Origin of the sequence: Paraliomyxa miuraensis (assembly GCF_026337845.1) — a bacterium.
In the GTDB taxonomy this organism is placed as follows: Bacteria; Myxococcota_A; Polyangia; order Nannocystales; family Nannocystaceae; genus Paraliomyxa; species Paraliomyxa miuraensis.
The window spans coordinates 115153-230495 of the sequence record NZ_JAOVZF010000148.1; the positions used below are offsets into that span (position 1 = coordinate 115153).

At 70.5% G+C, this 115343-nt stretch carries 91 protein-coding genes and 1 tRNA gene (2 of these 92 only partly in view); 44 read left to right on the forward strand and 48 right to left on the reverse strand.

The genetic code is table 11. From position 1 onward, the window contains the following. A protein-coding gene (locus OEB96_RS15100; RefSeq protein ID WP_266216500.1) for a hypothetical protein crosses the window boundary here: on the forward strand, positions 1-37 show its final stretch. 767 nt of this gene lie to the left of the window's left edge; the window shows 37 of its 804 coding nt (coding positions 768-804); the start codon falls outside the window, past its left edge; its stop codon occupies positions 35-37. Between the two features lie 14 nt (positions 38-51). On the opposite strand, the gene OEB96_RS15105 is transcribed toward OEB96_RS15100, so the two are convergent. Genes OEB96_RS15105 through OEB96_RS15115 form a run of 3 tightly spaced genes read right to left on the reverse strand, consistent with a single transcriptional unit; the run spans position 52 to position 3136 of the window. Beyond that, on the reverse strand, positions 52-513 hold the full coding sequence (locus OEB96_RS15105) for a hypothetical protein (protein ID WP_266216501.1): 462 nt from the start codon (positions 511-513) through the stop codon (positions 52-54). After that, positions 510-2111: a hypothetical protein gene (locus tag OEB96_RS15110; protein WP_266216502.1), complete on the reverse strand. Its 1602-nt coding sequence runs from the start codon at positions 2109-2111 to the stop codon at positions 510-512. Before OEB96_RS15110 ends, OEB96_RS15105 begins: the two co-directional genes overlap by 4 nt. After that, complete coding sequence (locus OEB96_RS15115; protein ID WP_266216503.1) at positions 2108-3136, reverse strand: dTDP-glucose 4,6-dehydratase; 1029 nt, start codon at positions 3134-3136, stop codon at positions 2108-2110. Before OEB96_RS15115 ends, OEB96_RS15110 begins: the two co-directional genes overlap by 4 nt. A gap of 62 nt (positions 3137-3198) precedes the next feature. Here OEB96_RS15115 and OEB96_RS15120 point away from each other — a divergent pair, with 62 nt between their 5' ends. From OEB96_RS15120 to OEB96_RS15130, 3 genes are read left to right on the forward strand one after another with little or no spacing between them, the layout of a single operon-like run. Beyond that, positions 3199-5463, forward strand: coding sequence for a thrombospondin type 3 repeat-containing protein (locus OEB96_RS15120; RefSeq protein WP_266216504.1), 2265 nt, complete (start codon positions 3199-3201; stop codon positions 5461-5463). A 30-nt stretch (positions 5464-5493) separates the two neighbouring features. Beyond that, positions 5494-6615: a radical SAM/SPASM domain-containing protein gene (locus tag OEB96_RS15125; protein WP_266216505.1), complete on the forward strand. Its 1122-nt coding sequence runs from the start codon at positions 5494-5496 to the stop codon at positions 6613-6615. 6 nt (positions 6616-6621) lie between these two features. Continuing rightward, entirely contained in the window at positions 6622-7638 is a 1017-nt protein-coding gene (locus tag OEB96_RS15130) for a prenyltransferase/squalene oxidase repeat-containing protein (protein WP_266216506.1), read from the forward strand. Between the two features lie 15 nt (positions 7639-7653). On the opposite strand, the gene OEB96_RS15135 is transcribed toward OEB96_RS15130, so the two are convergent. After that, entirely contained in the window at positions 7654-10617 is a 2964-nt protein-coding gene (locus OEB96_RS15135) for a serine/threonine-protein kinase (RefSeq protein WP_266216507.1), read from the reverse strand. A 23-nt stretch (positions 10618-10640) separates the two neighbouring features. Here OEB96_RS15135 and OEB96_RS15140 point away from each other — a divergent pair, with 23 nt between their 5' ends. Further along, complete coding sequence (locus OEB96_RS15140; RefSeq protein ID WP_266216508.1) at positions 10641-11309, forward strand: glycosyltransferase family 2 protein; 669 nt, start codon at positions 10641-10643, stop codon at positions 11307-11309. Between the two features lie 96 nt (positions 11310-11405). Next, the gene (locus tag OEB96_RS15145) at positions 11406-12203 is read left to right on the forward strand and encodes a hypothetical protein (protein WP_266216509.1); all 798 of its coding nucleotides are present in this window, start codon (positions 11406-11408) and stop codon (positions 12201-12203) included. On the opposite strand, the gene OEB96_RS15150 is transcribed toward OEB96_RS15145, so the two are convergent. The 4 genes from OEB96_RS15150 to serC all read right to left on the reverse strand — a co-directional run bounded on the left by OEB96_RS15150 (position 12200) and on the right by serC (position 14898). Next, positions 12200-12937 carry a suppressor of fused domain protein gene (locus tag OEB96_RS15150; protein ID WP_266216510.1) on the reverse strand — a complete coding sequence of 246 codons (738 nt, stop codon included), beginning with the start codon at positions 12935-12937 and terminating at the stop codon, positions 12200-12202. The genes OEB96_RS15145 and OEB96_RS15150 overlap by 4 nt on opposite strands. Positions 12938-13076: 139 nt before the next feature. Beyond that, positions 13077-13373: a type II toxin-antitoxin system RelE/ParE family toxin gene (locus tag OEB96_RS15155; RefSeq protein ID WP_266216511.1), complete on the reverse strand. Its 297-nt coding sequence runs from the start codon at positions 13371-13373 to the stop codon at positions 13077-13079. A gap of 5 nt (positions 13374-13378) precedes the next feature. Further along, positions 13379-13591, reverse strand: coding sequence for an addiction module protein (locus tag OEB96_RS15160; protein ID WP_266216512.1), 213 nt, complete (start codon positions 13589-13591; stop codon positions 13379-13381). A gap of 191 nt (positions 13592-13782) precedes the next feature. Then, a complete protein-coding gene (serC, locus tag OEB96_RS15165; protein WP_266216513.1) occupies positions 13783-14898 on the reverse strand; it encodes a 3-phosphoserine/phosphohydroxythreonine transaminase in 1116 nt (371 codons plus the stop codon). A 170-nt stretch (positions 14899-15068) separates the two neighbouring features. On the opposite strand from serC, the gene OEB96_RS15170 reads away from it, so the two are divergent. From OEB96_RS15170 to OEB96_RS15180, 3 genes are all read left to right on the forward strand, one after another. Then, positions 15069-15629 (forward strand): peptidylprolyl isomerase, encoded by a 561-nt coding sequence (locus tag OEB96_RS15170; RefSeq protein WP_266216514.1) that lies wholly within the window; start codon positions 15069-15071, stop codon positions 15627-15629. 60 nt (positions 15630-15689) lie between these two features. Continuing rightward, positions 15690-17612 carry a DUF748 domain-containing protein gene (locus OEB96_RS15175; protein ID WP_266216515.1) on the forward strand — a complete coding sequence of 641 codons (1923 nt, stop codon included), beginning with the start codon at positions 15690-15692 and terminating at the stop codon, positions 17610-17612. A gap of 119 nt (positions 17613-17731) precedes the next feature. Beyond that, positions 17732-18598 (forward strand): hypothetical protein, encoded by an 867-nt coding sequence (locus OEB96_RS15180; protein WP_266216516.1) that lies wholly within the window; start codon positions 17732-17734, stop codon positions 18596-18598. Position 18599: 1 nt separating this feature from the next. Here the strand turns inward: OEB96_RS15180 and OEB96_RS15185 are convergent, their stop codons facing one another. The 3 genes from OEB96_RS15185 to OEB96_RS15195 form a co-directional block, all read right to left on the reverse strand. Next, on the reverse strand, positions 18600-18980 hold the full coding sequence (locus tag OEB96_RS15185) for a glutaredoxin domain-containing protein (protein WP_266216517.1): 381 nt from the start codon (positions 18978-18980) through the stop codon (positions 18600-18602). 47 nt (positions 18981-19027) lie between these two features. Next, entirely contained in the window at positions 19028-21196 is a 2169-nt protein-coding gene (locus OEB96_RS15190) for a DUF4215 domain-containing protein (protein ID WP_266216518.1), read from the reverse strand. Positions 21197-21413: 217 nt separating this feature from the next. After that, positions 21414-24029, reverse strand: a complete 2616-nt coding sequence (locus tag OEB96_RS15195; protein ID WP_266216519.1) for a hypothetical protein — start codon at positions 24027-24029, stop codon at positions 21414-21416. A gap of 302 nt (positions 24030-24331) precedes the next feature. Between OEB96_RS15195 and OEB96_RS15200 the strand changes: the two genes are divergently transcribed. The 3 genes from OEB96_RS15200 to OEB96_RS15210 all read left to right on the forward strand — a co-directional run bounded on the left by OEB96_RS15200 (position 24332) and on the right by OEB96_RS15210 (position 31634). After that, positions 24332-26521: a MopE-related protein gene (locus tag OEB96_RS15200; RefSeq protein WP_266216520.1), complete on the forward strand. Its 2190-nt coding sequence runs from the start codon at positions 24332-24334 to the stop codon at positions 26519-26521. A 91-nt stretch (positions 26522-26612) separates the two neighbouring features. Further along, positions 26613-28514, forward strand: coding sequence for a mucoidy inhibitor MuiA family protein (locus tag OEB96_RS15205; RefSeq protein ID WP_266216521.1), 1902 nt, complete (start codon positions 26613-26615; stop codon positions 28512-28514). 66 nt (positions 28515-28580) lie between these two features. Further along, positions 28581-31634, forward strand: a complete 3054-nt coding sequence (locus tag OEB96_RS15210; protein ID WP_266216522.1) for a serine/threonine-protein kinase — start codon at positions 28581-28583, stop codon at positions 31632-31634. Between the two features lie 34 nt (positions 31635-31668). Here the strand turns inward: OEB96_RS15210 and OEB96_RS15215 are convergent, their stop codons facing one another. From OEB96_RS15215 to OEB96_RS15235, 5 genes are all read right to left on the reverse strand, one after another. Then, positions 31669-32250, reverse strand: coding sequence for a hypothetical protein (locus OEB96_RS15215; protein ID WP_266216523.1), 582 nt, complete (start codon positions 32248-32250; stop codon positions 31669-31671). Positions 32251-32435: 185 nt separating this feature from the next. After that, positions 32436-33692, reverse strand: coding sequence for a hypothetical protein (locus OEB96_RS15220; RefSeq protein WP_266216524.1), 1257 nt, complete (start codon positions 33690-33692; stop codon positions 32436-32438). Between the two features lie 42 nt (positions 33693-33734). Continuing rightward, complete coding sequence (locus tag OEB96_RS15225) at positions 33735-36590, reverse strand: serine/threonine-protein kinase (protein WP_266216525.1); 2856 nt, start codon at positions 36588-36590, stop codon at positions 33735-33737. Between the two features lie 37 nt (positions 36591-36627). Next, positions 36628-37305, reverse strand: coding sequence for a DNA oxidative demethylase AlkB (alkB, locus tag OEB96_RS15230; RefSeq protein WP_266216526.1), 678 nt, complete (start codon positions 37303-37305; stop codon positions 36628-36630). 76 nt (positions 37306-37381) lie between these two features. Then, entirely contained in the window at positions 37382-39538 is a 2157-nt protein-coding gene (locus tag OEB96_RS15235; protein ID WP_266216527.1) for a serine/threonine-protein kinase, read from the reverse strand. Positions 39539-39848: 310 nt separating this feature from the next. Between OEB96_RS15235 and OEB96_RS15240 the strand changes: the two genes are divergently transcribed. From OEB96_RS15240 to OEB96_RS15260, 5 genes are all read left to right on the forward strand, one after another. Continuing rightward, positions 39849-40838, forward strand: coding sequence for a PEGA domain-containing protein (locus OEB96_RS15240; RefSeq protein ID WP_266216529.1), 990 nt, complete (start codon positions 39849-39851; stop codon positions 40836-40838). Beyond that, the gene (locus OEB96_RS15245) at positions 40816-42153 is read left to right on the forward strand and encodes an FG-GAP repeat domain-containing protein (RefSeq protein WP_266216530.1); all 1338 of its coding nucleotides are present in this window, start codon (positions 40816-40818) and stop codon (positions 42151-42153) included. The genes OEB96_RS15240 and OEB96_RS15245 overlap by 23 nt, the downstream gene beginning before the upstream one ends. Before the next feature lie 351 nt (positions 42154-42504). Then, a complete protein-coding gene (locus tag OEB96_RS15250) occupies positions 42505-43548 on the forward strand; it encodes an FHA domain-containing protein (RefSeq protein WP_266216532.1) in 1044 nt (347 codons plus the stop codon). 106 nt (positions 43549-43654) lie between these two features. Then, positions 43655-44542, forward strand: a complete 888-nt coding sequence (locus tag OEB96_RS15255; RefSeq protein WP_266216533.1) for an SCE4755 family polysaccharide monooxygenase-like protein — start codon at positions 43655-43657, stop codon at positions 44540-44542. Positions 44543-44613: 71 nt separating this feature from the next. Next, on the forward strand, positions 44614-46923 hold the full coding sequence (locus OEB96_RS15260) for an amidohydrolase family protein (RefSeq protein WP_266216534.1): 2310 nt from the start codon (positions 44614-44616) through the stop codon (positions 46921-46923). Positions 46924-46938: 15 nt separating this feature from the next. Here the strand turns inward: OEB96_RS15260 and OEB96_RS15265 are convergent, their stop codons facing one another. From OEB96_RS15265 to OEB96_RS15275, 3 genes are all read right to left on the reverse strand, one after another. Next, positions 46939-47589, reverse strand: coding sequence for a helix-turn-helix domain-containing protein (locus OEB96_RS15265; protein ID WP_266216536.1), 651 nt, complete (start codon positions 47587-47589; stop codon positions 46939-46941). 150 nt (positions 47590-47739) lie between these two features. Further along, entirely contained in the window at positions 47740-48705 is a 966-nt protein-coding gene (locus OEB96_RS15270; RefSeq protein ID WP_266216537.1) for an NHL repeat-containing protein, read from the reverse strand. Between the two features lie 83 nt (positions 48706-48788). Beyond that, positions 48789-49745 carry a LysR substrate-binding domain-containing protein gene (locus OEB96_RS15275; RefSeq protein ID WP_266216539.1) on the reverse strand — a complete coding sequence of 319 codons (957 nt, stop codon included), beginning with the start codon at positions 49743-49745 and terminating at the stop codon, positions 48789-48791. A 71-nt stretch (positions 49746-49816) separates the two neighbouring features. Here OEB96_RS15275 and OEB96_RS15280 point away from each other — a divergent pair, with 71 nt between their 5' ends. Together OEB96_RS15280 and OEB96_RS15285 are read left to right on the forward strand one after the other, a co-directional pair. Beyond that, complete coding sequence (locus OEB96_RS15280; protein WP_266216540.1) at positions 49817-51292, forward strand: catalase; 1476 nt, start codon at positions 49817-49819, stop codon at positions 51290-51292. 362 nt (positions 51293-51654) lie between these two features. Then, positions 51655-53787: a hybrid sensor histidine kinase/response regulator gene (locus tag OEB96_RS15285; protein WP_266216542.1), complete on the forward strand. Its 2133-nt coding sequence runs from the start codon at positions 51655-51657 to the stop codon at positions 53785-53787. A 25-nt stretch (positions 53788-53812) separates the two neighbouring features. Here OEB96_RS15285 and OEB96_RS15290 read toward each other — a convergent pair whose 3' ends face one another. The 10 genes from OEB96_RS15290 to OEB96_RS15335 form a co-directional block, all read right to left on the reverse strand. Then, positions 53813-54208 (reverse strand): type II toxin-antitoxin system PemK/MazF family toxin, encoded by a 396-nt coding sequence (locus OEB96_RS15290; RefSeq protein WP_266216543.1) that lies wholly within the window; start codon positions 54206-54208, stop codon positions 53813-53815. A gap of 18 nt (positions 54209-54226) precedes the next feature. Next, positions 54227-54727, reverse strand: coding sequence for an SRPBCC family protein (locus OEB96_RS15295; RefSeq protein ID WP_266216545.1), 501 nt, complete (start codon positions 54725-54727; stop codon positions 54227-54229). Further along, entirely contained in the window at positions 54724-55071 is a 348-nt protein-coding gene (locus OEB96_RS15300; protein ID WP_266216547.1) for an ArsR/SmtB family transcription factor, read from the reverse strand. The genes OEB96_RS15295 and OEB96_RS15300 overlap by 4 nt, the downstream gene beginning before the upstream one ends. Positions 55072-55169: 98 nt before the next feature. Further along, on the reverse strand, positions 55170-57740 hold the full coding sequence (locus OEB96_RS15305) for an excinuclease ABC subunit UvrA (RefSeq protein ID WP_266216548.1): 2571 nt from the start codon (positions 57738-57740) through the stop codon (positions 55170-55172). 43 nt (positions 57741-57783) lie between these two features. Then, positions 57784-58194 (reverse strand): VOC family protein, encoded by a 411-nt coding sequence (locus tag OEB96_RS15310; RefSeq protein WP_266216550.1) that lies wholly within the window; start codon positions 58192-58194, stop codon positions 57784-57786. Positions 58195-58204: 10 nt separating this feature from the next. Then, on the reverse strand, positions 58205-58648 hold the full coding sequence (locus OEB96_RS15315) for a helix-turn-helix transcriptional regulator (protein WP_266216552.1): 444 nt from the start codon (positions 58646-58648) through the stop codon (positions 58205-58207). 242 nt (positions 58649-58890) lie between these two features. After that, positions 58891-58963 (reverse strand) — tRNA-Asn (locus OEB96_RS15320). Between the two features lie 123 nt (positions 58964-59086). Next, on the reverse strand, positions 59087-59803 hold the full coding sequence (locus OEB96_RS15325; RefSeq protein ID WP_266216553.1) for a hypothetical protein: 717 nt from the start codon (positions 59801-59803) through the stop codon (positions 59087-59089). A gap of 51 nt (positions 59804-59854) precedes the next feature. Continuing rightward, the gene (locus OEB96_RS15330) at positions 59855-61276 is read right to left on the reverse strand and encodes an RNA polymerase sigma factor (protein ID WP_266216555.1); all 1422 of its coding nucleotides are present in this window, start codon (positions 61274-61276) and stop codon (positions 59855-59857) included. Continuing rightward, a complete protein-coding gene (locus OEB96_RS15335; protein ID WP_266216556.1) occupies positions 61273-62250 on the reverse strand; it encodes a hypothetical protein in 978 nt (325 codons plus the stop codon). Before OEB96_RS15335 ends, OEB96_RS15330 begins: the two co-directional genes overlap by 4 nt. A gap of 228 nt (positions 62251-62478) precedes the next feature. Between OEB96_RS15335 and OEB96_RS15340 the strand changes: the two genes are divergently transcribed. From OEB96_RS15340 to OEB96_RS15365, 6 genes are all read left to right on the forward strand, one after another. After that, positions 62479-62892, forward strand: a complete 414-nt coding sequence (locus tag OEB96_RS15340; RefSeq protein ID WP_266216557.1) for a PaaI family thioesterase — start codon at positions 62479-62481, stop codon at positions 62890-62892. Further along, entirely contained in the window at positions 62889-64628 is a 1740-nt protein-coding gene (locus OEB96_RS15345) for a thiamine pyrophosphate-binding protein (RefSeq protein WP_266216559.1), read from the forward strand. The genes OEB96_RS15340 and OEB96_RS15345 overlap by 4 nt, the downstream gene beginning before the upstream one ends. A 50-nt stretch (positions 64629-64678) precedes the next feature. Beyond that, positions 64679-65008 carry a tellurite resistance TerB family protein gene (locus OEB96_RS15350; protein ID WP_266216561.1) on the forward strand — a complete coding sequence of 110 codons (330 nt, stop codon included), beginning with the start codon at positions 64679-64681 and terminating at the stop codon, positions 65006-65008. Between the two features lie 9 nt (positions 65009-65017). Continuing rightward, the gene (locus OEB96_RS15355; RefSeq protein WP_266216562.1) at positions 65018-65866 is read left to right on the forward strand and encodes a fibrinogen-like YCDxxxxGGGW domain-containing protein; all 849 of its coding nucleotides are present in this window, start codon (positions 65018-65020) and stop codon (positions 65864-65866) included. A 77-nt stretch (positions 65867-65943) separates the two neighbouring features. Further along, on the forward strand, positions 65944-66279 hold the full coding sequence (locus tag OEB96_RS15360; protein ID WP_266216563.1) for a hypothetical protein: 336 nt from the start codon (positions 65944-65946) through the stop codon (positions 66277-66279). A 132-nt stretch (positions 66280-66411) separates the two neighbouring features. Beyond that, positions 66412-67509 carry a DUF418 domain-containing protein gene (locus tag OEB96_RS15365; RefSeq protein ID WP_266216565.1) on the forward strand — a complete coding sequence of 366 codons (1098 nt, stop codon included), beginning with the start codon at positions 66412-66414 and terminating at the stop codon, positions 67507-67509. A gap of 9 nt (positions 67510-67518) precedes the next feature. Here OEB96_RS15365 and msrA read toward each other — a convergent pair whose 3' ends face one another. Both msrA and OEB96_RS15375 read right to left on the reverse strand, forming a co-directional pair. Further along, a complete protein-coding gene (gene msrA, locus OEB96_RS15370; RefSeq protein ID WP_266216566.1) occupies positions 67519-68178 on the reverse strand; it encodes a peptide-methionine (S)-S-oxide reductase MsrA in 660 nt (219 codons plus the stop codon). 93 nt (positions 68179-68271) lie between these two features. Further along, positions 68272-72729: a nitric oxide synthase oxygenase gene (locus OEB96_RS15375; RefSeq protein WP_266216568.1), complete on the reverse strand. Its 4458-nt coding sequence runs from the start codon at positions 72727-72729 to the stop codon at positions 68272-68274. 358 nt (positions 72730-73087) lie between these two features. On the opposite strand from OEB96_RS15375, the gene OEB96_RS15380 reads away from it, so the two are divergent. The 3 genes from OEB96_RS15380 to OEB96_RS15390 all read left to right on the forward strand — a co-directional run bounded on the left by OEB96_RS15380 (position 73088) and on the right by OEB96_RS15390 (position 78501). Then, positions 73088-74581, forward strand: coding sequence for a choice-of-anchor Q domain-containing protein (locus tag OEB96_RS15380; protein WP_266216569.1), 1494 nt, complete (start codon positions 73088-73090; stop codon positions 74579-74581). Between the two features lie 212 nt (positions 74582-74793). After that, a complete protein-coding gene (locus tag OEB96_RS15385) occupies positions 74794-75780 on the forward strand; it encodes an ADYC domain-containing protein (protein WP_266216570.1) in 987 nt (328 codons plus the stop codon). A gap of 138 nt (positions 75781-75918) precedes the next feature. Further along, the gene (locus OEB96_RS15390; RefSeq protein ID WP_266216571.1) at positions 75919-78501 is read left to right on the forward strand and encodes a serine/threonine-protein kinase; all 2583 of its coding nucleotides are present in this window, start codon (positions 75919-75921) and stop codon (positions 78499-78501) included. Here OEB96_RS15390 and OEB96_RS15395 read toward each other — a convergent pair. Next, complete coding sequence (locus OEB96_RS15395; protein ID WP_266216573.1) at positions 78477-79895, reverse strand: sigma 54-interacting transcriptional regulator; 1419 nt, start codon at positions 79893-79895, stop codon at positions 78477-78479. The two genes, OEB96_RS15390 and OEB96_RS15395, sit on opposite strands and share 25 nt — an antisense overlap. Positions 79896-79979: 84 nt before the next feature. Here OEB96_RS15395 and OEB96_RS15400 point away from each other — a divergent pair, with 84 nt between their 5' ends. After that, entirely contained in the window at positions 79980-80726 is a 747-nt protein-coding gene (locus OEB96_RS15400; RefSeq protein ID WP_266216574.1) for a hypothetical protein, read from the forward strand. Positions 80727-80756: 30 nt separating this feature from the next. Here OEB96_RS15400 and OEB96_RS15405 read toward each other — a convergent pair whose 3' ends face one another. From OEB96_RS15405 to OEB96_RS15445, 9 genes are all read right to left on the reverse strand, one after another. After that, complete coding sequence (locus OEB96_RS15405; protein ID WP_266216575.1) at positions 80757-82421, reverse strand: FAD-dependent oxidoreductase; 1665 nt, start codon at positions 82419-82421, stop codon at positions 80757-80759. A 72-nt stretch (positions 82422-82493) separates the two neighbouring features. Beyond that, positions 82494-83342 carry a fibro-slime domain-containing protein gene (locus tag OEB96_RS15410; protein WP_266216577.1) on the reverse strand — a complete coding sequence of 283 codons (849 nt, stop codon included), beginning with the start codon at positions 83340-83342 and terminating at the stop codon, positions 82494-82496. Positions 83343-83454: 112 nt separating this feature from the next. Next, complete coding sequence (gene gndA, locus OEB96_RS15415; RefSeq protein ID WP_266216578.1) at positions 83455-84885, reverse strand: NADP-dependent phosphogluconate dehydrogenase; 1431 nt, start codon at positions 84883-84885, stop codon at positions 83455-83457. After that, positions 84882-85661, reverse strand: coding sequence for a 6-phosphogluconolactonase (gene pgl, locus OEB96_RS15420; RefSeq protein ID WP_266216579.1), 780 nt, complete (start codon positions 85659-85661; stop codon positions 84882-84884). Before pgl ends, gndA begins: the two co-directional genes overlap by 4 nt. Continuing rightward, entirely contained in the window at positions 85643-87118 is a 1476-nt protein-coding gene (gene zwf / locus OEB96_RS15425; protein ID WP_266216580.1) for a glucose-6-phosphate dehydrogenase, read from the reverse strand. Before zwf ends, pgl begins: the two co-directional genes overlap by 19 nt. Before the next feature lie 64 nt (positions 87119-87182). Further along, entirely contained in the window at positions 87183-88427 is a 1245-nt protein-coding gene (locus OEB96_RS15430) for an NTP/NDP exchange transporter (RefSeq protein ID WP_266216582.1), read from the reverse strand. A gap of 99 nt (positions 88428-88526) precedes the next feature. Then, positions 88527-89237, reverse strand: coding sequence for an HAD family hydrolase (locus OEB96_RS15435; protein ID WP_266216583.1), 711 nt, complete (start codon positions 89235-89237; stop codon positions 88527-88529). Next, entirely contained in the window at positions 89234-89647 is a 414-nt protein-coding gene (locus tag OEB96_RS15440) for an AraC family ligand binding domain-containing protein (protein ID WP_266216584.1), read from the reverse strand. The genes OEB96_RS15435 and OEB96_RS15440 overlap by 4 nt, the downstream gene beginning before the upstream one ends. 69 nt (positions 89648-89716) lie before the next feature. After that, positions 89717-92215 (reverse strand): serine/threonine-protein kinase, encoded by a 2499-nt coding sequence (locus OEB96_RS15445; RefSeq protein WP_266216585.1) that lies wholly within the window; start codon positions 92213-92215, stop codon positions 89717-89719. 137 nt (positions 92216-92352) lie between these two features. Between OEB96_RS15445 and OEB96_RS15450 the strand changes: the two genes are divergently transcribed. Continuing rightward, complete coding sequence (locus OEB96_RS15450; protein WP_266216587.1) at positions 92353-92838, forward strand: hypothetical protein; 486 nt, start codon at positions 92353-92355, stop codon at positions 92836-92838. A 216-nt stretch (positions 92839-93054) separates the two neighbouring features. On the opposite strand, the gene OEB96_RS15455 is transcribed toward OEB96_RS15450, so the two are convergent. Further along, positions 93055-94551: a hypothetical protein gene (locus tag OEB96_RS15455; protein WP_266216588.1), complete on the reverse strand. Its 1497-nt coding sequence runs from the start codon at positions 94549-94551 to the stop codon at positions 93055-93057. A gap of 90 nt (positions 94552-94641) precedes the next feature. On the opposite strand from OEB96_RS15455, the gene OEB96_RS15460 reads away from it, so the two are divergent. The 4 genes from OEB96_RS15460 (at position 94642) to OEB96_RS15475 (ending at position 98303) form a co-directional block, all read left to right on the forward strand. Continuing rightward, positions 94642-95433, forward strand: coding sequence for a hypothetical protein (locus OEB96_RS15460; protein ID WP_266216590.1), 792 nt, complete (start codon positions 94642-94644; stop codon positions 95431-95433). Positions 95434-96112: 679 nt separating this feature from the next. Next, on the forward strand, positions 96113-96739 hold the full coding sequence (gene bluB / locus OEB96_RS15465; protein WP_266216592.1) for a 5,6-dimethylbenzimidazole synthase: 627 nt from the start codon (positions 96113-96115) through the stop codon (positions 96737-96739). Between the two features lie 116 nt (positions 96740-96855). Continuing rightward, complete coding sequence (locus tag OEB96_RS15470) at positions 96856-97851, forward strand: PDZ domain-containing protein (protein WP_266216593.1); 996 nt, start codon at positions 96856-96858, stop codon at positions 97849-97851. After that, positions 97848-98303: a hypothetical protein gene (locus OEB96_RS15475; protein ID WP_266216594.1), complete on the forward strand. Its 456-nt coding sequence runs from the start codon at positions 97848-97850 to the stop codon at positions 98301-98303. Before OEB96_RS15470 ends, OEB96_RS15475 begins: the two co-directional genes overlap by 4 nt. A gap of 46 nt (positions 98304-98349) precedes the next feature. Here OEB96_RS15475 and OEB96_RS46435 read toward each other — a convergent pair whose 3' ends face one another. Then, positions 98350-98781 (reverse strand): hypothetical protein, encoded by a 432-nt coding sequence (locus OEB96_RS46435; protein ID WP_323137401.1) that lies wholly within the window; start codon positions 98779-98781, stop codon positions 98350-98352. A 74-nt stretch (positions 98782-98855) separates the two neighbouring features. Here OEB96_RS46435 and OEB96_RS15485 point away from each other — a divergent pair, with 74 nt between their 5' ends. Beyond that, complete coding sequence (locus OEB96_RS15485; protein ID WP_266216595.1) at positions 98856-99875, forward strand: hypothetical protein; 1020 nt, start codon at positions 98856-98858, stop codon at positions 99873-99875. A 30-nt stretch (positions 99876-99905) separates the two neighbouring features. Here OEB96_RS15485 and OEB96_RS15490 read toward each other — a convergent pair whose 3' ends face one another. The 3 genes from OEB96_RS15490 to OEB96_RS15500 form a co-directional block, all read right to left on the reverse strand. Then, the gene (locus OEB96_RS15490) at positions 99906-100433 is read right to left on the reverse strand and encodes a GGDEF domain-containing protein (RefSeq protein ID WP_266216596.1); all 528 of its coding nucleotides are present in this window, start codon (positions 100431-100433) and stop codon (positions 99906-99908) included. A 251-nt stretch (positions 100434-100684) separates the two neighbouring features. After that, positions 100685-101770, reverse strand: a complete 1086-nt coding sequence (locus tag OEB96_RS15495; RefSeq protein ID WP_266216598.1) for a Rieske 2Fe-2S domain-containing protein — start codon at positions 101768-101770, stop codon at positions 100685-100687. Between the two features lie 139 nt (positions 101771-101909). Then, the gene (locus tag OEB96_RS15500) at positions 101910-103286 is read right to left on the reverse strand and encodes an MlaD family protein (protein WP_266216599.1); all 1377 of its coding nucleotides are present in this window, start codon (positions 103284-103286) and stop codon (positions 101910-101912) included. Between the two features lie 261 nt (positions 103287-103547). Here OEB96_RS15500 and OEB96_RS15505 point away from each other — a divergent pair, with 261 nt between their 5' ends. Then, complete coding sequence (locus OEB96_RS15505; RefSeq protein ID WP_266216600.1) at positions 103548-103823, forward strand: hypothetical protein; 276 nt, start codon at positions 103548-103550, stop codon at positions 103821-103823. Here the strand turns inward: OEB96_RS15505 and OEB96_RS15510 are convergent. Beyond that, complete coding sequence (locus tag OEB96_RS15510) at positions 103820-104332, reverse strand: hypothetical protein (RefSeq protein ID WP_266216602.1); 513 nt, start codon at positions 104330-104332, stop codon at positions 103820-103822. The genes OEB96_RS15505 and OEB96_RS15510 overlap by 4 nt on opposite strands. 181 nt (positions 104333-104513) lie before the next feature. Here OEB96_RS15510 and OEB96_RS15515 point away from each other — a divergent pair, with 181 nt between their 5' ends. Continuing rightward, positions 104514-105407: an OmpA family protein gene (locus OEB96_RS15515; RefSeq protein WP_266216603.1), complete on the forward strand. Its 894-nt coding sequence runs from the start codon at positions 104514-104516 to the stop codon at positions 105405-105407. 237 nt (positions 105408-105644) lie between these two features. Beyond that, positions 105645-106751 (forward strand): hypothetical protein, encoded by a 1107-nt coding sequence (locus OEB96_RS15520; protein WP_266216605.1) that lies wholly within the window; start codon positions 105645-105647, stop codon positions 106749-106751. A gap of 7 nt (positions 106752-106758) precedes the next feature. On the opposite strand, the gene OEB96_RS15525 is transcribed toward OEB96_RS15520, so the two are convergent. Further along, entirely contained in the window at positions 106759-108384 is a 1626-nt protein-coding gene (locus tag OEB96_RS15525; protein ID WP_266216607.1) for an Ig-like domain-containing protein, read from the reverse strand. A 136-nt stretch (positions 108385-108520) separates the two neighbouring features. Here OEB96_RS15525 and OEB96_RS15530 point away from each other — a divergent pair, with 136 nt between their 5' ends. The 6 genes from OEB96_RS15530 to OEB96_RS15555 all read left to right on the forward strand — a co-directional run. Next, entirely contained in the window at positions 108521-109663 is a 1143-nt protein-coding gene (locus OEB96_RS15530; protein ID WP_266216608.1) for a beta propeller repeat protein, read from the forward strand. 32 nt (positions 109664-109695) lie between these two features. Next, positions 109696-110439, forward strand: coding sequence for a hypothetical protein (locus OEB96_RS15535; protein ID WP_266216610.1), 744 nt, complete (start codon positions 109696-109698; stop codon positions 110437-110439). A 72-nt stretch (positions 110440-110511) separates the two neighbouring features. Continuing rightward, positions 110512-111759 (forward strand): hypothetical protein, encoded by a 1248-nt coding sequence (locus tag OEB96_RS15540; RefSeq protein ID WP_266216611.1) that lies wholly within the window; start codon positions 110512-110514, stop codon positions 111757-111759. A gap of 245 nt (positions 111760-112004) precedes the next feature. Further along, a complete protein-coding gene (locus OEB96_RS15545; RefSeq protein ID WP_266216612.1) occupies positions 112005-113720 on the forward strand; it encodes a hybrid sensor histidine kinase/response regulator in 1716 nt (571 codons plus the stop codon). Between the two features lie 85 nt (positions 113721-113805). After that, complete coding sequence (locus OEB96_RS15550; protein WP_266216614.1) at positions 113806-114456, forward strand: OmpA family protein; 651 nt, start codon at positions 113806-113808, stop codon at positions 114454-114456. A gap of 59 nt (positions 114457-114515) precedes the next feature. Next, positions 114516-115343, forward strand: partial view of a CheR family methyltransferase gene (locus tag OEB96_RS15555; RefSeq protein WP_266216615.1) — the 5' portion only. The gene runs 3267 nt beyond the window's last position; only the first 828 of its 4095 coding nucleotides appear in the window; its start codon is at positions 114516-114518; the stop codon falls past the right edge of the window.

The following is a 115343-nucleotide window of genomic DNA, read 5'->3' on the forward strand; positions in this document are numbered from 1 at the left end:
GCTCCCCAATCGCGATACCTGGGTGGCGCTCACCTGATCCACCCCTGCCCGCTACATGCCCGGAACCACCACCGTGGCCTCCTGCGCCCGGATCCTCCGCGCGAGCGCATGGGTGGTCGCGCGGATCGTCCCGTCGGGCAGGATGGTCTCGGGTGGATGCACGTGGCCGTAGAAGATCACGTAGCGCTCGGTCTCCACCGGAGCCGACTCGGCGCGCGTGCCCTTGGTCGCCACCATCAGGGCAAAGCCCACCTGGTCGCGACCGAGCTCGATGTGCAGCAGGCCATCGCGCGGACCGTCGAGCGCCTGCACGGTCCACCCCATGAGCCGCTCGCCCTCGGCGAGGCCTCCCAGCAGGGCACGGCCCTCGTCGGTGATCCGAGGCGCCCGCGCATCCTGGGCCTGGGCCTGGCGCTTCACCGGATCGACCCACGCCACCAACAGGCCCAGCGCACACGAGAGCGCCACCAGGGCCGGGACCCACGCGCGGGGGCTCTTCCATGCGCTCGTCATGGGCCTCCTTCACGCCGCAGGGCGATCGTCATGCCGCCCCCGGGGTACACCACCTCCAGCAACGGGTCCCAGAGCTCGGGCGGCATCACCAGGGCCAGCCGAGAGTCCTCGCGCAGCACGAACACGGCGCCCGCCGGAACCGCCGACGGGGTCAGCTCGTCGGGCATGACCGGCGCGCCGTAGAAGCCCAGACGCAAGGCCTGCAGCAGGGCCTGGCGCTGCCCGTTGTTGGGGTTGCTGAGCGAGGTGAGCTCGTGGAGCTGGTCGGCCTGCACGAGGTAGTGGACGGTGCTGCCCGGCAGGCCGCCGCCGCGCTCGAACATCTCGGCCAAGAGCGGCTCGTTGGTGTAGATCGGTCGCCCGGCCCAGTCGGGGTGCTCGCGCAGGCGAAGGACCATTCGATCGAGCGTGGGCGAGTGCTGATGCCGCGCGATGCGAGCCCCGTCGCCGAACACCACGGGCCCCAGGGCCAACAACGTCGCCAGCGGCACGCGGGCGAGCGCAGGGAGCCCGGCGCCCCCGAGCGCCACGGCGAGCGAAGCAAGCCCCCCCACGACCAGTGCCCCGGCCCGGCCGCCCGCGCGCTCGGAGGCGAAGGCCAGGATCGCGAACGCCAGCAGCCCCAGCCCGCGGCGGCGAGGCGACGCCGCCCCGGGCTCCGCGCCCCACTGCTCCACCACCCGGCTCACCGCCAGCGCGAGGAACGGCAGCACGGGCAGCAGGTACCGCGGCGAGAGATCGAAGTTGAACAGCTGCCAGCGCGGCAGCAACACCAGCGCCCCCGCGAACAGCCCCACGAACACGAGTCCCGCTCGCTCGACCGCATGAGCCGACGATGCGCGCCAAAGGCCCAACAGCGCCACCACCGGGGTGATCGACAGCGCCGCCGCCATCACCACGGGCAACGACGCCTGCGCCTGATGAGCCTCCCAAAACGGGTTGCCCTCCATGGGGGCCGCCAGCGCAGGCGGGAACCACAGCATCCACACGAGCTCGCGGTGATAGATCGCCCCGGCCACCCCGTAGACCAGCGGGAACGCGCACAAGCCCAGCAGCACCCGCGGTCGTCGGCGCCACGCGGCCCACACCGCGAGCACCAGCGCCAGCACGGCCAGCTCGGCGCGTACCCAGACCAGCACCCCGGCCACGACTCCCGTGGTCAGCCAGCGCTGCCGCGACCACGACAGCGCCACCAGGGCCACGCCGACCACCGCATCGGCGTTCATCAGCCCGGCCGCGCCTGCGGCCACGTGCATGGGCGACAGGGCGACCACCGCGGCGGGCAGCTCGGGCCGTGCATGCCCGAGTCTCGCCGCCGTGCTGGCGACCAGCGGAACCGCGAGCGCGGCCACCAGCACGTGGGCCCAACAGAACGCGCCGAAGCCCGCCGGAGCCACCGGAGCGTAGAGCACGGCCAGCGGAGGACGAGCCTTCTGGAGGAACACGGTGGCCAGCGGCTCGCGACCCACCAGCGAGGCCAGCAGGTGGGTGAGCACCCCTTCGTCGTGCAGGAAGCGACCGTCGAGCACGGCGGCACCCGCCAGGCCCACGTAGGCGGCCGTCAGCAGCAGCACCACCGCCCATGTCCGCGCGCTCATCGAGCGCTGCACTCCCGGGCCCAGGCGATCGTGCGGGCGAGGCCCTCGTCGAGGCTCACGGTCGGCCGCCAGCCGAACAGACGCGTGGCCAGGCCGTGGTCACAGCAGAGACGGGCGACCTCGGCCCGTCGCGGCGGGTCGTGCTCGATGGGCGAGCTCGAGCGGCAAAGCGCGACCACGCGCCGCGCCAGCTCGACGATGGTGGTGGCCACCCCGGTACCGAAGTTCACCGCCTGCCCGATCGCCGCCGGGTGCTCGCCCACCGCGAGGAACGCCCGAACCATGTCGTCCACGTAGCAGAAGTCGCGGCTCTGCTCGCCGCTGCCGTGGACGAGCAGCGGCTCGCCCCGCAGCGCGCGTGCGACGAACCTGGGGATCACGTCGTAGGGATGGCGAGGGCCAAACGTGTTGAACGGCCGGATGATCGCGACCGGCAGCCCATGGGTGCGGTGATAGGCATAGGCCAGCCGATCCGCCGCCAGCTTGCTGGCGGCATAGGGCGACGTGGGCATGAGCGGGTGATCCTCGGCGATGGCCGGGGTCTGGGCGTCGCCGTAGATCTCGCTCGACGAGGTCACCACCACGCGCTCGAGTCGGAGGCACCTCCGCGCGGCCTCGAGCACGCGCAGGGTGCCGTCGAGGTTGCTGCGCAGCACCTCGCCCGGGTGGTCGAACGAGCGGTCGACGTAGGCGTCGGCCGCCAGGTGCAGGATCCGCTCGGGCTCGAAGGCCACGATCTGGGCCTGCGCATCGCTGCTGGCCACGTCGGCGGCGATGACCCGAGCCAGATCGCGCTGCACCCCGCCCAGGTTGCGCAAAGCATGGCCGGCGATCCCCACCGCCGCGCTCGTCAGCGAGGAGGGCCTCACCAGCGCCGCCACGCACGCCCCCCGCGAGAGCAGCCGCTCGACGAGGTGCGAGCCCAGGAAGCCGTCGGCCCCGGTCACGAGCACCCGGCGCCCTCGCCACGTCCCCGCCTCGTCGTGCACGAGGGTGACGGTATCATCACGCCACGGACCTGCCACGGCGGGGGACGCGAGGCACGGCCCAAGGCAACTCGGCCCGAGCTCGGGCGTGTGAGGTCCTCGTGAAGCAACACGAGTCCCTGAACCACGGGGCGCGCTCTCTTTGGCTGGGGCTGCTCGCATGTGCCTGCACCGTGACCAACGTAGGGCCCGAGTCGACGGATGCGACCGACGATGGGACCACCGGTCCGACCGGCGAGCCGACGAGCACGACGACCGAGCCCACCGCAGATGACACGGGAACCACCGCCGTCGATCCATCGGGCACGACCGGCTCCGACGCGACCGGCTCCGACGCGACCGACACCGATGCCGACTCCTCCGCGGGAACCGAGTCCTCGAGCGGTGACCCGGGGATGACCGAGGTCACGGGCGCCTTCCACAAGGGGCCGATGCTGCTCGGCTCGTCGGTGTGGGTCTCTCCCCTGGCCGGCAACGGAATGCCGACGGGTGCGGTGTATCCGACCCAGGTGCTCGACGACACGGGCGCCTTCGCAATCGACGTCCCGGGGCCAGCGGCGCGATTCGAAGCCAATGGGTTCTTCTACGACGAGCTCGAGGGCAGCCTGTCGACGGCCGCGATCACGCTCGAGGGCGTCGTACCGCTCGCGGGCGCCTCCACCGAAGCCACCATCAACGTGCTCACGCATCTGCAGGCCGATCGGGCGCTGGTCCTCGTCGATGGCGGCATGTCGATCCCCAACGCGCTGAACCAGTCGGCCCAGGAGACGACGGCGGCGCTCCTGGTCGGGGCCAGCGTGCCCCCCATGGGCCCCTTCACCGAGCTGGCCATCCTGGGTGACGGTTCCCTCGACGATGCCTACCTCCTGGCGGTGTCGGCCGTGCTGCTGCAGGCGGCCCACGATTCCGGGGAGCCTCCCGTGGCCGCCCTTCAGCTGCTGCTCAACACGCTCGCGGCCGACCTCGCCATGGATGGCGCGCTCGATCCGGAGCGGGTCGCCCAGCTCGACGACGCCGAGCGCAACGTCGACGTGAATGCCGTGCTGGCCAACCTGGGCGACTGGGCGAGCACGGTGGGCGCTCCCTGGAACCCGCCCGCGCTGGCGGAGGTGATCGACAACGACCAGGACGGGGTGGCCAACGCGTTCGACAACTGCCCCTTCGTACCCAACCCGGGCCAGGAGGACGGCAACGGCGACGGTACCGGCGATGCCTGCCAGGGCGAGTGCCCCAACGTGGTCCTGCCCGGGCCGATGGGGGATCTACCGTGGCACCAGAGCATCGCCATCGGGATGCCGGTCGACGAATTCACCGGCAGCTGCGGCACGCCAGGACCCGAGCGCACCTACCTGATCACCGCTCCCGAGGACGGCACCTATACGTTCCAGGTCACCCAGATCTCCGCCGTGTTCTCCGACATCCACCTCTACTTGCTCGATGGCCCGTGCGGGGGCGGGGTCGAGCACGCCTGCAACGACGCGCTCTCCGGGGCGCCCCTGGGCAATTCTGGTCTCGAGCTCGACCTGCTCGCGGGCGAGGTCGTCACGGTGGTCGCCGACGGCATCGCCAACGGCCCGGGGTCGGGCCCGTTGATCACGATCGCCCGCAAGGGCTCCTGCCCCGACGCCGACCTGGGGATGATGCCCCCGCCGTTCACGGTGATGGGCTCGACCCTCGATCAGGGCACCGCCGGCGGGGGAAGCTGCGGAGGTCTGGGCTCCAACGACTTCGCCTACACCTGGATCGCTCCCCAGACCTCCACCTATCGCTTCGACACCACCGGCTCGGGCTTCGACACCCTGGTGCACGTGCGCAACGGGAGCGACTGCAACGGGGCCGAGCTGGCCTGCAACACCTTCGAGCCGGGGTTCGGCCCGCCGGGCATCACCACCGCCGCGCTCGTTGCCGGCCAGGCGGTGACGATCTTCGTCGACGGCGAGGACACGAGTGCGTTCGGCGGCTCGTTCACCGAGGGCGACTTCCAGCTCACCGTGACCAACGAGTGCCCCGACACCGACCTCGGCAATGCGGTCCCGCAGCTGGTCTCGGGCACCACCTTCGGTGCCTCGAACCAGTTCGATCCCTCGTGCACGTTCGCGGCGACGCCGGACGAGCCCTTCCTGTTCACGGCCCCCGCGAACGGCACCTACGTGTTCCACACCGCGAGCGCCGGCTTCGACGCGGTGCTCTACGCGCTCGATGGCAGCTGCGGCGGACCGGAGCTCGCGTGCACCCAGCAGCCCGCCGGCGACCTCGCCACCCTGCAGATCCCGATGACGATGGGGCAGACGATCACCGTGATCGTCGAGAGCGCCAACCCCTTCGATCCGACCGGCACGTTCGACCTCGAGGTCACCATGCTGTGAGCGCGGCCCCGACCCGGGTACAATCGCCGCGTGTCCCTGCTCGACCACCCCACCCGCCGCCTCGCGCTCGTGGGTCGCCTGGCCGAGACCTGGGTGCACCGCCCGCCTTCGCCCACCCGGGTGGTGCTCGACGTGACGCGACGCTGCAACCTGCGCTGTCGCATGTGCCACACGTGGCGAGCGCCCAGCGAGGGCGAGCTGACGCTGTCGGAGCTCGACGCGCTGCTGTCGAGCCTGCCCCGGCTGGTGTGGCTCGACGTGACCGGCGGCGAGCCGTTCGTGCGGCGTGATGCCCAGGAGCTGCTGGGGCTGGCCATGCAACGCCCGCCCGCGCTGCAGGTGCTGCACTTCCAGACCAACGGCTGGGCGACCGACCGCATCGTCGAGGCCACCGCCGCCACCCGAGCCCAGCGCACCGGAGTCGAGCTCATCGTGACGGTGAGCATCGACGGCCCGCCCAGTGTGCACGATGCGATCCGCGGACGCCCCGGCTCGTTCGAGCGCGCGCTCGCGACCCTGCGCGCGCTGTGGGCCTTGCCCGGGGTGGAGGTCCACGTGGGGACGACCATCACCCCCGACAACGCCGACGCCATCGACGAGCTGCTCGAGTGCTTGCTCGATGCCGTGCCCGGATTCCACGCCAGGCGCTGGCACTTCAACTGGGCCCAGGTGTCGCGGCACTTCTACGGCAACGAGCACGTGCGAGCGTGGCCCAAGGTCCCTCCCGCGGGCCTGCTGTCGCGGCTGCGGCGACGGCGAGGCCCGCCCACCGGGCTCGTGGAGCTGATGGAGCAGCTCTATCTGTTGCACCTCGAGTTCGTGCAGCGTGGCGAGCCCAGCGGGATCCCGTGCCAGGCCCTGCGCAGCACGTTGTTCGTCTCGCCCGAGGGCGAGCTCTACCCCTGTCACCTCTACGATCGCCCGCTGGGCAACCTACGCGAGCACGACCTGGCCACGCTGTGGGCCTCGCCCGCGGTGGCGGCGGCACGGCGGGACATCGAGGCGCTGGCCTGCGGGGGCTGCTTCTCGGCGTGCGAGGCCTATCCCGCGCTGGCCGGCGCGCCCGTGGCCACGGTGCGCCAGACCGCGCGGCGTGCCCTGACCCTGTGGAACGAGCGGCGAGCCCACGGCCCACGCGATGAGATCGGATGAGCGCAGATGCCCGATCGTCCCTCGCTCGCCGCCCGTCCTCGCCGTGCCGCGCTGCTGCGCTGGCTGGTCAGCGACGCCGTGGTGGCGCCCGACGGGCGCGTGTGGTCATGGCACAACCCCGCGCACCCGGGCTACGCCTACCCCGAGGCCGGCGGGCTGTGGCTGGCCCTGCTCGCGCGCGAGCCCAGCGGCGGCGATGCTCCGCTCGAGCGCGTGGCGGCGTGGTTGCGCGGCTGCGAGACTCCGCACGAGATCGGTCGCGATGGGCGAGGCTACCTGTTCGACCTCGCCATGGTGGTGGCAGGCCGACTCTCGTGGGCCGATCGATGCGGGCACCAGTGGACCGACGAGGGCCCGGCGATCGCGGCGATGCTGGCCGCGCTCCGAGCCGGGCGGGCCACCTCGGGCCCCACCCACGGCGAGCGCTGGAGCGAGCGCTTCGGCCCTCATCTGCTCAAGCTCGCGCTGCCCCTGGCGCGCTGGGTCGAGCGCACACAGGACCCCGAAGCCACCGCGGCCCTGACCGAACTGCTGGCAACCCTACGCCCGCACACGCTCGAAGGTCGCGTCCCCTCCGAACCGAACGACGGACCCGGCGACGGGCCCACCTACCTGCATGCCCACTGCTACGCGGCCGAGGGCTTGTGGCGCCTGAGCGAGGCCCCTGTGCCCACGCCCGTGCGCATGCAGGCTCGCGAGCTGGCCGACCAAGCCGTCGCATGGCTGGCCCGCGTGCAGCGAGCCGATGGCGGCTTGCCCCCCTGGCACGATGGAACGCGAGGGTGGGGTCCGGCCCCGGCCGATGTGGCCGCTCAGGCCGTGCGCCTGTGGAGCGGGCTCGATCCCGCTCGGTATCGTGGTGCGATCGACCGCGCCCTGGCCTTCCTCGGGCGCCTCGGCGATCCCAGCGGCGGGCTGCGCTACCACGAGACCAGCGACGATCTCAACACCTGGGCCACGGTCTTCACCGTGCAGGCGCTCGACTTCGCCGAGGGCAGGGCCGACGTGCGACGACTGGTGTGAGCGAGCACCACGACCTCATGGCGGGTGTCGATCGAGCCACTGGGCGACATCGGCGGCATGGCCCGCATAGAACTCGCTGGAATTCTCGAACGAGACGCGCGCCTGCTCGGCGAGCGACCGGGCCCGCGCGCGCTCGCCCGGCTCGGGCCACAGCACGCGTGCCAGCAAGAAGCGGGCCTCGGCGAGCTGCTCGCTGGCCACCTGCCCCGACTCTCGCAGCTCGAGCGCCCGCACGGCAGGGGCTCGCGCCGCCTCGTGATCGCCCCGCTCGAGCGCGAGCTCGGCGAGCCCGACCAGCGCCATGGCGATCTTCGGGTACCCAGGCCCCATCGACCGCTCCCACACCCCGATCGCACGCTCGTAGCACTCGACGGCCTCGACCGTCCGATCGAGGTGGCGCAGCGTCTCGCCCATGCTCTCGAGCACGACCCCGAGATCGTGATGCTCGGGCCCCAGCGCCTCCTCGAGGATGGCAAGACCCTGGCGCAGGCGCTCGTAGGCTTGCTGGTCCCGCCCCTGGAACCGCAGCGCCTGGGCGATGTTGACATGGAGCTGACCGACCTGGGGGTGGGTGGGCCCGAGCGTGCGCTCCCAGATGCCGAACGCACGCTCGAGATCCGCGAGCGCCTCGTCGGTCTGACCCTGCGCGATCAATGCGGTGCTGAGGTTGGCCAGCACGCTGCCCACGTGGGGATGGTCGGGCCCGTAGACCTGCTCCCAGATCGTCAGCGCACGACGGTAACTCTCGAGCGCCTCTTGGTGCTTGCCCTGATCGCCCAGCACCGTGCCGATGTTGTTGAGCACGGCTGCGACCTTGGGGTGCCAGGGACCGAGGACCTGCTCGCTCATCGACAGGGCCTGGCGGAACTCGTCGAGAGCCTGATCGAGCTCGCCCTGCTCGCTGAGGACCCCACCCGTGCTGACCAGGATCCTGGCGATGGCGAGGGGCTGCCCGCCCGCGTCCTCCTCCAGCGCCAGCGACCGCCGGTAGTGGTCGAGGGCCTCGTCGAGCTTGCCCTGGTCTGCGAGCACGCTTCCGGTGTTGCCGAGCAGGTCGGCCATGACATCGGGATCGCTGCCGAGCCGCTCGGCGAGCGCCAGCCCCGTCTTGCTCCACCACAGCCCTCGCTCGTGGTCGGCTCGTTGGTGTCCCACCACGTGGATCAAGCGCCCCACCGCGCGCACCGCCAGCCGATCGTCGCCCTGCTCCACCGCGATCAAGTACGCGCGGTCGAGATCCGCCTCGGCCTCCGCGTAGTGGCCACCGGCCGAGTAGAGCTGCCCGCGCTGGTAGAGCGCCTCCGCCACCAGCGGGAGGTAGCCGAGCGCCTCTGCCTGCTCGGCCACCACCTCCGCCCTGGCGAGCGCATCGACGTGCTCCTCGATCGCAGACAGCGAAGAGATCAGCGCGAGCTGCTCGCGCAGCGCTCGGACCCGCTCGGCCTCGGCAGGCTCGTCGGGGAGGGACTGCACGGCTCGCAGCGCGGCCACGTCGTCGCACCGCGAGGGCCGAGCCAGGCCGGACACCAGCGCAACCCCTTGCCGAACCCGCTGCGGGCTGGCCTCGAGCAGCACTCCCACCGCCTCGCGAAGCTCCGTGCGGCGCTCCATCAGGCAGTGCATGCGTAGATCCAGGATCTGCGGGTCCTGCACCCGATGCACGTGGGTCGCCTCGCACGCTCGGACATGCGCTTCGATCCACGCGGTTGCATGCGCGTCCAGCTGGCTCGAGATCCGCGCCGATGCGTCGGCGGCATAGGGCAGGTCGGTACCGAGGATGGCGGCTTCCAGCGCCCCTCGGCGCTCATCGTCCCATGTTCCTGCGAGCTGAGCCCGCGCATCCTGACACTGCACGACCTCCGCCTTCGGCCACAGCAGCCAGCTTCCCGCCACGACCACCACTCCGGCCGCGGCCGCAGCCAGCCAGGCGCCGCTTCGGCGGGGGCGCACGACCTGTCGAAGCTCGGCCAGCAACGCGTCCATGGTGGGCCAGCGCTGGCCTGGATCGAGCGCCAGCCCGCGCAGCACGATGCTCCGGACGCGCGGGGGCACGCGGGTCCCCGCCGGCGGTGGGCGGAGCTCGGCGTTCATCAGCGCGATCGTCAGGCGTCCCACCGTGTCGCCCACGAACGGGCGCTCACCGTAGAGCGACTCGTAGAGCGCCACGCAGAACGAGAACTGATCGCTTCGCGCATCGACCGTGCGCCCGCCGAGCTGCTCCAGGGACATGTAGGCGGCCGTCCCCATCACCGCGCCGGTCTGGGTCAGCAGCACCTGCGCTGGATCGAGCCCCGGATGCGACTCGAGCGACTCGTCGCCGAACGAAGACACGGGCCCCCGCACCAGCCCGAAGTCCAGCACCCGGGGGCGCCCGCTGCGGTCGACGATGCAATTGTCGGGCTTGAAGTCGCGGTGGACGAGCCCGGCCGCGTGCGCCGCCGCCAGGCCCTCACCCGCCCGTAGATAGACGGCCAGCCGCTCCCTCCAGCCGTGGTCGCCCTGCTGCCACCGGCTCAGCGTCTGCCCCTCGACCAGCTCCATCGCGATGAACCAGTGCCCCTCGGCCTTGCCCACCTCGTACACCTGCACGATGTTGGGATGCGAGAGCTGGGCCATGGCCTGCGCCTCTCGCCGGAGCCGAAGCGCCTGGCGGTCGGCCTCGGTGTGCAGCACCTTGAGCGCCACCGTCCGGCCGATCACCTCGTCGCGGGCCCGAAGGACGACGCCCATGCCTCCGCGCCCGAGGACCCCGAGCACGCGGTAGCGCCCCAGCACGGCGCCGGTCGGCAGCGTCGAGCGACCCGCGCGCTGGCCCGCCTGGGTGACGACCCGCTCGGCCGAGCCGCCGTCCTCGGCGTGCTCGGTGACGTCGCAGAGCGCCGGAGTATCGTCACCGCGCGGCGCAGGCTCACCGAGGGAGGTCGGGTTCGCATCGGCATCGGGCATCGGCGTCGCGCGCAGGATCGCACGGTCCTGCACGGCTCGTGTACCCTGCCCCCGCCGTGGCCACCACCACCGCCATCATCGCCGCGCTCGACGAGGCAGGAGCCATCGGCGAGGTCGTGCGCGGGTGTCTGCGGCACGTGGACGAGGTGGTGGTGGTCGACGACGGATCGACCGACGACACGGCCGACCGGGCCGCCCGCGCCGGAGCCCGAGCGCTGCGAAACGACCGCAATCGCGGCAAGGGAGCCTCGCTGCGCCGGGCGGCGGCACAGGCCCGCGGCGAGCTGCTCGTCACCCTCGACGGCGACGGACAGGACGACCCCGGCGACATTCCGCGGCTGCTCGCCGCGCTCCACGAGGGTGCCGATCTCGTGATCGGCTCGCGCTTTGCGGGGCGGCTCGAGCCCGGAGCGATCACCCCCGTCAACCGCATGGGCAACCTGGCCCTCACCGCCGCGCTCAACCTGCTCTACGGCGTGCGCCTGTCGGACACCCAGGCGGGCCTCCGCGCCATTCGGCACACGCTGTGGCGGAGCCTGCCGCTTCGCGCCGATCGCTACGAGGTGGAGACCGAGGTGCTCGTGCGCGCGCTCCTGGCCGGGGCCCGCGTGACGGAGGTCCCCGTGACCCGACACCCTCGTACCCACGGACGCTCGGCCTTGCACGGCCTGCGCGATGGCAGCCGCATCCTCGCCTGCATGCTGCGGCTGCGGCTCGGTGGGTGACCGAACGCCGTCTCACCCGAGCCCACCCGCTCGCGAACGCTCCACGCCGGCTCGCGAGCGATTTCCTGGTACTGTAGCGTGGTCGAGGTGTATGTGATGACGAGCCGACCTCTCCACCTCCTCATCGGCCTCGCCGCCGCGCTCTCCCTTGGCCCCGCCTGCGGCATCTTCGGGATCGAGGACGAGCCCGACATCACCGACGGCGACCTCTGCAGCAGCGACGACGACTGCATCACCGGCGTCTGCACCACGGCCAGCCTGTGCTCGCACAGCGCGTGCACCTGCCCGGGTGACGCCTGCGCCCCGGGTGGCGACGAGGTCGACGCCTGTCGCGAGGGCTGGGTCTGCGTCGACAAGGACTCGATCCTCGATCCGGTCGTCGACTTCTTCGGCGGCGATCCCAGCGAGCGCCACGGCTACTGCATGCCGCGCTGCGACGCGGGCTGCCCGGAGCACTACGTGTGCAACGGAGAGCTGTGCTCGCCCGACGAGTACTGGGCCTACCCGATCCCCACCGTCGTCTGGACCGGCGCGGTCGCGGGCGAGCTGAGCGGGCGCAACGGCGACACCACGGTGGAGGTGGAGGAAGGCGCCACCATCACGCTCGAGGGCTTTGCCGAGTCGCCCACCCAGACCGAGATCACCGAGCTGCGCTGGACCACGGTCTCGCAGGCCGGCGACTACCTCGACCACGAGGGCTCGTCCATCGAGATCACCGTCCCCTCGGGTGGCACCGGCTACCGCCGCGTCGAGCTGACCGCGGTCGACGCCCGGTCCCGCTCCGGCATGCTCACGGTGGTGTTCTCTGCCTGCTTTGGCGCCGGCACCTCGTGCGGCTACCAGGGCTCGGGGTGCTGCACCAGCTGCGACGACGCGACCTCGACCTGCCTCTAGCCGAGCATCACCCCGAGCTCGTAGCGGCGATAGAGCGGGGCCTTGCGTCGATCCTCCCGCATGGATCCTCGCGCGGGATCGGTGATCGCCAGCGGATCGTACTCCATCACCAGCCCCACCTTGCGCTCGAGCGTCCAGTCGGTCATCGGCTCGAGCTCGTCGCGGGTCAGACCGAACAGCTGCAGGAACAGCACGCGTCCGTGTGGGGTGTCGATCGCCCCGAGGCGGGGATCGGGCACCAGCACCACCCCCTCGAGCGCGCACGACCGCTCGGCCTCATCCCCACCGCCCTCCCGGTTACTCGTCGCGGGCGGACCAAGCGGACCTCCGAGGTCGATCACGTGCCCCGTATCGAGCCCCGCGTGCCCCGACAGCACGTAGTGCCCCAGCGCCTGCAGCAGCTGCACCGCCCATGCGGGCGGCGTGCCCTCGCCGACCGCTCTGGGCAGCCGCAGCGTGAGTTCGAACCCGAACCCGCTGTGCTCGGGATCCGGCGAGCTCTTCTCGAACAGCTCGGTGAGCCCATACGTCACGAAGTGCCAGTGCTCGGGCGCGCGGGCCTCGTACACCGAGATCGCCGGCAGCGGAGACTGCCCCTCCAGGTCGTACGCACGCTGGCTGGTGAGCTGGTGCGGTGTCTGCCCGGGATACGACGAGGCCAGCGCACGATCGATCGCCGCCCAGCCGGGCGCATGCACGGGGTAGCGCGGATCCTCGCCGTCCTGCTCGCTCATGATCTCGACCGCGGTCTACCACGAACGGCCGCGGGAGTCGCCCGCACGCCTAGAGCGGCTCGAGCCGACCGACACGGGGAGCAGCGGGGGTCGACCCAAGCTGCCGAGCCTGCTCCCACCACGCCTCCGCGGCGCAATGTCAGCGTTCGCGCCAGTAGCCGTCTCGTCGCTTGCCGTGGGCAATCGCGACGATCTTCACGACCGCGTCGCCGGGATGCCAGCGGTACACGACCTTGAACGGGAACCGATGCAGTGGCATGCGGCGAGTATCATGCCCGGCAAGCATCCATCGTCCCGGAGCCTCGGCAATGATCTCGAGCGCTCGCGCGACCTCGTCGGCGAATCGCTCGGCTGCCATGGGGTTCCGAGCTGCATACCACTGCCACGCGTGCTCGAGTTCCTCGGCCGCCTCGGGCATCCATGCAATGCGAGCCACGGGCCCTACCGTCCGATGCGCCGCAGCACGTCGGCGTTGTCGAGCAACTCGACCTCACCTCGGTCGAGCCGTTCGATGCGGCGTCCGATCTCCGCCTCCCACGCCTCTTGTGCCCCCTCGTCCTCGGTCTCGGCGCTCTCGAGCAGCTCGAGCGCAAGCGCGATCCGATCGTCGGGAGGAAGGGCAAGCGCCACGGCGCGGGCCTGTGCGAACGACATCGACCGGAGGATAGCACGCATGAGCCAAGCGTGGCGCGCTACATGAAGCGAGGCCGATGCCAGGCCGAGGACGCGCCGAGATCTGGTCGGAACGACGGAGTCGATCCAAGCGGAGCAACGCTCGTATGGCGCCACCGGCGATCACGGGATCTTCGCCGAGGCGGCGCAGCCGCGGAGACCCGCTCGGTCGCTCAGGCCGTGCGCTCGAACTCCCGCATGAACTCGCACAGCACGCCCACGCCGGCCTCGGGGAACGCATTGTAGATCGACGCGCGGCAGCCCCCCACCGAGCGGTGCCCCTTGAGCCCCGACAGCCCCGCCGCCTCGGCCTTGGCCAGGAAGCGCTTGGTCTGGGCCTCGGCGTCATCGCCCTGCAGCGTCCACGTCACGTTCATCGTCGAGCGGCTGCCCACCTTGGCGTGCGGCCGGTAGAGGCTGCTGCCGTCGAGCACCGCGTAGATCTCGTCGGCCTTGCGACGGTTCCGCTCGCCCATCCGTACCGCCCCACCCTCGTCCTTGACCCACGCGAGGACGTTGCGCAGCACCATGATCCCGAACGTATTGGGCGTGTTGTAGAGGCTGTTGTTCTCCGCGTGGATCCCATAGCGCAGCATCGTGGGCACGTGCCCCACCGGCGTGCGCTCGAGCAGGTCCTTGCGGATGAACACCAACGTCACCCCCGAGGGCCCCAGGTTCTTCTGCGCGCCCGCATAGCCGAGCGCCACCCGATCCATCGCCATCGGCCGCGCGCCGATGTTGCTCGAGAAGTCCACCACCAGCGGGGTGTCCCCCGTGTCGGGCATGTCCTCCCACTCGGTGCCGTAGATCGTGTTGTTGCTGGTGATGTGCAGGTAGCTCGCCCCCGCGTAGCTCTGCGGCCCGGGCATGGCGGGGATGTGGTCGTAGCCGCTGGCCTTGGAGCTGGCCACCACCTCGGTGGCACCCAGCGCCTTGCTCTCCTCGATCGCCTTCTTCGACCACACCCCCGTGTCGATGTACGCCGCGGGCCGATCGGCCTGGCGCAGGTTCATCGGCACCATCGCAAACTGGGTGCTCGCCCCGCCCTGCAGGAACAACACCGCGTGCTCCTTGGGCACGCCCAGCACCTCGTGGCACAGCGCGATGGCCTCCTCGTGGATGGCGTCGTAGGTCTTGCTGCGGTGGGAGATCTCGAGAATCGACAGCCGGGACTCGAGCGAGTCGTCGCCGGGCACGTCGAGGGAGCGGATGGCCGCCGCGGTGCGTTCGAAGACGGCGGGCGGGAGGATCGCGGGACCCGCCGAGAAGTTGAAGGGGCGCTCGGTCATGCGCCCATTGGCTCGGATTCCTCGCGCGAAGTCAAAGGCCGCGGCGGCCCCGACCACCGCTGCGCTCCATCCGTCGGCGTGAGGTGAGTCGCGCATGGGTGCGGTGACGCGCATCGATCCCACGATGGCGTCGCTTGGACCCGGACTCCCCGGGGTGTAGCGTCGCCATCGTGGCAACCCCGAGCTTTCCCTCCCCTCAGCAGCTCGTTCCCGGCAACGGCGAGCTTCGAGCCACCTTCCACACTTCCTTGGGCGACTTCACCGTGCGCCTGCTCGAGGCCGTGGCGCCCAACACGGTGGCCAACTTCGTGGGTCTGGCCACCGGCAGCCAGGCGTGGACCGATCCCAACACCGGCGCACCCGGCCAGGGACCGCTCTACCGCAACGTGATCTTCCACCGCGTGATCAGTGACTTCATGATCCAGGGCGGCGACCCCACCGGCACCGGTCGAGGCAAGCCCGGGTACACGTTCGGCGACGAGTGCAGCCCCAGCGCGCGACACTCCGGCCCCGGGATCCTGTCGATGGCCAACGCCGGCCCCGGCACCAACGGCTGTCAGTTCTTCGTCACCCTGCGGGCCACTCCGCACCTCGACGGCAAGCACACCGTGTTCGGCGAGGTGATCGACGGCATGACCGTGGTCGGTTCCATCGGCAAGGTGCCGACCGATCGCGGAGACCGACCGGTCACGCCCGTGACGATTTCCTCGATCAGCGTGGCCCGGATCTGACGAGCACCCCATCGAGGCGGCCTGCGAGCGCAGGCGAGGCTATGCTGGACCGGCCGCCCGATGTCCGCAGACGACCACGCCTCGCTGGCCGCGAGCCCGCCCGCGCAGGAGCCCGAGCCCGCGCCCAGGCCCAAACGGGCTCGGCGGCGGCGCTATCGCGTCCCCCTCGTGCTGCTGGTCGTGGTCGGTCTCGTCTTCACCGCCGCCGCCTATGCGATGAGCGTGGCCCCCGAGCGCATCCGCATCCGCATCGAGGAGCGCCTGGCGGAGCGCTTCGGCGGCTCGGCCCGGGTCGAGCGCGTCATCGTCGACTGGGGCGAGCTCCGCATCGAGGCCCACGGCGTTCGCTTCGACGACGGCGAGCGCTTCGACGTGGACGTCGAGCGCCTGGAGATCGATCTGTCGCTGGGCAATCTCCTGCAAGCCAAGCCGCGGCCCGCGGTGCGGGTACTGAACCCCACGATCTTCTTCGAGGCCAAGGCGGCCACCCCCCGCGCGGCCTCGGATCGCGACGCCGAGGCCTTCTCCTCGATCGAGATCGAAGGCGGCTCGCTCGAGCTCACGTTCCCCACCGATCGCGGTCCCGTGTTCCTCGACCTGAGCGAGATCTCGGCCCAGGTGCTCTCCGGGCCCGTGGACGGCGCCACCACCACGCTCGACCTGGGCATCGATGCCCGCGCCCGCATCGGCAGCGAGGGCTCGCTCCACATCCACGGACGCGCCTCCTCCCGTACCCCCGCCACCGCGTGGAGCATGCGCTTCTCGCTCGAGCGCTTCGACCTCGCCCAGCTCAATCAGCTGTGGCTCGAGCTGCTCGAGATGGACGTCGAGCACGGCCACCTCGGCCTGCAGGGCGAGCTGCGCCGCACCCCCACGCGCCTGCACGGACGCGTGCAGCCTCGCTTCGAGGACGTCGCGTTGCTCGGCGCCAACGAGGACGCGCTGCACCCCATGGCCGAGGCGCTGTTCGGGCACATGCTCATGGGGGCTCGCTCCACCATCCCCATCGACCGACCGATGACCGGCGAGCAGTCGTCGCTGCCCGAGCTGCTCGAGACCGACTGGAACACCCTATTCCAGACCGTGATCCAGCAGGGCTACGCGCGCCGCCTGAGCACGCTGCGTGGCTTCAATGCCTCGATCGGCGACGTCAAGGTCGACCTCGGCCTGGGCCTCTTGCAGATGTTCGAGGTGGTGGTCGACACCGACCGGCCCGTCCTCGAGGTACCACTGGTGGCGATCGACCGCGTCGACGTGGTCTTCGACCCCTCGGTCACCCGCCCCGGCGCGTCCGCCCACAAGCACGTGACGCTGTGGCGTCCCACCTTCAGCTTCGCCACCGGGGTGGAGGGCAGCGAGAACCGACTGCAGTTCGACGAGTCGTGGCTCGACACCATCTCCGCGATCCCGTTCCCCACCCGCACCCTGGTGGTCCACGACGGACGGATCGATGTATGGGACCTTCGCGACGAGACGCCGGTCAACGTGTTCGTGGAGGACATCGAGATCGAGGGCCGCGACATGGCCCACGACCTCCACCCGCCCGGGGTGCGCGGGGCAGAGCTGTCGGCCACCGCCACCGTCCTCGGTGAGGCCGGCGCCTCGGTGCGCATGGTCTACGAGCCACAGGCCGCCGTCCCCAACCTCGACATGGACATGAAGCTCGAGCCGCTCTCGCTCACCACCCTCGCGCCCGCGCTCCGCAACTTCGTGGGCGTCGATGCGGTGGCCGGCGAGCTGGGGTTCTCGGCCAACCTCAGCGCACGCAACCTCGTCGTCGAGGCCTCCGTGGTCCCCGACGTCCGCAAGCCCAAGCTGCGCTCGCTGGGGAGGGGCTACGGGCTGCGCAAGCTCGTGCTCGGCCGAGGTCTCAAGCACCTGCGCAGCCACGCGCTCCAGTTTCGCTACGCGCAGGATCCCGACGAAGGGCTGCTCGAAGGCTTCTTTCCCCAGCTCATCCAAGAGGTGTTCCTGGACCGCTAGCGGGCCGCGCAAGTGGATCACCCCATCGAGCACGAAGGGGTGATCACCCCGCAGGAATCTCGTGCGGTCGCGGGAATGCCCCGATTCGCGCCGCCGCCGGCTCTGCTACGTTGGACGTCATGGTGCTCGGGAGTCGACGCACGCGCCTCTCGCTGCTGTGCCTGAGCCTCGGGCTGCTCCCCGCCTGCGTCGATTGCTTCGACGACGGCGAGCTCGAGGCCGCCTACCACGCAGGCGAGGCCACGGCGCGGGAGGTCAATGAGCGCGAGCACGCGCGTGGCCACGAGCAAGGGCGCGCGCTGACCTACGACGACGGCCACGTCGACGGGGACGCGGCCGGCTACCACGACGGCTACCACGACGGCTACTACGGGCCGCATGGTCACACCCAGGGCCTCGACGACGGCTACGCCGCGGGGCACGTCGACGGTTGGCTCGATCCCTTCGCGTGCGACGACGGCTCGAGCCAGGGCTACGACGACGGCGACCGCGACGGCTACTACGCGGGCTTCGACGAGACCCATGCCTCGGCGTTCGACGAGGGCTATGCCGCCGGCTACGACGACGGTGCCGGCAGCTGCGGCTTTCGAGCCGCGCGCGATCGACCCGATCCCGACGACCTCGGCACGTGCGAGGCGCGGGGCTACGAGCACGCCCTCGACCACAGCGCATTCCCTCGCGGCCTCGATGCCGGCAAGGCCGACAACCCCGAGTACCAGGCCGGCTACGGCGACGCCTACGGCCTCGCCTACGCGCTGGGCTCGGGCCACGGCGAGCTCGACGGCTACGACGAGGGCTACCTCGAGGGCTACGACCTCGGCTACATCGCGGGCTACGACTCGTCGTTCGCCCTGTGCTACGACCAAGCCTACCCCGAGGGCTGGGACGCCGGCTACGACATCGGCCGCGCCGAGGGGCTGGCGGTGGGGTACGACGAGGGCTACGACCTCGGCTACGACGACGCCAGCGAACAGTGCGCCGAGTGAGTCAGTCGTCCTCGCCGTCGAGGCGCTTGCGCAGCGAGCCGTCGGCGAGCGCCTCGACCGTCTCGGCGTTGCCACCGATGAGCACGCCCTTGACGTACACCTGAGGGAACGTGGGCCAGCCGCTCCACAGCTTGATCGCCAGTCGCTTGCGCCACGCCCCGAGGTAGCTCCCGTACTCGAGGTACGTGAACGACAGACCCGCGTCCTGCAGCGCACGGCGTACCTTCTTGACGAAGGGGTTCTGGGCCATGCCCACCACCACCAGCGGGTCGCGCTCGACGGTGCGGCGAACCTCGTCGACGATCTCGCGCTCGAACGAGCTCTGGGCCTGGCGAACGTGCTCGGTGGTGTCCTGTTCGGCGAGGAGCGGGCGGGTCGACATCGTCGAATGGTAGGCGAGCGCCACGGGCGGTCAAGGGCCGGACCCCGTCACCGCGTGCGAGCACGCCGGCGCCGCCGCAGCACCCCCAGCCCGAGCAGGCCGAGCACAGACCACGGCCCGAGTCCGCGCCCACGCCCGCTGGTGCAGCCGCAGCCCTCGTCTCCCACCGCGGGCGAGCCGGTCTCGGTGTCGGTCTCGCCACCCGAGTCTCCCGATCCGGCCGCCGTGGTCGGGTTGGATCCTCCGGTGCTGTCCGCCCCCGACGTGGCGCCGTCCGTGGTGTCGGCGGAATCGGTGGCGTTGCCGTCGTCGGTGGTCCCGGGCTGCTCGTCGCGGCAGTCGCCCGGGCACCCGTCGCCGTTCTGGGTGTTGCCGTCGTCGCAGTCCTCCCCCACCGCCGCGTTGACCACCCCGTCTCCGCACGCGGGGACCGTGCAGTCGTCGTCGCAGGTCTCCGACTCGCCACGGTCGTCGCAGACCTCGCCGGCCGCCGCGTTGATCACCCCGTCTCCGCACTGAGCCGCCGTGCAATCGGCGTTGCAGGTCTCCGACTCGACGATGTCGTCGCAGTCCTCCCCCGCCGCCGCGTTGGCGATCCCGTCGCCGCACTCGGCCAGCGAGCAGTCGTCGTCGCAGGTCGCCGACTCGCCCGCGTCGTCGCAAGCCTCGCCCGCCGTCATGTTGACGAGGCCGTCGCCGCACTCGACCACCGTGCAATCGTCGTCGCAGGCCGCGGTCTCGATCATGTCGTCGCAGTCTTCGCCCGCCGTCATGTTGACGAGGCCGTCGCCGCAGCTCGCGGGCGTGCAATCGTCGTCACAGGTCGCCGACTCGCCGCCGTCGTCGCAGGCTTCCCCGGCGGTGGCGTTCATCACCCCATCGCCGCACTCCACGTCGGTGCAGTCCGCATCGCACGTCGCCGACTCGCCCGCGTCGTCGCAGTCTTCCCCCGCCACCGGGTTGGTCACCGCATCGCCGCACATCGCCGGAGTGCAGTCGAGATCGCAGACCGCGGTCCAGCCCGCCATGCCCATGCCGTCACCGTCGCAGGCCTCGCCCGCGGCCATGTTCACGATGCCGTCGCCGCAGGTCACGCTGGTGCAGTCGACGTCGCAGATCGCCGAGCCCCCGTCGTCGCAGGTCTCGCCCGCCGTGGCGTTGATGAACAGATCGCCGCAGACCGCCAGGCTACAGTCGGGATCGCAGAAGAACGACTCACCGATGTCGTCGCACTGCTCGCCCGCGGTCGCGTTGGTGAAGCCATCACCACACGAGACCAGGGTGCAGTCTGCATCACACGTCGCCGTCTCCCCGCCGTCGTCGCACTGCTCGCCCGCCGCCGCGTTGACCACCCCGTCGCTGCACACCACGTGGGTACAGTCCGCATCGCAGAAGAACGACTCGCCCGCGGTGTCGCACTGCTCGCCCGCCGTGACGTTGGACACCCCGTCGCCGCACACCGAAGGGGTGCAATCGATGTCGCACGCCGCCGACTCGCCTGCATCGTCGCAGAGCTCGCCCGCCGTGGCGTTGACCACCCCGTTGCCGCAGTCGGAGAACGTGCAGGTCACGTCGCACGCGGCCGACTCGCCGCCATCGTCGCAGTCCTCCCCCACGCTCACGATGCCGTCGCCACAGGCACACGGATTGGGCGCACCCGGGCTGTCGGTGGGGCTGGGATCGACCGTCCCCGGCCCGAAGACCCCCACGCCGTCGGGACAGCGAAACACGTGGGCCGGCGTGGTCCCGTCCTCCTCCACCTCCTGGCAGGTCGGCGAGGCCACGCAGATCACACCGGGACCGTAGGGACTCTCCTCGCCATTGGGCTCGAGCACGGCGACCACGTCGACGATCGCTGCCCAGGGCATCACGTCGAGCATCCCGTTGTCGTCGAGATCGAGATCCTGTCCGTCCATCCCGGAGAATCCCGCCACGAGCATGTGGGTCACCGTGTCGGTGTCCTCGAAGTTGAGCGGCGTCGTCATGTTCTCGATCGCCAGCGAGAACGCAGTGTCGCCCACCAGGAAGAAGCCGCTGGGCGGGATCACCTGCCCGGACAAGTCGGTCACCTCCTCGATCACACCGTCGCCCCCGGTCCCGTCTCCGATGACGATGTAGTGCAGCCCGTTGAGCGAGGTGCCCGGGGGGCCCGTCAGCTCGAAGTACTCGTCGTTGTCGTTGCCGGTCTGCCCCAGGCGGATCTCGTTGATCCTCACGTTGGGGATTCCCCCCGGAACGGGCGCGTGAGTGCTCAGGCCTCCCGGGCGGCCCGGACCGCCCGGCGCGGCCTGGGCGGACCGGAGGCCAGCGCTGGTCGTGAGCAGGGCGAGAACAGCGGTGGAAGAAACCGTGAGGCCGAGTCGCATGGTCGTGCTCGAGAAGGAACGTAGGCGAATGGAAGGTCGCATCGGGGATCTCTCGCTCCCGTGTCGGCTAGGGGAACAGCGCCTGGTAGCGCTGCAGACGAACGTTGCGATCGGTGAACCCCGCGTCGCCCTCGCTCCACACCGCCACGATCTCGTCCATCCCACGGATGGCCACGTCGGGATCCTCTTGCAGCCCGAAGATCGTGGGGTTGACGAGGAACTCGCTGTTGGACGGCGCCGCGTTCTGGTCGTAGCGCTGCCCGAACACGCCGGTGAGCACACCATCGTCGGCCGTCTGCCACACCACGATGAAGTCACCGTCGGGATTGAGGGCCACCGCGGGGTTGTTCTGCGCGCCCAGGGTCGTGGTGTTGACCTGGAACTCGCCCCCCATCGGTGCCCCCACCGAATTGTACGCGCGCGCGTAGACCCCGGTGCCGCTGCCGTCCTGCCCGTCGCTGGTCCACGCGATCACGAACTCGCCCGACGAGTTCATGCCGATGGCCGCGCCCTGCTGGTCGAGCGCGAAGAACTGGTTGACCTGCTCGTCGGTCGCCGACAGCGGGATCCCGGCCGCGTTGAACCGCCGCATGAACACGCCCACCCCCTGGCCGTCCTGCGAGGCCGAGCTCTGCCACGCCACGACGAAGTTGCCGGTGATGGCGGCCTCGACCACCGGGAGGTTCTGCTCGGAGACGACCTGCGCGTTGACGATGAGCTGGGGGCTGATGGGGGTACCGAGCCCCCCGAAGCGCCGGCAGGCGATGTCGGCGAAGACGGCGATCCGATGCTCCCAGCACGCCACGAATTCACCGTCGGGCTCCAGCCCCACGTCGGGCCGTCGCTGCTCGCCGGCGGGATCGTCGAGGAGCTCGAGCTCGGGCCCCACCAGCGCCCCGGCCGAGCTGACGCGCTGGGCGAAGATCCCCGTGTCATCGGCGTCGGGGCCCTCCCACACCACCACGAAGCCCGCGTTGTTGGCATCCACCGCGGGGAACGCCTGGTTGCCCATCGTGCTGGTGTTGATCTGGATCTCCCCGGTGATGGGCACGCCGGTCGCGTCGTAGACTCGCGCGAACACCCCGGCTCCGCTTCCGTCCTGCGGGGGCGCCATGAACGGGAAGCTGGCCCACACCACCACGAAGAAGCTCCCGTTGGGCGCCGTGGCCACCACGGGTCGCACCTGGAAGTCCGGCAGCGTGGTGTTGACGACCGCTTCCCCTCCCACCGGGCAGGGCTGGGCACACGGGCCGGCGCAGTCGATGCCGCCCTCGAATCCGTTGAAGACGCCATCGTTGCAGGTGGGCGCCTGACACACGCCGAGGACGCAGACGCCCTGGAGGCAGTCGCCGGCGTCGTCGCAGCCCTCCCCGGGCACGCACGTGGCTCCACACGAGCCCCCGCAATCCACGTCGGTCTCGTTGCCGTTGTGGGCCCCGTCGTCGCAGACGGGGGGGGAACACACGCCCCCGGTGCACACGCCCTCGGAGCAGTCCATGCCCACCACGCACGCTTCCCCCACCGCGCAGGTCGGACCGCAGTCGAGCCCTCCGCAGTCCACGTCGCTCTCGTCTCCGTTGGTCACGCCATCGTCGCAGTCGGGTGCCGAGCACTGACCGAACTCGCACACCCCCTCGGCGCAATCGGCCGGGGAGTTGCAATCCAGCCCCGGCATGCAGGTCGCCCCGCACGAGCCTCCGCAGTCGAGGTCGGTCTCGTCGCCGTTGTGCACGAGGTCGTCGCACTCGGCCGGCAGGCAGAACCCGGCGATGCACACCCCTTCCTCGCAATCGAGGCCAACGTCGCACAGATGCCCGCGGGTGCAGGGATCGCACTGCGCACCACCGCAATCCACGTCGGTCTCGTTGCCGTTGGCGACCTGATCGTCGCAGCTGTCGTCGAGGCACGTGCCGTCGTCGCAGACCAGCTCGGTGCAGTCGGCCGGACCCTCGCACGACCCCCCCACCGGGCACGGGGGGCAAGGCCCGCCGCAGTCGAGGTCGGTCTCGAGCCCGTTGAGCACGTCGTCGCTGCACGACGGTGCCTCGCACTGACCACCACCGCCGCAGACCTGCGACTCGCAATCGGCCGCGACGTCGCAGTCCTCACCCGGACCACAGTTGGGGCACTCGGGACCGCCGCAGTCCACGTCGGTCTCGAGCGTGTCCTTCAGGTCGTTGTCGCACGACGACGGCGCGCAATCTCCCTGGTGGCAGAATTGCCCGTCGCCGCACTGCGCATCGTTGTCGCACTCGCTCCCCGGGCAGGTGTTGGGGCAGGTCCCGCCGCAGTCGACCCCCTCCTCGCTGCCGTTCTTCATCCCGTCGTAGCAGGTGGGGGTCTGGCAAAAGCCTCCGCTGCAGATCATCGTGTCGCAGTCCGAGGCCGTCTCGCACTTGCCCCCGGGACCGCAGGGCTCACACGACGAGCCCCCGCAATCCACGTCGGTCTCGTCGCCATCGAGCTCGCCGTTGGCACACGGACCGCTCGGACCCCCCGACGAGTCGGCCACCTCGGAGGTCGCACCGGTCGACGCCTCCCCCGTGCTCCCATCGTCGAGCGAGGCGATCCCCCCCGACTCGTCACCGGTGACGGCCACGTCGTCGCCGTTGCAAGCGGAGGCCAGGGCGAGGGGCAGGAGCAGCAAACCGAGACCTGGGCGAAACGAGGTACGGCACGTCATCGTGGGTCGCATCCTGGAGGGCAGCGAAGAAGTCATCGGATGGATTCGGAGAATTGTTAGGATCACCCGCGAGCGGGGCTCCCGAGCCCGGTAGGGCTCGACTACGAGCACGACCCGTTGGGATCACGGGATGAGCGGCCGAAGGGAGATCCCGGCCCGAAATCGAGCCTCCCGAGCCCCTGGCGTGGGGTCTTCTCCATGGCATCATTATCCTAAAATATTTCGGGATTCCAAACTACATATTTTCCCAGTACTGTAATCCGATGACGATCGAGGGCTCGGAGCCCTCGAGGAGCCGGTTCATGCGTCGCTTCTCCCATCGCTCCCTTCGCCCCCTCGGTCTTGTCTCCTTGGCGCTGTACATCGGCGCCTGCGGAGACGATGACGTTCAAGCCACCTCTGCGGGAACCAGCCGGGGTGACTCCACCGACGGAAGCTCGTCCACGCGCGGCACCTCGGCCGACGGTACGACCGAGGCCGAGAGCGTGGGGACCATGGGTCACTCGGGCGACGCCTCGGCCGACGGTACGACGACCGCGGGCATGGACACGGGCAGCTCGGACACGGGCAACGGCAACGACCCTGGTCCTCCGCCCGATTCCTTTCCCGGCATGGGCGTGGGCCTGTGCGCTCCTCCGGGTCTGGTTCAGTACTGCTACACGGGCTCGCCCCTCACCTACAACGTCGGCGCGTGCGGCCCCGGCACGCAGCAGTGCCAGGCCCTCGACCTCGACGTCGGCGAGTGGGGCGACTGCGAGGGCGAGACGCTGCCGAGCATGGATGCGTGCGACGGCATCGACAACGACTGCGACGGCGAGGTCGACGAGGAGCTCGGCAGCACCCTGTGCGGCATCGGCCTGTGCGAGCACGAGGTCGACAACTGCGCCGGCGGCGAGGAGCAGCTGTGCGATCCGCTCGAGGGCGCGACGTCCGAGGTCTGCGACGGCATCGACAACGACTGCGACGGTGACATCGACGATGGCCTGGGCGACGAGCAGATCACCTGCGGCCTGGGGCAGTGCGAGCACAGCGTGACCGCCTGCGTCGACGGTCAGATGGGCGTGTGCGATCCGTTCGCGGGCGCCACCCCGGAGGTCTGCGACGACATCGACAACGATTGCGACGGCGCCGTCGACGAGGGGCTCGGCACCCTCAGCTGCGGCTGTGGCGACTGCGATCACACGGTGCCCGCGTGCATCAACGGATTTCCGCAGGTCTGCGACCCGTTCGAGGGGGCCAGCGCGGAGATCTGCGACGGCGACGACAACGACTGCGACTGCATCGTCGACGAGGACCAGGGCATGTGGACCTGCGGCCAGAACGAGTGCGAGGTCAGCGTCCCGCAGTGCATCGGCGGCGTCCCCCAGCCCCAGAACACCTGCATGCCGATCCCCGGCGGCCCGGAGATCTGCGGCGACGGCATCGACAACAACTGCGACGGGATCGAGGCCCCGTGCGTGGAGCCGTTCCTGGTGGGGACCGACACCGTCGCCCGCCCGATCGAGGTGATCTGGGCCGTCGACTCCTCGGGCTCGATGGAGCAGGAGATGGCCACGGTGGAGGCCGAGATCAACGCGTTCGCCGCGATGCTCGAGGCCGCCGGCTCCAGCACCCAGCTCCACCTCATCGCCGACCGCGGGATCGGACCCTTCCAGATCTGCGTGACGCCCCCGCTGGGCGGCCCCGGCTGCAACGACAACCCGGCCGAGGGCTTTTGGCAGTACGACACCAACGGGGTCGGCGAGTCGATGGTGCACTCGAGCAACGCGCTCGGGCGCATCATCCAGCAGTACCCCACGTGGTTCTCTCGCCTGCAGCCCTACGCGTACATCGCGTTCATCGTCACCACCGACGACAACGGCGACGATCCGGCCTGGGGCCTGGCCGACGGCGACAACTCCGAGGTCGACGACTGCTCGAGCCTGGCCTTCATCGACGACGCCACCACCGGCAATCGGTGCCGCGCGCACGGCCCCGACGGGCTCGACTACACCTCGCTGGCCTACGACCACGCCGGATACGGCGGCTTCACCACGTTCATGCTCAACGTGATGCCCAGCTACGAGGCGTCCGACGACTGGTCGCTCTATCCGATCATCGGCAACACCGGCACCGGCGTGCTCACCGGGGCCGACGACATCTACGAGTTCAACAGCTGCCCCAGCAACCGCGAGGACGGCGAGGAATACGTCAAGCTGGCGCTCTACACCAACACCTTGCCCGCGATGCTGTCGATCTGCGACACGCCCTGGGACTTCAGCGCGCTGGCCGACGCGATCATCGCCTCGATTCCGAACGACCTGTACGTGCTCCAGGGCAGCCCGCCGGGGACCTGCCTGATGATCGACCCCTCCACGATCACGGTGACCGTCAACGGGATCCCGCTGGCGCCCGCGGACTGGACCTACGATGCCGCCTCGTGCACGGTGCGGATCGTCAACAACGTGCCGGGCGTGGGCGACAGCGTCAGCATCGTCTACGAGAACTTCTGACCGCGACCAACCGCGGTAGACCGCTCCGCACGGCTCGTGCGTATCGGTGCCGTCCGGCGGGCCGTGCCCCGGCCGCCGGTGGGACCGGAGCATGCAACCGCGCAACGTCGTCGTACCTTGGACCCTGACCACCGTGCTCGGCCTGGCGCTGGGCTGCGCTCACTCGGCGGCCTCCGGCCCGCCCCAACCCCCCGAGGGCTCGACACCAGCCGGCCCGACATTCGCCGACGTCCCCGACGCAATGGACGCGCCAACGGGCACGCCAGCGCACGCCCTGAGCTCGCGGGTCACGGCGGTCACGGTCTACTCCGATCGCGCCCAGATCACCCGCAGCGCGACCACCAGCGTGTCCACCGAGTCCAAGGTGTTCGCCTTCGAGGGTCTGCCCGGCTGGGTCGACGACGCATCCGTGCGCGTCTCGGCCAGCGCCGGCCGGATCGTCGATGTTCGCGTGGACCGCAGCTTCCTCGCCAAGTCGGAGGATCCGTCCCACCGCAAGGCCGAGGCCCACCACAAGCAGCTCTCCTATCGGATGGTCGCGCTGCAGGACGAGCTCGCGGTGCTCGATGCCCAGGCCAGGCAGATCGAGTCCATCAAGGCGTTCTCGCTGGAGAAGATCAGCGAGGACACCATCATCGGGGACGTCCGCGTCGAGAACTACGGCGACATGATGACGTTCATCAGCGACGCGCTGCGGTCGACGGCCAAGGCCCGTCGTGCGGTGCAGCGCCGGATCGACGAGCTCACCCCCGCCTACGAGGCGAGCGAGCGCACGCTCGCGGACATGGCGAGCCTCGAGCAGCTCGAGCAGACGACCGTGCTGGTGACGCTGCAGAGCAGCCGCCCCGTCGACAGCACGCTCGAGCTCACGTACATGATGCCCGGCGCGACGTGGGAGCCCATGCACGAGCTGCGCGCGAGCACCTCGGATCCCGAGACGGTCGAGGTGCTCTCGTTCGCCGTCGTCACCCAGACCAGCGGGGAGGACTGGAGCGACGCCGAGCTGTCGTTCTCCACGCAGTCGTCGACCGAGGCCTTGCGCATCCCCGAGCTCGACGTGCTCGTCCTGGGGGACACCCACACCACCACCCGGATCCTGGAGGCCGAGCAGTCGTCGTTCACTCGAGCCCAGCGGGCGTTCGAGGGCCAGAACCTGCTGTGGAACAAGGTCCATCACACGCGGTCGTCGACCACGGACCGCTTCGAGGAGATCTACCAGAGCAACCTGGAGTCGCTGCAGATCGTCCAGAGCAAGACCGTCCAGATCTTCGACAGCCTCGAGGACCGGGGGACCACGGCGCACTTTCGGGCGCTCGTGCCCAACACGGTGCGGGGGGACGGCCATCCCGTGCGCATGCGCATCGGCGGCACCACGCTCAAGTCGCACCACGAGATCGTCGCCGTGCCCGAGCAGTCGCTCAACGCGGCGCGCAGCCTGCAGATGGTCAACACGAGCGGCCAGTCGCTGCTGCCGGGCAAGGTCTCGCTCTATCAAGACGGCGCGTTCCTCGGTGTGACCGAGCTCGACTTCATCGCCGACGGTGAGACGTTCTCGGTGTACCTGAGCGTGGCCGATCACATCAAGCTGTCGCGGAGGCTCGATCGCAAGCAGAGCACGCTGTCCCGCGGCAAGCGCAACAAGATGCAGCTACGGTTCATCGTCACCATCGAGAACCTGTCATCCGAGACGACGACGTTCACGTTGACCGATCGGATCCCGGTGTCGGAGAACAAGGACATCACCGTCGATCGCGTCAAGGTCACCGACGCGATCAAGCCCGACCCACGGGGTCTGCTCCACTGGAACGTCACGCTCGGGCCCAAGCAGCAGCGCGAATTCCAGGTGAGCTACCAGGTCGAGTACCCGGCACAGCTGGTGCTCGACGCCCAGCGCCGCCGCGAGACCGAGCCGTCTCCCAGCCCGGCATCTCGGCCCCGGCGCAAGGCACGTGCGATCGACGAGCAGCTCCTCGATCTCGAGAGCCAGCTGTGAATTCGGCGCCTCGGAGGCTCCGCGCTCCGAGCTCGCCCGCCGTCGACGCGATATCCTCCGGCGTGGATGTCCGGCCCGACACTCCCCGCCGACACGCCGACGCTCGGGGCCTCCGAAACGCTCTGCGAACCCGGGCTCGACCGCGCCCCCCCGGATCGAGCCGAGTCCCGTGAGCCGGGGCCCGGCGACGTCATCGGGCGCTACGTGGTCCTGCACCGCCTGGGCCGGGGAGGCATGGGGGTCGTGCTCGCGGCCTTCGATCCGCAGCTCGACCGCAAGATCGCGCTCAAGCTGCTGCACTCGGAGCCAGGCAGGGAGCACCGGGCCTCACGCAAGCGCGATCGGCTGCTGCGCGAGGCCCGAGTGATGGCCCAGCTCAGCCACCCCAACATCGTGACCGTGCACGACGTCGGTGAGCACGAGCGGCGGGTGTTCCTCGCAATGGAGTTCGTGGAGGGACGGACCCTCGCGCAGTGGCAGGAGCAAGGCCCGCGCTCGTGGCAGGAAACGCTCGTCGTCTACCTCGCCGCGGGTCGGGGGCTGGCCGCGGCCCACGCCCAGGGCTTGGTCCACCGGGACTTCAAGCCCGACAACGTGATGATCGACGAGCATCAACGCGTGCGCGTCATGGACTTCGGGCTGGCCCTTCGGCGCGAGGAGGAGAGCACCCGCGACCCGGTGATCCCCGCCGAGCTCTCGCATCCGGTGAGCGCCACGTTGACCGAGGCCGGCCGGCTGATGGGAACACCGGCGTACATGTCTCCCGAGCAGTGGTCGCAGCGGGAGGCCGACGCGCGCTCCGACCAATTCTCGTTTTGCGTGTCGCTATTCGAAGCCCTCCATGGGCAACGGCCATTCGCCGGCTCCTCGATGCCCGAGATCGCGGCCAGCGTGCTCGCGGGCCAGCTCAGGACCGCTCCCGACTCGTCCCGCGCGCCCGCGTGGCTCCTCCGGGCCCTGCGTCGGGGTCTGGCCATCGATCCCGCAGATCGCTTCGAGTCGATGGACCGGTGCCTCGAGGCCCTCGCCCGCGGCCAGGCACGAAGGCGCCTGCGCCTGATCGCCCTGGGGGGTGCGGGCCTCGTGCTCGCCGGACTCGGAGCGCTCGCCGCTTCGCGCCTGGCGGAGCGTCGACGCATCGAGGCCTGCCACGCCCAAGGGGCAGAGATCGAAGCCTCGTGGAATCCGGGCACGGCCGCCGGGCTCCGCCGCGCCTTCGTCGACACCGGCGTGAGCTTCGCCGAGCCGTCGGCCGACACCGTGGTGGCTCACTTCGATCACTTCGCCGACACATGGCGGTCGACCAAGACCGCCGTGTGCCTGGGAGCCGAGGACCACGAGGCGTCCCAGGGCGAACGGGTCGAGCGCGCGCAGTGGTGCCTCGAAGAGCATCGAGCCCAGCTCGACGTGCTGGTGCGGGAGCTCGGCGAGGCCGACCGCATCACGATCGAGCACGCGGTGACCACCGCGATGAGCCTGGCCAACGTCGAGCCCTGCGGAGACCCCATCGCGCTCCAGCGTCTGGTCGCCCCGGAACGCGTGCATCGTGACTCGGCCCTCGCGGTGCACCGAGACATCGCGCGAGGCCTGGCGCTCGGCCGCGCCGGACTCGACGAGGACGGCTTGGCCGTCGCCGTCGAGGCCCGACGACGAGCCCAGGAGTTGCAGTGGCCTCCGCTCGTGGCCGCAGCGTCGCTCGCCGTGGGGACGATCCAGTCGATGCAGGAGCGCTACTCCGAAGCCGAGGTGAGCTTCGAAGCGGCGTTCTTCGCCGCGCGAGCGGCCGAAGCCACGAGCATCGAGGCCGAGGCCGCGATCCAGCTCGTCGGCCTCGTCGGCGGGGAGCTCGGTCGACACGGTGACGGCATGCGGTGGTCCCGGCACGGCGCGCTGGCGCTCGACGGGCTGGGAGAGTCGGCCGTGCTGTCGCGTGCGACGATGCTGAGCCTCCGCGGCATGGTCGAGCGCCGGGGTGGCGCCTACGGGGCCGCCACCGCGGATCTCGGTCGGGCCCTGGCCATTCGCGAGGCGCGGCTCGGCCAGGCGCACCCCATGGTCGCCACCGTGCTGGCCAACCTCGGCCTGGTCGCCTGGGACGCCGGTCGGTACGACGAGGCGGACGCGCTGCACCGGCGCTCGCTGGAGATCAACGAAGCCAGCCTCGGCGCCGGCCACCCCAGCGTGGCGCGGGCGCTCAACAACCTGGCGATCCTGCACGAGACATCGGGACACTACGAGCAGGCCGAGGCGCTCCACCGGCGCGCGCGGGAGATCTTCGAGGCCGCCTACGGGCCCGAGCACACCGACGTCGCGATGAGCATCAACAACCTCGGGGTGGTCGCCATCGCGCGGGGACGCGTGGACGAGGCCCGAGCCCTCCACGCACGTGCAATCGAGATCTGGGAGCGGGTGCTCGGCCCCGACCATCCCGAGGTGGCCCAGGGCCTGGCCAACCTCGCAGCCGCGGTGGAGCAGCTCGGAGACGGGGACGAGGCTCGGCGGCTCTACCTGCGTGCACTCGAGCTCCAGCGGCGCAAGCTCGGCCCCGACCACCCGACCGTGGGCGACACGCTCAACAACCTCGGCGTGAACCACTTCGAGGCCGGGGCGTATGCCGACGCGATCACGTACTACGAGCAAGCGCTCCACATCTTCGAGCGGGCCCTCGGCACGGATCATCCTCGAGTCGCCACCGCACTCGACAACCTCGCCGAGGCAGCGCTCTTCTCCGGAGCACCGGACCGTGCCGAGCCGCTCTATCGGCGAGCATTGGGCATCCACGAGCGAACGCTGGAGCCCGATCATCCCGATCTCTCGTACACGCTGGTCGGGCTCGCGCAGCTCGAGCTCGCCCGAGGAGCACCGGGTCGCGCGCTCCCCTTGATCACCCGCGCCGTGCGGCTCCGCCACGCCACGAGCCCCGACGATGTATATGCGGCCGAGGCCCGGTTCATACGGGCGCGAGCGCTCCTCGACGCGCCGCACGACGATGGAGGCGATCGCGAGGATGCCCTGCGGGAGGCGGAGGCGGCAGAGACCATCTATCGCGGCCTCGAGGGCTACGAGGAGCAAGCAGCCGCGATCGCTCGCTGGCGACGGGAGCACGGCGGGTCGCGCTGAGTCATGGGCCGACCAACGGCAGCTCGACGGCCGGTCAGCCCAGCCGGCGCCGGAACTCGTCGAGCGCCGCCGGACCGAGGCGCTCGGCGATCTGCTCGATGGCCTGCTTCTCCACCTTCGAGATCGGGCTGAAGATCCCGAGGAAGCCGCCGGCCGCCTCGGCGACCAGGATGCACAGCCCCACGATCGTCTTGGCCTTCGCCGCGTCGCCGCGCTCGATCAGCGCGCGCAGCAGCACGAGCGACTCCTCCAGGTACTCCGTCGACGGCTGCTTCTCGAGCAAGGCGAGCATCGTCGTGTAGGCCTTGCCCAGGGGGATCCCACGCGTGCGCAGCAGCCCGATGATCGCGTTGCGCTCGCCCGGCTGGACCTCGCCGTCGGCCCAGGCCACGTGGACCAGCGGCAGCAGGTCGAAGATCTGGCGGGCCTCGCCATCGAACCCGAGCGCGGCCACGCGAGCGGCGAGCGCATCCTCGGAGTCGTCGACCAGACCGAGCGCCTCGCGATCGCGCTTGAGCGCCACCGCGGACTCGTGCAGCGCCACGCGCAGCTGCTCGCGCTCCTCGGCTCCGTCTGCGGTGAGGATCTCGGCGCCCGGCTCCGTCTGGTCGGCCATGGGATCGATGGTAGACGTCAGCGGGCCGCCGGACGATCGATCGCGCACGAACGCCGTCAACGACCATGGGCGGGCGCCGGCGAGCGGACTGCACGATCGCGCCGCGGGTCGGGGCTCGCTCGATGAACGAAGGGGCCATGCGTCGGCACGAGGAACTCACTCCTGTGCCGAACACCAGCGGCATGTCATCCGCGCTGCTGCGTGCAGTGACGCGACCTGCGTCGCCCGCTCGCGAGCAGCAACAGCGGCAGGAGGCCCGCCGTGCCCCCCGACGAGCCGCCACGGCAGCCACAGCCCGACTCTCCGCCTCCATCGCCTCCCGCGGGCCCGGTGCTGCCGCTGCCGGAGCCATCGCCCCCGGTCGGACCCGCGCTGGCGGCCGTCACGGACGAGGTATCGCCGCCCTCCACCCCCGCTCCACTCGAGCCGTCGGCTGGACCGCCATCGCCGCTGCCGGTGCCATCGTCCCCGCCCCCCGCCGATCCGATCGGCTGGGTGCTGATCACCAGCTCGTCGAACCAGATGCTGCGGCTGCTCTGCACCTGCGGGTAGTAGTTCCACACGATCACGTGGTTGAGCAGCAGCTCGTCGGTCTCGCGCCAGGCGATCCCGGAGTGCTCGGCCACGAGCACTCCGTCGATCCACAGCGCCATCTCGCCGTCGGCCATGCCGGGGGTGTTGGCGGCGACCATCGTCTCGATCTCGTACCAGGTGTCCTGGACCATCGAGACCGGCACTCCTTGGTTGAGATCGAACCAGTTGCCCCAGCAGCACTCGAGACCGCTCTCGCAGGGCAGACCCTTGCTGGCACAGCCGTCGCAGACCGCCTGCGGATCGTTGTAGTTGGCGCAGGTGGCCTCCTGATCGCAGCTCATGTCGGGGTGGTACGTGTAGAAGAACGGCTCGCCGGGGAGCTGCCCGTCGTCGACCTCGCGGGAGTCCACGGTGGTGCCGCTGAGGCAGACGAGCCCGTTGGGACGACAGCCCGCGTCGCCGTGGCACGACCAGTCGTCGGCGGGGTGGTCGCCGTGGATCGCATACCAGTGGTGCATGGGCTCGTCCCAGCTGGAATCGAAGCGCACGTAGAACCGCAGGTAGACGCGCTCGACCCCGGCAAAGCGCACCCCGAATTCGGCCTGAGCGTTGTAGGGCGGGGTGAAGTCGGCGTGCAGCGAGTAGCCGCCGCCGTGAACGGGCGCACCATCGGCCGCCGCCACCACCGTGGCGGCCGGGCCCGCCTCGATGCCATCGAGGGCTCCCGACTCGAAGTCGTTGCAGTAGATGACGGCGGGGTTGCCCTCGCAGTAGGGCTCGGCGGCCATGGCCACGGCCGGGGCGCTCAGCAAGCCTCCGAGGACGGAGGCAGCCGCGAGGGCACGTCGTCCCTCCGGGCAGCGGGAAGGCCATCGGCAGGGGAACGAGCGGCGGGCGGTGGTGAGCATGGCGTCCTCCATCCCCGATCCTACCGCCGGCAGCGATCCTGGTCACTGATCTCGCGCGCCCTCGTCGAGCCACTCGCGCACCGACCTCGCCCCGTCCTCGTCGCCGGCCCCCCGATGGATCGAGATCGCAACCTCGCCCATCGCCGTGACCTCGGCCGCGGGAGCCTCGGTGGCGCGCAGCGCCTTGGCGTGGGCAAGCGCCGCGCCGGCCCGCCGCGCGGGCCGATCGTCGCTGGTCGCATGGAACCGCCACGCCGCCGCGGTCAGCGGCAGCGCCTGCTCGGCCCGCCCGGCTTCGGTCAGCAGCCGTGCCAGCGCCACGCGTGCCTCGATCACGTCGACGTGCTCGGGGCCCAGCCGCTGCACCCGCGACTCCACGGCGCGCCGGGTCTCGTCGATCGCCTCGTCGGCGCGCCCCATCGCCATCAGCTCGATGCCCAGGTTGAGCCGAGCGATCTCGATGGAGGGATGCTCGGTCCCCACGCTGCGTACGAGGCTGTCGATCACCGCACGCAGCTCCTCGGCGGCTGCCGCATTGTCGCCGCGCTCCCCCAGTCTCGTCGCCAGATTGAGACGTGCACCCGCCACATTGGGATGCTCGGGCCCGTAGGCCTCGCGAAAGATCTCCACCACCACCTCGAACTCCGCGAACGCCTCGTCGTGCCTGCCCAGCCCGTCGAGCACGCCTGCGAGGTTGCTGCGCGCCATCCCGACCGACGGGTGGCGCTCGCCGAGCGCGGCCCGCATCACCGCGAGTGCGGCTCGGTACTCGCGCTCGGCCCCCGGCAGGTCCCCCCGCGCCATGAGCATGTTGGCGAGGTTGTGGCGAGCGTTGGCGGTCCGCGGGTGATCGGCCCCGAGCACCTGCGATCGAAGCGCGACCACGGCCTCCTGCTCCCGCTGGGCCCCCGCGAAGTCGCCCGAGTCGAGCAACGTCGCGGCCAGCGACATGCGCACGGCATCGACGTCGAGCGGGTCGACGTCGGGCACCTCGTCGAGGAACGCCAGCGCGGCGCGCAGCTCGGCCGTCGCGGCCTTCGGGTCGCCCGCGCCATCGTGGAGCACTCCGATCACCCGGTGCACCTCGGCCTGGCGCAGCGGCGGTTGCGAGGCCCGGGCCGCGAGGCCAACGGCCGTGACCGCGAAGTCGAGCCCGCGCTGGGGCTGACCGCGAAAGCTCCCGGCGACCATGGCCAGCGCGCTCGATGCGACCGCAGCCTCGTCCCACTGGCCCAGGCGTACCGCCGCCTCGACGGCGCGTGTGAGCTCGGCCTCGGACTGCTCGTAGTGGCCGAGCCGCTCGTGGTTGATGCCCACGGCCACCTGCACCTCGGTCACGAGCGGCGCGTAGCCGATCGCCTCCGCCCGCTGCAGCAACGACGGGAGGGAAGCCTCGGCCGCCTCGTACTTGCCGGCGTTGCCAAGGCTCATCGCGCGGGCCAGCTCGTTCCGCACCGCCTCGACCTCTGCGACCTCCGCCTCCGGCGGCGGGACCACGCTCGCACCCAGCCACTTCACGTCGGCACAGCGCGACAGCGATGGCAGGGCCGAGACCAGCTCGCTCGCCCGCTCCACCACCTCGGGATCCGCCCGTGCGAGCAGCTCGGTGGTGGCTGCGAGCGTACGCCGAGCTCCCTCGAGGCAGCCGATCCGCAGATCGAGCATCGCCACCGACTGATCGCCGCGCACCCGAGTTGCCTCGCAGGCCTCGGTGTGCTGCTCCACCCAGGCCTCGGCGTAGGCATCGAGATCGGGCGCCACCCCGTCCCACGTCGTCTTCGCATACGAGAGCCCGCTTCCCAGGATCGCGTCGCGACTGGCCCGACGGCGTGCGTCGTCCCAGGCGTCGCCGAGCTGCTCGCGCGCCGCGGTGCAGGGGCTCGCCGCGGGCTCGGGCCACGCCACCACGGCGAGCGTGGCGACGAGCACGACCCCCGCCCCGCTCGCCGCGGCGATGCGATTGCGACGCCTTCGCGCGTAGGCAGCCTCGAGCGCGTCGAGCAGCGTGAGCATGCTCGAGAACCGAGCCTCGGGCTCGGGCGCGAGCCCACGGCGTAGCGCCTCGACCACGGCCCGCGGCACCGCGGCGTGCTTGGGCCACGCAGGCGGACCCTCGTGCTTGCTCTGCACCAGCGACTCGAGGTCGTTGGCCACGTAGGGAGGCGCCCCCGTGAGCGCCTCCCACACCGACACGCAGAACGCGAACTGGTCGGCCGCTGCCGTCAGCTCGCCCGCGGCGTGCTGCTCGGGCGCCATGTAGCGCGGCGTGCCCATCACGGTGTCCACGGCGGTCAGCGCGGGCGGCAGCGAGAGCGGCGGGTATCGGCCAGTCATCGTCGAGTCGACCCCACCCGCGTCGATCCGTGCCAGGCCGAAGTCGGTCACGCGCGCGCGTCCGTCCTCCCCCACGAGCACGTTGTCCGGCTTGAAGTCGCGGTGCAACAGCCCCGCCGCGTGGGCCGTGACCAGCCCCCTGCCCGCCTGCACGAACGCCGCCACGATCGCGGGCACGTCGTCTCGTCGCTGTCGCACCCAGGCCTTGAGGGTGGTGCCGGCGACGTACTCCATGGCCACCACCGTGCCCCAGCGCGGATCGTCGTCGACGTCGTAGACGGCCACCACGTGGGGATGGCTGAGCTTGGCCATCGCCTGCGCCTCGCGGACCATGCGAGCGCTCGCGGCCTGGCTCATCGCCGTGGTGCGCACGATCTTGAGCGCGACCTCGCGCTGGAGCTTGGGGTCGTAGGCGCGCACGACCACCCCCATCGCGCCGCGGCCGAGCTCGCCGATCACGAAGTAGCGACCGACGGCCCGACCGACGAGCGACTCCACCTCGGGACCGCTCGAGGTCTGCCCGAGGACCGAGGTGACTTCGTCGTTGGAGCCCTCGGTGCCCACCAGGGCATTATGCCAGACCGCGCGAAACCGATGTTCGCTACGACCGCGCTCGAAGCCCCAGTACGGTGCGAAACGTGAGGTTGATGCGGCAGCGCCCCGTGGCGGGATGGTGGCCCTCCGGCAGCACGCGCACGCCGTGGAACCGCAGGCGTGACGGCCCACCCCACACCACCACGTCGCCGTGACGCACCGGAACCGGCTGGGGCCGCTCCTTGCGGGTGAGCCCGCCGAGCAGGAACACCGCGGGCAGTCCCAGCGACACCGAGACGATCGGCGCCGAGAGCTCGAGCTCGTCCCGGTCCTGGTGGAGCGTCAGCCGAGCCCCGGGCGCGTAGCGGTTGACGAGGCAGGCCTCCGGGCGCAGGGGCCCGAAGCCCGCGCGCTCCGACGCGGCGGAGGCCAGGCGCAGGAGCGATGCCGGCATCGCGGGCCAGCGACGGCCGGTGTCGGGGTCGAGCTCGGAGTAGCGATAGCCGGTGGTGTCGGAGACCCACCCCAGCGTGCCGCAGTTGGTCATCGCCACCGACATGCGAAAGCCGCCCGGGGTCACGAGGTGGCGAAACGGGGCGGCCGCCGCCACGCGCTCCACATCGGCGAGGACGGCCCCCGCATGCGAGAGCGCAAAGCCCCGCAGCACCATCGCCCCGGGCGCAAGCGGCTCGACCGCAGGCCCGACCACGGGCTCGGGCAGGTCGAGCGTGAGCTGATCGGTCATGGCAGCGGCCCTGCACGGAGCATACGTCATTCGAACGAGCGGCGCGTGCCTCGGCGCCACGGCCTGCACCGACGCCTCAGCGATCGCCGAGCACCGAGCGAACCTTCGAGATCCTCCACTCGGCGCGGCTCTCTCCCAGGTCCCGCGCCCGCTCGTAGTGCGCGAGCGCATCGCGATGGCGCAGCACCTTGAGATAGGCATCGCCCAGGCGCAGGTGATGGCCGGCGCCACGGGGGCTGGCCCGAACGACGCGCTCCCCGAGCTCCACCGCCCGCTCGTAGGCACCGCGCTCGAAGGCGACTTCACGCAGGCCGACGAGTGCATCGAGGCAGTGGCGATCGTGACCGAGGGCCCGCTGGAACAGCAGCTCGGCGCGTTGCAGCGAGCCCGAGGCAAGGGCCGCCCGACCGTCCTTGGCCAACGCGACCGCGCGGCGTCGATCGTCGCGGGATACCCGAGGGGGCCGGCTCCCTTGATGGTCTGCGTCGGTCGCATCCGCGACGGTCGCGTCCGCGACGGTCACCTCGTTCCCCTCGAGGGGCCCGGGCGGGTCCTCCTCACCGCCACTCTCGTCCTCGTGAGCGGGGCCCAGCCCGCCGAGCTGCGACAGCATCTGATCCAGCGCGCTGGCTCTGCGCACCTGCCGACCCCGCAGCGCCTGGAGCTCCTCGCGGCGCGCCTCGGTGGTGGAAGCAGCCAAGACCACCAGGGGCTCGGCTCCCAAGAGCTCCGAGTAGGAAAAGGCGAGCGACTCGGCTCGCCGGGCGAGCGCCTCGAACTGCTCGTCGGTCGCCGAGACCCGGGTACGCGCCATCTCCCGCTCGGGATCGAAGAGCAGCGCTTGCTCGTAGTAGGAGACGGCGAACGGATGTCCGCCCTCCTCGTGCCAGTAGTCGTTGCCCAGGCGCTCGAGCGTGGAGGCCAGCTCGTCGCGCAGCTCGCTGGCCAGGGTGCGAGCGAGCTCTTGGTCCTCGCCCTCGCGCAGCTCGAGCGCTCGCACCACTGTGTATGCGGTCTCGTGTCGTGGCTCTTCGACGGGCGGGTACACGAAGAAGGCCTTGGCGGCGGCGGCGCGAGCCCGCTGGCCTTGCTGCTCGACCCAGCTCGAGGCCACGAGTTCGGTCGCTTCGGACGAGCGGCCGGGCAAGAGCTCGACCGCCAGGCCACCGAGCAGCAGCACCACCGCGGCGGCGAGCGGGGCGAGCGGGGCGAGCCGTCGTCGCGACCGCGACGGAGGACTGGGCAACAGCGCGCTCAACCGCTCCCGCCGCTCCGGCTCGACCATGGGCGGAGGCAGATCGTCCCACGGGGTCTGCAAGCCGCACGCGAGCTGGGCCTCGCACAGGGCCGCCTCCACCTCGTCCATGCTGGGCAAGCGGCTGGCCGGATCCTTGGCCAGACAGCCCAGGACCACCGCATCGAGGGCAACGGGAAGATCTGGGCAGCACGAGGACGGCGTGGGCGGCTCCTGCGAGAGGTGGGCGCGTAGCACCGCACAGACATCGGTGCCCTCGAAGGGCACTCGGCCCGTGAGCAGTTCGAAGGCCAGGCAACCCCAGGCATAGACGTCCACGCTGGGCTCCACGCTCCCGCCCATGGCGACCTCGGGGGCCAGGTAGTGCGGCGTGCCGCCTCGGATCGCAGTCGACTCCGAGCCGTCGTGAATCGCCGCAATGCCGAAGTCGACCAGCTTCACCGCATCGGCTCGGCCATCCTTGGTGGTCAAGAGCACGTTCTCGGGCTTGATGTCGCGGTGCACGACCCCGGCGGCGTGGGCGGCACAGAGCCCTCGACAGACCTGCCGCAGGATTCCCACCGCACGCGCGGGCTCCATGGGCCCCGACAGCGCCTCGTGCAGCGAGCGCCCCTCGAGCAGCTCCATGGCGATCATCAGGCGTCCATCGGGCAGCTCGTTGAAGTCGTAGAGCTGCACCACGAACTCGGACTGGATGCGGCTGGCCGCCCGAGCCTCGTCGCGAAACGCCTGAGCCACCGCGACTCGATGGCAGACCTCGGGACGCAGGATCTTCACGGCCGCGCGGCGTCCCATGTCGACGTGCTCGGCCTCGTAGACCACGCCCATGCCCCCCTCGCCCAGCCAGCGCACGATGCGATAGCGGCTGCCGGGGATCGGCTCTCCGGGCCGCAAGGGCACGAGGTCGCGCTCGAGCGGGGTGCCCTCGAGCGCGCTGCGAATCCATGTCGGCGTCGTGATCGCCGCCAGGCCGCTCATCCCCCTGGTCGTCCGTGTCATCGGAGGCGGTGCCCCACCGAGATCCGCGGTCGGACCTCGGTCGGCTCGCTCGATGAACTTGGTGCTCCCGAATCCCATGGGCCCCACGATGGCGCTCGTCGATCTAGCAAGCGTGTCGCCGGTTGCGAGCGGCGAAGGAGTGCAGAGTGCAAGGATCGTCGCGATCGCCGTTCAGACCGTGAGCACACGTCGTTTGCTCGCCGGTCGCGGGGCCGCTCGGTGAACACGGGGTGCCGGAAAAGTGCCACTGCGGTCGGGCTTTCGCTCGGCTGGTTGCTAGCCTGGCCTCGTGGCGATCCTGACGTCGTGGTGCGTGGGCATGCTGCTCGGGCTCGGGAGCCCGGAAGCGGCACGAACACGCGTGGCCGTGCTCCCCGTGGAGAGCCACGCCACCTTGCCCGACGCGATGCAGACCGAGCTACGCCGAACCATCGCGCGAGGGCTGGAGCGAGCCGAGGTGCAGCTCGTGCGCAACGACCGGATCGACGGGCGGCTGGACGGCGAGGGCTGCCACAGCACGCGCTGCACCATTTCGCTGGCCGAGGCGGTCGGGGCCACGTGGGTCCTGCGGCCCACGATCACCGAGACCGACTCGATCTACGAGATCCGGCTCGAGGTCATCGATGCCGGGGGGCGCACGATCGCGTCCGCCTCCGAGCGCTGCGAGATCTGTGGCTATCAGGAGGTGAACGACCTGCTCGGCGACCGCAGCGCCGCGCTGGGAGCCAAGGTCCAGCGGCTGCGGCGGCAGCCGCCGCGCCTGCTGCTGCGCTCGAACCCCAGCGGGGCAGTGGTCTGGATCGACGGCCGACGGTCGGGGCGCACTCCCCTCGAGCAGGAAGTGACGGCCGGCGAGCACGAAGTACGGGTGGCGCTGCCGGGCCACGTCAGTGAGCACCGTCGGATCACCGCCGTCGCTGGCACCGATGACGCCCTGAGCTTCACCATGCTCGCCGAGCCGACCAAGACGCGCGCCGGTCGGCCCTGGCTCGGCGTGGGGGCGGCCGCGCTGACCACGGGAACCGCCCTGGCCGGAGCGGGGATCGCCCTGGCTGCGATCGACGAGCGTGAGTACGAGCGACGCTGCAACCCCGATCCGCGAGGCAACTGCAGCCACCGCTACGACACGCTCGCGGGCGGCGTCGCCCTGATCGTGAGTGGAGGCGTGCTCCTCGCCACTGGAGTGGCCGCGCTGGTGGTCGATCGGCGTGCACGCAGAGCAGACCCGCTGAGCAAGAGACGATGGAGGTTTGGTCGTGGGCTCGCGATCGCATTCTGATGGGGGACTGGCGCGCTCGTGCCTGGTCACTGCGACGCTCGCGGTCGCGAGCTGCCTGGAGCCGAACCCCGGCTACCTGGGGCCCACCACGAGCACCACCGAAGCATCCTCGAGCACGGTGGTCCCTCCGGTGGAAGCAACCGGTTCCGACGCCGGAAGCGGCCAGCCGACCCTCGATGGCGGCTCGACCAGCGGGCCCGGCGTGGGCTCGTCGGAGAGCTCGACCGGGCCCGAGACCACCGAGGACTCCGTGGTGTGCGGCGGACCCCTGGAGCCTTGCCACGTGGGACCCGGGGTGATCGCGCTGGGCCTCGATCAACCCGAGCCCGTCACGCTGGCCGACCTCGACGCCGACGACCACCTCGACATCATCGTCGGCATCACCAACGGCTCGTCGGTCGCGGTGCTCCTGGGCGACGGCACGGGCTCGTTCGCCAATCCGCTGGTGTCGGCCGCAGGGCAGGGTCCGCTCGCAGTGGCCACGGCCCACCTCGATGGCGACGCCAACCTCGATGTGATCACGGGCAATCGCGACGGCGACGACGTGACGGTGATGCGCGGGCTGGGCACGGGGCTCCTGACGCCGCCGATCTCGTATCCCGTGGGCGATCGAGTCCAGGCGCTGGCCCTCGCCGACCTCGACGGCGACGGGCACCAGGACCTCGCGGTGGCGGCGCGCGACGACCACGACGTGGTGATCCTGCTCGGCAACGCGAACGCGGAGTTCTCCACCGGTGCGTCGTACCCCTCACTGTGGCGCCCGGAGGCGGTGGCGCTCGGGCCCATCGACGCCGGGCCCTCGCTCGACCTCGTGGTCGCCAACCGGGACAGCGACGACATCACGGTGCGGCTCGGCAACGGAGCCGCGGGGTTTGGCCTGCCGATGACGCTCTCGGCCGGCCATGGCCCCTCCGACGTGGCGCTCGGCGATCTCGACGAGGATGGCTGGCTCGATCTCGTGGTCGCCAACGCGGACAGCGACGACGTGACCGTGCGCTTCGCGGACGGCAACGGCTGGTTCACGGCGGGATGGTCGATCCCGGTGGGAGACCGGCCCCACGCCGTGCTCGTCGTCGACCTCGACGTGGACGGAGCGCTCGACATCATCGTGGCCAACCGGGACTCCGAAGAGGTGGTCGTGCTGCTCGGGGACGGAGTGGGAGGCTTTGGCCCGCTCGTTGCGTTCGATGCCCAGACCAAGGTCTCGAGGCTGGCGGCCGGGGATCTCAACGAGGACGGCGTCCCCGATCTCGTGGTCACGCTGCCCGATGCCGATGCGATTGCGCTGATCCTCTCCGCACCGAGCTCGGGCTAGACATGCCGCGGGGATCGATCTCGCGCGTAGCGTCGCGGGGTTGGAAGAACCACCCGACTCCCGCCGGGCAACGGCGAAGAGATCGCCATCCGTGAATCACGGCCCGAACGACGGCCCGATGCGACGAAGCGCGAGCGCACGCGCGCGTATTCGACCGTCCTTCGCTCGTTCGCGCGCATCCCTGCTCGCGATCGCTCACCGTCGCGCTCACGAGCGCGCGGCTGTCGACCCTCCTCACGCGCGGCCGCCCCTCGGTTCGTGCCCGTCGTGTCTTCGCGCCTCCTCGAGCGCAACGACGCAGCGCATCCCGGCCCCGCTGGCCGCCGCCGAAGGGTTACGATGTCCGTTCCGATGATGGATGAACAGTCGTGCTCGACCAGGAATGGGCGATGGCAGCTCCGCGTGCTCAACGGTCCCCTCTGCGGAGCGACCTATGCGGTCGGAGCTCGGCTGTCGATCGGCCGTGACGCGACCTCCGACATCCAGCTCTCGGCCCAGGAGGTCTCGCGCAACCACGCTCGCATCGAGCGCGGCGAGGACGGGACTCACGTGCTCGTCGACCTCGACAGCAGCAACGGGACCTACGTCGACGGCGTGCTCGTGCGACGTCACCTGCTCGAACCCCACGCCGAGATAACCATCGCCGACGTCGAGCTGGCGTACGAGCCCGTGCCGGAGCTCCTCCGGCCCCCGATGGTCCCGAGCCCCGGTGGAGAGCCCAATGGACCGCGTCGGGCCGCTCATACTCCCGTGATGGCGGCACGCCGCCACGCTCCCACCACGCCGGTCGGGATCGCCGTGCCGGCGGGGGCCATTCGCGATCGCAGCGGTCACGCCCTCGTGTTCGAGCACCCCGAGATCGGCCCGTACGTGGGCAACCTGCTCGCCGACATCGTCGAGTACCGCACGCTGCGGGCTCGGCAGCTGCGCGGTGGACTCGCCGACCCCAAGCTGGTGAGCACGTTCGATCGGCTCAAGCTCAAGCTCAAGCAGCCGCCCTCGCCCGGAGGCCAGGTGCCCCAGCGCGGGTTCCGTCGCTTCGGCTGCTGGCTGTTTGCTCGCCTCCAGCTCCCGTCGGACGAGGAGCTGTCCTGCCACGTGTGCGAGGTTGGGGTCGACGGTGCACAGCTGGTGGTCGAGGCTCATCAGGTCCCCATCAACTCCCCGGTGCGCCTGGCGGTCGACCTGGTCGAGGCCGGCAACAAGCGCTCGATCGTGCTGCCCGGCCGCGCGTCGTGGACCGACGGAGAGCGGCTGGCGATGGACTTCTCGGGGGCGCCGCGCCGCGAGGAAGGCCGCTACGCTCGTCGATCCACGACTCCGCAACCGACACTGACCGCCGAGGAGCCGACCAAGCTCATGCTCCGTCCGCCGTCGCGCCCACGCGCCTCGTGATCGGTGCTGCTCGCTCGAGCGCCACCCGGGAACACGCTTCCACGTCGCCATCCGCCGCGAAGAATGGGCGAGCCACGCCGGTCCAGGATCGAGTAGTCTCCCACGCGTGCTCGACCTCATCGACTCCCGCTCCGTTCCCGGGCTCGCCGTGCTCGCGACCCTGCTTGGCTTGGCGACTCCCGCCCTCGCACACTTCGAGCTGACGTCGCCGCCCGCGATGTTCGAGCAAAATGCCCTCGGTGATCCCCAGAAGGCACCACCGTGCGGAGACAACGGCGGTGCGATCGCAACCGGCATCGTCACGTCGCTCCAGGCGGGCGACACCATCACGGTGACGATCAACGAGACGATCTTCCACCCGGGCCACTACCGCATCGCGCTCGCGCTCGACGACGGTGTGCTCCCCGACGCGCCCCCCGTCACCCCCGGCACCACCGATTGCGGCAGCGCACCGATCGATCCCGCACCCGCCTTCCCCGTGCTCGCCGACGGCGTGTGGGAGCACAACGCGCCGTTCACCGAGCCGCAGTCGATCGACATCACGATCCCCGAGGGTGTCGAGTGCACCAACTGCACGCTGCAGGTGATCCAGTTCATGTCCAACCACGGGCTGAACGACCCCGGCGGCTGCTACTACCACCACTGCGCAACCCTGGCCGTCGAGGCGGACCCGGCGGGGGCCACCAGCGCGGGTGACGAGACCGGACCAGGAGACTCGTCGGGGGGCGGACCCTCGTCGACGACCGGCTCGGGCAACGACAGCGGCGGCCCGGTCGGAACGAGCAACCCCGCGGGCGACGACACCTCCGGCGCCGATGCCGGAGCGACCACCGCGGCCGAGACCGATCCCGGGGAGACACCCGACGATTCCGCCAGCGGCTGCGGCTGCTCGCAGCCCGCGGACGGACACGGCCAGGGGAGCGCAGCAATGCTCCTGGGCCTGCTGGGCCTGCTCGCGCTGCGACGCCGAGATCCGGGCCAGACCTCGGTGTGACCCCGCCAACCCGGCGTGACCCCGACGGCGCTCGGCGGGCCTGCCGCCAGTGGGATAGCATCGCGCCCGTGATGCGCGGTCCTCGTTCTTCATTGGTCTTGGCCTTGCTCTCGCTCGCGTGCAAACCGGACGATCCTCCGGTCGCCGATGGCACGACCGGCGACACCACCACGAGCACGACGACGGGCAGCACCACCGACGACACCCTCGACGGCACGGCGACCGACACCGGCGAGCCCCCTGCGGAGCTCGACGTCCACGTGTTCGCCAACGGTTGCTATTCGATCCACGCGGGCGACGAGTGGCTCGCCCGCGCCTCCGACGAGGCGTTCGGCTTCGCCGGTGGCGGTGCCTCGCGCTTCTTCATGAAGGCCTCCGATCTTGGCACGTACCTGTTCTACGACGAGGACGGGGGCTACCTGGTGGCCGAGGACGGACCCCTGCTCCGTCAGACCGCGCTGCAATCGGACATGCTGCTGGTCGACGACGACTACGTCTCGGGTGCAGAGTGGGTGCTCGAGCCCGCGGCCACCGATCCCTCCACCCAGGTCTGGCTCCGCAACCGTCGCACCGGCCAGCGGCTGGGCCACGACGGGCTGGTGACCGACGAGGCCGCCGCGCTGGCAGTGACCCTCGAGAGCGCCTCCGATTGCCGCGAGCACCCCGAGCTGACCCTCGACGCCACCGGCACGGTGACCCAGACCCAGTTCGAGGACGGGGATCTCTACGGCATCGTCGACACCCACTCGCACATCCTGTCCAACTTCGCATTCGGTGGCGGTGGGATCTTCCATGGCGCGCCGTTCCACCGCCTGGGTGTCGAGCACGCGCTGCCGGATTGCTCGATCTATCACGGCGAGAACGGTCGCAAGGACTTCTTCGGCTACGCGTTCGACACCGCGGGCGCCGACGGAGCCGACATCGCGGGCCTCTTCCCCGATCTGCTGGCCGGTGAGCTGAGCGTCGACAACCACGCCACCGCGGGCTACCCCGAGTTCACCGACTGGCCCAACGCCCCCACGCGCTCGACCCACCAGACGCAGTACTACCGCTGGCTCGAGCGAGCGTACCTCGCGGGGCTGCGCCTGGTGGTCCAGCACGCCACCACCAATTCCGCCATCTGCCACATGACGGCGGGAGAGGGGATCCAGCCCGTGCGCTACTCGTGCGAGGACATGGTGGCCGTCGATCGCATCATCGAGGAGACCTACGCGCTGGAGCGCTACATCGACGCGCAATCGGGCGGCCCCGGCGAGGGGTGGTTCCGCATCGTGCTGACCCCCGCCGAGGCCCGCAACGCGATCGAGGCCGGCAAGATGGCCGTGATCCTGGGCATCGAGACCTCCGACCTGTTCGACTGCCGCATCACCCCGCGTGAGAGCAGCCCCCTGTGCGACGAGGACTACATCCGGCAGACGCTCGACACCTACTACGAGCGCGGCGTGCGGGCGATCTTCCCCGTGCACAAGTACGACAACGCGTTCACCCCGGGTGATGGCGATCGGGCCTTCATCGAGCTGGGCAACTTCATGAACAGCGGGCACTGGTCCAACTTCACCGAGGACTGTCCCGCCGACGCTCACGAGATCTTCGACCACGGCGACGTGGCATTCGGCGGCCTCAACATGCCGCGCGACGAGTACGACACCCCGGCGCCCAACGACTTCTCGAACTTCCCCGATCAGCCGTTCCCCACCCTGTTCCCGTTCATCTCGTACCTCGACGATCCTCCGCTCGTCGGCGACTACTGCCAGAACGCATCGCTCACTCCGCTGGGGGAGACGCTGCTGCTCGAGATGATGGCGCGCGGGATCATCATCGAGATCGACCACCTGCCCCAGTGGTCCAAGGTCCGCGCGTTCGAGCTGCTGGTCGACAACGACTACCCGGCGGCCGGAACCCACGGCGGAACCCAGGGCGGGCTCATCTACCAGCTCGGCGGCATCTCCAAGACCGGCCTCGGCCGCTGTCGCGACGCGGCCACTCCGGGGCTGATGCTCGAGCGCCTGCAGGAGCGCATCGCCCTCATCACCGCCAACGGCGGCTACCCGGGCGAGGGCTTTGGCTTCGATCTCAACGGCTTTGCCGGCGCGCCCGGCCCCCGCTTCGCCGCAGGCGCCTGCCCCACCCCGCAGGAGGACCCCGTCACCTACCCCTTCACGTCCTACGCCGGCGACGTGGAATTCACCGAGCCCTCGGTGGGCAACCGCGTGCTCGACTTCAACATGGAAGGCATGGTGCACATCGGGCTGCTGCCCGAGCTGCTCGAGGACGCGCGGCGCGATGCGGTGTCGGAGGCCGACCTCGAGCCGCTGTTCCGCTCGGCCGAGGCCTACATCCGCATGTGGGAGAGGGCCGAGCAGCGCGCCTCGCAGCTGTGAGGGCCCGCCTCGACGCTATCGCATGCCCACGCGCGCGAGGTGCTCGCGCAGGTGCTTGCGGCTGACGTCGAGGTGGCGAGCGGCATGCGTGAGGTTGCCCGCCGTCCACTCCAGCACGTGGCCGAGCAACCACCGGTCGGCCCCGTCGTGGATCGTCCGGTAGGTGCCCGTGGGCAGCAACGACTCGAGCGCAGGCCCGGCAAGCGGAGCGCTCGGCTTGCCTTCGAGGGCCTCGACCGCGGGCCCCGGGTCTTCACTGCGCGTGCGAGCAAACAGCTCGCGAAAGCGCCGGCGGCTGATCTCGAGGCGAGTCGCCGCCCGGCTGACGTTGTGACCTTCTTGCTCCCACACGTTGCCGAGCAACCATCGATCGATGGCGAAGTGGATCTGTCGGTAGGTGGCCTGCCCCGCCATGTCCCCGAGCGCAGGAAAGGGTGTGCCAGCCGACGACTTCGGCCCCGCGGGTCCCGGCGATCGCTCGGACGAGCGCCCGACGGACCCACGCCGACGCGAGGACACGTCGTTGGTGGCCCGCCTCGCCGACGTGCCTCCACGGTGAGCGAGCACCACGGTCACGAGTTCCTCGAGCCCAACCCCAGCCATGCGCGCGAGCTCATGGACCTTCATCCGACCCACGAGGATGGCCATCGCATTCGCGTTCGACATTGCGTTGCCACCCTAGACGATCTGGGCGCGATGGCACAGTGAGTTGGCTCGAATGGGACACCTGTCCGCGAAGCGGCGCGCAAGTGCTTGATTTTCCAGGGTGGACAAGACGTGCCACCCACCCCCACCCCACGCGCTCGGGCGCGGCCCTCAGCCGGCCACGGGCGGCGCCGAGGTGGTCGAACCCGCGCCGAAGAACTCGAGGCCGGGCGGCGCCACGGGAATCGGGATCTCCGTGGTGCTCACCATGTCCCCGTTGAACTCGATCTCGAACAGCACCCCTTCGCGGGCGAAGCCGTAGGCGCTGCCCCCCCAGAACGCCAGACCGAACACCTGATCGTAGGGCAGCGGTCCGAAATTCCGGGTCACCGAGCCATCGGCGGGATCGAGCTCCACCAGGCAATCGGTGGCATCGCAGCCCGGGCCGAACACGGTGAGGTAGGTCCCTCCGTCCTTGACCGAGACGACGTCGCCGCTCGACTGCAGCCCCCCCGGCAGCGTACCGAGCGTGGTGACGGCTCCGGTCCCGACGTCGATGCGCACGTATTGAGCACCATCGAAGCCCACCAGCGCCTCCTCGGTCGGGTGGACGGTCCCCGCCGGCACGAACGAGAGCGAGGTCGTGTAGCTGCCGCTGGCGATCTTGGTGCACTCGGCGGTGGTACGATCGATCGACCACAGCGAGCTGTAGGCCGTGCCGTACATGTTCGAGTCACCGTCGAGTGCGATGTCGATGATGGAGAAGTTCCCGTCGAGGCCGGTGAAGTCGCCCACCACCACCACCTCGTTGGTGTCGGGGTCGAGCCGATAGAGCGTGCGCCCGCTGTGGCCGAACACCTCGGCGACCTCGGGGATGGGACCTCCCGAGTCGTCCGAGCCGACGTCGAGCTTGAGCGTGCCGCCGTCGGTGGTGGGACCGGTCTCGTCGACGCTCCCGCTCGACGAGCCGGTGACCGAGTCGGAGTCGGGGCTCGGCGGGCCAGAGGAGCTGCTGCCGTCCGGCGCGGTGGTCGACGACGCGGTGGGTCCGCCGAAGCTCTCTCCCAGCGTGTCGCCTTGGGGGGAGCCAGTGCAGGCAACACACGCGACCAGGGGCAGCGCGATGATCGATCTCATGGGTGAATCGCGGCAACGGCCGCCGTGGCCATGGTCGCATTCGCGCGGTCGGCTGTCAGCCCGATGTTCGTCACAGGGAGATCTCACCGGCGTCTCGGTGCCCTGCGACGGCGGGGCACGCGAAGGCGCTCGGGCTGCGGGTAGGCGCGCCGAATGGTGATGGCGAGTTCCTGCAGCGCCCGCGCCAACGGCGAGCGCTTGCGCCATGCCAGCGCGATCGTCCGAGACGGGACCGGCGCCGCGAGTTCGCGGATCTCCAGGCCGGCCCGGTGAGCCTCGGTGGGCACCGCGAGCGTGGGGAGCAACGTCACACCGGCCCCGCCCGCCACCATCTGCGCGAGCGTCGTCAGGCTCGTCGCCCGAAACTCGAGCTCCCGCGTGCCGGTGCGCGAGCAGTACTCGAGCGCCTGGGTCCGGAAGCAGTGGCCGTCGTCGAGCAGCAGCACCTCCACGTCGGCGAGCTCCGCTCGTCGCGCCGGCCCCTCGTGACCTGCGAGCGGATCGCCGGGGCGCACCGCGAGCACGAAGGGATCGACGGCCACGACCGCGTGCTCGACCTCGCCGAGCTCGGCCTCGAGGGCGAGCAAGACCGCGTCGAGGGCCCCTGCCTCGAGGGCCTCGACCAGCGCGTCGGTCTTGTCCTCGGTCCACACCGCCACGAGCTCGGGAAACGCCTCGCGCAGCGCCGGGGTGACGTGAGGCAGGAGGTACGGGGAGATCGTCGGGATCACTCCCAGCCGGAGCGTGCCGACCAGGGGGTCGCGGGCAAGGCGAGCCGCTGCGACGAGGTCGTCCGCCTCGAGCAGCAGCCGCCGTGCGCGCTCGAGCACCACCTCGCCCGCCGCGGTCACGAGCACGCGACGTCGATCCCGCTCGAACAACCGCACCCCCAGCGCATCCTCGAGCTGCGCGAGCTGGGCGCTCAGCGACGGCTGCGACACATGGCAGCGCTCGGCCGCGCGACGAAAGCTGCGCAGGTCTCCGAGGGCCACCACATACTGCAGCTGCCTCAGCGTGAACGGGAGCGGAGCCGTGCTCATAGCCAATGACTATCATGTAGATACGAATGATGTCTTGGACCAATCACGGCTCGGGCCCCAGGTTGGTGATCATGACGACCCGACCCATCCTGACGACCGAAGCCGGCGCCCCCGTGGCCGACAATCAGCGCTCGCAGACGGCGGGCCCCAACGGACCCACGCTGCTGCAGGACCACCACCTCATCGAGAAGCTCGCCCGCTTCAACCGCGAGCGAATCCCCGAGCGCGTGGTGCATGCGGTGGGAAGCGCCGCGCATGGCTTCCTCGAGGTCACCAACCCCGACGTCCCTCGCTGGACGAAGATGAAGGTGTTCTCCGCGGTCGGCAAGCGCTCCCCGGTGTTCGTGCGGTTCTCGACCGTGGCGGGCAGCAAGGGCGCACCCGATACCGCTCGCGATCCCCGGGGCTTCGCCGTCAAGGTCTACACCGAGGACGGCAACTGGGATCTGGTGGGCAACAACACGCCGATCTTCTTCATCCGCGACGGCATCAAGTTCCCCGACTTCATCCACTCGCAGAAGTACGACCCGTTCACCAACCGGCAGGAGCCCGACAACATCTGGGACTTCTTCTCGCGCTCTCCCGAGGCCACCCACCAGTTCACCTGGCTGTTCGGCGATCGCGGGATCCCGGCGTCGTACCGACACATGGATGGCTTCGGCTCCCACACGTTCCAGTGGGTCAACGCCCAGGGCGAGCGCTTCTGGGTCAAGTTCCACTTCAAGACCGACCAGGGCATCCGCTGCCTCACCACCGAGCAAGCCGAGCGAGTCGGGGGCAAGGACCCCTCGTTCATCCACAAGGACCTCTACGACGCGATCGAGCGCGGCGACGCTCCCTCGTGGACGCTGAAGGTGCAGGTGATGCCGGTGGCCGATGCGGCCCGCTATCGCTTCAACCCGTTCGACCTGACCAAGGTGTGGCCCTACCAGGACTATCCGCTCGTCACGGTCGGTCGCATGGTGCTCGATCGACTCCCCGACAACTACTTCGCCGAGGTCGAGCAGGCCGCGTTCGATCCGGGAGCCTTCGTGCCGGGCATCGGCCCCTCGCCCGATCCCATGCTGCAAGCGCGGCTGTTCGCCTATGGCGATGCCCATCGCTATCGCCTGGGCATCAATCACTCGCGCCTGCCCGTCAACGCGCCCAAGGGCGTGCCCGGCGGGGCGCGCAACTACGGGCGCGATGGCGCCATGCGCTTCGACGACAACGGCGGCCGCAGCAGGAACTACGAGCCCAACGGCTACGACGGGCCCGTGCAGACGGACGAGGCCTACGACCTCGGCTACTCGCTCGAGGGTGCGATCGGCCCGGGCGGCCTGGTCCCCCATGCGGAGGACGACGACTTCGGCCAGGCCGGAGCGCTCTACCGACTGATGACGCGAGACGAGCAGCAGCGATTGGTCGACAACATCGCCGGTGGGCTCTCGCAGGTGAGCCGGGCCGACGTGATCGAGCGCTCCATCGACCACTTCCGCCGGGCCGACGAGGATTTCGGGCGTCGACTGACCGAGGCGGTCGGCCCCATCCCCGCGAAGGCCCAGTAGGAGGCACTCCGCCGCGGTCGCCGAGCTCCACGCCCGGGCCATCCCTCACGCGGTGCTGGCCGTGCCGTCCGAGGACGCGGTGGGCGACGTCCGACTGGCCGACCCCGCCGGCGATCACACCCGCTCGGGCCGCACGGCTCGCTCGAATTCCGTGTGATGGCCCACGGGCTTCATGGCTCGCTCCCTCGCCGCAGATCTCGCACACGCCGGGAGCGAGCCCGATGTTCCATCTGCTCGAGTGCGAGCACGAGGAGCACGGCCGCGATCATACGCCTTGCATACCCGGCCGCGGATGGACGATCGTTCACCACGACGATCACCGGGGGCGGCCTGTGATCGTGCGGCATCCCTGGAGGTACGCGTTGACGGCCGATCGACACAGCTCACCAGGGATGGATTTCTTTGCCGGGCCAGGTGTAGCCCGGGCCCTGTGCCGCGCAATCGACTGGAGCACCACCTCGCTCGGTTCGGTCGACCAGTGGCCGGCCGCCCTGCACACCTCGACTCTGCTGTGCCTCGAGCACGGCTCGCCGATGGCCCTGTGGCTCGGACCCGAGCTGGCCTTGATCCACAACGATGCCTACGCGCCGCTGCTGGGGTCCCGGTCCCCCGCGGCGATGGGATTGCCCATGCGCGAGGGCTGGCCCGAAGCACTCGACGCGCTCGGCCGGCGATGCGAGGAGCTCGTGCGGCCCGGCCAAGCACCCAATTGGGAGCATCACGTCGACGCCACCGCTCGCCACGTGCTGACCCCCATCCGTGCGTCCGATGGTCGAGTCCTCGGGGTGCTCGATCTCGTCGAGCCGAGCACTCCGGGATCACACGCGGCGCTCGGGGCCGAGACGGCCCGCGAGCTCGAGGTGCGGCAGACGTTCCTCCTGCGGCTCACCGACGCGATCGGGCCGAATGCCGACCCCAGGGACGCTCAGCACGCGGTCACCCGCCTGCTGGGCGAGTACCTGGGCGCGAGCCGAGTCTGCTACGCAGAGGTCGATGACGACGACGACACCATCCGCATCCACGCAGCGTTCTGCGCCCCGGGGATCGCGTCTCCCGTTGGCGTGTACCACGTCCACGCGTTCGGCCCCTACCTGCTGCGAACCCTGGGCTCCGGACACACGCTGGTGATCTCGGACGTCGACACCGTCACCGAGCTGTCCGAGCAAGAGCGCACGAGCTACCCCACGGCAGGCGTGATCGCCTACCTGGGCGTGCCCCTGGTCAGGAATGCGCGCCTGGTGGCCTTCCTCGCGATCCATCAGTCCGCCCCTCGCGTGTGGACCCCCGAGGAGATCGGGCTCGCCGAGGAGATCGCGGCCCGCACCTGGGCTGCGGTCGAGCGGGCCCGAGCCGAGGCCGCGCTGCGGATCAGCGAAGAGCGACTACGCGAGGCCGACCGGCGCAAGGACGAGTTCCTGGCCATGCTCGGGCACGAGCTGCGCAATCCGCTCGCCGCCATCCGCAACGCCACCGCCCTCATCGAGCACACCACCAGCCCAGACCCCCGGATGACACGGATCCATGCGGTGCTCGAGCGGCAGTCGACCCACATGACCCACTTGATCGATGGCTTGCTCGAGGTCTCGCGCATCGCCCGTGGCAAGATCGTCCTCGAGCGCACGACCCTCGACGCCTGCTCCGTGGTCGAGGAGGTCGTGCACGACCACGGCTCCGAGCTCGAGGAACGCCAGCTCGAGCTCGAGACCGAGCTGCCTGCCGCACCGCTGTGGGTCCTCGCCGATCGCGCGCGCCTGGTGCAGATCTTCGACAACATCGTCGGCAACGCCATCAAGTTCACCCCCGCCTGTGGCCGCGTCGTCGTGACCCTGACCGCGAAGGACGGCGCGGCCGTGTTTCGCGTGCGCGACACGGGGGTCGGCATGCGCCCCGAGATGCTCGAGGTGCTGTTCGAGCCGTTCCAGCAGGAGGCGCAGGACATCGTGCGATCGGCGGGTGGGCTGGGGCTCGGGCTGGCCCTCGCCAAGGGGCTCGTGGCGCTCCACGACGGCGCGATCGAGGCCCGCAGCGCAGGACTGGGCGAGGGCACCGAGCTCGTCGTCCGCCTGCCGCTCGCCCCCCCGCCCGACGTCGACGCACCGAGACCTCGGCCCAACCCATCGAAGCCGCGCCACATCCTCATCGTCGAGGACAACGCCGACGCCCGAACCATGCTCGCAATGCTGCTGGAGCTGCAGGGCCACGCGGTGGCCCTCGCGGAAACGGGGCTCGAGGCGCTCGAGTTGCTGCAGCGCCACTCGTTCGACTTGATCCTGTGCGACCTGGGCCTGCCGGGCATGAGCGGCTACGACGTCGCCAAGGCGATCCGCAGCGACCCCAAGACCCGCGACACGCCGCTGGTCGCCGTGACCGGCTACGGACAGCCCTCGGATCGCGCGCGAACCCTCGACGCGGGCTTCGACGAGCACCTGGTCAAGCCCGCTGGCATCGAGGCCATCGCGGCCGTGCTCGAGCGCTACCGCGACGGACGCGGCTGAGGGCCCGAGCGCGGCCGCGGCCATGCTATCGCCGGAAGAACGAGGCCTGCTGGAACCGCAGGCCCGCCAGGATCTGATCCACTCGCTCGCCCGACAACGCGCCGATGCGCTCCCCCAGCCGCGCCTTGTCGACCGAGGAGATCTGGGACACGACCACGACGCTCCGCTTGGGGAGGTCGCCCTCGCCCTCGTCGAGCAGCACGTTGCCGGGCTCGTTCGCCCGGTGCAGGTTCGAGGTCAGGGCGCACACGACCACGGTGGTGATGCGGGAGTGATTGAAGACGTCCTCCGACACCACCACGTGAGGGTGGGAGTAGCTCGGGGCCGGCCCCCGAGAGTCGTCGGGAGCGAGCCAGAACACGCCACCGCGATCGATCCGCGTCGGTCCCGAGCTCGGCGGTCCTTCGCTGCGCGTGCTCATGAGCGGGTCCGAGGCTCGTCACAGCTCGTGGGCCATCGCCACGAGCTGGTCCAGGGCCGCGCCCCAGCCGTCGTGGAAGCCCATCTCCTCGTGGCGGCTGCGGCTGTCGGCTGTGCCGTGCATGGCGATCGCAGTGTACTTGGTTCCCGTGCCGCTGGGCTCGAGCAGGACCGCCGCCGTGAGGCGAAAGGGACAGTGAGGCGCCGGTTCCTGGCGCGACGGCCGAAAGCCCGTCTCGAGCGCATCGGTCCACACGAGCCGGCGCTCGGGCACGATCTCGAGGTAGCAGCCCACGTTGGGGAACTGCTCGCCCTCGGGGGACTGCATCACCGTGCGGAAGATCCCGCCCGGGCGTAGATCGATCTCGCAGTCGACGGTCGTCCACGGCGCGGGTGTGAACCACTTCTTGATGTGCTCGGGCTGCGTCCAGGCCTTCCACACGAGCGCCGGCGAGACGTCCACGACGCGCTCGAGCACCAGGTCCAGGTTGGGGTCGATGTTCCATCGTTGCGGGGTCATGTGTTCTCCTCTTCTGCTTCCGCGAGTTCGGCCAGGTAGTCGTCGAGCTGATCGAGGCGGCGCTCCCACATCGAGCGCTGCTCGCTCAGCCAGTCCTCGACGAGCCGCAGGCGCCGGGGTACGAGCCGGTAGGTCCTCACCCGGCCGGTCTTCCTCGAACGAACCAGCCCGCACTCCTCGAGGACCTTGAGGTGCTGCACGAACGAAGGCAGCGCCATGTCGAAGGGCTCCGCGAGCTCGCTGACCGCCGCGGCGCTGCGGCCGAGACGCTCGACGACCCGACGCCGGGTCGGGTCCGACAGCGCCCGGAAGACGCCGTCGACGGCTCGTGGAGCGGCAGACACGGGGGCAGTCTAGGGCGTCCCAATACTTAGGTCAATGCCTAAGTATTGGAAAGTGATCACGACCGGCTGCCGTCTCGCCGCGAGCCCGTGCGTCCTGATCAGGCGCCCACGTAGGCCGCGAGGTGCTCGCCGGTGAGGGTCGAGCGGGCGGCCACGAGCTCGGCGGGCGTGCCCTCGAAGACGATCCGCCCGCCCTCGTGGCCGGCCCCGGGACCGAGGTCGATGATCCAGTCGGCATGCGCCATGACGGCCTGGTGGTGCTCGACGACGATGACCGACTTGCCGGAGTCGACGAGCCGGTCGAGCAGGCCGAGCAGCTGCGCCACGTCGGCGAGGTGGAGGCCGGTGGTCGGCTCGTCGAGGACGTAGATGCCGCCCTTCTCGGCCATGTGGGTGGCGAGCTTGAGCCGCTGCCGCTCGCCCCCGGACAGCGTGGGCAGCGGCTGGCCGAGGCCGAGGTAGCCGAGCCCGACGTCGGCGAGTCGCTCGAGGATGGCGTGGGCCGCCGGGGTGCGCGCCTTGCCGGTGCCGAAGAACTTCTCGGCCTCGATCACCGACATCGCGAGCACCTCGCTGATGTCGCGGCCGCCGAGGCGATACTCGAGCACCGAGGCCTGGAAGCGCTTGCCCTCGCACTCCTCGCAGGGAGTGGCCACGCCGGCCATCATCGCCAGGTCGGTGTAGATGACGCCGGCGCCGTTGCAGCCGGGACAGGCGCCCTCGGAATTGGCGCTGAACAGCGCGGGCTTGACGTCGTTGGCCTTCGCGAACGCCTTGCGGATCGGGTCGAGCAGCCCGGTGTACGTCGCGGGGTTGCTCCGCCGCGAGCCGCGGATCGGAACCTGGTCGATCGACACCACGCCCGCACTCGCGGGGATCGACCCGTGCACGAGCGAGCTCTTGCCGGAGCCGGCGACCCCGGTGACGACGACGAGCACGCCGAGCGGGATGTCGACATCGACCCCCGCGAGGTTGTGGGTGGTCGCGCCGCGGATCTCCAGCTTGCCGGCGGGGCCACGCACGGTCGGCTTGAGCGCGGCTCGGTCGTCGAGGTGGCGCCCGGTGATGGTGCCGCTCTCGCGCAGCCCCAGGACGGTGCCCTCGAAGCACACGGTGCCCCCGGCCGAGCCGGCGCCGGGGCCGAGATCGACGACGTGGTCGGCGATTGCGATCGTCTCCGGCTCGTGCTCCACCACGAGCACCGTGTTGCCCTTGTCCCGCAGCCGCAGCAGCAGGTCGTTCATCCGCTGGACGTCATGGGGGTGCAGGCCCGCGGTGGGCTCGTCGAAGACGTAGGTGATGTCGGTGAGCGCGGAGCCGAGGTGGCGGATCATCTTGGTGCGCTGCGCCTCGCCGCCCGACAGCGTGCTCGAGGAGCGGTCGAGCGAGAGGTAGCCCAGCCCGATCTCCACGAACGAGTCGAGGCTGTGCCGCAGCGCGGCGAGCAGCGGGGCCACCGACGGCTCGTGCAGGCCGTGGACCCACTGCGCGAGGCCGCTCACCTGCATCGCGCAGGCGTCGGCGATGCTGATCCCCTCGATCTTCGACGAGCGCGCCGCCTCGCCGAGCCGAGTGCCGCTGCACTCCGGGCACGTGGTGAACGTCACCGCCCGCTCCACGAACGCGCGGATGTGCGGCTGCATCGCGTCGACGTCCTTGGACAGGAACGACTTGTGGATCGTCGGGATCAGCCCCGCGTACGTCAGGTTGATCCCGTCGACCTTGATCTTGGTGGGCTCCCTGTGGAGCAGGTCGTGCAACTCCTTCTTGGTGTACTTGCGGATCGGCTTGTCCGGATCGAAGAAGCCGCAGCCGCGGAAGATGCGGCCATACCAGCCGTCCATGCTGTAGCCGGGGATCGTGAGCGCCCCCTCGTTCAGCGACTTGCCCTCGTCGTACAGCGCCGACAGGTCGAAGTCGGTGACCGAGCCCATGCCCTCGCAGCGCGGACACATGCCTCCGATGCGGCTGAAGCTCGCCTTCACGGTCTTGCGGTTGCCGCGATCGACGGTGATCGCACCGCTGGCGCGGACCGACGCCGTGTTGAACGAGAACGCGCTGGGCGGGCCGATGTGCGGCTTGCCGAGCCGACTGAAGAGGATGCGCAGCATCGCGTTGGCATCGGTGACGGTGCCGACGGTGGAGCGAGGGTTGCCGCCGATCCGCTCCTGGTCGACGATGATCGCGGTCGTCAGCCCTTCGAGCACGTCGACGTCGGGGCGCGCCAGCGTCGGCATGAAGCCCTGTACGAAGGCGCTGTAGGTCTCGTTGATGAGCCGCTGCGACTCCGCGGCGATCGTGCCGAACACCAGCGAGCTCTTGCCCGAGCCGGAGACTCCCGTGAACACCGTCAGTCGGCGCTTGGGGATCGCGATGTCGATGTCCCCGAGGTTGTTCTCGCGCGCACCGTGAACGCGGATGAACTCGTGGCGATCGGCGGCGTGGAGGCCTGGCGAGCGCGTCGGCGCGCTCTTGGTCGCCTCACTGGCCACCGCCCTTGGTTTCGTGCGCTTGGCCGACTTCTTGGTCGTGCCCCTGGCCGACTTCTTCGCCGACTGCTCGGTCGTGCCCCTGGCCGACTTCTTCGCCGTCTTCTTGGTCGTGCCCTTCGCCGACTTCTTCGCCGTCTTCTTGGTCGTGCCCTTCGCCGTCTTCTTCGCCGTGCTCATCGTGTCTCTTCATCCTCTTGCGCGGAGCTGCCTTCGTGGTGGCTCAGCGGCGTTGCTGGATGCGCAGCAGATTGCCCGCAGGATCGCGGACGGCACAGTCGCGAACGCCGTAGGGCTGCTCGGTCGGTTCCTGGACGATCTCGACGTCGCTCGCCTCGAGCCGCGCGAAGGTACCGTCGAGGTCGGCGGTGGCCAGCAGGAGCGAGGCATAGGTGCCCTTGGCCATCATCTCGGCGATGGTGCGGCGCTCGTCCTCGGTGACTCCGGGGCTGGCCGCCGGTGGATGGAGGACGATGGCCGTGTCGGGCTGTCCGACCGGGCCGATCGTGATCCAGCGCATGCCCTCGTAGCCGACGTCGTTGCGAACCTCGAAGCCGAGGAGGTCGCGGTAGAAGGCCAGGGAGGCGTCCGGGTCGGTCTGGGGGAGGAAGCTCGAGTGGATGGTGATGTCCATGGCGGTGATGCTAGGCGCGGCCAGCCGCCGGCGCTTCTCGATTCCTGACCGGGCGGGTCACTTGTCTGGCCACGCAGGCCGGCATCCCCTCGGTCGCGCGCGCCGCTTGGCGCCGGTAGACGCTGGGCGGCACGCCGACCAGCTCGGTGAAGCGAGTGCTGAAGGTGCCCAGCGACGAGCAACCGACTTCGAAGCAGACCTCGGTGACGCCGAGATCGCCACGGCGCAGCAACGCCATCGCGCGCTCGATGCGCCGCGTCATCAGATACGCATAGGGCGGCTCACCGTAGGCGCGCCGGAACTGGCGGCTGAGGTGCCCGGCCGACATGCCCACACCACGGGCGAGCGCCTCGACGTCGAGCGGCTGCGCGTACTCCCGATCGATCCGATCCCGAACGCGACGCAGCTTCGCGAGGTCACGCAGGTGCTGGGCGAGCGCGGGTCCGGTGGTCATGCGCGCGATGGTGCCACGCCGCACCGGAGTTGTCCGACCGTGTACTGTCCACACTCGGCAGCCCGTCGCCAACGCCGAACAGGAGGGACGTGACACGCTGATGTTCGCTCGCGCAGGTCATCGGGTGGTGGGTGTCGACGTGTTGCCAGCCGACCCGAGGCCTTGGCCAAGACCCGCCGGCATCACCGGCGAGGGTCCTGTCACGAAAAAGGCCCAGGCTGAATGGCCTGGGCCTCATGAAGCTCCGGAGGAGGGACTCGAACCCCCGGCCCGGCGGTTAACAGCCGCCTGCTCTACCGACTGAGCTACTCCGGATTGGGTTGGGCGCGGATACCTACCCGCACCGCCCTTCACCGTCAAGGTCGTCGCGCGCCACGCCGGAAATCGCGGAACATTCTCCAACGATTCCAGCACTCTACGAATGCACGAGACCACGCGCTAGGCCGGCATGCCGCACCCCGCCCATCCGCACATGCACTCGCAGACGGCTCCGAGGTCGGCATCCTCGAACAACCACTGCTCGTCGACGTTGGTCAGCACGGCCGAGCACGTCTCGCAGCCACAGACGTAGCTCTCGGTGCCCGGCGGATAGGGGCCACATGCATCGGTCCCGCCGGTGGTGTCGCCCGCGGTGGCGGTCGCGTCGGTCGTCGCGTCACCCGTGCCCCAGCTGTCCTCGCCGGGGAACGAGCCCGTGGTGCCGCCAATCGGATCGCCGCAGCCCATCGCGGTGCACAGGCACTCGCCGTTGGCGAACAGGTGCACTTGCGCACCCACCACCACGTCGAGGGTACCCCCACCTTCGCACTCGATGCCCTCGTGGAAGATCGGAGCACCCGGCTCGGGCTCCATCAGCACGATCCCACACAATGCGAGCGCGGTGGCACCATCGACGTCGCCACAGCTCATGCCAGTGGTGGAGGTCATGGTGCCACCGGGCTCGGGCGGAGCGCTGCTGTGGCCCGGGCCCATGCTGGTGCTCGACTCGATCACCCCCGAACCCCAGACATCGGAGTCCTCGCCAGTTCCACCACCGGGCTCGTCACCGACCTTGCCCTCGAAGATGCAGCCGAGCGAGGCCAGCCATAGCGTGGCCAGGGCGAGGGTGGAGCGAGCGGAGCAAACGAGGTGAGCGTGAGTGATGCCGGCGTTCATCGGTTGGTTCCTGCGCCTGACATCCCCACCGAGGACGGCATCCGTCACTCCTCACGAACAAACATCGGCCACCCCGGCGGCGACCGGAGAGCGGGGGCTGTCGCGCAGCAATCGACGAGCCTCGACACGCGCTTGGTCGACGCGATCGAGACCACACAGCGCTCGTACCCGTGCCGCACGACGCTCGTCGACCAGCACCCCCAGCGGGAAGCGTCGCTCGTGCTCGTCGAGCAAGCGCAGGGCCTGCGCATGATCCCTGCCCTGGAGGGCTCGCTGAACCCCGACGAGCAGCTCGTTCTCGGCGTCGAGCGCATCCACATCGTTGCCGCGCGGGGCCACGTCGACCCCCTGCGGCTCGCTCGGTGCGGGTCTCGAGTCCCGGGAAGGAGGCCGCGTACGCGCCGACACCGACGAGCGCGGCCGCTCGACGACCGGCTCCCTCGTGATGCGGGAGACCGAGACCATGCCCGAGCTCGCGGGGCTCGGCCGTTCGTCGCGGGTGGTGTCCTCGGCGGGGTGGACCTCGAGCCGCATGCTGGCCCCTCGCCCGAGACCGTCGGCCGGGCCGGCAAGGACGCTCGTCACCGGGATGGGTGGCAGCACGGGACCATCGACGGCGGCCCGCGCGACGCCCAGGCCGAGCACGCCCACTCCCACCACGAGCGCGAAGGCCTTCGCGCCGGAGAGCAGGCCGCTCAACGCGGTGATCCCCGAGCCGCTCGTACCCAGCGACGCACCGAGCTCGGGCACCAGCAGCACCCATGCCCGCATCGCGGCCCGACGGGGTGGCTGCTCCTCGCGGCGCAGCGCGGTCAACACGGCGGCCCGCTCCGTGCCCAGCTCGGAGGCAAAGCGATCGACCCGTCGCCGGGCGAGCCGCAGGCGCGAGTACGCGGTGTTGAGCGGGATCTCGAGCGCCTGCGCGATCTCGGGTCCAGTCAAGCCATGGACCTGGGCCAGCAAGAGTACGTGGAGCTGCTCGTCGTCGAGCTCGCCGAGCAGATCGTCGAGCAGGCGCTTGGCATCCTGCCCGTCGACCGAGCTCGTCCCGCGGCTCGGTGAGTGGCTCGCCGCCACCTCGAGCGCGGCGAGCTTGCGGCGCTGGCGATGGTCGGTCCGACGCAGCCGCGAGGCCACGCGCCGGGCGATGCTGGACAACCATGCCCTTGCCGACGCATCGGGCTCGAGCGTGTGCAGCCGGCGATGAGCGACGATCCAGACCTCTTGCACCGCATCCTCGTGCTGGGCCGCCGGCACCCCAAAGCGCCGCACCATGGACCACACGAGCCCGAAGTGCTCGCGATAGAAGCGCTGGAAGGCTCGACGCGAGCGCACGGCGTCTTGGCGCGCAACCCCCGGTCGCACGCGGACCGAGCCCCGCCGCCATGACGACACGGCGACCGCACGAGCACCGGGGTCGGGCTCGCGCTCGTCGGGGCCGAACGCGGCGTCGTCGCACGAGTCGTAGGTCACCGCGAACGCTCATCCCCGGATGGCCCGCCATCCGTCACCCGCGGCGATGGAATCTCGAAGGAGAGCCCCACCAGCGCGCGACCGCCCAGCACCGCGGGCTCGTGCACGATCGTGCTCCCGCCCTCGCGCCCAACCCGCACCTTTGTTCGTGCTCCCGGCACCACGCCCTCCAGCGTCGCCCATAGCGCGACGCGCGGGGTGATGGACCAGGAAACCCCCGTTCCGATCACGGCCGCGAACCACGGCAGCGTGAGGCGCCGCGCGTCGACCAGCCCCACCCCCGAGGCGCGCAGGCCTCCGGCCTCGAGCCCCAGCACCAACGGCACGCGCACCCGCCGGCCGCCCAGGTGCACGCCGCCCTGCAGACCGACCGTGCCCAGCCCAACCACGGCGCCGCGGCGGACCGTGCCGTCGCCGACCTCGGCGAGCCGATCGATCCAGTAGCTGCCCTCGAGCCGCAGCAGCATGCGCTCGCCCACCACGGCGAGACCCCCACGCACGCCCCCGGTACCGCCCGGGATGGCGCCGAGCTCCCCGCCTCCCCCCACGCGCACGTGCACGCGAGGACGAGCGCGCGGCGGCGGGCGGGGAGAGGGCAGCGCAGCTTCGTCCAACGGGGTGACCGCGAGCCCGGGGTCGACCCCGGGCGCCTCGCTCACCGGGGATACCGGCGGGATCGGCAGCACGGGCACGTCCGGGGCCTCGAGGCTCCCGTCGACCCCGATCGGATCCACGCTGACGGCCAGGATCAACGCGGCGGCCTCGGCCACGGCGCGACAGTCGTTGCCCCGCAGCGTGCGCTGCTGTCGTCGACCTCCGATGCTGGTCGTCAATTCGAGGCGCCACGGCGGCCCGGCGTGCACCACCCCCACCGCGCGCAGCTCGTTGGCCTCGGGCGCCCGGCCGAGCAGATCCTCCACGCGGCGCTCGACCGCCGTGGCCTCCGGGCAGCCCTCGGGGGCCTGCCACTCCACTGGCCCTCCTGCTGGCCCTCCTGCTGGCCCTCCCATTGGCCCCGTTGCCACGATCGCACCGAGGATCCCCGCGAGCACGGATTCGGGCCTAGCACGCGGGAGCGCCGACCGCCGTGCGATCCATCCCATTGGATGGTTCCCGACGGCCGGAGCCGGCCGGCAAGGCCCGCGCCGCCGCCAGCCGGCGCTCCCGAAGGGGCGGCCAGAGCGGGTATCCTCCCGCCACCCGTGGAGATCCGCACCCATCACGCCCTCGATCGCGAGCTGTGCGGCACCCCCGAGGCGATCGCCGAGGGCACCGCCACCGTGAGCATGACCGCCACCGCTCGCATGCAGGCCGACGCGACCGGGCTGGTGCACGGCGGCTTCGTGTTCGGCCTGGTCGACCACGCCGCCATGCTGGCGATCAACGAGCCCACCGTGGTGCTGGGCGCGGCCGAGCTGCGCTTTCGTGCCCCGGTGGCGGTGGGACAGCGGGTGATCGCAGAGGCCACGGTGGCCGAGCGCTCCGGCAAGAAGCACCGGGTCGACGTGGAGGCCCGCGTGGGCGACACGGTGGTCCTGACCGGTCACCTGACCTGCTTCGTGCCCCCCACCCACGTGCTCGCATCCGAGCCCAACCAGGAAGAACCGACCCCATGAACGGTGGAGATCAGATCGCCGAGGTCCTGCGCCGCCAAGGCGTGCGCTTCTTGTTCACCCTGTGCGGCGGTCACATCTCGCCGATCCTCGTGGGCGCCAAGCGCCGCGACATTCGGGTGATCGACGTGCGCCACGAGGTCAACGCGGTGTTCGCCGCCGACGCAGTGGCGCGCCTGACCGGGATCCCCGGAGTGGCGGCCGTCACGGCCGGCCCGGGCGTGACCAACACCATCACCGCGATCAAGAACGCCCAGATGGCGCAATCGCCCGTGATCCTGCTGGGCGGGGCCACGGCAACGGTCCTCAAGGGCCGCGGGGCGCTGCAGGACATCGACCAGATGGCGCTCATCGAGCCGCACGTGAAGTGGGCCACCGCCTGCACCCGGGTCAAGGACCTCGTGCCCACGCTCGAGAAGGCGTTCGAGGTCGCGCAGGAGGGCGTACCGGGCCCGGTGTTCGTGGAGTGTCCGGTGGACCTGCTCTACCCCGAGGACAACGTGCGCGAGTTCTACGGGGCCAAGGCGGCGTCGGACACCAAGAGCCTGCCCGAGCTGGCGCTGCAGGGGTACCTGCGCGCGCACCTCTTCCGGGTGTTCGCGGGCGCCAACAAGCACGCCCCCGGACCCCGCGTTCGGCCGCAGCCCCCCACCCCGTTCCCCGGCGCGGTCGAGCGCGCCGCCAAGCTGCTGCGGGAGGCCAAGCGCCCCGTGTTCGTGCTGGGCAGCCAGGCCACGCTGCAGCCCGAGGAGCTGCCGCGCCTGGTCGCGGCCATCGAGCGGCTGGGCGTGCCCGTCTACCTCTCGGGGATGGCCCGGGGCCTCATGGGAGCCAGCCACGACCTGTGGTTTCGGCACCAGCGTGGCAAGGCCCTGCGCGAGGCCGACCTCGTGCTGCTGGCCGGGGTGCCGTGCGACTTCCGCATGGACTACGGGCTGCAGATCAACCGCAAGGCCAAGCTCATCGCGGTCAACCGCAGCGAAGCCGACGCCAAGAAGAACCGTCGTCCCACCCTGGCCGTGGTGGCCGACGCCACCGAGCTGCTGTGTGCACTGGCCGAGCAGGCCGGGACCCCCGACGACTCGCCGGCCCGCGCGGCATGGCTGGGTCGACTGCAGGCCCGCGACGACGAGCGCAACGAGCAAATCGCCGGGCAGACCACGACCACGATCGAGCCCATGAATCCGCTGGCCGTGGTGCGGGCCATCGACGATGCCCTGGCCGACGACAGTGTGCAGGTGGCCGACGGCGGTGACTTCGTGGCGACCGCATCCTACGTGACCCGACCGCGCAGCCCCTTGTCGTGGCTCGACCCCGGGGCGTTCGGCACCCTGGGCGTGGGGGCAGGCTTTGCCCTGGGAGCCAAGCTGTGCCGCCCCGACGCCGAGGTCTGGATCCTCTACGGCGACGGCTCGGCCGGCTACAGCATCGCGGAGTTCGACACGTTCGTGAGACACGGCCTGCCCGTGATCGCGGTGGTGGGCAACGACGCGAGCTGGCAGCAGATCGCCCGCGACCAGGTGGTGCTGCTCGACGACGACGTGGGTACGGTCTTGGCCCGCAGTGACTACCACCGGGTGGTGGAGGGCTTCGGGGCCAAGGGCTTCGTGGTCGAGCGCGAGGAAGACCTGACGGCCGTGCTCGCCCAGGCCAAGGAGGCAGCCGCCAGTGGCATCCCGGTCCTGGTCAATGCTCACATCGGCAAGTCGGAGTTCCGCAAGGGGTCCATCTCGATGTGATGGACGACCATTGATGACAATTGGGCCACGGGTCGTGATATCGTCCGCCCATGGCGTCCATCACCGACCTGGACCGTGAAGACCGACTGCGCCTGATGAGGTTCGTGTGCGCCTTTGCGTGGGCCGACCTCGAGGTGCAGGACGATGAGAAGGTGGTGGTGGAGCGCCTCATCAAGACGCTCGATCTCGAGGCCGACCGCGAACAGATCATGCGGTGGCTCAAGAGCCCGCCCCCGCCCGAGGACGTCGATCCCACCCGCGTGCCCCGAGCCCACCGTCAGCTGTTCCTGGATGCGGCGCGCGCGGTGTTCAGCGCCGACGGGGTCATCGATCCCAAGGAGCAGGAGAACTTCGAGCTGCTCGAGCAGCTGATGATCTGATGCGGTCCCATGCGCGGCACACTCGGCATCCTCCTCGTCTCGAGCGCCTGCGCGCTGAATGCGGGCGGCCAGGGCTCTGATGCGGCGACGTCACCAGGCTCCTCGTCCGATGAGGGGACCACCGTCGCCCAGGCCGACGACACGACCTCGGTCTCCGAAGCGACCGGGGGAATGACCTCGACCAGCAGCAGCAGCGGCGGAGAGGACCCGACCACCTCCGGTTCTTCGTCGTCCTCCGGAGGCTCCGACACCACCGGCGAGCCGCTGCCCGCCTCGTGCAACGAGATCCTGGCGCTCGACCCCGGCGCGCAGACGGGCACCCATACCATCGCTCGGCTCGACGACGGCATGCCCATGAAGGTCCACTGCGAGATGGACCTCGACGAGGGAGGCTGGACCCTGGTCGCGCGCAGCGAGTCCAGTGCCAGCGGCCATCCCTTCGGCTGGGGACAAACCACGGGCGCGCTCGATGACGTCGACGAGGCCTACTCGCTCGGCGTCGCCGTGGTCGGCCCCGAGTTCACCGAGGTGCTGATCACCCGTCGCATGGGCTTTGCCACCCCCACCACCACGGCCTATGTCGTGCAGGTTCCGCCGGGGTTCCTGGACGACTACGGCGACTCGTCGGTCGAGACCATGGAGCTGCGCACCGTGCTGGGAGATTGCGATCCTGGCGGCGGGCCCGACATGCTGCGCTGGATCGGCTTCGCCAACAAGGACGACGTCTACTTCCTGCGCGACTACTCGGATGACGTCCTCGACTTCGGCCTGTTCCAGAACCGCTTCTACCTCTACTACGACAACTGCATGGAGGGTGCGGATCTGAACAATCAGCAGGGCGCCATCTTCGTCCGCTGATCCCAGGAGTGCGCGAGCGGACTCGCGCTCGATGAGAGCACTTGCATTCGAGCTCGCGGCGCGCGACGCTGGTGACGGTGCCGCGCTGCGCCGCCTGGCTTCGGCTGCTCGTGACTGCGCTGCTGTGCGTGGTCGGGGTTGCACGGCCGCTCACCCAGGTGTCCGCCGCCGCCGCCGCGACGCGGGCGAGCGACCCGGCGCAGGTGTCGACGTCGGCTCGTCTGGGCGAGCTCTCGCTGCTGCGCAAGCGCGTCGCGAACGACTCGAGCACCCACGAGGCCGGCCTCGTGGGCGCTCGGCCGTCGCTCGTCGTTGCGGCTCCCAGACCCGTCGGCGTGGTCGCTTCGCGTGACGCTCGTGCATCGAGCACGTCCGTCGAGCGTCCCCGCGCCCGCGGCCCGCCGATCGCGTGATCGCCGAGCCGAGCGCTGCGCCCACCGACGTGACCGTCGTGCGGGACTCGTGCGCGCTCGATCCCGTGTGCGCGTCGCGATGCGGTCCGTCGACCGCTGCCGTCCCGAGCTCTTCCTGTCCGAGCACCTCGGATGTCCAACGCCATCGACATGCCCAGCGGGCGGCTGCCCGGCTACGACGTCGCGCGAGCGATCGCCGTGCTGGGCATGATCATGGTCGACGTCCGCCACGAGATGCTCGCCTACCACGGCAGCTCGCTGCTCCGGTGGCTGTTCGACGGCATCGAAGGCAAGGCCGCCGCGCTGTTCGTGCTGCTCGCGGGGGCGGGCCTGTCGTTGCGCTCGCACCAACGCGACGAGGACTACGAGCCCACCATCGACTACCGACCGCTCGTCGAGCGCGCCTTGCTGCTCATCGCCCTCGGCCTTCTGCTGCTGCACCTGTGGGAGTACGACATCCTGCACTTCCACGGCGTGTACCTGCTGCTCGCGATTCCGCTGCTGCGCGCCCCCAGCCGAGCGCTGTGGCTGCTCGCGGTCGCGGCGGTGTGGATCGCCATGGTGCTCGCGGGCGAGCTCGACTGGGCGGTGCGCCCCACGCTCACGCCGGGCGGCGTCGTGCGCCACGTGTTCTTCAACGGGCTCTACCCCGTGTTCCCGTGGATCGCGTTCCTGCTCGTGGGCATGGCGATCGGGCGGCTCGAGCTCGGCGAGCGCCGCGTGCGACGGCGCGCGCTGGCGATCGCGGTCGCCGTCGCCCTGCTCGCGTTCGGGCTCGACACGCTCGGGCGCCACGAGCGGCAGCACCAGCTGCTGGGCCTGGGTGGCTACGCCGACTGGCTGCTCACCTGGCCCCGCGCGCCACGGCCGTTCTTCATCGTATCGGGCTCGGCGATCGCGGTGGCGACGATCTGCGGCTGCATCGAGCTGTCGCAGCGCCGCGGGCACAGCCGGCGGGTGCTCGCGCTCGTCGCAACCGGCCAGCTCGCGTTCACGATCTACTTCCTCCACGTGGTCGCGATCCTCGTGCCGCTCGAGCACGGCTTCCTGCGCGGCGAGCCGCTCGAGCTCGCGTTCGCCTATGCCGTGGCGTGCTACGGGGCTGCGCTCGCGTTCGCGCTGTGGTGGCGCCACCGCTGGCGACACGGCCCGCTCGAGGGCCTGCTGCGTCAGGTCACCGCCCGCGAGCGCTCGGTGACCACCAGCCACGGCCGCCTGCGCGAGCAGTGAGGGGCCGCATCATGCAGGGCCCGCGACCAGGCCCACCGGACACTCCACCCCGGTGCCCCCCAGCCCGCAGTAGCCCCCCGGGTTCTTGGCCAGGTACTGCTGGTGATACTCCTCGGCGTAGTAGAACGGCGGAGCATCGAGGATCTCGGTGGTGATGTCCTCGTAGCCAGCCTCGCGCAGGCGCGCCTGATAGCCCGCGCGCGAGGCCTCGGCGGCGTCGCGTTGGTCGTCGCCGTAGACGTAGATCCCCGAGCGATACTGGGTGCCCGCATCGTTGCCCTGGCGCATGCCCTGCGTCGGATCGTGGCTCTCCCAGAACGTCCGCAGCAGCGTGGCGTAGTCGATCGCCTTGGGATCGTAGACCACGCGCACCACCTCGTTGTGACCGGTGCGCCCCGAGCAGACCTCGCGATAGGTGGGATTGGGCGTGAGGCCGGCGGCATAGCCCACCATGGTGGAGTACACCCCGGGCAAGCTCCAGAACTTGCGCTCGGCCCCCCAGAAGCAGCCGAGGCCGAACATGGCGAATTCGTGGGCCTCGGGAAAGGGCGGAACGAGACGACGGCCGTGCACGAAGTGGACCTCGGGCACGGGCATCACCTCGTCGCGACCGGGCAGCACTTCCTGGGGAGTGGGCATGCGGAGCTTGGCAGAGTCGAAGAACGGCATGGCGAGCGACGACGAGCATAGCGCGACCCGACGGTCTCGCCACGCCTCGTCGTGCACGGCTCGCCAACCGAGCAGGACCCGGGACGGGGAGCCTCAAGACCGCCGCGGCGGCACCGCGGCATGCACCGAGCTCGACTCGAGCCACTCGCGCTTGGCCACCGCGAACATCGAGCTCGACGCCGACGCCGCGCTCGAGCTCGACTCGTCGCGCACGTGCTGAACCACCCACCGCGTGGCCGACTCGTAGCTCGCGCCGCCGGCATCGCGCAGCGACTCGGTGGTCTCGCCGACGTGCAAGGTCACCCCCCACACGTCGGCCTGGTAGCGCCGCTGCCGCTTCATGGTCGCAAAGAAGTCGTGGGCGGCGTCGCGGCGCAGCCCACCCACCCCCACCGCGATGGACAGGAACGCCTCGAACACGTCGTCGGCCATCTTGGCGTCGCCACAGATGGACACGTGGCAGCGGGGATCCGAGAGCACCGCCCACAGCTCTGCGGCCTTGTCCTGCATCAGGTGCTGGACGTAGACCTTGTGCGGCGTCTTGCGCGAGAACGCCACGTCGAGCTGGCTGAGCACGCCGCAGCGCTGCCATGCCTCGAGCCGATCGCGGTACAGGAAGTCGCCCTCGTTGCGGCAACCGAACCATAGCCAGGCGGGACCGAGGGCAGTCCCCGCGCCGAGCAACGCCTGGCGCTCCTCGAGGAAGCCGATGAGCGGGGAGATGCCGGTTCCCGGTCCCACCATCACCAGCGGCGCAGTGGGATCGTCGGGGAGGCGGAAGTCCGAGCGACGGACCTCCACCTGCACCGGGGCCCCGGGACGAAGACCCGCGAGGTAGCTCGAGCACAGACCAGGGCGCACCCGACCGAGGCTGGTGACGACCTCGACCACCCCCACCGTCAGACGGACCCGACCGGGCGACAGCTGCGGCGAGGACGAGATCGAGTAGAGCCGCGGCTTGAGCGGGGGCAGCAGCTCGAGCAAGTGCCCGAAGTCGAGCGAGACCGAGGGGAAGTCGTCGAGCAGCGCACACAGGTCGACGTACTGGGCCGGCAGCTGCTGGTTGATCATGGCCGCGTGCGCGCCCCCGTAGCCGAGCTGCTCGACCATCGACTCGAGTCGATGGCGCTCGATCGGATCGGACGCGCGCAGCATCATGATCTCGAGCAGGTCGTCGAATGGCTCCTGGAGCTGTAGCGACAGCTCCCGCGACAGCACCTCGTACGGGTTGGAGCCCGCCGTGGGCGCGGAGCCCTCGGTGACCACGAAGCGTGCGCTCGGGTCGAGCTCCAGCCGATCGCACAGTCGCTCGACGAGCTTCGGTGGGTTGATCGGGTAGATCGCCAGGTGATCGCCGGGCTCGTAGCGGTCGACGAGCCCGGCGGCGTCGAAGGTGATGCACCGCGTGGAGCGCGAGCCGGGGTCGGCCTCCGCCAGCAGCTCCTCGTTGCCCGCGACCACGGCCAGCGTGCCGCGCAGCAGCACCGAAGGCGGCCGCGACTCGTGCGGCTGCAGCCACCGCAGCGCGACCGAGGTCTCGCGCGAGCGGGGCCGCCGGTCGTCGCGGTCACCCAGCACGCGCGCCACCAGCTCCATCCACTCGCGCACGCTGTTGGCCTGACCGCGCAGCTCGTCGCCGCGATGCAGCGGCAGCAGCCGCCGCGCCCCGGCTCGCGCCAGGAGCCCGTCGATGGTGACCCCTCCGGCGCAGAACCGCTCGTAGACCGAGCTGCCGATGCCCATGACGGCATACCCCAGGCTGGCCAGGGCCCCGGGCGGTAGCTCGTCGAGCCACTCCACGAAGTGCTCGGCGTTGCTGGGTACCTTGCCGTCGCCATAGGTCGAGGTCACCACGAGCAGCAGGCAATCACCGCCGAGCATCCCCGGGACCACGTCGTCGAGGGCCATCACCTGGCACTGCAAGCCCCGCAGGCGGCGGGCGACCTGGTAGGCGTAGCGCTCGGCCGTACCCGACTCGGAGCCAAAGGCCACGACCACCTGCTGGCTCCACCCCTCGTGGACCTCCTCGGTGACCTCGGCCCCCGCGTGGGCCGCCCGCTCCACCGCCCAGATGTCGGCCTGGTAGTGGTACTGCGGCTCGAGCACGAAGTCGCGCATCTCGTGGTGCCACACGGGACAGACGCTTCCGCCGAGCGGGGGCACGATCCACGACCACTGCGCCGGACACTCTCGCCCCATCCGCTTCTCGCGAAGATCGTGGGCCAGGAACTGCTGCGAGGCCGTGTGATGATCGACCATCGAGATCCGGCGGCTCTGGAACGAGTGCAGCACCGCCCGGTTGAGCGCCAGCCAGGCCTCGTCGCGCCACAGGGTCTGCTCGCTCGAGGTATCGAGCCCCATCACCTCGGCGATCGCCTCGCTCACGTGGTAGCGCTCCCACAGGTTGCGAGCGATCTCGGTCCCCATGAACCAGCCGTTGAACGGCGCGCAGGTGTAGTCGACCCCGCCCAGGGTGAGGCGAAAGCCCGAGATCGCCGGCACGGCGCACCACTTGAGCCCGAGCTCCTCGAACCCCGGGATCGAGGGGTGCGCAATGGGGACCTCGAGCACCGACTCGGGAGGCAGCGCATAGAGCTTGGGCGAGCGACCGGGGAGCTGGATCACCAGCGGCAGCAGGTCGAAGGCCGAGCGCTCGGCCGGGGGCTCCCAGCCCAGCTCCATGATCGCCCGGGTGAGCGCGAGATTGGCCTCGTCACCCAGCAGCGCGCCGCTTTGCAGCTCGTAGCAGGCGTAGCGGACGAGCTGCTGGTTCCAGGTCCGTGGACCCCAGCGCTCGCCCGGGCGACGCGGCCGGAACACGGTCATCACGATCTCGATGTTGCCCCCCGCGGTGGCACTGTGCAGGTGCTCGACCATCTCGCGGAACATCGCCTCGGGGTTGGTGACCTCGCGACGGTCGCGGACCACCATGTTGCTCCACTGGATCCGGCCGATGCACTTGGCCGAGTTTCGCCAGGCCAGCTGGGCCCCGAGCACGAGCTCCTCGTAGCTGTGCGAGTAGGTGCCGGTGGCCCGGATCTCGAGCTCGATGTCGGAGATGCGCTTGCGCAGGGTCTCCTCGCTCCACGAGAGCTCCTCGGCGATCGTGCTCACGAACGCGATCGCGTCCTCGATGAGCCGCTCCTCGCGGCGCATGGGCTGGGCCACGATCCGCCGCACCCGGGCCAGGATGCCCTCGAGCACGTCGCGGTCGTAGTCGCCATAGCTGCGCACGAACGCGCGCAGGAGTCCGTCGAGGGGGGCGAGCACCAGCGGGTAGATGTCGGTGGGGATCGAGTGCTCGCGATAGGTCCGCCCCAGCTCGTGCAGGGTGGGCAGCAGCGCATCGAGGTCGCCCAGCCCCTCGATGATGGTGCCGAGCGTGCGAAACAGGTGCTGCGAGGCCTCGAACAGGTGCCGCGAGAGCCGCTCGACGTCGGGATCACCAAAGCGCGCGAGCACGTCCGGCGACATCTCGAACAGCTTGCGGTAGAGGGCCACGCCCGCCTCGGCCTTGCACGCGTCGAACTTCGACCACAGGAACTGGATGCGCTCGACGTTGTGGGGAAACAGCAGCTCCTCGGCGACGTCGATGGCCTCGAACATGGGGGGCATCAGCGCGCCCGTCCAGAACCGCCACATCGCCGAGTCCTGGCCGCGGCGCAGGTCGCCGCGCTCGTAGTCGCGAAGGTAGGGCACCTCGGCCACCGCCCACAGGAACGCCCGCCGGGCCAGCACCCAGTGGCGTCGCCGCAGGCCCATCTCGGCCAGCAGCTTGGCGTAGCCCTCGAGCGTGTCGACCTCGCGTCGGGGATCGGGATGCGCGGGCCCGTAGGCCTCGCGAGCGAGCGTCTCGGTGTGCGGCTGCAGGGCCCGGATGCTCATGTCGAGCAATCCGAAGAACGTCTCGGGCAGCTCGTCGGCGAAGTCGCCGAGCATCGGCTCGAGCGAGGGCTCGTCGGCCAGCATGCGCTCGACGAAGAGCTGCATGACCATGTCCTTCCAGTCGAGCGCCTTGTTCCACGTGTCCTTGACGAGGACCGCCTCGCGGGTGGTCAGCGGCTCCACCGGCTCGAGCTCGACGGCGTCGTCGTCGTCCTCGGATCCGCCAAAGGACTGCGGCGCCGCATGCTCGAGCATGCGCACCCGCGGCGCCTCGCCGTACTCCTTGGTGAAGTAGAGCTGCGCCATCAGGGTCAGCCCGGGGGCCTCGGGCCAGTCCGGCAGCTCCTCGTAGACCCGCGTGACGATGCCATCGGCGATGGCTTCGCTCGTGTCGATCTCCACCGTGCCGATGGTCTGCCAGGGATTGCCCTCCCCGGCCTCGCGCACCATGACCGTGATCGTCAGCCGGCAGTGCCCGTCGAGCCGCATGCCCGCGTGCCAGCGCGGCTGCTGACGAATGCCCAGGCGGCTCTCGGCGGTGGGCAACGCGAAGGCATCGGCGGCCGCCGTGATCTGTGCGCGGTACTGGTAGTCGTCGCGTACAGGAAAGCCCTGGAGGGCCAACTCGTTGAGGTACAGAGCCTCGCGAACACTCGTCAGGGACATGGGGTTGGGAGGGTTGTAGCGTCCATCGGGGAAACGTGGACACCGGTGTCCCGAATTGAGATGCGACCGGGCGTGAGCCAAGGCGGCTGACGGGCCCAAAGACGCGCCCTCGACGCATGTCACTGGCGTCGACCCGTGAATGCCTCGCCGACGTCACCGGCCGGTGTCCCATGGGACCCTGGGGTGGGACACCGGACCGCGGGCCGACAACCCATCGAGATCACACGATCCGCGGGCCGGCACGGGGGTTGCTGGCCGGTCTCCATCCATGCATGTCCCGTCCTGTCTTCGAAGCGTCCGTCCCTTCTCCTGTTCGTCCTCCTGGCCTTCCTCGGGGTTGGGGCTCGCCGTCGGCCTCGTGACCTGGCTGGGTGCCGAGTCGATCGCCGCGGCCGCTCCCTGCTACGTGACCGATCCCTCCACCAGCGTGGCGGTCCCCGGCTCGCTGCCCTACTGCGTCGACCAGGTCAACTTGGGGCTCACCGATCACGTGGTGATCCAGGCCTTCCACTGGTACGCGCCCAATGCCCCGCTGGTGTTCGAGCGCTCGGCCCGGCTCAGCGGGCTGGGGCGCATCGTGATGCCCGGGGACGAGTTCGTCGGCGACAGTCTGTTCGTCGTGGGCACCCCGTGCCCCGGGCCTTCGTGCCAGGGCCAGGTCCAGGTGGAGATCGAAGGCCTGGAGATCGCCGCGGTGGGGGTGACGGGCGTGCGCGGCATCGACGTGCGCCCCGGCCACGAGCTGTGGCTCGAGTACGCGCAGCTCTACGAGTTCTCGGTGCTCGGCAACGGCAGCAACGGCGGCTGCGTGAGGGCCGGGCAGCAGAGCGTGCTGACGATCGTGGCGAGCACGTTCGAGGGCTGCATGGCCGACGACGGGGGCGCCGTGTTCACCGAAGCGACGAGCACCGAGATCCTGGGCTCGAGCTTCACCGGCAACCTCGCGGCCTACAACGGGGGCGCCATCGCGGTGGGAACGGCCAATTTCTTCGCCCGCACGCTCGGCATCGAGGGCTCGAGCTTCGAGAGCAACTTCGCGGACTGGGGCGGTGCGATCAAGGCGGCGGGCACCCAGGTCGGCATGGACGTGATCGACACCCAGTTCCTCGGCAACATCGCCACCTCGCGCGGGGGAGGCGTGCACGGCAAGGGCACGTTCGAGCTGTGCCGGTTCGAGGGCAACGAAGCCCAGAGCTTTGGAGGCGGCCTGCACTTGACGGAGTCGAGCACCGTCGCGAGCACCACCCTGTGGAGCAACGGCGCGATCGAGGGCGGAGGCGTGGCGTTCCGGCCCGGAAGCGGCGCAACGCTCGTACTCGAGGGCAGCACGCTCGCCCACAACGCGGTCAAGGGCGACGGCGCCCGCGGGGCAGGGCTGGCCACGCTCGGGGGCGTTGCGATCGTTCGCAACGCCACGCTCTCGAACAACGTCGCCAATGACGACGTGGCGAGCTCGTACGGCGGAGGGGTGTCCGTGGCGAACGGCAAGGCCTCGCTCCAGCACGTGACGCTCGCCGACAACCGCGCGACCGCGGGCGGGGGGATCCACATCGATGCCACCAGCGAGCTGTCGCTCCTCAGCAGCATCGTCGCGACCTCGACCGGTGGTGACTGCGAGCTGCTCGGGGGTCACTCCTCGGTGACCTCGCTCGACACCGACGGCACGTGCAGCGTCACCTTCTCGGGGGTCGATCCCCAGCTCGATGCGCTCGGGGACAACGGCGGCCCCACGTGGACCCGCTGGCCGGGCGCGCCCGAGGTGATCGACGTGGCGCAGTGCCATGCGGCCGTGGACCAGCGCAACGAGCCCCGGCCCGAGGACAAGTGCGACATCGGGGCGCTCGAGCCCTAGGCTCCTGGCCGCCGTTCCTCGCCACATTTCTCGGTTCCCGTCGCATGGGACGCGTGTGACGTCCCATGTGACGTCCCGTGGCGTGCGCGCGCGCGTCCGAGCGACGACGGCGCGACGACGGCGCGACATGGCGCGACATGGCGGAGATCACTGGCATCGACGACTCGCGGCGCTGGGCACGGGTCGTGCAACCACGGCAAGATATGACGACGATGCAGTCGACCCTTGGCATGCTTGGCTTGACCCTCTGTCTCACCGCGACGGTGACGGGCTGCGACCAGGATGCGCCGCTCGAGTTCGAGCCTGCGGAACTCGAGCCCGCGGAGCTCGAGCTGCGGATCGGCGGCCCGTGGGGCTGTCCGACCTGCGACTACGGCAACTCGCCCACCTGCGGCCTCTTTCCCCTCGACCGCATCGCGATGGACAAGGAGCTGCCCAACGCGGAGGCGTGGCTCGCGGGAATCCTCGATCCGGCCGGAGACCTCTTCGACGTGATCCTTCAGGACGACGGGTTCGTGGCCGACGTCCCCACGGGCCCCGTGACGGGACACGGGCTGCTCGGGTGGACGCTGGTGTTCTCCGACGGCACGAACGAGATGCCCGTGCAGATCAACAACATCGAGCAGCACGAGGACTGGGTCTCGGGCGACCTCGTCTGGACGTACGCTCTGGCCTACGACGATCCGTTCGACCCCGAAGCACCGGTGCAGAACGTCTGCCCCGGCATCAGCCCCGACCAGACCTCGGTGGTGCTCATCGCCGACGAGCTCTATGACGATGCGACCAAGACCGTCATGCCCAACCGCCCGGGCTGGATGACGATGGCCTGCCGCGGCCACGCCGTCATGAAGATGAAGTTCATGGGCCACGACCCCAACGATGCGTATGGCTCGGTGTGGCAGCAGCGACAGGCCGCGCTGAAGATGATCACCGCCGACTACTGCGGCGAAGGGCAGTCGTTCACCACGCTCGGGCAGCCGCTCGCGTGGGTCGACCAGCTCGGCAACTTCGGGTTCGGGGCGCTGCATCCCGATGACCGGCTCGAGGCCAAGTGGTCGGAGAACGGCGCGACCTGCCTCGACAAGCCGCGCTACGTGGACCGCAGCGATGTCGACGACGCGTGCGAGATCCCCGAGTGCAAGGGCGACACGACCATGGGCACCGCCCGCTGGCTGTCCTTCATCCCCGCCACCCCCTGAGCTGGCATCGAGGTCGCGGTGAAGACTCCCCGGTCGCCGGCCACTCCTGGATCGAGCCCCCGGTCGGACGGTCTCGCCACCGTCTCCGCGCCTCCACTATCATCCGGCGAGCCCGCCGGCGAGGCCCCGGACGAGACGATGGACGGCCCCTCGGAGGGGTCGTCCGTCGTGCCCGACGTCCCCGCCCGCATCGGACGCTACCTCGTCATCGAACGGATCGGCCACGGCGGCATGGGGGTCGTGCTCGAGGCGTTCGACCCCGAGCTCGACCGCCGCGTCGCGCTCAAGCTGCTCCACCCCGAGCGGGCGCGGGGAGCCTCGCGACTGCGACTGCTGCGCGAGGCTCAGGCCCTGGCCCGGCTGTCGCACCCCAACGTCGTGCAGGTCTATGACGTCGGCGTCAGCGGCGGCCTGGTCTTCATGGCCATGGAGCTCGTTCGGGGGCAGACGATCTCCCAGTGGCTCGGCGAGCGCACACGGGCATGGCCGGAGATCGTCGAGCGCTTCGCGGCCGCCGGCGAAGGACTGCGGGCCGCCCACGCGGTGGGTCTGGTCCACCGCGACTTCAAGCCCCACAACGTCCTGCTCGGAGACGACGGCCGGGTCCGGGTGGCCGACTTCGGCCTGGCCAGCGCAGAGGAGGCCACCGCGCTGGCCGAGCCCGACGGTCCGAGCACCCATAGCTATCTCGCCACCTCGCTCACCTCGACCGGGGCCGTGCTCGGCACCCCGCGCTACATGGCGCCCGAGCAGCACGCGGGCCTCGAGGTCGGTCCGGCCGCCGATCAATTCGCGTTCTGCGTGGCCCTGCACGAGGCGTTGTTCGGCGTGCATCCATTCGAGGGGAGCTCACGACTCGCGCTGGCGACCAACGTCATCGAGGGCCAGCTCGCCGAGCCCAGGAACGCATCCACGGTGCCCAGGTGGCTGTACGCGGCGATCCGTCGTGGCCTCGCCCCGGCCCCCGAGGACCGGCACCCGAGCATCGATCGACTGCTGCGGATCCTCGAGCAGGAACCACTTCGCCGTCGTCGACGATGGCGGGCCGGAGTGCTGTCGCTCGCGCTCGCGGTCGGGGCGGGGGGCACGACGCTGCTCGGACTCGCCGGCAACGCCCCGTGCACGGGAGGCTCGGCCGCGATCGCCGAGGTGTGGTCCGATGCGAGCCGCGACGCGATGACGATCAAGGCCACCAACCCCGAGGAAGCGGCCACGGCCGAGGTGGTGGTCCGCGCCCTCGACGACTATGCCGAGGCCTGGAGCGAGTCCCATCGCGCCGTGTGCATCGAGCATCGCGACGAGGCGATGTCGTCGGAGGTCTTCGATTCCGCGATGGGCTGCCTGCACCGTGGCCGGGCTGCCCTGCAGGGCGTGGTGGAGACGGCGATCGACGGTGAGCCGGGATCTCTACCCGCGGTGGCGGGAGCCGCGGCCGGCTTGCCGATGCCGTCGCACTGTCGGGACCGAGCGCGCCTGGCCCTGGACCTCGACGCCCCCCCGGATCCGACCACGGCCGCCGCGATCGCCTCGCTGCGAGAGCGCTTGGCCCGCGCCGAAGCGGTTCACGACGCAGGTGCACTGTCGGCCGCGATCGACGAGCTGTCCGCGATCGAGGACGAGGTCGCCGTGCTCGGCCACGCCCCGCTCGAGGCCGAGCGAGCGCTGATCGCAGGTCGGCTGGCCATCGTGCGTAGCGACTGGCCGCTGGCCCAGAGGGAGCTGATGCGAGCGCTCGAGCAAGCGCTCGGTTCCCGTGCCGACGTCATCGCAGCCGAAGCGATGGTGCGTACCGTGTTCGTCGATGCGGTGATGGACGGCCCGAGCGGCGTCGACATCCGCGACGAGGCCATGGCTCATGCGCTGCTCGAGCGCGTGCACTCCCCCGCGGAGCTGGCCGCGCTGCTGGCCAACAACGTCGGGGTGGTGCGAGCCCTCAGCGGCGACCGAGAGCGAGCGCTGCACTCGTTCCAGGCGGCACTCGCAATCGCCGACGAAGCCGGCGACGTCGACCCCGTCGAACATGCCGCCTACCTGCAGAACTTGGCCCGGCAGACCATGGACCCCGACGCCCGCGACGCATTGTTCGAACGTGGTCGGGCGCTGGCCGAGCGATGGCTCGGCCCTGCCCACGAGAAGACCCTCGAGCTGGCGATGCTCCGCGCCCTTCACACCATCGATCCGACCACCGCCACGGAGCGCATGACACCGGTCTGCGAGATCATGGCGAGCCGGCCATCCGCTCAGTGGCCGCGCTGCCTGTGCAAGTGGCGACTGGCCGAGCTCCATGAGCTGATCGGAGCGGAATCCGCCGCCAAGAACGCGCTGGAGCAGGCGACCCACTGCCTCGACCGCGCGCGTGCAACGACCGGCGACCCCTCGTTCCTGGATCTGCACGCGGCCAAGATCGCGGCCCACGCATCGCTGTTGGACGCAGACCACCAACGTGCGCTCGATGATCTCGATCGAGCCGAGCGAGGCCTGCAGCCGCACGCCGAGCTGCCCTGGATCGCGGTCGATCTCGCCGACGTCGCGCTCCTGCGTGCTCGGGTCCTGCATGCGCTGCAGCGCGGCCCCGAGGCCATCGATGGGCTGCGGGCGGCGATTGCGACCTATGACGAGGAAATCGCCAAGTCCGAGGACCGCACCCTCTACCGGCGACGCGATCGGGCCACACAGCTGCTCGCGACACTCGAGGCTCAGCGCCGAAGCTCGATCCCATAGGCCTCGACCCAGCGGTAGATCTGCCGTCGATCGCGGGCGTAGTGTCGCGCCACCGCGCGCAGGTTCCACTGCTCGTCCTCGAGCACCGCGAGCAACTCCTCGCGGGTGGGCTTGGGCGGTCGAGCCTCGCGTGCGGGCGTGGGCGTGGGCTCGGGCTCGACGGGTGGCGGCAACGGCGTGGAGACGGTCGCCGAGGAGGGCACGCACGGACGAGCCCATGCGGCCAGCCGCGCCCGAGAGATCCGCGCGGGCGGCGAGCCCGAGGCAGCATCGGTGGCCAGCTCGCGCACGAGGTGATCGAGCCCGCGGAGGTTCTCCGGCCAGTCGTGCAGCAGCAACACCTCCACCGCCTCGCCGCTGAACTCGAAGGGCGGCGCCCCGACGCCGCGATCGGCCTGCCAGCGCTGGTGCAGCACGTCGATCCACACGAGCAGATCGGCGCGACGCTCGGCCAGCCGTGGCACGTGGATCCGGGCCAGCGACAGGCGAGCGTAGAGATCGCGTCGAAAGCCGCCCTCCTCGACCGCGGCCACCAGATCGCGATGGGTGGCCGCAATGATGCGGGTGTCCACGGTGATCGTTCGCGTGTCCCCCAGCGGCACCACCTCGCCGCGCTCGACCGCGCGCAAGAGCTTGGGCTGCAGCTCGAGCGGAAGCTCGCCGATCTCGTCGAGGAACAACGAGCCCCCGGACGCGCTGCGGAACAACCCCGGCTGAGCCCTGACGGCCCCCGTGAACGCCCCGCGCTCGTGGCCGAACAGCTGACTGTCGGCGAGGCTCGAGGTGAGCGTGGCGCAGTTGGCGATGACCAGCGGCCCCGCGCGACCGCTGAGGCGGTGGAGCTCGTGTGCCACCGACTCCTTGCCGGTCCCGCTCTCGCCGATGATCAGCACGGGCGAGGCATCGGCCGCCGCGCGAGCGATGCCATTGCGCAGCGCGATGGCCCCGGCCGAGCGCCCCACCACCGCCGCGGTGGACACCCCGCCCCGCTCCTCGAGCACCCCCGAGCCCTGCTCGAACACCGCCACCACCTCGCCCAATCGCAGCACGTCGCCCGACCGCAGCACGCGTGGCACGGAGCCCACGGGCACCGCGTTGATCCACGAGCCGTTGCGGCTGCCCAGATCGGCGACCACGAACGTGTCGTGGCGTCCTTCGGCGCGCAGCTCGAGGTGGCGGCGAGACACGGTCTTGTGGGGCACCCGCAGGCCCTTGGACCCTGGCTCGCGCCCCAGCGTCGTGCCCCGGGGCAGCGGGTGGATGGCCGCCACCTCGCGCGGAGACACGACGCACAGGCGGGCCCAGGTCGACGTCGCCGTGGGCTCCTCGTCGTGGAGGACGCTCTCGGTCCGATCGCCATGGGCAACCCCTGGCCGGTCGGGCTCGCCGATCACCCCACATCGATAGCACAGGCGGTCGAGCCGTGGTGTGCTCGCAACGGATCCAAGGGACGCCTGCGTACGGCTATCATGGCCGCCATGCACCGCGCGCGCTTGGGGTTGCTGACAATGGCGCTCGGGCTGGCCGCCTGCCAGCCCAATGCCCACGGCTTCGGCAGCAGTGGGGACGACGAGCCCGAGGCAAGCGGTGGGGCGTCGTCGGATCCCACCTCGACCGGCGAGCCCACGTCGAGCGATGGCACCGGGGCCGATGCCACGGGCACCGCGACGACCTCCGATGCCGACGGCGACGGCAGCGACCCACCCCCGGGCTTCGTCTGCGAGAACCTGCTGGTCAATCCCTCGGTGGAGACCGGCAACTTCGATGGCTGGCAGGTCCTGCAGCAGTCCGACGCACAGGTGCGGCAGAACGAGGCCCACGACGGCACCTGGGCCGTGCACACGTCGTTCGGGCCGTTCACGCGCGAGCAGGAGATCGACCTGGTGGCGTTGGGGCTCGATCCGGCGTTCCTCGACACCTCGCCCGAAATCGTCGTGGAGGACTGGTTTCGCGAGGTCTACGACTCGGACCCCTACTGGGTCCGGGTCGAGCTCCAAAACGAGAGCCACGCCCCGATCGACCTGTGGACCGTGGAAGGCTGGACCCCCGGCGACGAGGGCTACGACGACGACGAGTACGTCGCCGAGCAGCACACCTTCAGCGGCTACCCGGCGGGGCTGCGCTACATACGATTTCGCGATGGCGGGCAGGATGGCGAGTACTGGGCCGGGCACTATGGCGTGATCATCGATGCGCCGCGGCTGGAGCTCTGCCACCCGCGTTGAGCCCGGTCATGCGGCCCGGCCACCGCGAGCTCAGTTGCCCAAGCCGATGCTTCGCTGGGCCGCCGCGCGCCCGGCCAGGTACCCGAAGACGATCGCCGGGCCGATCGTTCCGCCCGCCCCGAAGTAGCCCTGGCCGGTGGGCGACGCGATGCAGTTGCCCGCGCCATAGAGGCCGGGGATCGAGGTCCCGTCGGGCCGCAGCACCTCGCCGCTTTGATTGATCACCGGCCCGCCGCAGCTATCGAGCGTGCCCGCGCCCAGCAGCAGCGCGTAGTAGGGGCCCGCGGGGGTGAACGCGGTCATCGTGCGGTTGGGCGCCCCTCGCGAGGGGCCCTGCCACGCCGGCTCGAGCGGGGTCTCGCCGCGGTGGAAGTCGAGGTCCACCCCGGTGGCGGCAAAGCCGTTGAAGCGATCGATGGTGGCGGCGAGGTTGGTGGCGAAGTCGGGCGACAGCGCCACATCTGGGCCCACCGCCGCCGCGATGCCGTGCTGGCCTTGCAGCGACTGCAAGCGCGCTGCGATCGCGTCGCTCAGCTCCTGCAGGGTGTTGCCGGTCATCACCCACGGGCTCGACGCCCCGGGGAACGGCACGCCGCCGCGCCACGGCCAGAACGTGGGCTCCTGCATCACAGGATCGTCCCAGATCATGATCTGCACGAGGTTGGGGAACTCGTTGTACGTGTAGACGAAGTGGCTCTGCGTGCGCTCGTGGTACATCGCCTTCTCGTTGACGATGCGTCGGCCGTGCTTGTCCACGATGATCATGCTGTCGCCGTAGGGCAGGAACACGAATGCGTCGGGCTGGGAGATCGCGCCTCCGGATTCCAGCGCCGCCTCGAGCGCAACCTGGAAGAAGAAGCCGTTGGCGAGGTTGCCGATGGCCGCGCCGAGCCCGGTGGCGATGTCGAGGAAGGCACCCGAGCCCTGCGGTACGGCTCCGGTGCCGAAGATCGGCCCGCGGGTGAACGAGAGCACCTTGCGTGGATCGTGCGTGAACCCGCCAGTCGCGAACACCACCCCGCGCTTCGCTCGTACGCGAACCTTCTGCCCCGCATGATTGGCCACCACCCCAAGGACACTGCCCAGCGGGCCCGCGATCACGTGCTCGACCCGGTGCTCGAGCAGGATCGGGATCCCCAGCGACTGCACGTGCGCGATCATGCCGTCGGCCAGGTATACGCCGGGCCACTCGAACGACCCTGGGGGGGTCTGCGCCGTGAGCACGCGACCGATCGGGGCGGCGTTCTGCGGCAGCTCGGCGTGGTAGTCGGGATCGGAGATCGGGCTGGTCCCGTAGCCGAGCGGGGGCAAGATGATGAGATCGAGCGCTCCGGCAGCGGTGAGAGCATCGACCACGTCGGCGCCATTGTCATAGAATGCGGCCAGTAGATCGTAGGCATGCTGCGAGAGTCCCAGGGTGGGGCTGTCCGGATCGTAGATCGACGGGTGCGCGAGCTGGGCCATCAGCGCCAGCGCCTCATTCCTTGGATCGGTCAGGCCTGCCGCCTGCATGAGCGAATTGTTGGGGATCCACATCGCTCCACCCGAGCGGCGGGTCGTGCCACCGGCCTCGGACGCGGCCTCGAGCACGATCACGTCCACACCCTCGGCAGCAGCGGCACTGGCAGCGGCGAGCGCCGCCGCGCCCGAGCCCACGATCACGACGTCTGCTTGATGATGCCACACCTGAACCATGGATCGCAGCTTAGCTACAACCCCTGGCGCGAAGGCGCCCGGCACCCTCTCTCTACTGACAGCAGATGTCAGTCACCCGGGCGGAGGCGGAGTCACGAAGCACTCGATCGTGGTCACGATCCTGAAGTTCGACTCGCTGGTGTGTCGCTCGGCGTGGAAGATGTCCATGGGATAGGTCTGGCCGGGCGTCAGGCCCAGTGCGTCCATCTGCACCGAGCCTTCGACGGCTGGATGCAGACCGCCGAGATCGAGCGCGAGCTGGCCATTCACGAACATCCACAGGTCGTCGTCGCCCCGAAAGGTGAACACCTCGCCCCCCTCGTAGGTGAAGCTGGTGTGGACCTCGGTGGTGAAGTGGAAATTGTGCTCGTTGCCCTCGTTGCCGAACCCCATGTCGTCGATGGGAAAGAACGCCGAGCTGTCGTAGGAGAACTCGCCCGGGACCTCCTCGGTGAGGGCCAGCTCGATGGGGAACGACATGTTGGTGCCCGGCACGTCGTGGTACCACTGGTCGAACGTGGCCTGGCTGGTGATCATCGGATCGCCCATGTAGCCGGGATTGAAGACCGGGGTCTGGTCGCCACCGAGCATGGGCATCACCAGCCCCACGTAGGCCATGTTGCCGGTATAGGTCTCGAAGTCGGGGTGTGAGGACTGGAAGTCGCGAACGGTGGCAACCAGGCCGTCGCACTCCTCGTCGTTGGTATCGCCCGCGAACATGTCGGAGATCGTGCCCGCGTCGAGCCGCAGGCCGGCCGTGTCATCGGCATCGTCGGGCGCAGTGCCGGTGGCCTGGGTACCGGAGCCGAACGACTCGATGCCGGTGGCGGAGAGGGTCGCACCTTCGGGACGGAGCTCGTCGGGCTCGCCGCAAGCGGCGAGCAGGACGAGTGTGGGTAGGAGAACGAGTCGCGATCGCACGATCATGTCGGAGCCAGGGTTGGACGAGCCAACCTGCGACCGCAATGAGGGGGAACCCTCGATCGGTCGCGGGGGATCCACCCCCTGTTCTGGTGCACGAGGACGCTCGCTTCTACCGCTGCCGCAGCCGCTCCCACTCCGTGTGCACCGCCACGTTGGGCGCCTCCACCCTTCGGTACGTGTGCGCCCCGAAGTAGTCCCGCTGCGCCTGGATGAGCGCGGCCGTTCCTCGCGCCTGCCGGATGGTGTCGAACCACCCGAGCGATGCACTCAGGGCCGGCACCGGGTGCCCGCAAGCGGTCGCGGCCGCGACCACCTTGCGCCATGCGGGTAGCGCTCCCCGCAGTTCCTCGGCAAAGCTCGGGTCGAGGCACAGAAGCGGCAGCTCCGGGTCGGCCCGGTAGGCCGCATGCACCCGATCGAGGAAGCGCGCCCGGATGATGCACCCGGCCTTCCAGATCCGCGCGACCTCGGCCAGGTCGGTCTCGTACCCACGATCCTTCGAGGCGGTGCGCAGCAGATCGAACCCCTGCGCGTAGCTCATCAGCTTGGCGGCGTAGAGCGCGGCCTCGAGCTCGTCCACCGTCACTCCGTAAAGCCCCACCAGCGGCCCGGGGCGCTCGGAGAACACCGCCGCCGCACGCTGCCGATCGTCACGCCGAGCCGACAGCGCCCGCGCATCCACGGCCGCCGCGATCGTCCCTACCGGCACCCCGGCCTCCACCGCGTCGCTCACCGTCCAGCGTCCGGTGCCCTTCTGCCCGGCGACGTCGAGGATCGCGTCCACCAAGACCCGCTGCCCCGCCGGATCCTCGGGGTCGACGGCCGCCACGATCTCGGTGGTGATGTCGATCAAGAAGCTCTCGAGCCGCCCGGCGTTCCAGGCCGCGAAGGTCTGCCGCACCGCCACCGGCGACAGCCCCAGGCCCTCGCGCAGCAGGCCCCAGACCTCGGCGATGAGCTGCATGTCACCGTACTCGATGCCGTTGTGCACCATCTTCACCGCATGCCCGGCGCTGCGATGTCCACACCAGGTCACGCACGGGCCGCTGTCGCTCGTTGCGGCCGCCCGCTCGAGCAACGGCCGCAGCTCCTCCCACGAGGCTCGATCGCCGCCGGGCATCATCGAGGGCCCGCGCAGCGCCCCTTCCTCGCCACCCGACACCCCCATGCCCACGAAGCGCAGCCCGGTGGGCGCGAGCGCTTCGTGTCGCCGCTCGGTGTCCGGCCAGTGCGAGTTGCCGCCGTCGATGATCACGTCGTCCACTTGCAGGTGCGGCCGCAGGTCGTCGATCACTGCGTCCACCGCCGCGCCCGCGGTGACCATGAGGATGATCTTGCGCGGGCGCCGGAGCGCGGCCGCCAGCGCGGCGTAGTCGCGGCAATCCACCAAGCGCGCGTCCCCGTGCTCGGCGTGGAACGCCTGCGCCACCTCGGGATTGCGGTTGTACACGGCCACGGTCAGCCCACGACCGTGGAAGTTGCGCGCCAGGTTGGCGCCCATGACCCCAAGGCCCACGACGGCGAGATCGGCGTTGCTCATGTTTCCTCGGACTGCGAGCCCTGCTCGTAGCAGGTCGACGGTAGCGCGGCCGCGGCCGCGGGATCGAGCACCCATGTCCACGCGCCGCGGGGCCGGTAGCGACCCAGGGGAATCGAGTCATCACCCGCGTACGCGCGCCGCAGCATGGCGGCCTTGGCCTCGCCGGATGCCACCAGCAATGCGTGCTCCACGGCCTCCAGCACGGGCAGCGTGAGGCTCAGCCGCTGCGGCGGCGGCTTGGGCGAGTCGGGCACGGCCACGCACGGCTCGGCGGCCGCGGTGCGCTCGAGCGCCGGATGCCCGGGGAACAGCGAGGCGATGTGCCCATCGGGACCGGCGCCCAGCAGCACCACGTCGAGGCGGCCGTCGAGCTGCACTGCAAAGTCCTCGGAGCAGCGCCGAGCCGCCTGCGCGAGCGCCTCGGGCCGCGCCATCGATACCAGCGTGGGCACCACGGCCGCGCGCGAGAACCAGTGCGCCCACGCAAGCCGCAGGTTGCCGTCGTCGGGAAGGGCTCGCCAGTCGCTCGTCGAAGCGGGCAGCGGCAGGTGCCGCTCGTCGACCCACGTGACCACCAAGCGCTCCACCAGTGATCGCGGCAGGTGCTCCGCCAACCACTCGAACACGGGCACGGGTGCCGTGCCTCCCGGTATGGCCAGGCGACAGCGCCCGCGCGCCGTGGTCACGGCCTCGATCGCATCCATCAGCCACCGCCCCGCGACCACGCCCACCGCGTCGGTCACGATCACCCGCGGCGTCACGGCCCTCGACTCCACGTGCCCTCGCACCCGCGAAACAGCTCGCCCGCGGCCTCGGGCCCGTCGCTGCCCGCCGCGTACCCGTGCAGCGGAGGATCGGCCTGGGCCCAGCCCTCTCGGATCCCGTCCACGAATCCCCAGGCCGCCTCGACCTCGTCGCCGCGAATGAACAGGGTGGCCTGGCCCTGCAGCGCGTCGAGCAAGAGCCGCTGGTAGGCGTCGGGCGTCGCCCCCTCGCCCACCAGCTGGTGGTAGTCGAAGCCGAGCTCGGCGTGCCGCATCACCAGGCCCGGCCCGGGCTGCTTGACCAGGAAGCCGAGCTTCAGGCCCTCGTTCGGCTGGATCTGCAGCCGCAGGTCGTTGGGCCGCAGCGGGCACACGTTCTCGGGGGTGGGACCGTTGAGCAGGTCGATGGGCGGCGTGCGGAAGCGAAGCACGACCTCGGTGAAGCGCGAGCGCATCGCCTTGCCCGTGCGCAGCAGGAACGGCACCCCGCTCCAGCGCCAGTTGTCGACCAGCGCTCGGATCCCCACGAATGTCTCGGTGGTCGAGCCGGGCGCCACCCCGAACGCACTGCCATAGCCGTCATACTGTCCCCGCACCACGTCGTGGCCCACCCGCTGCGGGGTGAGCGGGCGCAGCGATTGCAGCACCTTGACCTTCTCGTTGCGGATCGCATCGGCGTGCAGCGAGCCGGGGGGCTCCATCGCCGTGAGCGCGAGGATCTGCAGCAGGTGGTTCTGCACCATGTCGCGCAGCGCTCCTGCCGTGTCGTAGTAGGCCCCGCGGCGTCCCTCCATCGCGACGGTCTCGCACACCGAGATCTCCACCGACTCGATGTGCTTGCGGTTCCACAGCGGCTCGAAGATCGCGTTCTGGAACCGCAGGGTCAGGATGTTCTGGACCGTCTCCTTGCCCAGGTAGTGGTCGATGCGAAAGATCTGATCCTCGCGCAGGTGGGTGAGCAACGCGCGGTTGAGCGCGGTGGCCGAGGGCAGGTCGGTGCCGAACGGCTTCTCGATCACGACCCGACGCCACCCGTCTCCATCGCCGGGCTCGCAGGTGAGCAGGCCCGCAGCCGCGAGCGCGGCGACCACCGGACCGAACAGGGCGGGAGCGAGTGCCAGGTAGAACAGGCGACCCGATCGCTCTCGGCATCCCTCGGGCACGCCCTCGATGAGCTCCCCGAGCGCGCGGCGCAGGGTGGTGATGCCCTCGGGCGTGGCGGCGTCGGCCCGCAGCCAGTGGAGGCTGGGCGCGAGCTGCTCCCACGCATCGCGCAGCGAAGGAGCCACCCACTCGCTCAGCTCGGTGCGCCACGCCTCGCTGGTCTTGTCCGTGCGAGAGACTCCGACGACCTGGACCGGGTGGGGGAACGACCCCTCGGCGAAGTTGCGCAGCAGCGCGGGCACGAGCTTGCGAGAGGTGAGGTCGCCCGAGGCACCGAGGATGACGATCTGGATGGGGCGGGACACGAGCGAGACTCCTGCAACAGGATACCAAGGCGCGCCCGGGCCACTGGCTGGGCCTCTGGGCGGGCTACTGGGCCGCCACGGCACGTCGGCCCAGGAAGCGGGCGACCGCGCCGCCGACCAGGGCCACCGGAATCCCGACGACCGCAATCCCCGGCAGCGACAGCCCCAGCCCGAGCAAGGCCGCAAATGCCCAGGCCGAGATCGCATCGCCGCCGCGATACACCACGGTGTCGATCACCAGCTTGCCCTCGTAGCGCTCGGCCGGGCTCACCCCCGTGAAGAGGATCTCGCGCGCGGGTTTGGCCAAGGCGAAGTTGAGCGCGCGTCGCAGCACCTGCACCGTCACGATCACCGCGAGCGTCGGGGCCAGCGCCAGCGCGCCGAAGCCCACCGCCGTGAGCACCGGGACCGACAGCAGCAACCAACCCACCCCAAAGCGCCGCACCAGCCCCGCGGTGGCCAGCGCCTGGAGGCACAAGGCCAGCCCGTTGCCGTAGAGATCCATCCTCGCGAACAGCTGGGTGCGCTCGCCCGCATCGGAGATCGCGGCCTCCACCACGTTGGCCTGCTCGAAGTAGAGGAACGTGGAGGCCGCCGAGTAGAGCACGATGTAGCCGGAGATCCCCAGCAGCTGCGGCGAGCGCAGCACCAGCAGGAAGCCGCGCCAGCTCGCGCCGCCGAGCGGGGCGGTGGCCGGCCGCTCGTCGGCGCGAGCTGACTCGTCGGCATCGCGACGGCCGAGCCTCGCGCTCATCCCCGTGGCGAGGGCCAACAAACCCGCGGCCAGCAGCAACAGCGACGCGGTGCCGAGGCGCGAGGCGAGGATCGCCGTGAGCGAGGGCCCGAGCAGCGCCCCCGCGCTGCCGCCCGCCGAGACCAGCCCAAAGCGCCGCTTGCTGGCCGCGATCGAGAAGCGGTCGGCCATCAAGGCCCAGAACAGCGACACCATGAACATGTTGAAGACGCTGACCCAGACGTAGATCACCCGGGCCAGCACCACCTTCGCCTCCTCCTCGAGCTGTGGGAGCAACGCGGCGAAGCCCAACAGCTGCAGCACCATCAGCCCGTAGACCACGGGCACCCCGGCCCGACGACGCAGGCGCGCGATCAACCAGGACAGCAGCGGGGTCACCACCAGCACGGCCAGGAACGTGCCCGTGTACAGCCAGTGGAGCTGCTCGACCCCGCCCTCGATCCCCATCTCGTCACGAACCGGGCGCAGCACGTAGTAGCCGGCCATCAACGCGAAGAAGCACGCAGCCGCCTCGAGCGTGCGCCGTCGCTCCCGTGCCTCCTCGGGGCCGAACACGGGGCCAGACGTGGGGCCAGTCGCGGGCCCGGACGCGGTGGGTGGCTCCATCGCGCTTGGACCGCGCATCCCGCCTCGGGGTTTCGTGCCGGCGCCTCGTCACGAGGACGCGAGCACGGCGCGGACCAGCTCGGGCAGCTCTCGCGGTGTGGCCGCGGTGTGATCGGGCGACGGCTCGCCTGGGCCGAACGAGAGGCCGGGCGCGTACCCCCAGGCGCACCAGATCACGGCGGCCCCGGCCGCCTTGCCGCAGCGAACGTCGCCCGCCGAGTCGCCGATCATGAGCACGGGAGGATCGCCGCTGTCTCCGATGGACGAGAGACCCACGCGCTGGGCTGCGATGCGCAGGGGCACCGGGCTCGGCTTGGCCTCGGGGCAGCTGTCGCCGCCGATCACCACGGCGAAGCGCTCGCGCACGCCGAGCGCCGTGAGCAGCCGCTCCGAGAGCCCTTCGGGCTTGTTGGTGACGATCGCCAGCGGGCCCAGCTCCGACAGCTCGGCGAGGGCATCGGCCATCTCGGGGTAGAGCCGCGTGGCCTCGGCGATGTGCGCCGCGTAGTCGGCCACGTAGGCCTCACAAGCGCGGGCGTGGGTCGGCGGGTCGGCGAGCAGCTCCTCGAAGCACACGCGGTAGAGGTGGGCCATGCCGCCGTTGACGTGAGCGCGGAAGCCCTCGCCGGGGCGCGGGGGCAGACCGAACGCCTCGCGCACCCGCAGCACGGCCGCGACCATGTCGTCGCGGCTGTCCTCGAGCGTGCCATCGAGGTCGAGCGCGATGAGCCCCGCCGAGCGCTTGGCGTGCGCGCTCACTCGGTCACCGCCCGCTTGGCGAGATCCTCCACGCTCCCGCGGCCGTCGCCGTGCTCGGTGACCGAGCGGACGCCGCTGCGCGAGCCCTTGTAGGCCGAGAACGTGCGGGAGTTGTGGGTGATGACCTCGTGGGCGACCCCCGCCGGAATGATGAGGATGTCGCCGCCCTCGATCGTCACCGGGCCCTCGTCGAAGTGGAAGGTGATGACGCCGTCGACCGCTCCGCGGATCTCCTCCTCGTCGTGCGCGTGCCGGCTGCGGTGGAACCATGCCGGCACCGTCTGCAGGTCGTAGCTCTCGAAGCCGAAGCGCTCCATCTCCTCGGCCACCTGCTCGGCGGTGGGATCGACCTTGTGCGGCCACTTGTACACGGTGACCCCGTTGGGGAGCTTCTGGGTCGGCTCGGGCATCGCTTGGTCTCCGGAACGGCAGTGGCTATATCGCATCATCGTCGCCGCGTCATCCGTAGTGGAAGACCATCACGGCGCGTGCTCCTCCACGGAGGTCGAGCGCTCGGGGGGCCCCCGGAGCTGCTCGATCAGCCCCTCGGCGAACGCGACGATCTCGGGGTGTTCCGGGCTCGCCTGACGCCGGACCTGCTCGGCCAGGGCGATCGCCTCCGCCGTGTGTCCTTGCTTTGCTTGCATGGAGGCGAGATTGAGGCGAGCCAGGAGCACGTCGGTGTGCTCGTCTCCGCGTCGACGGACCATGATCACCAGTGCTCGCTGCAGATACGTGATGGCCAGATCGACCTGCTCGTTCTGATAGGCGACGATCGAGAGGTTGTTCAGGAGCACCCCGATGCGCGGGTGATCTTCGTCGAGCGTCGTGGAGAGGATCGCCAGTGCGTGCTCGTAGTGCGACTTGGCCTGGGCGAAGTCGCCCTCGTCGAGCGCGACGTTGCCGAGGTTGGAGAGCGTGGCGCCCACGTCGGGATGGTTGACTCCGAGGCGCTCGCGGCGGATCTCGAGCGCCCGCTCCAGGTGCTCGCGGGCCTCCCCGAGCTGCTCGGCGGCGCGCAGCGCATTGCCCAGGTTCTCGTGGCTCATGGCGACGCCGGTGCGGTCGTCCGGAAGCGTGAGCCGGATCCGCAGGGCCTCGCGATGCAGCTCGACGGCGTGCTCGCGATCCCCGTGTCGCTCGGCCATCAGCGCGAGGTGATTGAGCAGCTGTCCTCGTAGCTTGGGGGCGTCACCCAGGCGCTGCAGCGCTGCCTCGGCATGTCGGGCCCAGCGCTCGGCGTCGTCGAAGCGCTGCAGGTGGAAGCCGAACGTCGAGACCATCTGCACGGCCGCCTCGGCCGCGAGCGCATCGTCGCCGCTCTGCAGCGCCACCGCCGAGGCTCGCTCCAACGCGGCCACGGCATCGTCGAAGCGTGCGAGCAGGTTGAGCACGTTGGCATGGGCGATGCCGACGCGAGCCTCCAGCCGGGACCAGCCCAGGGCCTGGGCCTGGGGCAGCAGCGCGGCCAGCTCCTGCTCCGCCTGCGGGAGGCGGCCGAGCCGGTACTGCACGATCGCGTGGGCCAGCCGAACCTCGAGCGCGTCGACGGCCTCGGCGATCGCAGCCGGCGGGGCATGGGTGGCATCACCGGGCTCCATGCACGAGCGCGGCGCGGGCAGCAGCTCGACCAGCTCGGCCGCCCGCCGGGCGGTGTCGGCATCGGCCCGAGCGAGGGCATCGACGGTGGCCTGCAGCTCGCGGCGGACGTCCTCGAGGCATCGCATGCGAAGGTCGAGCGCAGCGCCGTCGTCGCCCTCGTCCTCGTCCTCGGATCGACCCGCCTCGCAGGCTTCGACCCACGTCTGCTGCCACTGCTCGGCGAGGCCATCGAGGCGCGCGGCGACGGGGGACGGCACGTCGTCCGAATCGGGGCTGGCGGTCGCGAGGGCCTCGACCACCGCGGCACGACGAGCGTCGTCCCAGGTCTGGGCCAGGCGGGTCGGATCGGCCTCGCAGGTCTCGGTGGGGGCCGGCTGCAGCCACAGCACGGCGGCCACGGCGAGGCTGGCGGCGGCTACGACCAGCCAGCGCGTGGCTCGACGCCGAGCCGAGAGCGCGTCGAGGAGGGCGCGCATGGATGGCCATCGATGGTTCGGCTCGGTGGACAGCCCTCGTCGCAGCGCCCGGCGCACGAACGCAGGCAGGCTCGCCTCGTGGGGAGACGGCCGAAGCTGCCCCTCGGTGACGCCGCGCGCGATGGAGGCCACCGTGTCGCCGGCGAACGGCCGGTCGCCGGTCAACGCCTCGTAGAGCACCGCGCAGTAGGCAAATTGATCGGCGGCCGCCCCCACCGGCCCGCCCGCCCACTGCTCGGGCGCCATGTAGGCCGGGGTTCCCTCGATCCGCATCGCGGCCGGTCGCAAGGGTGACTCGTCGTGGTCGACGGTGGACTCCTCTTCGGCGAGCGAGCGGGCGAGGCCGAAGTCGAGCACCCGCGGGCGATCCTCCGGACTGACGATCACGTTGGCCGGCTTGAAGTCGCGGTGGACGATGTTCACGGCATGCGCGGCGGCGAGGGCCTCGCCCATCGCGAGCAGGACGGGCGACAGCTCGCGCCACGAGCGAGGGCTGGGGCCGCGCGCTTCGAGCCAGCGATCGAGCGTGGTGCCGTCGGCGAGCTCCATCGCGATCCACACCGGGCCATCGTCGTGGAGACGGCCCACGTCGTTGATCACGACCACGTTGGGGTGCGACAGCCGGGCCAGGCCGCGGGCTTCCTGGAGGAGATCGGCGTGCTGGGCCGTGGCGCTCGTGCTCGAGGCACCGGTGGTCCGCAGGAGCTTGATCGCCACGCGGCGATCGAGCTGGGGGTCGCGCGCCTCGTAGACGACCCCCACGGCACCGGCTCCGAGTCGACGGAGGATCTCGTAGCGGCCGACGCGGTCGCCGGGGGCGGGCAGGCGGGCATCTTCGTCGCGAACGCCGTCGTCTGCGACCAGGGTCGCATCGAGGTCGTCGCTGCCCGTGGACTGCACCAAGGCGAGCATACGCAGGGAAGGCCTGCCAGCCCACATCGGGATGCCAACTTCTCCTCGTGGGACGGAACGCGAGTCCATCCCGGATTGGCTGCGCATCTCGCCTTCCCTCGGCCATCACGGACACGATAGGCTGCATGTCGAGGCCTTCCATGCTCGGCACGACCCTGCTCACCCTGGCGCTCGCGGCTCCGACCGCGCCGGAGCCTTCGACGACCCCGAGCCACGATCGCCGGGAATTCGGACGGCTCTGGCTCGAGCAGCACACCACGCTCACCTGGCCGGGGCTCTACGTGCCCGAGTTCACCGTCGTGCCCGATCGCCGTCGCGTGCACCGGCTGACGCTCGGCCTCGATCTGGCCCGGCTGCGCGGCGTGTCGCTCTACGCCGTGGGCGTGGAGGGCAGCGACGACCCCGACGTGCGGGCGCGGATCGGCCCCATGCAGAGCCTGGACGGCAGCCTCTCCTACGGGCGGGTCGGCGTGCGGGTGCAGATCCCGAGGAGCCAGTGGCAGCTCGACGTCGGCCGCTCGTTCGTGGCCGCCGTCAGCACCGCCGCGGGTGGCCTGCTGGGCTCGCGGGGGGGCGGGTGGAGCATGAACCTCGTGCGGCCGCTGCGGTAACCGCATCGACGGCGCTCGAGTGCAACGTTGGACCGCGGCGGCTCGCCCCCGGACGCTGGCGGGTCGACGGCGGAGTGGAGGGCTACGTTTGCCACCAGCGGTCAGCTCACCGGCTTCGCCGAGCGCGAGCGACTTCGCAAGGACGTTGCCCTCCGCCTCGAAGCCCTCACGTGCGCGCCACGTTGATCTCCGGCGACCACGCCGAAGCGGAACCGCTCACCCGGGATCCGTCGCCGCGAAGTACACCTCGACCCCGGCGTCGCGGGCAGCGATCGCCGCATCGATCACTCGCTGTAGCGCGACTCCGGGTCCCGCGCTCAGTCGCAGCGTACCGCCGGGACCGGCAGCGCAGCCGTCGATCGCGGCCCGTAGGGTCTCGCCGGCCGCGAGCTCGCGGGGCTCGGCGTCGCCGCAGGCGATCCGGGTCGCGCTCCTGTCGAGCGACACGGTGATCGCCGCCACGATCGCCTGCTCACCGCGACTGAGGGGTACGCGGCCGAGCTTCCGCGGTCCGTCGGGGATCACGATCACGGCATCGATCACCGCAAAGCCGGCCTTCCGGGCGGTGCTGACGATCGTCGCGAGCGTCGGACCATCCAAGCTGCGGTCGCCAATGATCGCCAGCCGGAGCGCTTGCTCCGGGGCGAGCTGGCGGAGCTGGTTGCCCTCCTCCGCGAGGGCGTCGTCGAGCGGGCCGATCAGCCCGCTGGTGATCGCGTGGTCCGGGGCCGCTCCGCCGTCGAGGTCGACGAGCTTCCGCTCCGCGATCTCGATCGTGTCGGGTCCAACGTGGATGGTGATCTCGTTCGGACGATGGAGGGGCTCCACCGCGGCGGTCCCGACGGCCAGCCTTTGTCCGGAGCGCGGGACCACGGGGAGGAATCGCGAGCTCATCGCCAGCGCGCGCGCGAGCACGTGGGCGACCTCCGGCGACGCGCCACCCTCCTCCTGCAGCCAGCGGGCGATCGCATAGGCGAAGATCACCGGGAATTGACCCTCCAAGGCGATCACCTCGTCGCGACTCAGCAGGCCGTGCCGACCGAGATCGCAGCGGTCGAAGAGGGCCGCGCTGCGCTCGTGTCCCGGCAGCTCGCCGAGCGCCTCGGCGATTGCCGGGGCGCCGGGGCACAGCGCCTCCATGATCGCCGCCGTCGCCGGGTCCTCCATCACGACCTTGCCGTGGACGGCGGCGTGGCCGGGAAGGATCGCATCGAACTCGTCGACGGCGTGCTCGGGCATCGGCCTCCCGTCTCGCTCCCACGGCGGGGTCGGGTGCTCGGTCATCACGTCGACGTAGGCGCGGAGCCCCACCGGCAGACTGGGGCAGCCTTTCCAGAGCGCGCGTGCGGACACCGGCGTGGGGTCGGGGATGGTGCCGCCCTCCGGCGTCCAGGCGGCTTCGGCCCGCCAGAGCTCGGCCGCGGCGGTCTCGAGCTCCGCGCGCTCGCAGGCGTCGCCGGACCAAGAGCCGCCGCGGCACGCGGTCACGAGGAGGAGCGCCGTAGCGAGGAGCCGGCCTGGGCGTTGCATCGGCCGATCATTCCACGGATCGCGATCGACCACCCCTCCCTCGAGCACAACCCCCGCCACCTCCACCCTGACCCCTTCGTGCCTCGCCCCCGACCTCCCAGCCCAGCCCCACATCGGGACGCCATCTTCTCCTTGCCATTCTTCGACCACCCCGTTTACTGCACCAGTCTCCGCGCCGCGCATCCCGCCCGGCGTACCGCGTCCAACGACCAACCCAACCCTCGGGAAGAGCCCGCCGCCGTACCGCGCCGAGCACCTCCCGCCCCCATCGTCATGCCCGCCTTCGACCCCACCCCCTACGCCACCGTCCCCACCCGCACTCCTGCTGCCACCCTCACCCTCGCCCGCGGTCTGCTCGCGGCCGCTCCGTCCCGCCCGACCAGGTTCATCGCCCGTCGACTCGCCAGGCTCCGCGAGGCCGCCCGAGACCTCCAGTCAGTGTGGATCGACGCCAACCGTCCCACCACCCCCGTCGACCCGCGCCCCTTCGACCTCGCGCTCGATCACCGCTGGGCCGCGCTGCGGACCCGGCTCGAGGCTTGCCTCCTGCTCGGTGCGCACGACCATGTCGGCCGTGCCAAGTCGATGCTCGCGCTGCTCTTCCCCACGGGCCTGGACTTCCTCACGCTCCCCTACGCAGAGGAGTGGGCACAGAGCGAGCGTCGGCTGGTGCTCATCGCGACCGACGACCTCGCCGATGAGCTCGACGAGCTCGCCGGTGCTGCCTACCTCTCGGAGCTACGCCAGGCGCATGCGGCCTACGGCAGCGTGCTCGGCATCACCGATCGCAAGGAGCTCGCTCCCGAGCCCGCCGGGGTGCTCGAGCCCCTCCGCGCGCTCCAGGCCGCCATCGCCGGCTACTCCCGCGGCGTGATCGGCCTGGTGGAGGAGGACGACCCCGAGTCGATCGCCGCCGCGCAGCGCCAGCTCGAGCCGCTGCTCCGTGCCCGTCGCCCGCGGTCGCCCAGCGAGGCCCCCACCGACGAGCCCGTCGACGCCCCGCTGCCCGAGCTACCCCAACTCGCACCCGAGCCCGCCGCACCCGAGCCCGCCGCCGTGGCCTGACCACCCGAAAAGCCCCGCGCCTCCCTCCTCGCGGTCGACCTCGGCCCGCGAGGAGGGCCTCCAGACCTGGAACGGCGCTCGAGCGAGCCCCATCGAGACCCCCTACCACCTCCCGCCGCGGTCTGCGGACCTCGCCCGAGACCCCCTACCACCTCCCACCGTGGTCTGCGGACCTCGCCCGAGACCCGCAGCCACCTCCCACCGCGGTCTGCGGACCTCGCCCGAGACCCCCTACCACCTCCGCCCACCGCTCACAGAACCTCACCCGAGACCCCAGCCCACCTCCGCCCACCGCTCCGCCAACCTCGCTCGAGACCCCGCCTCGACGACCCCGGACTCCAGCGCCACGTCTTGCACGGCGCCGAGCCCGCTCAACCCCACCGCGTGCGTGTGCATCACCCAGGAGGAGTACGACGCCCTCGGCGATCGCCTCGACCGCGTCGGGTGGCCCGAAGAAGGCACTCCATTGGACGAGTTCAACGAGATCGCCTACGACGAGTGCAAGCGTAATGGAAAGCCACCGGAGTTCTCATGCCACGAGTAGCGGCGTGCCTTCCGTCGAGCGGGGGAGCACGTGCCGCTTGCGCCCTTTCAGCCGACGCACTTCGTCGTTGTTACAGTGCTAGTCCGCACGTAGGGCCCTTTCATGCCACCGTCAACCGCGACCGTAGCGCCTCCGATGTTCGACGCCCGCTTTCGAAGCGAGCTCGAAGACCTGTTCCGTTGGCGCCGGGACGTTCGCCGTTTCCGCGTCGACCCGCTGCCCCCTGACATGATGGAGGAACTCATCCGCCTCGCCGTCATGGCGCCGTCGGTGGGCAACAGCCAGCCTTGGCGCTTCGTGCGGGTCGACGATCCGGTCCGGCGGGCCGACGTTCGGGCGGATTTCGAAGCGTGCAACCGCCACGCCCTCGCGTCCTACGACGGCGACCGGGCCGAACGGTATGCGCGGCTCAAGCTATCCGGCCTCGACCGCGCACCGGAGCATCTGGCGGTGTTCGCCGACGGCGCGACGCGTCATGGCCACGGCCTCGGGCGGCGGACGATGCCGGAGACGCTGACTTGGTCCGTCGTCGGTGCGGTTCACGCGTTGTGGCTGGCCGCGCGGGCGCACGGCGTCGGCGTCGGCTGGGTCTCCATCATCGATCCGGATCGCATTCGCGCCATTCTCGACGTGCCGGTCGACTGGTTGCTCGTCGCCTACCTCTGCCTGGGTCATCCGGAGGAGGAGCATACCGATCCGGAGCTGGAACGGGCGGGCTGGCAAGCGCGCATTCCGTCCCAAGCGATCGTGCTGCGGCGGTAGGCAACATCACCCTCTCCCGCTCACCGCTCACAAACCTCGCCCGAGACCCCAGCCCACCTCCGCCAACCTCGCCCTCGCTCGAGACCGACCACCTCCGATGCGGTACCATACCCCTCATGCCCCCAACGGTCGACGAGCCGCACCGCCGCTGGTGGCTCCTCCCGACCGGCTTTGTCCTCGGCCTGGCGCTCGCCTCCCTCCCCCCCAGCACCTCCGGCTGCGTCTACCACGACACCTGCATCAAGGTGACCTCCCCAGGCCACGACTGGTGCCGCAACCTCGCGCTCGCCAAGAAGTGGCCGATCGGTAGCAGCTTCGACGACGCCGAGTCGATCCTCCGCCCCGACGGTGCAGCACCTCGCGGCTGTCGCTGCTACAACGACGCCGAGCACCAGATCTTCTCTGACGAAGCCCCGGAGTGCAGGCTCGACGCGTTCCTGGCCGCCCTCGAGCAGGCAGCACGCGAGGAGTGCCAGTCGCTGGTACCACCGGGCTACGACCACAACTGCTGGACGACCGCCGGTTCCCAAGCCTCGATCGCGGAGGGGCACTTTCGCCAGGGAGACGGCGCTTGCATCGGCAACTGCGAGTATGGCTCGCCTCCCGCGGGTGGCTCGTGTCCCAACCCAAGCCCCTACGAGTGTGCCGATGGCGGCGGCACCGACGGCAACGACGGCGGCTGTGCATCCGAGGGCGGCTCCGAGACCGGCACGACCGACTCGGGCCTCGACGAGACCGGCAGTGACACGTCGGCCGGAGTCACGGTCGAGGTCGACGGATTCGTCTCCTGCGACGACCAGGACTGTGAGATCGACGAGGCCTTCGCACGAGCGCTCCAGGCCGATCCCACTCCGCTCCTCGACCAGGGCGCAGTGCTCGTCTACGACCCCGGACTCCAGCGCCACGTCTTGCACGGCGTCGAGCCCGGCTCCATCCTCCATGCACTGGGCCTGCGCAACCGCGACCGGCTCGAGTCGATCGACGGCCTGATCATCCACGACCTCGACTCCGCCCTGCGTGTCTACACCGAGCTCGCCGCTGCCGAGGCCCTCACCGTGAGGATCAAGCGAGGAAAGCAATGGCTGGATCTCACATACACGCTCGTGCCGTGAGCCTCGCCGCCGCCCTCGGTGCGTCGCTGCTCACGACCGGCACCAGCTGCACCTGCTCGGACCGTACCACCGGTGACGATCCTCGAGGCCTCACCGAGCCCGCGTGCCTGTGGCTCATCAGCCCGCGCGGCTTTCGGGCCGACGGCAGCTCGTCGCTGCTCCAGGACGACGCCAACCACCGCAACCCCACCGCATGCCTTTGCATCACCCAGGAGGAGTACGACGCCCTCGGTGATCGCCTCGACCGTGTCGGGTGGCCCGAAGAAGGCACTCTATTGGAAGAGTTCAACGAGGTCGCCTACGACGAGTGCAAGCGCATCTCCGAGCTCCAGGGCTTCGTCGACGACGAGTGCCTCGACTACTACCAGCACGGCACCTGGCTCAAGGACATCTACTTCGCCCGCGGCGACTGGGCCAATGGCAAGCCGCCGGAGTTCTCATGCCACGAGTAGCGGTGTGCCTTCGTACACCCTCTCCCGCTCACCGACCCACGCGCCCTCACTCCGCCGCGCGCTCCGCCTCCCCGCCGTCGTCCGCCTCGCCCCCCGGATACATCACCCCTACCGGATAGAACTGCTTCCACCGCTTGCGCAACCGATGGATCGACCCGTCGTCCTTGACTAGCAAGGGCTTGCGCAGGTGCACCTTGTTCTCCCACACATCGAGATCGTTACGCCACTGCGAGATCCAGTTGCCACGGTGGCAGCTCGGAGACTTTCGTGCTGAACCGGGCCCCGTCAGGCAGTCGCGTGGCCTCCTGTGTAGAGTGTGGAGACCGTAGAACTGCGGTTGACGTCGGTACGGCCACCGCCCGGCTCGCGGCTGCCCTGGTTCGGCTGCTGCGCGATGCGGGGCGCCACGCCGAGGACGTCGCGGGCTGGATGCCGCACGACGCGGACTCCGCGCGGTCGATGGATGGTGTTGGTGAATCGTGAAGCGAGTCCCGGGGCAAGCTCGTCATGCTTCCATCGTCCCCGAAGTCTCAGTGCGGTATCCTCGCCGCGATGGGACTGTTCGACTCGATCCGTGGTTGGCTGCAGCGTCGCCGGATGGCTAGAGCCGGATTTCACCTCGTAGCGATGCCCGACGGCTCGCAGGCCCTGGTCGACTCGGCCATGAAGGCCTACCTCGAGGGCTCGGGGCCCGATCCGACCCAAACCTCTCTCGACGAAGCTCTGGCCGGCTCGATTCGCGTCCAGGTCTTCGACGGCGGGTCGAACGATGGACGGCCGATGCGGGACGAGATCCTCTACGAGACCGACGACCGAGTGGCGATCGATGCCCTGGTGAGCACCCTGCGGATCGTCGAGGATCCCGAGACGTTCGGCCACTGCATGTGTCACGGGGATCCGACCCTCCAGTTCGTCGATGCGCAGGGGGGCACGTGCGTGATCGGCCTCCACCATGGCCACGGGATTCGATGGAACGGGTGGCATCACGACGCGCAGCTGGTGAATGGAACGAAGCTCGCCGACTGGCTGGCCGACCATGGTGTTCCGGGGATGCGCGAGGCGATGAAGCAAGCCAAAGACCGTGAGACGGCTGCCCTCGAGGCGATGGCCGGGTGGGATCGCGCCATGCCAGATGGAGTCCGCGAGGTCTGGGAGGAGCACAAGCACCGGATCCTCGCCGAGGGGATCATCGTCGACATCGAGCCCTTCGCCACGGCCCTCGTGCGCGAGCTGGCCGAGCCCGATGAGCGCATCCGAGCCCTGCTGCGGTGGTTTGGCAGCGGCCAGGGGCCGTGGAGCGGCTTCCCCTCCTACGAGACGCTCCCCGAGCAGCTCTTGCTCGAGTCACCGACCACCGCGGTCGTGGGCGCGCTCGATGAGCGAGACCTCGCGGACGATTCGGCCCTGGCGGAGGGCGCCGCGCGCTTCCTGGGCGGATGGGAATTCCGCTCGAAGCGGCCCGACGACATCGGTCTCATCGACCCCCGGCTCGCGCGCGTGCTGCTCGACCACGTGGAGCGCCGTACGGACGACGAGGACCGGCTCAAACGGGCGAGAGCCGCGTTTGGGTGATGGTGAGTCCGGGGAGTGTCCAGTCGAGAATCAGTCGTTGGACGCGACGATGCGATTGCCACCACATCGACCGGCGTGTCGCAGGCGTGTCGCCGCCAGCTCGAGCAGGGCGTCCGCATTGGCATGGTGCAGTCCTAGCTCGGCCACGCCGCAGGAGACGGTGAGCTGATGGGGCACGCCGTCGGCTTCGAACCGGCGCTGCTCGACCGCCGCCCGGAGGACCTCGACGCGGCGGCTGGTCTCCGTACGATCGAGACCGGGGAACACGAGGGCGAATCGAGCGCCCTGATGACGGGCGACGAGGTCGAGCTTGCGCGTGCCCTCGCGGAGGAGCTCGGCGATCTCGCGAAGCACCTGGTCGAAGGCATCCCCCAGGGCTTCCCGTGCAAACCGCATGGCCTCGCGCAGCGAGGCCAGCTCGGTCGAGGGCACGTCGAGCAGCGGCTTCGGTTCCTCGTCACCCAGGCGTGGAAGGTGGCTGAAGCGGGCGCCCGCAGCACGAGCGAGGGCGCGAGCCAGCGCGGCGTCGTCGGGCACGGTAGGCTCTCGGTCGAGCACCGTCCCAGGATAGTGGGGACGAGTCCTACCCGCCAAGCCGCAGCCGTCGCGCGGTCCGTACTGCGCCGAGAGCCCGTGATCGCAGCCGTAGCATGGCGCACGACAGGGCTTCGTCGACGACGAGTGCCTCGACTACTACCAGCACGGCACCTGGCTCGAGGACATCTCTACTTCGCCCGCGGCGACTGGGCCAATGGCAAGCCGTGCCTTTCGTGCAGTGCACCCTCTCCCGCTCACCGACCCACGCGCCTTCACTCCGCCGCGCGCTCGGCCTCCCCGCCGTCGTCCGCCTCGTCCCCCGGATACATCACCCCCTCCGGATAGAACTGCTTCCACCACTTGCGCAGGCGATGAATCGGCCCGTCGCCCTTGACCAGCAGGGGCTTGCGCAGGTGCACCTTGTTCTCCCACACGTCGAGATCGTTGCGCCACTGCGAGATCCAGTTGCCCACCACGTAGTAGACCAACCACCGCGGCATCTTCACGTCGGCGAACCAGTGGAACCACACCCGCTGCTCGAGCGGCTGCACGGGCAGGTGGGTCTGGAAGAACAGGATGTCGCCCATCTTCGGGATCGTGATCCGAAACATCACGATCCCCGCCGGCCCCCAGAAGGTCGCGACCGAGTCCCCCCGCGTCTCGGGGCGCAGCTTGCCGAGGATCCGCAGCGTCGAGTGGTTCTTGAACCGCACCACGTGGCCATGCTCGGGGTCGTCCTCCCAGTCGGCCTCGTGCTGGATCTGGACCCCGGGCACCCGCAGGCGCGTCCACGGTACGAACATCTGCCCGTGGAGCGGCGAGAAGTGCTGGAAGTCCACGCTGTTCTCACCGAACTCGAGCAGGTGCATGTGCACGCTGCCGGCGTCGTAGCGCCCGCGGTAGACCATGCGACCGTCGTCGATGTCGGCGATCGAGGGGATGTCGTAGGGCGGCGGCGCGTCGATCTGGGCTCCGCGGTGGTAGATGAAGATCTGCCCGTAGCGCTCGCGCGTGGCCCAGATCCGATGCCGCGCCCGCGGGAGCTTGTCGGCATAGGGCACGTGGGCGACCGAGCCATCGGGCGCGAGCTGCCACAAGTGGAACGGGCACTCCACGCGGTCTCCCTTGACGCACCCCCCCGCGAGGTTGGCCCCCATGTGCGGACAGAAGGCGCTCATGACCTGCGCCCGACCGTTCTCGCCGCGATACACGATCATCTGCGCGCCGAGGCACTCCCGATAGAGGATCGCCCCGGGACGCAGCTCGTGAGAGCCGGCCACCCGGTACCAACCATCGGGAAACGGCGGCGGATAACTTCGTTCACGGACCGCAGCGGAGGGGCGAGGGGGCTTGGCCATGAGCGACCAGCCTACCGCGTCGGTGTGATGCAGATCGCTTGAACCCGATGAATGTCAATGATTCCAGCCGGTTCGACCGGCTCACACCCGCCTGGGCCAGGGGTCGGTTGGGCGAGGACCTGACGCCCCACCCGCTCCGCTAGCGTCGCTGCCGGGGACCGGCCGGGTTGCGCGAGGCCTTGATCCCCACGTCCTGCTGCTCGGCCGCGAGCAAGAGCAGCCCCTTGAGCGCCTCGTTGCTCTGCAGGTTGTGCAAGAGCCGCCCGAGATCGTTGGCCAGCTTGGGGTCGCCCACGATCTTGCCCAGCGTGCCCTCCTCGCCCTCGACCGCCTCCACGAGCCCGGTGACCGCCTCGGCGATCTGCTCGGTCTGCCCGAGGATGGACTCGAGGTCGCGCACCAGGCTGCCGTCGGGATCATCGAGCAGGTGGGCCACCACGCTCTGGTTCTTCGGGTCGCGCAGATCGGCGAGGAGCGCCTTGAGCGACCGGATGGTGGCCCGCACGTCCGCGAGCAGGGGCTCGAGGTTGCGATCGGTGGTGGCGAGGATCCGGTTGCCGCCGGCCACGAAGCGATCGACCCCGCTGCTGGTGGCCCCGAGCGCGTGCAGGATCATGCCGAAGTCGCGCTTGTACCCGGGGTCGCCCACCAACGCCCCCACCAGCCCTCGCTGCTCGGCGATCGAGCGGCTGAGCTGCTCGAGGTTGATGATGATCCCCGAGATCGCACTCATGGTGCGCTGGTCGCCGAGCTCGGCCACCAGCCCCGAGACGGCGCCGAGCGCCTCGTCGACCTGCTCGATCACCCGCTCGAGGCGCATGCGATAGAGCTCGATGTCCTCGGCCAGCGACGGAGCCGACAGCACGCGATCGTGCTCCGACAGCGGATCGCCGACCCCCTGGGTGATGTTGACGAGCTGGTCGCCCAGCACGGTGTTGGCCGCGATCGAGGCCCGACTGTCCCGGCGGATGAGGGGCAGCCGCTCGGCCTCGATGGTCATGTTCACCCGCACGCGATGGTGCAGGGTATGGAAGCGAGCGCACACGCCATTGGGACCCATCCACAGCACCCGCGGGGCCCGGCGCCGCAGCTCGGTGGTCACACAGACCTCCTGCGCTCCGCAGTCACCGTCGTCCACGCAGCGCAGGTACTGGTGATCGTAGGCCATGGGCTCGAGCTCGGCACACTCGGCCACGGGGGCACAGAACAACCGGCGATCGCAATTGTCGGTGCGGCCCGCCCCGTAGCGCCCCACGTCCTCGGTGAGCGGATCGCAGGAGTAGCGCACGTCGACGTAGCTGACCTGGCTGACCTTGCCGATGGGCACGCCGGCGAGCTGGACCTTGCTGCCCTCGCGCAGGCCCGAGGTGGTCATGAAGTCCGCGTACACCGAGGTCTTCTCGCTGAAGACTCCCCGCGCCTGACCCACGATGAGCAGCACCCCGAACATCACGAGCGCGAGCACGAACACGACGAGCCCCGTTCGTAGCCGCTCCTTCCGTTCGTCGCGCCGCACCCTCGCTCCCCCTGGGCCGGATCCGCCGCCCCCTCGGGTCTACTGCGGATGATACGCACCCGCCCCTCGTCAAGCGAGGCGATGTGACCGCCGGTCGTGGCCGAGTGCCGGGCCGAGCCGCGAATCCGCGCTCTGGTGGGGCAAGGCGCCACGCCATGGGCGGCCTGCCCCACCCCACGGCAGAGCCATGGCTTCGTGATCTCGGGCGCGATGGCCTCGTAAGCGTCGGCACGAGCCCTGCAAGGACTCGGTCGAACCCCCATGCCCTTCTACGTTGCATCTCGACTCCCCCATCCCTCTCCCCAGATCGATCAGGTGCAGCGGCAGGCGTTCGCGCCGCGCACGGTCTGGCTGCTCAACCGCCCCGTGGTCGGACGGTCGATGGCGTTCGTCGACGCCGAGGGGCAGTCGATCGTCACCTCGAGGATCCAGCGGATCCTCGCGGGGAGCAGCTCGGTCTACGTGCAGACCAACAACGCGCTCTACCGGCTGCAGCACGAGCCGCGAAGCATCGACGCGGAAGCGACCGGTAGCTAGCCACACGGCGTGCCGTCGAGCGGCTCGACCACGAAGGTGGGCTTGTCGTCGAGGTGTTCCTCGGTGACGAGCAACTCCACCTGCCCTCCCTCGCCCCAGCACGCTCGAGACAGCTCGGCGTCTGCGGCCATGGTCAGCACCTCCACGTGGTAGCGGCCGGTCTGGGTCAGCTCCACGCGCAGCGTCTGCGGCGAGCCGTCGGCGGGGCAGTCGAAGCCCTCGCCGACGGTCGGGCGCGGGGGGTTGGGCAGGGTACAGGGAGCCGGCGGGGGATTCTTGCACCCGATGCGCGTTGCGTGCAGCTCGACGCGGGTGGCCCCCGCCTGTCCGCAGGCCGCCGTCGCGTCGACCTGTGCCACCACGGTGGGCGCCGCGTTGGGGGGCGCGCCGCCGCTGCTGCTTCCACCGTCCAACGTGGTGGTCCCACCATCGCCGGCACCGTCGTCCCCACAGCCGGCACAGGCCAGCAGGCACAGCAGCACGAGTCCTCCGCAGCCCCGAGAGTCCATGGAGCCGGACGATATCACTCGTGCGCAGGCTCGCGGCCACTGGGGCCAAAACGGTCCCGCGCCCGCCCAGGATGGAATCTCGATCACGCACGGGGCGGCGGCAGGGGCATGGGGTGGTGCCTCGCCGTCGACGCGGGCGCCTGCGTCGGGCAAGCTCTGGGCTCATACCCCACGAGGACCGATGCCCGACTCCACGACCCCCTCGCTCTCCCGACTCCTCCTCGACTCGTGCCGACGTCACGGACGGCTCTGGTCACTCGGCACGGCCCTCGCCGCCATGGTGGTGGTGCTGCCGAGCACCGGCTGCAAGAAGCCCACCTACCCGCAGTGCAAGAAGGACAAGCACTGCAAGGTGGATCTGGGCGAAACGTGCGTGGACGGCTCGTGCCAGAACTGCAAGTCCGACGCCGAGTGCGTGGGCAAGGGCCCCGCCGGCGGACCCGCGTGGGTCTGCCACGAGTTCCGCTGCATGGACCCCGCCGAGGCCGCCGCGGGCGGTGGTGGCGGAGGCTCGGGTGAGATGGGAGCGCCGTGCACCCAGACCTTCGAGTGCGTGGGCGGCCTGGTCTGCACCGCGGGCGCCTGCGCCGGCTGTACCGACGACATCCAGTGCTCGCCGAGCACGTGCAACTTCGACTCCGGCCGCTGCGCGGCCGCGGGACAGTGCCAGACCGACGATCAGTGCCCGATGGACGAGATCTGCGACGGCGGCATGTGCATCTTCGCGGGCGGCGGCACCACCGGTGGTGGGCCCTGCAATCTCGACGCGGTGTACTTCGCGTTCGACAGCGACGCGCTCACCCCCAAGAGCCAGGAAGAGCTGACCGGGGCCGCCAGCTGCATCGCCTCGCAGGGCCAGGAGGTGATCCTCGAGGCTCACGCCGACGGGGTGGGCACCGAGGAGTACAACATCATGCTCACCGAGCGCCGCGGTGGCTCGGTCCGCACGTTCCTCGTCGAGCAGGGCGTGCCGGGCGAGCTGTTGCGGGTGCTCGCCAAGGGCAGCCTCGAGGCCAGCGGCACCAACGAGAGCGAGCGCAGCAAGGACCGCCGCGTGCAGCTCATCTGGCCGTAGATCTGGCCATAGATCTGGCCGCAGGCCCGCTCGACATCCAACCGCCGCCGCAGCACCCCGACCCCCAGCCGGTCGAGGCGCTGCGGCGACTGCGATCGCCTTCGACGCCGCTCCCGATCGAGTCGCCCTGCTGAAGGCGAGAGCAGCGACGGTCGGGGTGTCGAAGACTAGAAGCGCATCATTGAAACTGCGGGGTCGAGCGCGTGGTGCCGTGCCCGCAGGGATGAACGCGCATTCGTGGACGCCCCTTCGAGTGATCGAATCGCCGCCTCGCGGGTCTTCACCGGCGGAGCGACGATCGTGCCCTTCGACGGACAGCCCAGCCCTCTTGCCCTCGTCACCGCGGAGCAGGTCTCGCGCATCGCTCGACGCACCGACCCGGTGCTGCGCAACCTCCAGATCACGCAGTCGTATCACGACCTCGGGATGGCCATCGCCACGCGCCTGGGTCGTCGAGACGCGTGCTGGGCCAGCTTTGCCGTGTGGGCCTCGAGGACCGCCGGCCGCTTCATCCGCGGCGAGTGGCTGCCCGATCCGCTGCGGCACGTGCTCGTGCGCCTGAGCCCGCGACGTGGCCAGCGCATCGACGTGCTCGACCAGCGCATTCGCGACCACCTCGCGGAGGGCAATCGCAAGGTCTACGCCGAGATCGCCCCGCTGTTCGTCGAGCTCTTGCGGCTGCTCGAGCTGCCCGCAGTGGAGCGCCCCGCCGCCCTCGGCCGAGCCCTCGAGGCCTTGCGACCCGGCGCGGTGGAGCAGGGCGGACAGCAGGCCCTCCGCCGGGCCCTGCGCGCGTTCGTCGAGGCCGCCTCGCTGCCGCAAGGGCCCGAGCGCGCCCAGCGGATCCTGCTGGGCAACCTGCTCATCGGATCCCACGAACAGTATCGGCTCCAGGCACAGGTCGCGGGCGCGCTGGACGTGGTGTGCCGGCTCGCGCTCCCGATCGCGGGCCCCCGCGGGGCGTGGCGGCGCGGGGTGTGGCGGCGCCTCGAGGCTCGGCTGCGGCAGCAGGTGACGCTCGCGACGGTGCGGCTCGATCTGCCCGAGCAGAGGGTGTGGGTCGGGCGGGACGTGCCGGCCCTGCCGGATGGCTCGATGTTCCCGGCCGATCTGCAGCGCGTGACCCATCCCGAGCTCCGGGCGGTGCTCGGTCGGTTCGATCGCACCCCCGACACCACCCGGGGCAGCGCGGCGGCGGACTGGGGCGACTATCACGATCGCATGAACTACGTGGTCGACCTGTTCCGCTCGCGACAGCAGCTGCCGTGTCTGTGGCGCACGCCCTTCGATCCACGGCAGGCCGCGGCCATCGTCGCGGGGCATGTGCCGGCGGGGCAGCTGTGAGCACGGCCTAACAGGCGGCCACGTCGAGCACGTAGCTGAGCTGATACTCTCCGGCCCCGTCGAACGGCGAGAACACCCGCAGCGCGTAGTCGCCCGGATCGACGCACGGGCTGTCGAGCTCCTCGACCGAAGTCCCCGGGCTCGCCTCCAGGGTGACGGGCACGCCCCCCTCGGTGGTGAGCATCAGGGCCATGTCGGGCGTGGGCGATCCGGAGAGCAGCGCCAGCACCCGAGCCCGCTGCGGCAGCACCAGGTGGTACCAGTCCTCGTCGAGGGGGCACAGGCGCCGGCCCGACAGCGCCCCCTCGGGCAGGGGCGGGTTGTCCAGCGCCTGCGCGAGGTCGTCGTTGGGCTCGGAGTCGTCGTCCTCGCAGGAGACCACGTTGCACCCGCCCGTCTGGGGCACGCACTGCCGCCCGCCCTGCCCCTCCACCGAGATCACCGCGGCCGCCGAGCATACGAGGCCCACCGCACACTCGCCGTCGGAGCTGCACGCCTTGCCGCATGCGGCCTGCTCGGCCCCGAATTGCAGGCACAGGTCGTCCTGACCGCCGCACTGGGCATCATAGGAGCAGGGCTGGCACGGCCCCGCCCCCGGGCCCCCGGGGTTGGTCACGCGCTTTTCGTGCAACGTGTCGTCGCCGGGGCTCTGGGCGAAGCAGCCGTCGTCGTCGCCCACCGCGATCAGGTAGTGGAGCGACGCGGTCGAGCCCGCGCCCAGCGGGACGGCCGGGTTGGGCAGAGTGACGCGATAGGTGCCGTTGGTCGCGTTGCCGTCCACCAGCATCATGGACACGCTGGTCATCTGCGTGATGGGGACGCTCTCGGTCGACCAGAACACGATCGGCGGAAACGGCAGGCCCACGTCGTCGCCCGCGGTGACGATGAGCTCGGGATCGGCCAGCGTCTCCACGTCGAACGGCGCATGCTGCAGGGTGGGCGGCACGGTGGGACAGTCCTCGCCCGCCCGCTTGAGCCACACCGAGAACCGCTTGATGGTGGGCGGGTTGTCGCCGTCGTCGGCGGCCAGCACCAGCTCGTGGATCCCCGCCGTGGCGCGCTGCTCCGCCGAGGGGCACCAGGTCCACGTCCCCCCGAGCCCGTCGGGGGTGACGGCGAGCGCCGAGCCCTCGATCACCGGCGCTTCCTGACGGAGCTCGAGGGTGGTGTCATCGGGATCCTGCACCGTGATCGACACCTCGGGTACGCACGGACCATCGGCCAAGTCGTGCACCAGCCCCTCGCCGAGCGGCTCGACGAACACGGGCTGGCTGCCCTCGCCGGCCGCACCTCGCACCTCGACCGCCGTGGGCATCCGCCGCTGGTACTCCCCGTCGCTCACCACGAACTCGATCACGTGCTCGCCGAGGTCGTCGGCCAGCGGCGTCCAGGTGAACAGCGCCCGTCCGTCCGGGGTGGGCTGCAGCACGGCACCGTCGCGCAGGGTCGGCAGGGAGTAGGAGGAGAACGAGTACTCGAGCGGATCGCCATCGGGATCGGATCCGACCAGCACGATCACCAGCTCCTCGCCCACCACCGCGACCTGCGGCCCCACCTCGGCCAGGAACGGAGGGCGCCCGGGATCGCCGCAGCCGCCCCCGAGCCACGCGGCCACCAGGGCCGTGATGGTCATGGCGAGCCTCGGTGCCCGGCGGCCCCTCGCCCCCCCTCGCTGCCCCCCGGCCATGCCCTCGCAGTATGGAGCGCCGAGCGGCGGCCGGGCAAGGCGCGCGCGGTCGAGCCGGCCAATGCGGGTATGCTCGAAGCCGATGCGGGTGCTTCGGATGCAACGAGCGACGCTCGCCCTGCTCGCCCTGCTCACCGTGGCCGCGAGCTGTGGCGACGATGCCGCGACCACCGGAAGCGGGACCAGCTCGGACCCGAGCACATCGGCGGGCTCCGTCTCCAGCACCGGCGAGACCCCGACCAGCACGACCACCGCGGACACCACCGCCGACGGCAGCGGTGAGCCCCCCGCCGGGGGCTGGCAGGTGATCGCCCAGCTCGATGCCGAGCTTGGCATGGCCATGAGCGTGTGGGGCAGCAGCGCGGCCGAGGCGATGATCGCGGGCGGTCAGCAGGGCGACGGCGAGAGTCGGGGCTTCGTGCTGCGCCGCGACGGCGACGACTGGACGCCCGATGCCTTGCCCGCGGACACCCCCATGCTCGACTGGATCGGCCAGGCGGGCGACGACGTGTGGACGGTGGGCTTGCTCGGCACCGCGCTGCGGCGGGAGGGCGAGGCCTGGGTCGCGCACGACACCGCGACCACCGTGACCCTGTGGGGCGTGTGGGGAGCCGCGAGCGACGACGTGTGGGCCGTGGGCGGCGATGGGGTCGCCGACCCGCCCACGCTGCTGCACTTCGATGGCGCGAGCTGGTCGCTGGTGCCCCTGCCCACCCTGCCCGACGACGCACACGCACTGTTCAAGGTGTGGGGAGTGGATGCCGAGCACGTGTTCGTGGCGGGAGACGGCGGGGTCCTGCTGCGTCTCGAGGTGGGGGAGTGGGTGGCGGAGGCCCCCGGCTCGATCGCTCCGTTCATCGCGCTGTGGGGCCGGGGATCCAGCGACGGGATGGCCGAGGTGGTCGCGGTGGGCGGACGCTCCAACGCTCGCGTCGCCCGCTTCGATGGTGCGACGTGGCAAGACGTCGTCCTGATGCCGGCGGGGCTCAACGGCGTGTGGCTCGACCCCGACGGCACCGGCACCCTCGTGGGCCGCCTGGGGGGCATCTTCGAGCTGCCCGCGGGATCGCTCGATCCGGTGGCCGTGGAGACGCCGACCAACCTGGTGCTCCACGCGGTGCACGGCTTCGACGACGGCTCGCGCGTGGCCGTGGGCGGGAGCTTCGACAGCGCCCCGCCCTGGGTGGGAATCGTGCTCGAGCACCCCGGCGACGCATCACCTTGAACCCGGGCGGCGGCAGGCCCATGATCGCAGGCATGCGCTTGACTTGCTCTTCGCCCCGCCATGGGGCCTCGGTGCTCCTCGCCCTCGCACTCTGCTCCGCCTCGGCCTGCGGTGACGACGGAACGGCCGAAGGCTCGGCCTCCGGCCCGAGCACCAGCGCCACCGCCTCGGGCACCACCAGCACCGCCGATTCCGATCCCAGCATCTCCACCACCACCGCCGTCGTCGACGACAGCGGCACGAGCACGACCGCCGGGCCAGGTACCTTCGGCACCAGCACCACCGGGGAGCTCGAGCTGTGCAATGGCTGGAACGACGCGCTCGCGACCCCCTCGCTCGAGCTCCAGGGAGCGGGCGGGGAGACGCTGGTCTCGGGCGGCGCGTTCCCCATCGAGTGCGGTGGCCAGGGCAGCTGGATGTTCCCCCTCTACCCCCAGATGGGCGGATGGGAGCTGGCCAGCCCCCTGCTGACGTTCGCCCTGGTCGAGGTGGTGGTGGAGGGCTTCCCGGGACCGTTCGGGAGCTTCTACATCGAGCAGAACTACCTCTACAGCCTCGACTGCGGGGGGTTCGACACCCTCGACGGGGGATTCTCGCACGACTGCATCACGGTGCTGCCCCCCGACGACATCGCCGATCTCGGCACGCTCGACGGTGCCCCGGCCACGATCCACGTGGAGCTGGAGGTGGATGGCGGCGATCCGATCGTGATCGATCTGGTGGACATGACGCTCTCGGCTCCGCCCGAGGTGGTCTCGCAAGAGTGCTTCTACTAGCTCGCCGTCGTCGGGCGGCGTGAGCCCGGTCCGTGCCCCGAGCCCACGGAACGCGCTACCCTGCCGGGCCCGATGACCGCGCGCTTCGACTTCGACCGCCCCTGGCAGGCCCCCTTCGAGCTCGCCCCCGTGACGAGCGACGAGACGCCCATGGTCGCCGAGGCGTATCGCTCGCGCCTGTTCGTGCACACGGTCCACGATGGCGACGTGATCCCGCAGCGCTTTCGCACACACGAGGACGGCCGCCCCACCGTCCCCCTCGACCAGATCGAGCGTGCGCACGTTCGCGAGCGCGACTGGGGGGCCAACCTCGTGGCCGAGAGCCTCGCGATGCGCCTGGGCCTGCCGTGCTACGGCCGCGTCCGCATCGCGCGGGCGCTGCTCGACTTCAACCGCTTCCCCGGCAGCACCCCGCCCGGCAACGACGATCCGCTCGAGCGCCTGTCGATCAACCCACCGTTTTGCAACGCGCTCACGCACCTGCAGAAGATGGACCTGCTCGATGTCTACGATCACATCAGCGATCGGCTCGAGGCCAACTTCCGCGACAAGCTGATCGTGATCGGCGTCCATACCTACGACGAGCGCAACCCGAGCGCCACGTCACGCCCGCACCTGAGCCTCGTGAACATCCCGGCCGGCTACTTGCGCGAGGCACGAATGCCCTACGGCGTGTTCGACCCGATCTACCCCGACGGGCTGGGCGAGAGCACCTGCAGCCGGATCCTGCGCGATCGGATCTCGCTGAACCTGGAGCGGGCGGGCTTTCGCGTGATCAGCAACCACCCCTACTCGCTGCCCGAGGGCAGCATCGAGGTGCGCTCACAGGTCTGGTACTTCTTCTCCTACGCGCGCATGCGGTTCGAAGCGGAGCATCCGGCCACCGTGGACGAGCCCGCCCACGCGCTGGTGTGGCAGATGTTGCTCAACACCAACCTGCGACAGGCGCTACCCGAGTCGCTGCGCGGCCACCTGCATCGCTACCAGCGAGCCGCCCCCGAGCACGAGGGCTTGTTCCGAGAGGCAGCCGCGGCCTACGAGCGCATCCAGCGGTTCATCGTCGAGGCCAACGTGGGCCGCGACTACCGGCGCAATCCAAACCGCCCCAGCTCGCTCGCGCTCGAGGTCCGCAAGGATCTGCTGTGCGAGATGGATGCCACCGGCGAGCACCCGCAGCCGCCGACGCCACGCATGCGCCAGCGAGCCCATGTGATCGCGCGCGTGATCGCGGGGGCGATCCGCACCTATCTCGAGACCGACCGCGAGCTGCAGGAGAGCACCGACGGGGCCTTCAACGGGGGCGACCCCTCCGGTCGCTGACCCCGAGCTCCTGGCGCAAATCCTGCGAACTGGCGCCCAATGGCAAGACCGGCGACCGCCGGTCGTTGGCCGCCTTGCCAGGGCGACCGCGAATATCCCGCATGATTCCAATGGCGTAAGGAAAACCCCGTACCATACACGAAAGGTGATCCACTCTCGCCTGCCCGCTGGCATCCTCGATGTGGGTGGTCGAGGCGATGACTCCGCCGGAACGGCGATCCGACCCACGGCGGAAGCTGTTCGTGTTGGGTGCGATCGCAGTGGGGCTGGGCCTACTCACCCGTCCCAATGCGGTCCACGGTCCACCGCTCTCGTTGACCGCGATCTGGGCGGCGGCGTTGCTCGCCGCGGGGTTGATCCCCGGACCCGAGGGTCGGGTCCATCGGGGCGTTGCGTCGCTGGCCGCCATCACCACGGCCGTCGCGCTCGCCGTATCGGCCCAGACCCCGCTTGGCCTCGATACCACCCTGGCCACCTGGGTCATGATGATCCCCCTCCTCTTCCTCGTGGGCTCGCCGGGCGACCCCGTGCTGGTGTCGATCTCGGTGCTGGCCTCGACCACGGCGATGCTCTGGCTCAGCGGGAGCACTCCCACGCACGACGCGACCGAGACCGCCCGCTGGGTCAGCCAGGCGCTCTTGATCGGGGGCATCTCGGTCGGCGGCAGTGTGCTGCTCCGACGCGAGCGCGAGCAAGATCTGGCTCGCGAGCGCGAGCAGGCCCGGGTGACCCAGGAGCTGGCCACCAGCGAGCAGCTACGCGCACGGGCCGAGGACCTCGCCGCCTCCGGGCGCATGGCCGCCGAGGTGAGCCACGAGATCAACAACCCGCTGACCTACGTGGCCACCAACCTCGAGCTGCTGCGCGAGCTGCTGCCGGTGTCCGAGCGCAGCCCGGAGATCGAAGAGGCGCTCGACCACGCATCCGAGGGAGCCGATCGCATTCGTCAGATCGTGGCCGATCACCTGTCGATGGTGCGACCCATCGATGACGCGCGCGTGGCCTACGTGGACGACGCCGTGCTCGAGGCCATCCGCATGGCGAGCAACGAGATCCGCCACCACGCTCGGCTGCAGACCCGACTGCAGTCGCATGCGGTCGTGGCCAGCACTCCCCGGCGCCTGACCCAGCTGCTGCTGAACCTGCTGACCAACGCGGCGCAGGCCATCGTGGCCGGGCAGGCGGCCAAGCATCGCATCGAGGTGCACACCGAGCTCGAGGGCACCTCCTGGGATCGCCCTGGCGATCCACCACACGAGCCCCCCTCCGAGCCGAGCGACCCGCAGGGCACGGTCATCATCCGGGTCCGCGACACCGGCAGCGGCATCCCGGCCGAGATCCAGGAGCACCTGTTCGAGCCGTTCTTCACCACCAAGGAGCCCGGCAAGGGCACCGGCCTGGGTCTGGCCGTGTGCAAGCGAATCGTCGAGGAGCTCGGCGGCACCATCGGCTTCACCACCGAGCTGGGCGTGGGCACCGAGTTCGTGGTGCGCCTCCCCACCTCCGAGGCCCCCGCCCCCGCCCCCGATCTCACCCCCCTGCCCATCGACCTCGGCCCCGCGCGAATCCTGGTGATCGACGACGACGAGCTGGTCGGCAGCTCGATCGTGCGAGTGCTCCGACGCGAGCACGAGGTGGTCTACGTCGACGGCGGGCACGCTGCACTCGAGCGACTCGCCCACGACAAGCGCTTCGATCTGCTGGTGTGCGACCTGATGATGCCCGACATGACCGGCATGGAGCTGCATGCCCGCGTCGTGGAGCTCGAGCCCTCGCTCGCGCGTCGCTTCGTGTTCATGACCGGCGGGGCGTTCACGGACGACGCCGTCCGCTTCGTCGAGGCGGCCGAGCATCCGGTGCTGACCAAGCCCGTGCGCGCGGCCGAGCTGCGACAGGCGGTGGCCGAGGCGGTCACCCGCGTGCGCGCGGGACGGCAGGTCAAGCTGACGGCAGCCCAGTAGGCGGCAAGCCCAGTCGACCGCAGCATTCCGGACGCATCTGGCGTATCGTCCGTGAATGCGCCCTTGCGTCATGATCTTGGCAACGATGACGAGTGGGTCGATGCTCGCCCTCGCCTGTGCCCGCCCCACGGCATCGGCGACCCCGGGTGAAGGAGCTGCGACCTCCGCCCGCTCCGTCGAGCCGGCGACCGCGGACGACGGGCCGGTGGCAGGCAAGGCGGAGCCCACGACCGAGCCTTCGTGCACGAGCGCGGCGGACTGCCCCGCCACCGAGCCGGGCGAGCCGGGCGAGCCGAGCGAGCCGCCGACGGCGCCGCCCTCGTGCGCTCCGCTCCCCGAGGAGCTGCTCGCCGTCACCGGAACCATCGAGGGCCTGCGCTTCACGATCCCCTCGAACAAGGGGCAGATCGAGCCTTCTTCGTACGCGCGGCTCGACGAGATCGCCGGGGTGTTGATGCGCTACCCCGACGTGCGGCTCGAGGTCCGTGCCCACGAGGACGCCAAGACCGCCGAGAGCCACCGCTACATGGCCATCGATCCGACCCGACGGCAGGCCCAGGCCGTCGTCCGGTACTTCATCGAGCACGGGATCGCAGCAGACCGGCTCGCCGCGCAGGGCTACGGCGAAGAGCGACCGCTCGTTTCCAACGACACCAAGGAAGGCCGGGCACGCAACCGCCGGGTGGAGCTGGTGGTGGTCCCGCCCGAGGGCTGTCCTGCCTCGGACCCCCCGTAATTCGTGCGCGAAGGGTTGTTCGGTCACGCGAGCTTCCCTAGGCTGGATGCCCCCCATCCATGGTCAGCGCTCTCCACGAGTCCACGAGCCCTACGCTCGTCGTAGGAATCGGTGCGTCCGCCGGATGGCTGGATGCCACCCGCAGGGTGCTCGCCAGCCTGCCGCCGAGCTCGGGCATTGCGCTGATCGTGGTCCTCCACCTCGATCCCACGCACGACAGCCAGCTCGCCCAGATCCTCGGCGAGCACTGCATCCTACCAGTGACGCAGGTGACCGAGTCGACCCGCATCGAGGCCGACCACGTCTACGTGATCGCTCCCAACACCTCGCTCACCGTCGAGGATGGCGATCTGCGGCCCGGCCCCCATCCCGACCGCGGCGGCGAGCCCAGAGTCATCGACCTGCTGCTGTCCGCGCTCGCCCGGGCCTACGGACCCCAGGCTGCCGCGGTCATCCTGTCGGGCCTGGGAAGCGACGGTAGCCATGCGCTCGCCCACATCCGGGAGGCCGGCGGCGTGTGCGTGGCACAGGACCCCGAGACGGCGCTGCACGACTCGATGCCCCGAGCGGCCATCGCCACCGGCCACGTCGATGCCATCCTCGCTCCCGAGGCGATCACGCCGTTCCTGCTCACCCAACCCGAGGCCAACCTCGCGCCGTCACGCGGCGAGTCGTCACTGCTCCCGGACCGAAGCGCCACCCGACCACCGGGCTTCGAGCAGATCCTCGGACTGCTCGCGCACCACCATGGCTTCGCCCCGCGCAACTACAAGGAGGGCACCCTGCGTCGACGAGCCTCGCGACGGCTGGGTCGCATGCCGTTCTCGGGGTGGCTGGCCTACGCACACTACCTCGAGGAACACCCCGAGGAGCTCGCCGCGCTCTAC

Bases quoted from the DNA above. Each gene is read 5' to 3' on its own strand.
- OEB96_RS15180 (WP_266216516.1), top strand. From the start codon at position 17,732: ATGGTGCTCGGGAGTCGACGCACGCGCCTCTCGCTGCTGTGCCTGAGC.
- bluB (WP_266216592.1), top strand. From the start codon at position 96,113: ATGTTCGACGCCCGCTTTCGAAGCGAGCTCGAAGACCTGTTCCGTTGG.
- OEB96_RS15350 (WP_266216561.1), top strand. From the start codon at position 64,679: ATGGCGTCCATCACCGACCTGGACCGTGAAGACCGACTGCGCCTGATG.
- OEB96_RS15365 (WP_266216565.1), top strand. From the start codon at position 66,412: ATGTCCAACGCCATCGACATGCCCAGCGGGCGGCTGCCCGGCTACGAC.
- OEB96_RS15440 (WP_266216584.1), bottom strand. From the start codon at position 89,647: ATGCCCGAGCCGACCCAGAAGCTCCCCAACGGGGTCACCGTGTACAAG.
- OEB96_RS15515 (WP_266216603.1), top strand. From the start codon at position 104,514: ATGCCCGACTCCACGACCCCCTCGCTCTCCCGACTCCTCCTCGACTCG.
- OEB96_RS15375 (WP_266216568.1), bottom strand. From the start codon at position 72,729: ATGTCCCTGACGAGTGTTCGCGAGGCTCTGTACCTCAACGAGTTGGCC.
- serC (WP_266216513.1), bottom strand. From the start codon at position 14,898: ATGACCGAGCGCCCCTTCAACTTCTCGGCGGGTCCCGCGATCCTCCCG.
- OEB96_RS15460 (WP_266216590.1), top strand. From the start codon at position 94,642: ATGCCCGCCTTCGACCCCACCCCCTACGCCACCGTCCCCACCCGCACT.
- OEB96_RS15295 (WP_266216545.1), bottom strand. From the start codon at position 54,727: ATGACCCCGCAACGATGGAACATCGACCCCAACCTGGACCTGGTGCTC.
- OEB96_RS15105 (WP_266216501.1), bottom strand. From the start codon at position 513: ATGACGAGCGCATGGAAGAGCCCCCGCGCGTGGGTCCCGGCCCTGGTG.
- OEB96_RS15525 (WP_266216607.1), bottom strand. From the start codon at position 108,384: ATGACCATCACGGCCCTGGTGGCCGCGTGGCTCGGGGGCGGCTGCGGC.
- OEB96_RS15270 (WP_266216537.1), bottom strand. From the start codon at position 48,705: ATGAGATCGATCATCGCGCTGCCCCTGGTCGCGTGTGTTGCCTGCACT.
- OEB96_RS15265 (WP_266216536.1), bottom strand. From the start codon at position 47,589: ATGTCGAACGCGAATGCGATGGCCATCCTCGTGGGTCGGATGAAGGTC.
- OEB96_RS15280 (WP_266216540.1), top strand. From the start codon at position 49,817: ATGACGACCCGACCCATCCTGACGACCGAAGCCGGCGCCCCCGTGGCC.
- OEB96_RS15325 (WP_266216553.1), bottom strand. From the start codon at position 59,803: ATGAACGCCGGCATCACTCACGCTCACCTCGTTTGCTCCGCTCGCTCC.
- OEB96_RS15215 (WP_266216523.1), bottom strand. From the start codon at position 32,250: ATGGCCGACCAGACGGAGCCGGGCGCCGAGATCCTCACCGCAGACGGA.
- OEB96_RS15130 (WP_266216506.1), top strand. From the start codon at position 6,622: ATGCCCGATCGTCCCTCGCTCGCCGCCCGTCCTCGCCGTGCCGCGCTG.
- OEB96_RS15235 (WP_266216527.1), bottom strand. From the start codon at position 39,538: ATGAGCGGCCTGGCGGCGATCACGACGCCGACATGGATTCGCAGCGCG.
- OEB96_RS15385 (WP_266216570.1), top strand. From the start codon at position 74,794: ATGCAGTCGACCCTTGGCATGCTTGGCTTGACCCTCTGTCTCACCGCG.
- OEB96_RS15510 (WP_266216602.1), bottom strand. From the start codon at position 104,332: ATGGACTCTCGGGGCTGCGGAGGACTCGTGCTGCTGTGCCTGCTGGCC.
- OEB96_RS15390 (WP_266216571.1), top strand. From the start codon at position 75,919: ATGGACGGCCCCTCGGAGGGGTCGTCCGTCGTGCCCGACGTCCCCGCC.
- OEB96_RS15540 (WP_266216611.1), top strand. From the start codon at position 110,512: ATGACCGCGCGCTTCGACTTCGACCGCCCCTGGCAGGCCCCCTTCGAG.
- OEB96_RS15535 (WP_266216610.1), top strand. From the start codon at position 109,696: ATGCGCTTGACTTGCTCTTCGCCCCGCCATGGGGCCTCGGTGCTCCTC.
- OEB96_RS15485 (WP_266216595.1), top strand. From the start codon at position 98,856: ATGGGACTGTTCGACTCGATCCGTGGTTGGCTGCAGCGTCGCCGGATG.
- OEB96_RS15505 (WP_266216600.1), top strand. From the start codon at position 103,548: ATGCCCTTCTACGTTGCATCTCGACTCCCCCATCCCTCTCCCCAGATC.
- OEB96_RS15305 (WP_266216548.1), bottom strand. From the start codon at position 57,740: ATGAGCACGGCGAAGAAGACGGCGAAGGGCACGACCAAGAAGACGGCG.
- OEB96_RS15250 (WP_266216532.1), top strand. From the start codon at position 42,505: ATGATGGATGAACAGTCGTGCTCGACCAGGAATGGGCGATGGCAGCTC.
- OEB96_RS15210 (WP_266216522.1), top strand. From the start codon at position 28,581: ATGTCCGGCCCGACACTCCCCGCCGACACGCCGACGCTCGGGGCCTCC.
- OEB96_RS15110 (WP_266216502.1), bottom strand. From the start codon at position 2,111: ATGAGCGCGCGGACATGGGCGGTGGTGCTGCTGCTGACGGCCGCCTAC.
- OEB96_RS15260 (WP_266216534.1), top strand. From the start codon at position 44,614: ATGCGCGGTCCTCGTTCTTCATTGGTCTTGGCCTTGCTCTCGCTCGCG.
- OEB96_RS15275 (WP_266216539.1), bottom strand. From the start codon at position 49,745: ATGAGCACGGCTCCGCTCCCGTTCACGCTGAGGCAGCTGCAGTATGTG.
- OEB96_RS15450 (WP_266216587.1), top strand. From the start codon at position 92,353: ATGTCGAGGCCTTCCATGCTCGGCACGACCCTGCTCACCCTGGCGCTC.
- OEB96_RS15355 (WP_266216562.1), top strand. From the start codon at position 65,018: ATGCGCGGCACACTCGGCATCCTCCTCGTCTCGAGCGCCTGCGCGCTG.
- OEB96_RS15200 (WP_266216520.1), top strand. From the start codon at position 24,332: ATGCGTCGCTTCTCCCATCGCTCCCTTCGCCCCCTCGGTCTTGTCTCC.
- alkB (WP_266216526.1), bottom strand. From the start codon at position 37,305: ATGACCGATCAGCTCACGCTCGACCTGCCCGAGCCCGTGGTCGGGCCT.
- OEB96_RS15400 (WP_266216574.1), top strand. From the start codon at position 79,980: ATGCACCGCGCGCGCTTGGGGTTGCTGACAATGGCGCTCGGGCTGGCC.
- OEB96_RS15195 (WP_266216519.1), bottom strand. From the start codon at position 24,029: ATGACGTGCCGTACCTCGTTTCGCCCAGGTCTCGGTTTGCTGCTCCTG.
- OEB96_RS15145 (WP_266216509.1), top strand. From the start codon at position 11,406: ATGACGAGCCGACCTCTCCACCTCCTCATCGGCCTCGCCGCCGCGCTC.
- OEB96_RS15550 (WP_266216614.1), top strand. From the start codon at position 113,806: ATGACGAGTGGGTCGATGCTCGCCCTCGCCTGTGCCCGCCCCACGGCA.
- OEB96_RS15530 (WP_266216608.1), top strand. From the start codon at position 108,521: ATGCGGGTGCTTCGGATGCAACGAGCGACGCTCGCCCTGCTCGCCCTG.
- OEB96_RS15310 (WP_266216550.1), bottom strand. From the start codon at position 58,194: ATGGACATCACCATCCACTCGAGCTTCCTCCCCCAGACCGACCCGGAC.
- OEB96_RS15345 (WP_266216559.1), top strand. From the start codon at position 62,889: ATGAACGGTGGAGATCAGATCGCCGAGGTCCTGCGCCGCCAAGGCGTG.
- OEB96_RS15405 (WP_266216575.1), bottom strand. From the start codon at position 82,421: ATGGTTCAGGTGTGGCATCATCAAGCAGACGTCGTGATCGTGGGCTCG.
- OEB96_RS15290 (WP_266216543.1), bottom strand. From the start codon at position 54,208: ATGAGCACGCGCAGCGAAGGACCGCCGAGCTCGGGACCGACGCGGATC.
- OEB96_RS15205 (WP_266216521.1), top strand. From the start codon at position 26,613: ATGCAACCGCGCAACGTCGTCGTACCTTGGACCCTGACCACCGTGCTC.
- OEB96_RS15220 (WP_266216524.1), bottom strand. From the start codon at position 33,692: ATGCTCACCACCGCCCGCCGCTCGTTCCCCTGCCGATGGCCTTCCCGC.
- gndA (WP_266216578.1), bottom strand. From the start codon at position 84,885: ATGAGCAACGCCGATCTCGCCGTCGTGGGCCTTGGGGTCATGGGCGCC.
- OEB96_RS15495 (WP_266216598.1), bottom strand. From the start codon at position 101,770: ATGGCCAAGCCCCCTCGCCCCTCCGCTGCGGTCCGTGAACGAAGTTAT.
- OEB96_RS15150 (WP_266216510.1), bottom strand. From the start codon at position 12,937: ATGAGCGAGCAGGACGGCGAGGATCCGCGCTACCCCGTGCATGCGCCC.
- msrA (WP_266216566.1), bottom strand. From the start codon at position 68,178: ATGCCGTTCTTCGACTCTGCCAAGCTCCGCATGCCCACTCCCCAGGAA.
- OEB96_RS15175 (WP_266216515.1), top strand. From the start codon at position 15,690: ATGTCCGCAGACGACCACGCCTCGCTGGCCGCGAGCCCGCCCGCGCAG.
- OEB96_RS15470 (WP_266216593.1), top strand. From the start codon at position 96,856: ATGCCCCCAACGGTCGACGAGCCGCACCGCCGCTGGTGGCTCCTCCCG.
- OEB96_RS15315 (WP_266216552.1), bottom strand. From the start codon at position 58,648: ATGACCACCGGACCCGCGCTCGCCCAGCACCTGCGTGACCTCGCGAAG.
- OEB96_RS15455 (WP_266216588.1), bottom strand. From the start codon at position 94,551: ATGCGCGGCGCGGAGACTGGTGCAGTAAACGGGGTGGTCGAAGAATGG.
- OEB96_RS15185 (WP_266216517.1), bottom strand. From the start codon at position 18,980: ATGTCGACCCGCCCGCTCCTCGCCGAACAGGACACCACCGAGCACGTT.
- OEB96_RS15160 (WP_266216512.1), bottom strand. From the start codon at position 13,591: ATGTCGTTCGCACAGGCCCGCGCCGTGGCGCTTGCCCTTCCTCCCGAC.